General features: G+C 33.8%; 111 protein-coding genes, 3 pseudogenes and 1 riboswitch (1 of these 115 running past the window's edge). Of the genes and pseudogenes, 23 read left to right on the top strand and 91 right to left on the bottom strand.

All coding sequences use genetic code 11. The annotated features are described in order from the left end of the window. A protein-coding gene (locus JJJ02_RS07780) for a GNAT family N-acetyltransferase (RefSeq protein WP_111714225.1) crosses the window boundary here: on the bottom strand, positions 1-325 show its 5' portion. The gene continues 128 nt to the left of window position 1, outside the view; the window shows 325 of its 453 coding nt (coding positions 1-325); its start codon is at positions 323-325; its stop codon lies off the left edge, out of view. 263 nt (positions 326-588) lie between these two features. On the opposite strand from JJJ02_RS07780, the gene pflB reads away from it, so the two are divergent. Both pflB and pflA read left to right on the top strand, forming a co-directional pair. Beyond that, positions 589-2,838 (top strand): formate C-acetyltransferase, encoded by a 2,250-nt coding sequence (pflB, locus tag JJJ02_RS07775; RefSeq protein ID WP_240838258.1) that lies wholly within the window; start codon positions 589-591, stop codon positions 2,836-2,838. A 41-nt stretch (positions 2,839-2,879) separates the two neighbouring features. Continuing rightward, entirely contained in the window at positions 2,880-3,635 is a 756-nt protein-coding gene (gene pflA, locus JJJ02_RS07770) for a pyruvate formate-lyase-activating protein (RefSeq protein ID WP_111714223.1), read from the top strand. Between the two features lie 52 nt (positions 3,636-3,687). Here the strand turns inward: pflA and JJJ02_RS07765 are convergent, their stop codons facing one another. Next, positions 3,688-5,730, bottom strand: coding sequence for a Na+/H+ antiporter (locus JJJ02_RS07765; protein WP_239242379.1), 2,043 nt, complete (start codon positions 5,728-5,730; stop codon positions 3,688-3,690). 136 nt (positions 5,731-5,866) lie between these two features. Next, a complete protein-coding gene (locus tag JJJ02_RS07760) occupies positions 5,867-6,340 on the bottom strand; it encodes a DinB family protein (RefSeq protein ID WP_111714221.1) in 474 nt (157 codons plus the stop codon). 285 nt (positions 6,341-6,625) lie between these two features. On the opposite strand from JJJ02_RS07760, the gene rsgA reads away from it, so the two are divergent. The 3 genes from rsgA (at position 6,626) to JJJ02_RS07745 (ending at position 8,987) form a co-directional block, all read left to right on the top strand. Beyond that, the gene (rsgA, locus tag JJJ02_RS07755; RefSeq protein ID WP_240838256.1) at positions 6,626-7,714 is read left to right on the top strand and encodes a ribosome small subunit-dependent GTPase A; all 1,089 of its coding nucleotides are present in this window, start codon (positions 6,626-6,628) and stop codon (positions 7,712-7,714) included. Between the two features lie 239 nt (positions 7,715-7,953). Continuing rightward, complete coding sequence (locus JJJ02_RS07750; RefSeq protein ID WP_096077180.1) at positions 7,954-8,277, top strand: PadR family transcriptional regulator; 324 nt, start codon at positions 7,954-7,956, stop codon at positions 8,275-8,277. A gap of 5 nt (positions 8,278-8,282) precedes the next feature. Then, on the top strand, positions 8,283-8,987 hold the full coding sequence (locus JJJ02_RS07745; protein WP_240838254.1) for a DUF1129 family protein: 705 nt from the start codon (positions 8,283-8,285) through the stop codon (positions 8,985-8,987). Between the two features lie 39 nt (positions 8,988-9,026). Here JJJ02_RS07745 and JJJ02_RS07740 read toward each other — a convergent pair whose 3' ends face one another. The 6 genes from JJJ02_RS07740 to JJJ02_RS07715 form a co-directional block, all read right to left on the bottom strand. Beyond that, positions 9,027-9,509 carry a DUF456 domain-containing protein gene (locus JJJ02_RS07740; RefSeq protein ID WP_111714215.1) on the bottom strand — a complete coding sequence of 161 codons (483 nt, stop codon included), beginning with the start codon at positions 9,507-9,509 and terminating at the stop codon, positions 9,027-9,029. Next, on the bottom strand, positions 9,506-10,708 hold the full coding sequence (locus JJJ02_RS07735; RefSeq protein ID WP_111714214.1) for a sugar efflux transporter: 1,203 nt from the start codon (positions 10,706-10,708) through the stop codon (positions 9,506-9,508). The genes JJJ02_RS07740 and JJJ02_RS07735 overlap by 4 nt, the downstream gene beginning before the upstream one ends. 86 nt (positions 10,709-10,794) lie before the next feature. After that, the gene (locus JJJ02_RS07730; protein WP_240838252.1) at positions 10,795-11,574 is read right to left on the bottom strand and encodes a hypothetical protein; all 780 of its coding nucleotides are present in this window, start codon (positions 11,572-11,574) and stop codon (positions 10,795-10,797) included. 44 nt (positions 11,575-11,618) lie between these two features. Next, on the bottom strand, positions 11,619-12,275 hold the full coding sequence (locus JJJ02_RS07725; RefSeq protein WP_239242387.1) for a GTP pyrophosphokinase: 657 nt from the start codon (positions 12,273-12,275) through the stop codon (positions 11,619-11,621). A gap of 73 nt (positions 12,276-12,348) precedes the next feature. Beyond that, positions 12,349-13,239: a LysR family transcriptional regulator gene (locus JJJ02_RS07720; protein ID WP_099580153.1), complete on the bottom strand. Its 891-nt coding sequence runs from the start codon at positions 13,237-13,239 to the stop codon at positions 12,349-12,351. Between the two features lie 15 nt (positions 13,240-13,254). Then, positions 13,255-13,998 (bottom strand): TatD family hydrolase, encoded by a 744-nt coding sequence (locus JJJ02_RS07715; protein WP_240838250.1) that lies wholly within the window; start codon positions 13,996-13,998, stop codon positions 13,255-13,257. 351 nt (positions 13,999-14,349) lie between these two features. Here JJJ02_RS07715 and JJJ02_RS07710 point away from each other — a divergent pair, with 351 nt between their 5' ends. Further along, positions 14,350-15,219: an SDR family oxidoreductase gene (locus JJJ02_RS07710; protein ID WP_239242390.1), complete on the top strand. Its 870-nt coding sequence runs from the start codon at positions 14,350-14,352 to the stop codon at positions 15,217-15,219. Between the two features lie 33 nt (positions 15,220-15,252). Here the strand turns inward: JJJ02_RS07710 and JJJ02_RS07705 are convergent, their stop codons facing one another. From JJJ02_RS07705 to JJJ02_RS07695, 3 genes are all read right to left on the bottom strand, one after another. After that, entirely contained in the window at positions 15,253-15,783 is a 531-nt protein-coding gene (locus JJJ02_RS07705) for a ribonuclease FAU-1 family protein (RefSeq protein ID WP_111714208.1), read from the bottom strand. 83 nt (positions 15,784-15,866) lie between these two features. After that, positions 15,867-17,642 carry a DHA2 family efflux MFS transporter permease subunit gene (locus JJJ02_RS07700; protein WP_111714207.1) on the bottom strand — a complete coding sequence of 592 codons (1,776 nt, stop codon included), beginning with the start codon at positions 17,640-17,642 and terminating at the stop codon, positions 15,867-15,869. A gap of 12 nt (positions 17,643-17,654) precedes the next feature. Further along, positions 17,655-18,305 (bottom strand): HlyD family secretion protein, encoded by a 651-nt coding sequence (locus tag JJJ02_RS07695; RefSeq protein ID WP_239242391.1) that lies wholly within the window; start codon positions 18,303-18,305, stop codon positions 17,655-17,657. Between the two features lie 144 nt (positions 18,306-18,449). On the opposite strand from JJJ02_RS07695, the gene JJJ02_RS07690 reads away from it, so the two are divergent. Together JJJ02_RS07690 and JJJ02_RS07685 are read left to right on the top strand one after the other, a co-directional pair. After that, positions 18,450-18,995, top strand: coding sequence for a TetR/AcrR family transcriptional regulator (locus JJJ02_RS07690; protein ID WP_239242392.1), 546 nt, complete (start codon positions 18,450-18,452; stop codon positions 18,993-18,995). A 75-nt stretch (positions 18,996-19,070) separates the two neighbouring features. Beyond that, positions 19,071-20,438, top strand: coding sequence for an N-acetylglucosaminidase (locus tag JJJ02_RS07685; RefSeq protein WP_239242393.1), 1,368 nt, complete (start codon positions 19,071-19,073; stop codon positions 20,436-20,438). A gap of 139 nt (positions 20,439-20,577) precedes the next feature. Here JJJ02_RS07685 and JJJ02_RS07680 read toward each other — a convergent pair whose 3' ends face one another. The 8 genes from JJJ02_RS07680 to JJJ02_RS07645 all read right to left on the bottom strand — a co-directional run bounded on the left by JJJ02_RS07680 (position 20,578) and on the right by JJJ02_RS07645 (position 29,455). After that, positions 20,578-21,417: a MetQ/NlpA family ABC transporter substrate-binding protein gene (locus tag JJJ02_RS07680; RefSeq protein ID WP_240838247.1), complete on the bottom strand. Its 840-nt coding sequence runs from the start codon at positions 21,415-21,417 to the stop codon at positions 20,578-20,580. An 18-nt stretch (positions 21,418-21,435) separates the two neighbouring features. Further along, positions 21,436-22,101: a methionine ABC transporter permease gene (locus tag JJJ02_RS07675; RefSeq protein WP_239242395.1), complete on the bottom strand. Its 666-nt coding sequence runs from the start codon at positions 22,099-22,101 to the stop codon at positions 21,436-21,438. Beyond that, positions 22,091-23,107, bottom strand: coding sequence for a methionine ABC transporter ATP-binding protein (locus JJJ02_RS07670; protein WP_239242473.1), 1,017 nt, complete (start codon positions 23,105-23,107; stop codon positions 22,091-22,093). Before JJJ02_RS07670 ends, JJJ02_RS07675 begins: the two co-directional genes overlap by 11 nt. Before the next feature lie 70 nt (positions 23,108-23,177). Further along, a riboswitch (SAM riboswitch) is annotated at positions 23,178-23,284 on the bottom strand. 549 nt (positions 23,285-23,833) lie between these two features. After that, complete coding sequence (locus JJJ02_RS07665) at positions 23,834-25,321, bottom strand: phospholipase D family protein (RefSeq protein ID WP_239242396.1); 1,488 nt, start codon at positions 25,319-25,321, stop codon at positions 23,834-23,836. Positions 25,322-25,383: 62 nt separating this feature from the next. Next, positions 25,384-27,282 (bottom strand): hypothetical protein, encoded by a 1,899-nt coding sequence (locus JJJ02_RS07660; RefSeq protein WP_240838239.1) that lies wholly within the window; start codon positions 27,280-27,282, stop codon positions 25,384-25,386. Continuing rightward, positions 27,254-28,156: an ABC transporter ATP-binding protein gene (locus JJJ02_RS07655; RefSeq protein ID WP_240838237.1), complete on the bottom strand. Its 903-nt coding sequence runs from the start codon at positions 28,154-28,156 to the stop codon at positions 27,254-27,256. The genes JJJ02_RS07660 and JJJ02_RS07655 overlap by 29 nt, the downstream gene beginning before the upstream one ends. Then, positions 28,143-28,523, bottom strand: a complete 381-nt coding sequence (locus JJJ02_RS07650) for a GntR family transcriptional regulator (RefSeq protein WP_133422565.1) — start codon at positions 28,521-28,523, stop codon at positions 28,143-28,145. The genes JJJ02_RS07655 and JJJ02_RS07650 overlap by 14 nt, the downstream gene beginning before the upstream one ends. A gap of 152 nt (positions 28,524-28,675) precedes the next feature. Further along, entirely contained in the window at positions 28,676-29,455 is a 780-nt protein-coding gene (locus JJJ02_RS07645) for an SDR family NAD(P)-dependent oxidoreductase (protein WP_239242399.1), read from the bottom strand. Between the two features lie 69 nt (positions 29,456-29,524). Between JJJ02_RS07645 and JJJ02_RS07640 the strand changes: the two genes are divergently transcribed. Next, positions 29,525-30,040: a DUF1697 domain-containing protein gene (locus tag JJJ02_RS07640; RefSeq protein WP_240838235.1), complete on the top strand. Its 516-nt coding sequence runs from the start codon at positions 29,525-29,527 to the stop codon at positions 30,038-30,040. Between the two features lie 57 nt (positions 30,041-30,097). Here JJJ02_RS07640 and JJJ02_RS07635 read toward each other — a convergent pair whose 3' ends face one another. From JJJ02_RS07635 to JJJ02_RS07570, 14 genes are all read right to left on the bottom strand, one after another. Then, positions 30,098-30,475 (bottom strand): GNAT family N-acetyltransferase, encoded by a 378-nt coding sequence (locus JJJ02_RS07635; RefSeq protein ID WP_239242400.1) that lies wholly within the window; start codon positions 30,473-30,475, stop codon positions 30,098-30,100. Continuing rightward, positions 30,472-33,228: an acyltransferase family protein gene (locus JJJ02_RS07630; protein WP_239242401.1), complete on the bottom strand. Its 2,757-nt coding sequence runs from the start codon at positions 33,226-33,228 to the stop codon at positions 30,472-30,474. The genes JJJ02_RS07635 and JJJ02_RS07630 overlap by 4 nt, the downstream gene beginning before the upstream one ends. Before the next feature lie 65 nt (positions 33,229-33,293). Beyond that, complete coding sequence (locus JJJ02_RS07625) at positions 33,294-34,007, bottom strand: YebC/PmpR family DNA-binding transcriptional regulator (RefSeq protein ID WP_099581170.1); 714 nt, start codon at positions 34,005-34,007, stop codon at positions 33,294-33,296. Between the two features lie 113 nt (positions 34,008-34,120). Beyond that, positions 34,121-34,762 (bottom strand): Bax inhibitor-1/YccA family protein, encoded by a 642-nt coding sequence (locus JJJ02_RS07620; protein ID WP_111714196.1) that lies wholly within the window; start codon positions 34,760-34,762, stop codon positions 34,121-34,123. Between the two features lie 173 nt (positions 34,763-34,935). After that, on the bottom strand, positions 34,936-36,294 hold the full coding sequence (locus JJJ02_RS07615) for a gluconate:H+ symporter (RefSeq protein WP_133454260.1): 1,359 nt from the start codon (positions 36,292-36,294) through the stop codon (positions 34,936-34,938). Between the two features lie 5 nt (positions 36,295-36,299). Further along, positions 36,300-37,847 carry a gluconokinase gene (gntK, locus tag JJJ02_RS07610; protein WP_239242402.1) on the bottom strand — a complete coding sequence of 516 codons (1,548 nt, stop codon included), beginning with the start codon at positions 37,845-37,847 and terminating at the stop codon, positions 36,300-36,302. Continuing rightward, entirely contained in the window at positions 37,848-38,537 is a 690-nt protein-coding gene (locus JJJ02_RS07605) for a GntR family transcriptional regulator (protein ID WP_240838233.1), read from the bottom strand. A gap of 143 nt (positions 38,538-38,680) precedes the next feature. Further along, positions 38,681-39,214, bottom strand: coding sequence for a PGAP1-like alpha/beta domain-containing protein (locus tag JJJ02_RS07600; RefSeq protein WP_240838230.1), 534 nt, complete (start codon positions 39,212-39,214; stop codon positions 38,681-38,683). A 66-nt stretch (positions 39,215-39,280) separates the two neighbouring features. Next, positions 39,281-40,291: an inorganic phosphate transporter gene (locus JJJ02_RS07595; protein WP_239242405.1), complete on the bottom strand. Its 1,011-nt coding sequence runs from the start codon at positions 40,289-40,291 to the stop codon at positions 39,281-39,283. An 11-nt stretch (positions 40,292-40,302) separates the two neighbouring features. Further along, complete coding sequence (locus tag JJJ02_RS07590; RefSeq protein WP_111714190.1) at positions 40,303-40,920, bottom strand: DUF47 domain-containing protein; 618 nt, start codon at positions 40,918-40,920, stop codon at positions 40,303-40,305. A 224-nt stretch (positions 40,921-41,144) separates the two neighbouring features. Then, positions 41,145-42,062 carry an NAD-dependent epimerase/dehydratase family protein gene (locus JJJ02_RS07585; RefSeq protein ID WP_239242406.1) on the bottom strand — a complete coding sequence of 306 codons (918 nt, stop codon included), beginning with the start codon at positions 42,060-42,062 and terminating at the stop codon, positions 41,145-41,147. A gap of 66 nt (positions 42,063-42,128) precedes the next feature. Next, complete coding sequence (locus tag JJJ02_RS07580; RefSeq protein ID WP_443673992.1) at positions 42,129-43,112, bottom strand: alpha/beta hydrolase; 984 nt, start codon at positions 43,110-43,112, stop codon at positions 42,129-42,131. 134 nt (positions 43,113-43,246) lie between these two features. Beyond that, positions 43,247-44,347: a YkvI family membrane protein gene (locus JJJ02_RS07575; protein WP_239242408.1), complete on the bottom strand. Its 1,101-nt coding sequence runs from the start codon at positions 44,345-44,347 to the stop codon at positions 43,247-43,249. Between the two features lie 83 nt (positions 44,348-44,430). Continuing rightward, entirely contained in the window at positions 44,431-45,870 is a 1,440-nt protein-coding gene (locus JJJ02_RS07570) for a DHA2 family efflux MFS transporter permease subunit (RefSeq protein ID WP_239242409.1), read from the bottom strand. Between the two features lie 228 nt (positions 45,871-46,098). Here JJJ02_RS07570 and JJJ02_RS07565 point away from each other — a divergent pair, with 228 nt between their 5' ends. Further along, complete coding sequence (locus JJJ02_RS07565) at positions 46,099-46,476, top strand: hypothetical protein (RefSeq protein WP_239242410.1); 378 nt, start codon at positions 46,099-46,101, stop codon at positions 46,474-46,476. A 3,695-nt stretch (positions 46,477-50,171) separates the two neighbouring features. Here the strand turns inward: JJJ02_RS07565 and JJJ02_RS07560 are convergent. The 6 genes from JJJ02_RS07560 to JJJ02_RS07535 form a co-directional block, all read right to left on the bottom strand. Beyond that, the gene (locus JJJ02_RS07560; RefSeq protein ID WP_240837342.1) at positions 50,172-50,594 is read right to left on the bottom strand and encodes a hypothetical protein; all 423 of its coding nucleotides are present in this window, start codon (positions 50,592-50,594) and stop codon (positions 50,172-50,174) included. A 17-nt stretch (positions 50,595-50,611) separates the two neighbouring features. Continuing rightward, on the bottom strand, positions 50,612-51,037 hold the full coding sequence (locus JJJ02_RS07555) for a hypothetical protein (RefSeq protein WP_239242414.1): 426 nt from the start codon (positions 51,035-51,037) through the stop codon (positions 50,612-50,614). A gap of 1 nt (position 51,038) precedes the next feature. Beyond that, a complete protein-coding gene (locus JJJ02_RS07550) occupies positions 51,039-51,248 on the bottom strand; it encodes a helix-turn-helix transcriptional regulator (protein ID WP_232508185.1) in 210 nt (69 codons plus the stop codon). Between the two features lie 100 nt (positions 51,249-51,348). After that, positions 51,349-51,993, bottom strand: coding sequence for a C40 family peptidase (locus JJJ02_RS07545; RefSeq protein ID WP_239242415.1), 645 nt, complete (start codon positions 51,991-51,993; stop codon positions 51,349-51,351). Between the two features lie 411 nt (positions 51,994-52,404). After that, positions 52,405-52,908: a GNAT family N-acetyltransferase gene (locus JJJ02_RS07540; protein WP_239242416.1), complete on the bottom strand. Its 504-nt coding sequence runs from the start codon at positions 52,906-52,908 to the stop codon at positions 52,405-52,407. A gap of 363 nt (positions 52,909-53,271) precedes the next feature. Next, the gene (locus tag JJJ02_RS07535) at positions 53,272-53,727 is read right to left on the bottom strand and encodes a C40 family peptidase (protein WP_239242417.1); all 456 of its coding nucleotides are present in this window, start codon (positions 53,725-53,727) and stop codon (positions 53,272-53,274) included. Positions 53,728-54,094: 367 nt separating this feature from the next. Here JJJ02_RS07535 and JJJ02_RS07530 point away from each other — a divergent pair, with 367 nt between their 5' ends. Further along, positions 54,095-55,588, top strand: coding sequence for an aldehyde dehydrogenase family protein (locus JJJ02_RS07530; protein ID WP_483869257.1), 1,494 nt, complete (start codon positions 54,095-54,097; stop codon positions 55,586-55,588). A gap of 55 nt (positions 55,589-55,643) precedes the next feature. On the opposite strand, the gene JJJ02_RS07525 is transcribed toward JJJ02_RS07530, so the two are convergent. The 3 genes and pseudogenes from JJJ02_RS07525 to adhP form a co-directional block, all read right to left on the bottom strand. Continuing rightward, a complete protein-coding gene (locus JJJ02_RS07525) occupies positions 55,644-56,201 on the bottom strand; it encodes a CAP domain-containing protein (RefSeq protein WP_240837344.1) in 558 nt (185 codons plus the stop codon). A gap of 660 nt (positions 56,202-56,861) precedes the next feature. Beyond that, on the bottom strand, positions 56,862-57,764 hold the full coding sequence (locus JJJ02_RS07520) for a nuclease-related domain-containing protein (RefSeq protein ID WP_240837346.1): 903 nt from the start codon (positions 57,762-57,764) through the stop codon (positions 56,862-56,864). A gap of 171 nt (positions 57,765-57,935) precedes the next feature. Next, positions 57,936-58,103: pseudogene (gene adhP / locus JJJ02_RS13450) on the bottom strand (alcohol dehydrogenase AdhP); the annotation flags it as partial. A gap of 152 nt (positions 58,104-58,255) precedes the next feature. On the opposite strand from adhP, the gene JJJ02_RS07515 reads away from it, so the two are divergent. Further along, positions 58,256-58,720, top strand: a complete 465-nt coding sequence (locus tag JJJ02_RS07515) for a GNAT family N-acetyltransferase (protein WP_111714173.1) — start codon at positions 58,256-58,258, stop codon at positions 58,718-58,720. Here JJJ02_RS07515 and JJJ02_RS07510 read toward each other — a convergent pair. From JJJ02_RS07510 to JJJ02_RS07500, 3 genes are all read right to left on the bottom strand, one after another. After that, on the bottom strand, positions 58,706-59,653 hold the full coding sequence (locus JJJ02_RS07510; RefSeq protein WP_240837348.1) for a bile acid:sodium symporter family protein: 948 nt from the start codon (positions 59,651-59,653) through the stop codon (positions 58,706-58,708). The two genes, JJJ02_RS07515 and JJJ02_RS07510, sit on opposite strands and share 15 nt — an antisense overlap. Before the next feature lie 376 nt (positions 59,654-60,029). Further along, positions 60,030-61,520 carry a malate dehydrogenase (quinone) gene (mqo, locus tag JJJ02_RS07505; protein ID WP_240837357.1) on the bottom strand — a complete coding sequence of 497 codons (1,491 nt, stop codon included), beginning with the start codon at positions 61,518-61,520 and terminating at the stop codon, positions 60,030-60,032. Between the two features lie 180 nt (positions 61,521-61,700). Continuing rightward, positions 61,701-63,080 (bottom strand): MFS transporter, encoded by a 1,380-nt coding sequence (locus JJJ02_RS07500; protein ID WP_240837359.1) that lies wholly within the window; start codon positions 63,078-63,080, stop codon positions 61,701-61,703. Between the two features lie 223 nt (positions 63,081-63,303). Between JJJ02_RS07500 and JJJ02_RS07495 the strand changes: the two genes are divergently transcribed. After that, a complete protein-coding gene (locus JJJ02_RS07495) occupies positions 63,304-63,720 on the top strand; it encodes a 6-pyruvoyl trahydropterin synthase family protein (protein ID WP_240837361.1) in 417 nt (138 codons plus the stop codon). Between the two features lie 16 nt (positions 63,721-63,736). On the opposite strand, the gene JJJ02_RS07490 is transcribed toward JJJ02_RS07495, so the two are convergent. The 4 genes and pseudogenes from JJJ02_RS07490 to JJJ02_RS07475 form a co-directional block, all read right to left on the bottom strand. Beyond that, on the bottom strand, positions 63,737-64,198 hold the full coding sequence (locus JJJ02_RS07490; RefSeq protein WP_111714168.1) for a DUF805 domain-containing protein: 462 nt from the start codon (positions 64,196-64,198) through the stop codon (positions 63,737-63,739). Positions 64,199-64,848: 650 nt separating this feature from the next. After that, entirely contained in the window at positions 64,849-65,664 is an 816-nt protein-coding gene (locus tag JJJ02_RS07485) for a Cof-type HAD-IIB family hydrolase (RefSeq protein WP_240837364.1), read from the bottom strand. Positions 65,665-65,726: 62 nt separating this feature from the next. Continuing rightward, positions 65,727-67,166 (bottom strand): 6-phospho-beta-glucosidase, encoded by a 1,440-nt coding sequence (locus JJJ02_RS07480; RefSeq protein ID WP_240837366.1) that lies wholly within the window; start codon positions 67,164-67,166, stop codon positions 65,727-65,729. Positions 67,167-67,178: 12 nt separating this feature from the next. Then, a pseudogene (locus JJJ02_RS07475) lies at positions 67,179-69,083 on the bottom strand (beta-glucoside-specific PTS transporter subunit IIABC). 124 nt (positions 69,084-69,207) lie between these two features. Here JJJ02_RS07475 and JJJ02_RS07470 point away from each other — a divergent pair. The 3 genes from JJJ02_RS07470 (at position 69,208) to JJJ02_RS07460 (ending at position 70,509) form a co-directional block, all read left to right on the top strand. Then, positions 69,208-69,921: a GntR family transcriptional regulator gene (locus JJJ02_RS07470; protein ID WP_396614730.1), complete on the top strand. Its 714-nt coding sequence runs from the start codon at positions 69,208-69,210 to the stop codon at positions 69,919-69,921. Between the two features lie 50 nt (positions 69,922-69,971). Beyond that, positions 69,972-70,151 carry a hypothetical protein gene (locus tag JJJ02_RS07465; RefSeq protein ID WP_240837370.1) on the top strand — a complete coding sequence of 60 codons (180 nt, stop codon included), beginning with the start codon at positions 69,972-69,974 and terminating at the stop codon, positions 70,149-70,151. A gap of 169 nt (positions 70,152-70,320) precedes the next feature. Next, entirely contained in the window at positions 70,321-70,509 is a 189-nt protein-coding gene (locus tag JJJ02_RS07460) for a hypothetical protein (RefSeq protein WP_111714162.1), read from the top strand. A 34-nt stretch (positions 70,510-70,543) separates the two neighbouring features. Here the strand turns inward: JJJ02_RS07460 and JJJ02_RS07455 are convergent, their stop codons facing one another. The 3 genes from JJJ02_RS07455 to JJJ02_RS07445 form a co-directional block, all read right to left on the bottom strand. Continuing rightward, positions 70,544-71,425 (bottom strand): Ig-like domain-containing protein, encoded by an 882-nt coding sequence (locus JJJ02_RS07455; protein WP_240837373.1) that lies wholly within the window; start codon positions 71,423-71,425, stop codon positions 70,544-70,546. Positions 71,426-71,538: 113 nt separating this feature from the next. Then, positions 71,539-72,018, bottom strand: coding sequence for a DUF805 domain-containing protein (locus JJJ02_RS07450; protein WP_240837375.1), 480 nt, complete (start codon positions 72,016-72,018; stop codon positions 71,539-71,541). A 141-nt stretch (positions 72,019-72,159) separates the two neighbouring features. Next, positions 72,160-72,552, bottom strand: coding sequence for a hypothetical protein (locus JJJ02_RS07445; RefSeq protein ID WP_240837377.1), 393 nt, complete (start codon positions 72,550-72,552; stop codon positions 72,160-72,162). Positions 72,553-72,731: 179 nt separating this feature from the next. Here JJJ02_RS07445 and isaB point away from each other — a divergent pair, with 179 nt between their 5' ends. After that, a complete protein-coding gene (gene isaB / locus JJJ02_RS07440) occupies positions 72,732-73,322 on the top strand; it encodes an immunodominant staphylococcal antigen IsaB family protein (RefSeq protein WP_239242430.1) in 591 nt (196 codons plus the stop codon). A gap of 270 nt (positions 73,323-73,592) precedes the next feature. On the opposite strand, the gene JJJ02_RS07435 is transcribed toward isaB, so the two are convergent. The 4 genes from JJJ02_RS07435 to JJJ02_RS07420 all read right to left on the bottom strand — a co-directional run bounded on the left by JJJ02_RS07435 (position 73,593) and on the right by JJJ02_RS07420 (position 77,824). Further along, complete coding sequence (locus JJJ02_RS07435) at positions 73,593-74,159, bottom strand: hypothetical protein (protein ID WP_240837379.1); 567 nt, start codon at positions 74,157-74,159, stop codon at positions 73,593-73,595. Between the two features lie 106 nt (positions 74,160-74,265). Next, positions 74,266-75,900: a hypothetical protein gene (locus JJJ02_RS07430; protein ID WP_240837381.1), complete on the bottom strand. Its 1,635-nt coding sequence runs from the start codon at positions 75,898-75,900 to the stop codon at positions 74,266-74,268. A gap of 265 nt (positions 75,901-76,165) precedes the next feature. Beyond that, positions 76,166-76,828 carry a hypothetical protein gene (locus JJJ02_RS07425; RefSeq protein ID WP_240837383.1) on the bottom strand — a complete coding sequence of 221 codons (663 nt, stop codon included), beginning with the start codon at positions 76,826-76,828 and terminating at the stop codon, positions 76,166-76,168. 201 nt (positions 76,829-77,029) lie between these two features. After that, positions 77,030-77,824 carry a GNAT family N-acetyltransferase gene (locus JJJ02_RS07420; protein ID WP_240837385.1) on the bottom strand — a complete coding sequence of 265 codons (795 nt, stop codon included), beginning with the start codon at positions 77,822-77,824 and terminating at the stop codon, positions 77,030-77,032. Between the two features lie 294 nt (positions 77,825-78,118). Here JJJ02_RS07420 and JJJ02_RS07415 point away from each other — a divergent pair, with 294 nt between their 5' ends. Continuing rightward, positions 78,119-78,547 (top strand): hypothetical protein, encoded by a 429-nt coding sequence (locus JJJ02_RS07415; protein WP_239242434.1) that lies wholly within the window; start codon positions 78,119-78,121, stop codon positions 78,545-78,547. Positions 78,548-78,559: 12 nt separating this feature from the next. On the opposite strand, the gene JJJ02_RS07410 is transcribed toward JJJ02_RS07415, so the two are convergent. Both JJJ02_RS07410 and JJJ02_RS07405 read right to left on the bottom strand, forming a co-directional pair. Beyond that, complete coding sequence (locus JJJ02_RS07410; RefSeq protein ID WP_240837388.1) at positions 78,560-79,501, bottom strand: hypothetical protein; 942 nt, start codon at positions 79,499-79,501, stop codon at positions 78,560-78,562. Positions 79,502-79,599: 98 nt separating this feature from the next. Next, positions 79,600-79,749: a hypothetical protein gene (locus tag JJJ02_RS07405; protein WP_239242436.1), complete on the bottom strand. Its 150-nt coding sequence runs from the start codon at positions 79,747-79,749 to the stop codon at positions 79,600-79,602. A gap of 220 nt (positions 79,750-79,969) precedes the next feature. On the opposite strand from JJJ02_RS07405, the gene JJJ02_RS07400 reads away from it, so the two are divergent. Together JJJ02_RS07400 and JJJ02_RS07395 are read left to right on the top strand one after the other, a co-directional pair. After that, entirely contained in the window at positions 79,970-80,656 is a 687-nt protein-coding gene (locus tag JJJ02_RS07400) for a hypothetical protein (RefSeq protein ID WP_239242437.1), read from the top strand. A gap of 82 nt (positions 80,657-80,738) precedes the next feature. Next, positions 80,739-82,808 carry a RecQ family ATP-dependent DNA helicase gene (locus JJJ02_RS07395; protein WP_239242438.1) on the top strand — a complete coding sequence of 690 codons (2,070 nt, stop codon included), beginning with the start codon at positions 80,739-80,741 and terminating at the stop codon, positions 82,806-82,808. 615 nt (positions 82,809-83,423) lie between these two features. On the opposite strand, the gene JJJ02_RS07390 is transcribed toward JJJ02_RS07395, so the two are convergent. The 23 genes and pseudogenes from JJJ02_RS07390 to JJJ02_RS07285 form a co-directional block, all read right to left on the bottom strand. Beyond that, a complete protein-coding gene (locus tag JJJ02_RS07390) occupies positions 83,424-84,575 on the bottom strand; it encodes a M20 metallopeptidase family protein (protein ID WP_239242439.1) in 1,152 nt (383 codons plus the stop codon). 1 nt (position 84,576) lies between these two features. After that, on the bottom strand, positions 84,577-86,109 hold the full coding sequence (locus JJJ02_RS07385) for an AbgT family transporter (protein ID WP_239242440.1): 1,533 nt from the start codon (positions 86,107-86,109) through the stop codon (positions 84,577-84,579). Between the two features lie 172 nt (positions 86,110-86,281). Further along, positions 86,282-87,316, bottom strand: coding sequence for an ABC transporter ATP-binding protein (locus JJJ02_RS07380; protein ID WP_239242441.1), 1,035 nt, complete (start codon positions 87,314-87,316; stop codon positions 86,282-86,284). Continuing rightward, positions 87,316-88,032, bottom strand: coding sequence for an HAD family hydrolase (locus tag JJJ02_RS07375; RefSeq protein ID WP_111714146.1), 717 nt, complete (start codon positions 88,030-88,032; stop codon positions 87,316-87,318). Before JJJ02_RS07375 ends, JJJ02_RS07380 begins: the two co-directional genes overlap by 1 nt. Continuing rightward, positions 88,022-89,344, bottom strand: a complete 1,323-nt coding sequence (locus tag JJJ02_RS07370) for a CehA/McbA family metallohydrolase (RefSeq protein ID WP_239242442.1) — start codon at positions 89,342-89,344, stop codon at positions 88,022-88,024. The genes JJJ02_RS07375 and JJJ02_RS07370 overlap by 11 nt, the downstream gene beginning before the upstream one ends. 15 nt (positions 89,345-89,359) lie before the next feature. Continuing rightward, a complete protein-coding gene (locus JJJ02_RS07365) occupies positions 89,360-90,682 on the bottom strand; it encodes an ABC transporter substrate-binding protein (RefSeq protein WP_239242443.1) in 1,323 nt (440 codons plus the stop codon). A gap of 33 nt (positions 90,683-90,715) precedes the next feature. After that, positions 90,716-91,540, bottom strand: a complete 825-nt coding sequence (locus tag JJJ02_RS07360) for a carbohydrate ABC transporter permease (RefSeq protein ID WP_239242444.1) — start codon at positions 91,538-91,540, stop codon at positions 90,716-90,718. Further along, the gene (locus JJJ02_RS07355) at positions 91,537-92,427 is read right to left on the bottom strand and encodes a carbohydrate ABC transporter permease (protein ID WP_111714142.1); all 891 of its coding nucleotides are present in this window, start codon (positions 92,425-92,427) and stop codon (positions 91,537-91,539) included. Before JJJ02_RS07355 ends, JJJ02_RS07360 begins: the two co-directional genes overlap by 4 nt. A gap of 119 nt (positions 92,428-92,546) precedes the next feature. Then, positions 92,547-93,305 carry a DeoR/GlpR family DNA-binding transcription regulator gene (locus JJJ02_RS07350; protein WP_240837390.1) on the bottom strand — a complete coding sequence of 253 codons (759 nt, stop codon included), beginning with the start codon at positions 93,303-93,305 and terminating at the stop codon, positions 92,547-92,549. 172 nt (positions 93,306-93,477) lie between these two features. Beyond that, the gene (locus JJJ02_RS07345) at positions 93,478-94,467 is read right to left on the bottom strand and encodes a histidinol phosphate phosphatase domain-containing protein (RefSeq protein WP_239242447.1); all 990 of its coding nucleotides are present in this window, start codon (positions 94,465-94,467) and stop codon (positions 93,478-93,480) included. Positions 94,468-94,471: 4 nt separating this feature from the next. Beyond that, complete coding sequence (locus JJJ02_RS07340) at positions 94,472-95,242, bottom strand: DeoR/GlpR family DNA-binding transcription regulator (RefSeq protein ID WP_239242448.1); 771 nt, start codon at positions 95,240-95,242, stop codon at positions 94,472-94,474. Between the two features lie 2 nt (positions 95,243-95,244). After that, positions 95,245-96,567: an MATE family efflux transporter gene (locus tag JJJ02_RS07335; RefSeq protein ID WP_239242449.1), complete on the bottom strand. Its 1,323-nt coding sequence runs from the start codon at positions 96,565-96,567 to the stop codon at positions 95,245-95,247. Further along, a complete protein-coding gene (locus JJJ02_RS07330) occupies positions 96,548-97,402 on the bottom strand; it encodes a metallophosphoesterase family protein (protein WP_239242450.1) in 855 nt (284 codons plus the stop codon). Before JJJ02_RS07330 ends, JJJ02_RS07335 begins: the two co-directional genes overlap by 20 nt. 11 nt (positions 97,403-97,413) lie before the next feature. Further along, a complete protein-coding gene (locus JJJ02_RS07325; RefSeq protein WP_239242451.1) occupies positions 97,414-98,310 on the bottom strand; it encodes a carbohydrate ABC transporter permease in 897 nt (298 codons plus the stop codon). Positions 98,311-98,335: 25 nt separating this feature from the next. After that, on the bottom strand, positions 98,336-100,018 hold the full coding sequence (locus JJJ02_RS07320; RefSeq protein WP_239242452.1) for an extracellular solute-binding protein: 1,683 nt from the start codon (positions 100,016-100,018) through the stop codon (positions 98,336-98,338). Positions 100,019-100,031: 13 nt separating this feature from the next. Next, positions 100,032-100,979: an ABC transporter permease gene (locus JJJ02_RS07315; RefSeq protein ID WP_239242453.1), complete on the bottom strand. Its 948-nt coding sequence runs from the start codon at positions 100,977-100,979 to the stop codon at positions 100,032-100,034. Further along, a complete protein-coding gene (locus tag JJJ02_RS07310) occupies positions 100,954-102,324 on the bottom strand; it encodes a CehA/McbA family metallohydrolase (RefSeq protein ID WP_239242454.1) in 1,371 nt (456 codons plus the stop codon). Before JJJ02_RS07310 ends, JJJ02_RS07315 begins: the two co-directional genes overlap by 26 nt. Further along, the gene (locus JJJ02_RS07305; protein WP_239242455.1) at positions 102,308-103,399 is read right to left on the bottom strand and encodes an ABC transporter ATP-binding protein; all 1,092 of its coding nucleotides are present in this window, start codon (positions 103,397-103,399) and stop codon (positions 102,308-102,310) included. The genes JJJ02_RS07310 and JJJ02_RS07305 overlap by 17 nt, the downstream gene beginning before the upstream one ends. Positions 103,400-103,593: 194 nt before the next feature. Next, positions 103,594-103,794, bottom strand: a pseudogene (locus JJJ02_RS07300) (sodium/glutamate symporter); the annotation flags it as partial. Then, the gene (locus JJJ02_RS13325) at positions 103,779-103,910 is read right to left on the bottom strand and encodes a hypothetical protein (protein ID WP_255724794.1); all 132 of its coding nucleotides are present in this window, start codon (positions 103,908-103,910) and stop codon (positions 103,779-103,781) included. The gene JJJ02_RS13325 and the pseudogene JJJ02_RS07300, both read right to left, overlap by 16 nt. 114 nt (positions 103,911-104,024) lie before the next feature. Continuing rightward, positions 104,025-104,405, bottom strand: coding sequence for a hypothetical protein (locus JJJ02_RS07295; RefSeq protein ID WP_239242456.1), 381 nt, complete (start codon positions 104,403-104,405; stop codon positions 104,025-104,027). Between the two features lie 8 nt (positions 104,406-104,413). Further along, entirely contained in the window at positions 104,414-105,046 is a 633-nt protein-coding gene (locus tag JJJ02_RS07290) for a hypothetical protein (RefSeq protein ID WP_239242457.1), read from the bottom strand. 71 nt (positions 105,047-105,117) lie between these two features. Continuing rightward, a complete protein-coding gene (locus JJJ02_RS07285) occupies positions 105,118-106,014 on the bottom strand; it encodes a carbohydrate kinase family protein (RefSeq protein WP_240837394.1) in 897 nt (298 codons plus the stop codon). Positions 106,015-106,155: 141 nt separating this feature from the next. Between JJJ02_RS07285 and JJJ02_RS07280 the strand changes: the two genes are divergently transcribed. Next, positions 106,156-106,584 carry a hypothetical protein gene (locus tag JJJ02_RS07280; protein ID WP_111714138.1) on the top strand — a complete coding sequence of 143 codons (429 nt, stop codon included), beginning with the start codon at positions 106,156-106,158 and terminating at the stop codon, positions 106,582-106,584. Positions 106,585-107,039: 455 nt separating this feature from the next. Here JJJ02_RS07280 and rbsK read toward each other — a convergent pair whose 3' ends face one another. Then, the gene (gene rbsK / locus JJJ02_RS07275) at positions 107,040-107,897 is read right to left on the bottom strand and encodes a ribokinase (protein ID WP_240837397.1); all 858 of its coding nucleotides are present in this window, start codon (positions 107,895-107,897) and stop codon (positions 107,040-107,042) included. A gap of 96 nt (positions 107,898-107,993) precedes the next feature. Between rbsK and JJJ02_RS07270 the strand changes: the two genes are divergently transcribed. Next, positions 107,994-108,452, top strand: a complete 459-nt coding sequence (locus JJJ02_RS07270) for a hypothetical protein (RefSeq protein WP_239242460.1) — start codon at positions 107,994-107,996, stop codon at positions 108,450-108,452. A 19-nt stretch (positions 108,453-108,471) separates the two neighbouring features. On the opposite strand, the gene JJJ02_RS07265 is transcribed toward JJJ02_RS07270, so the two are convergent. The 7 genes from JJJ02_RS07265 to JJJ02_RS07235 form a co-directional block, all read right to left on the bottom strand. Next, a complete protein-coding gene (locus tag JJJ02_RS07265) occupies positions 108,472-109,104 on the bottom strand; it encodes a hypothetical protein (RefSeq protein WP_146608852.1) in 633 nt (210 codons plus the stop codon). A gap of 331 nt (positions 109,105-109,435) precedes the next feature. Beyond that, a complete protein-coding gene (locus JJJ02_RS07260) occupies positions 109,436-109,789 on the bottom strand; it encodes a DUF805 domain-containing protein (RefSeq protein WP_240837399.1) in 354 nt (117 codons plus the stop codon). A 207-nt stretch (positions 109,790-109,996) separates the two neighbouring features. Then, positions 109,997-111,001 (bottom strand): hypothetical protein, encoded by a 1,005-nt coding sequence (locus JJJ02_RS07255; RefSeq protein WP_240837401.1) that lies wholly within the window; start codon positions 110,999-111,001, stop codon positions 109,997-109,999. A gap of 143 nt (positions 111,002-111,144) precedes the next feature. After that, positions 111,145-111,663: a DUF1541 domain-containing protein gene (locus JJJ02_RS07250; RefSeq protein ID WP_240837403.1), complete on the bottom strand. Its 519-nt coding sequence runs from the start codon at positions 111,661-111,663 to the stop codon at positions 111,145-111,147. A 176-nt stretch (positions 111,664-111,839) separates the two neighbouring features. Next, positions 111,840-112,409, bottom strand: coding sequence for a hypothetical protein (locus JJJ02_RS07245; protein WP_240837404.1), 570 nt, complete (start codon positions 112,407-112,409; stop codon positions 111,840-111,842). Between the two features lie 224 nt (positions 112,410-112,633). Beyond that, the gene (locus tag JJJ02_RS07240; RefSeq protein ID WP_239243549.1) at positions 112,634-113,644 is read right to left on the bottom strand and encodes a hypothetical protein; all 1,011 of its coding nucleotides are present in this window, start codon (positions 113,642-113,644) and stop codon (positions 112,634-112,636) included. A 157-nt stretch (positions 113,645-113,801) separates the two neighbouring features. Further along, complete coding sequence (locus JJJ02_RS07235; RefSeq protein ID WP_239243550.1) at positions 113,802-114,413, bottom strand: hypothetical protein; 612 nt, start codon at positions 114,411-114,413, stop codon at positions 113,802-113,804. A 215-nt stretch (positions 114,414-114,628) separates the two neighbouring features. Between JJJ02_RS07235 and JJJ02_RS07230 the strand changes: the two genes are divergently transcribed. Then, positions 114,629-115,159 carry a hypothetical protein gene (locus JJJ02_RS07230; protein ID WP_239243551.1) on the top strand — a complete coding sequence of 177 codons (531 nt, stop codon included), beginning with the start codon at positions 114,629-114,631 and terminating at the stop codon, positions 115,157-115,159. A 34-nt stretch (positions 115,160-115,193) separates the two neighbouring features. Here JJJ02_RS07230 and JJJ02_RS13445 read toward each other — a convergent pair. Beyond that, on the bottom strand, positions 115,194-115,343 hold a 150-nt coding region (locus tag JJJ02_RS13445; protein ID WP_396614731.1), incomplete at its 5' end, for a G5 domain-containing protein.

The raw sequence follows: 115,343 nt of genomic DNA, 5'->3' as shown, positions 1-115,343 counted from the left end.
TGTGTTGTTCTTTTGCGATTGTTTCAACATAGTACTTAAGTTGTATCGCGTATCCTTGATTACGATATTTCGGATAAACAAATGTTGATTTAATATGTATTGCACCATCTATTGCATACCAAATATATGCACAGATTTTGTTGTTGTGTTCTATGACTGTAATCTGATCATGCTTATGCTTCATCAGTAATTGAATTGATTCATATCGCAAATCAATATCCAAAGGTGTTACCTTATATGATGAATCGTAAGCTAATGGGATATTTTCATGTAATGCTGCAATTTCTTTTATCTTATTTGTTTCAGTTAACGATAATTTTCTCATGTTATTTCACCTTTTTTATTGTACATGGATATGTTTGATAACTCCACACTAAACTTGAATGTTATTGCAATCTAAAGCTCTAACTCTTAGCTGTTATATATACAAAATTCAAAAAACTAGTGTGTACCATTACAGATAAAAAGCTTTAAATCAATGTTTCTAAAAAAATTAACCGTTTTCAAAATAAATGTGATTATTTTCACGAAAGTTGTTATAATAGTATTGTGAAGTAATTAACATAATGAAAATTTGGAGGGATTAATATGTTTAAAGAAGAAACTAAAAAAACAAATGCTTGGGAAGGTTTTAAAACTGGTAAATGGAACAAAAGAATCGACGTTCGTGAATTTATCCAATTAAACTACACTTTATATGACGGTAAAGATGAGTTTTTAGCAGGGCCAACTGAAGCAACGAAGACATTATGGAATCAAGTTATGCAATTAACAAAAGAAGAACGTGAACGTGGTGGTATGTGGGATATGGATACAAAAATACCATCTACGATTACATCGCATGACGCAGGTTATTTAAATAAAGATCTTGAAACAATTGTCGGTGTTCAAACTGAAAAACCTTTCAAACGCTCTATGCAACCATTTGGTGGTATTCGTATGGCAAAAGCTGCTTGTGAAGCATATGGCTATGAATTAGATAAAGAAACTGAAAAAATATTTACAGATTACCGTAAAACACACAATGCTGGTGTATTCGATGCTTACTCTAAAGAAATGTTAGCTTGTCGTAAAGCTGGTGTAATTACAGGTCTTCCAGATGCTTACGGACGTGGACGAATTATCGGTGACTACCGCCGTGTTGCATTATATGGTGTCGATTTCTTAATGAATGAAAAACAAAAAGACTTCAATAACTTATCATCAGTAATGTCAGAAGACATTATTCGTTTACGTGAAGAAGTTTCTGAACAATATCGTGCATTAAATGAATTAAAAGAATTAGGTAATATTTATGGATTTGATATTTCTCGTCCAGCAGAAAACTTTAAAGAAGCTGTTCAATGGACTTACTTAGCATACTTAGCAGCAATTAAAGAACAAAACGGTGCTGCAATGAGTTTAGGTCGTGTATCTACATTCTTAGATATTTATGCAGAACGCGATTTAAAAGCTGGTACAATTTCAGAAATCGAAGTACAGGAAATCATCGACCACTTCATTATGAAATTACGTTTAGTTAAATTTGCACGTACACCAGATTACAACGCATTATTCTCTGGAGACCCTACTTGGGTAACTGAATCAATCGCTGGTGTCGGTATTGACGGCCGTCCTTTAGTTACTAAAAACTCTTTCCGTTTCTTACATTCATTAGATAACTTAGGTCCAGCACCAGAACCAAACTTAACTGTATTATGGTCTACACGCTTACCTGAAAACTTCAAAAAATACTGTGCAAAAATGAGTATTAAAACAAGCTCAATTCAATATGAAAATGATGATTTAATGCGTGAAAGCTATGGCGACGACTATGGAATTGCTTGTTGTGTATCTGCAATGAAGATTGGTAAACAAATGCAATTCTTCGGTGCGCGTGCCAACTTAGCAAAAACATTATTATATGCAATCAACGGTGGGGTTGACGAAGTAAGTGGCGCTCAAGTTGGACCAAACTTCGCTCCTATTACTGATGAAATTTTAGATTACGATAAAGTGTACAAACAATTTGATCAAATGATGGAATGGTTAGCTGGTGTTTATATCAACTCATTAAACGTGATACATTACATGCATGATAAATATAGCTATGAAAGAATTGAAATGGCTTTACATGACACTGAAATTATTCGTACAATGGCTACAGGTATTGCAGGGCTATCAGTTGCAGCCGATTCATTATCAGCAATCAAATACGCTAAAGTTAAAACAATCCGTAACGAAGAAGGATTAGTTGTAGACTTTGAAACTGAAGGAGAATTCCCTCAATACGGTAACAATGATGCACGTGTCGATGATATCGCTGTACAATTAGTAGAATCATTTATGGGCAAATTACGTAAACACAAAACTTATCGTGATTCAGAGCATACAATGTCTGTACTTACTATCACTTCAAACGTAGTTTATGGTAAGAAAACAGGTAATACACCTGACGGTCGTAAAGAAGGAGAACCATTTGCACCAGGTGCTAACCCAATGCACGGCAGAGATAAAAACGGAGCTTTAGCTTCATTATCATCAGTTGCAAAATTACCATATGACTGCTGTAAAGATGGTATTTCTAACACATTCTCTATCGTTCCTAAGTCTTTAGGTAAAGAAGATGATGCTCAGCAACAAAACTTAGTTGGTGTACTTGATGGATATGCGATGCAACATGGTCACCACTTAAACATTAACGTATTTAACAGAGAAACTTTACTTGATGCGATGGAACATCCAGAAGAATACCCTCAACTTACAATCCGTGTATCAGGATATGCTGTAAACTTTATTAAATTAACAAGAGAACAACAATTAGACGTTATTTCAAGAACATTCCACGAAAAAATGTAGAATATAACAATGCACTAAGTAGTTAAAGGACGGGGATTTAAATGATTAAAGGACATATTCATTCAGTAGAAAGTTTAGGTACGGTAGACGGACCTGGTTTACGCTATATATTATTCACACAGGGTTGCCTTCTGCGTTGCCAGTTCTGTCATAACCCTGATACTTGGGAAATCGGTGCACCTTCAAGAGAAGTTACTGCTGATGAAATTGTAGAAGAAGTAGTTCCTTATATCCCTTACTTTAACGCTTCAGGTGGTGGCGTAACTGTTAGTGGTGGTGAACCGTTACTGCAGTTACCATTCCTTGAAGAGTTATTTCCAAAGTTAAAGCAGCATGGCATATCTACTTGTGTTGATACATCAGCAGGTTGCTTTAATGAAACCCCAGCATTTATGCATCACTTCGATGAAATGCAGAAAAATACTGATTTATTTCTATTAGATATTAAACATATTGATAATGAGAAACATTTGAAACTTACAGGAAAACCGAATACTCATATTTTAAGATTTGCTCAAATACTTTCAGAAAGAAAACAACCTGTCTGGATCAGACATGTACTTGTGCCAGGTATAACAGACGATAAAGAAGATTTAATCAAACTCGGCGAATTTATCAATCGTCTAGAGAACGTAGAAAAATTTGAAATACTTCCTTATCATCAACTTGGGGTACATAAATGGGAAGCATTAGGTATTCAATATCCATTATCTGATATTGAACCACCGAGTGATGAAGATGTAAAACATGCATATGATCTTGTAAACTTTAAAGGTAAGACGCCACTAAGTAATTAAAAGAAGCTTCCAGCTTTTGCTGGAAGCTTCTTTCGTATTCACTATTTCTATGTTAGTCATCCTCATATGTATCGAGCAACATCATTTCATCATAATTAATCGATTGTCTGAGTTCTACTGCTAAACTTGTCGTTATTTTTCCTCTAGCTAACAGACGGTTGACTAAATCTTTCTCAGCATTTAATACATCTAGTGCAAATAACGTTTCGTCATCTTCTAATGTCTCACTTGTTGCATTTCGTTTTAATTGATTCACCCTATTTAAATAATTATCTGATACTAATGCAATTTCCACACGATTGTCTAAAGTCATTTCTTCACTTAAACGCTGGACGACATTGTAATGAACACGCGCAGCGATCTTTTGAATTTCATATAAATTATTCTTTATCGACAAAGAACTTGCCTGATTAATACGATTTGCAAACTCTTTACGTTTGCGGTGCATTCTAAATAGAAACAGCATACGTCTAAAAAAGTTTGTGGAATGGAATATTTTCGAACGCTCAATATATTGAACATAGTTATTAAATGAACTTTGAGTAATTTCATTTGAATCAATCATCTCATCTAAAGTCTTCATTTCAACATTCATCGCAATCGCATGGAGGCGATCAATTTCTTTAGGACTATGATTTCTATCAGTTACTTCACTATAGAAACCAACCTGCATTGTATATTGTCTGATTAAATTTCCAGCTATCATACTATTTTCTTCAGTCGTATTGTCATGAATATATTTAATACCGTATTCTTTTAACTTAATACGTGCATCATTAAAGCTAAGCATTGATTCATCAACAGCTTCTTTAACTTTCGGCGTCAATATTGGCAGGAAGATTTGTGCGACTACTAAACTGATGACAATAACACCTGCTGCGATAAATAATAAATTATCTCTATAATTAAATACTTCTCCATTAACAATTTCTCGGGGAATCGTCAATGCGATGGCCATAGAGATCGTCCCATGTACACCACATACAGTTGCAATCAATGCATACTTAAAACGATTTGGTCGAACTTCTTTCTGATCAATATTCTCTCGTTTTAAGATACGCTCGAAACGACTTTCCCGAATATAGAACATATCATATAAGAAAAATACCCAGATAAATCTAAAGAAGTAGACAAGTAGTGCAATAAAAAGCATATACATCACTGTTGAAAAGATATCTTCATTACCATGTTCAACTAAAGAAGTAGTCACTTCAGGTATTAAATAACCAAGTAACGTAAAGACGAATCCATTTAGTACAGTTGATAATAATCCCCACGTATTGTTATAACCCATCTGTAAACGCGTCGTTGCCTGACTCATCCTATCACGTTCGATACCGTGTACGATACCACCAATTACAGCCGCGATTACGCCTGACGAGTGAACTTGTTCCGCAATTACATAAATAATAAACGGTGTTAAAAGCTGAATTAAAATAAAGATATATTCATTAAAAAATCCTTTTCTGATTAAGAAAATTCTTAGCTGTACAAACAATAGACCGACAAATAGACCTATCAGTAAACCACCTACAGTTGCAATAAAAAACTGTGAGACAGATTCACTAACGCTGAATGCACCAGTTGTTAACGCGAGCAAAGCAATCTTAAAGCTTAAAATACCAGCAGCATCATTAAGTAATGACTCCCCTTCAAGTATCGTCATCAAACCTTTAGGCAGCTTCTTACCTTTAGCGATTGCCTGCACTGCTACAGCATCAGTAGGACAAATGATTGCAGCGAGTGCAAAACTTGCAGCGAGTGGCAGAAATGGCATCATCCAGTGGACAATATAACCTAATCCAATCACTGTTGTAAATACCAGTCCCATTGCCATTAAGATGATTGGCTTTAAATATTTTATAAAAGTTAATCTTGATACATGATAGCCTTCTAAAAATAATAGTGGTGCGATAATGCCCATTAAGAAAAGTTCCGGTTCAAATTCTACATGTAAAGGTACTGGTGTTAAGAATATTAGCATCCCGATAATGATTTGGATAAATGCTAACGGTACCTTCGGAAAATAGTAATTAACAATCGTAGCGACAATGATTGCAAATACAAGACTTAAAATAATAATAAAACTTTCCATTTGTCACCTCTATTTATCTTTAATGATAAATAATTATACCCCTAAACGAATCAATATCACATAAAAGTTTATCAAAATTAAAAAAAGTAAGTAGTCTACAATCAACTACCTACTTTTAAATTAATCTATTAACAAATTATTGTGTATCACGAGATGGTCCGTAAATAGGAGGTACTCTTAAATCAGCTTGTCTCATTAATACAGTCATTTGACCTCTATGATGTGCCTGATGAGCAATCATAGAATAAAGCAGATGACCTTTCGGCATATTTTGACCGAAGAAATCAACATCTTCAATTAAACTTTCGTCTGTTAATGAAGCATCGTAAGCTGCTAATGTATTATTATATATTTCTTCTGCTGCACTTACCATTTCAGCAACCGTTTCTGGTTTAGCAGAATCAAATGTTGCACCTTCTACTTTTAAACCGGCACGTTCGGCAAAACCTCCGACACTTGAAATGACGTGCCATGCAATCTCACCTAAAGTACGATCTAATTCTGATACCGCTTGATCTAAAGACTCATCAGTTAACTCTTTTAAACACGCGATTGTCGTATTTGCTTCCATGCGATATTGATTAATAAAATCCTGTTTAATACGAAACATTGAAATGCCCCCTTCTTAGTAATACTTTTAATATACCCTCATTCCTAATGAAATACCATTAAAACGAAAGAACCACACATTATAATTATATAATTTGTAATATTGACACAATATAATAAATTAATATATGATATTAAAAAAGGAAGGAGTGATGTTTTATGGCGAAATTTAATCTGGTAAATGCTACATTTTATTTCGTCATGGACATTACTCGCTAATTTATTGCTCGTATACCCGTGACGAATAATCGCCACGGGTATTTTTATATATAAAAGGAGCAATATAATGGAAATTTTAACTCAATTAGGATATAACGAAGAACGAAAGAAACAAGCAAACGCTATCGATGAAAAATTACTTAAAGCACGAATAACTGTACAACATAAAGGAATGTATCGCGCACTCACTGAAAATGGCGAATACCTCGTTCAGCTCTCAGGTAGAGATAAATTTAGCAGTCGCAATCTTATAGAAGTACCGGCAGTCGGAGATTTTGTGTTAATTAAGCCATTTCCAAATGAATATAAAGGTATTATTCAACATATATTACCAAGAACACAACAATTCATCAGAAATGCTGCAGGCAATCAAACGAAACCACAAATAATCGCGACGAACATCGACTATGCATTCCTTACGATGAGCTGTAATGATAATTTTAACACCCATCGATTAGAACGTTATTTAATTGCTTCATATGATTCAGGTGCAACACCAATTATCATTATGACAAAAGCTGATTTAATTACAGAACTAGATAAAGAAATTATGATTGCAGAATTGAGCAATGTAGCTCCAACAGTACCAGTATATTTTGTGCGTCATGATAGTGATAATCATATAGAAACAATTAGAACTTATCTAAAAGAACATAAAACAGGCACTTTACTCGGTTCTAGTGGTGTAGGAAAATCTACGTTGATCAATCGATTATTAGGAAAAGACGTTATGGATACAGGCGAAATCAGATTAACTGATGATAAAGGAAAACATACGACGACTCATCGTGAACTCCTTGTACTAGATGATGGAGGAATATTAATCGATACACCAGGAATGCGTGAGTTCCAGCTTTGGAGTACCGGTGAAAATATAGGATTAGTAACTGAATTCGAAGATATAGAAGAACTTATAGCTCAATGTAAATTCAATGATTGTACACATACAAATGAACCAGGATGTGCAGTAAATGCTGCAATAACATCAGGTGAATTAACTGAGGAGAGAATTGAACGATATAATAAATATTTAAAAGAATTGGCATTTGTGGAACGACGTAATAATGAAGCAAAGATGAGTGATGAACGTAACAAATGGAAGAAGATGACCCAACAAGGTAAAGCAAATCGTAATGCGAAGATGGGAAAAAGATAATAGTTGAATGAATTGGTGTGAGTGGGCTGAAAATGATGTTTCTAGCCCACTCACAGTTATTTTTAATAGAATTTTAACTTCGAGTGGGCTGAATGCCATAAATTCAGCCTACTCGAATTATTTAAAACCATATTTGACATCTAAAACGAGAAGTTATATATTATAAATAAGCTACTTGGTAATACAAAGTAGCTTTTAAAAGATTAGCTATCTTGTATTACAAAATAGAGGTGAAACATATGAGTATGCGCACTCAATTATTGAAAGGATTACTCGATGCATGCGTTCTTTCGATTATTAAAGAAAAAGAAGTTTATGGTTATGAACTCTCACAGAAGTTACTCGATTCCGGACTCGGTAACATCAGCGAAGGGACAATCTATCCAGTTCTTCTTCGTTTACAAAAGAAAAATTTGATTACCAGTGAAATGCGGGCAAGTGATGTCGGACCGAAACGAAAATATTACTTTATTACGCCTGAGGGTGAAGAAGAACTCGAGAACATGGTCGAAGAATGGAATGCAATTGTCGGACCAATATCTCATTTGATTAATAAGGAGTGAATGTCATGAAAACAAAAGATATTATCGAACAAAACAATTTAAAACGTGAAGAACTGACACCAGAAAATTTAAAAGTTTACGAGCAGGTATTGATGTATTTACGTTGTGATTTATCAATTTCAGAGCGCGTTACAGAAGTGACTTTAATGGATTTACTAGATCACTTACTTGAAGCACAAATGCATGATGTTACAACCGAAGAATTTTTCGGCCATGATCCAGAACAGTTTGCTAAAGATTTAGTTGCAGAGATTCCAAAAGAATCGAAGCGTAATATGTGGATGTTCGGTGCTTCAATATTCTTTCTACTATTTGCAATATTTAGAGGTATTTCAGGTATTGCTGATTTTATCACCGTTAATCTGTTACACAGAGACAATGCGATTTATCTCGGTAGTGAATTAACTGCTAATCTTATAACTTCACTTGTTATCGGTGCAATCATTTTCGGTATCTTCAAATATCTACAACTTAGCGCTTTTAAAGATGATGAAACAAGAGGACAAAAAATTACAATATTTTTTGTATTATGGATTGTGATGGTTATTCCATTCCTTGTTTCGATGTTCTTACCAGATTTAGTACACATCGGCCCAGTTGTTCATATCCCCTGGTATGTTAATATCAGCATTGGCGTAGCGTTTTACTTACTCTATAAGCTATTATTTAATGCTTCACGAAACGATAAGGAAGTTGCCTTTATGAAATAAAAAAATCATCCCAAAGTTTATGCTTTGGGATGATTTTTTTTAAATGATGATATCAAATATAAACCATATAATCATAATAATTAAAATGATAAACTTAGCCAACGTGCTTGTAAGGAAGCCTAATAACGATCCAATACTTGCATCCATCGCACGTTTAAAATCTTGCTGAATCAGTAGTTCTACAATGAATACTGCAACAAACGGTATTATGATAATACCGAATGGTGGGAAGAAGAAGCTACCGAGTATAATCCCGATTGCTGCCGTAAGCTCCCCTGCTTTACTTCCGCCAAACTTCTTAACAAAGCGACTTCCTAATACATAATCACTTATTAAAATAATAATCGTAAGTGTTGCCATCGCTATCCAGAAGAACCATGATAGTTCATTATTGTTAATCGCGAAATGATAGATAAAAAAGCCAACCCACATCATCAGTATACCAGGTATCATTGGCATCACTAATGCTACGAATGCTGATAAAAAAGCTAATATAACGAATGTCCATAGTATGAATGTCATGCTAAATCCTCCATCTTAACAGGTTTAGTGAATATTAATAAAACGAATGCAAGCAACATGAATGTTGCTGATACAAAGAAAACATTACCTAGCCCAACAAACCCACTCATAACGCCACCTAATAAATTACCAACTAATTGTCCGACAATCATCGCGTTTGAGAACAATGTAGATGCATAACCCGGGAAGTCTGGTAGTATATCCTGAAAATAACTTATCCCTAATCCAAGTAATATCGCAAGGAAGAACGCAAGCAATACCTGACCGATTAACATCGCTGTGACATTATCAAATACACCGATTGAGAAATAATAGGCACCACCAGAAACTGCACCAATCATCAATAATGTCCTTGTCTGAAATCTACTTGCAAGTACGCCAAGTATGATCATAAAAGGCACTTCAAGTCCCGCACATAAACTTGCGAGATAACCTACATTGGCTTCATCTTCTTTTATAAATTCTGTTACAAAAAGCGGCATATTTAATGTATACATCCATTGCCCAACATGTAAGAATACAAATGCTAGAAATGGAATCAATAAATACATATCTTTAGCTAAGTTTGGTGCAACGGGTTCAATTCTATTAGAATTGTAGACAACTTTCTCAGGTTTCACTTCGTGGAAAAAGATTAAGAATGAAATCAATACAATCCAGTAAATGATTACTGTTCCTCCAAAAATGCCCCCAAAACCGAAATGTTTAAGTAAGACCGTCCCTACTAATGGTCCAAACAAGAATCCAAAACTAAACATTGAACGTAAAACAGTGTTTGCAAATACTGCATTTTTACTTGAGGCAGAAGCATTGATACTCTCTCTTGCAGAAGCATACATTTGAGGCATCGCAGGAGCAGACATACCACCAAAGAATACATATAATGCAATAAAGAGGTAAGGATTAGAAACAAGATAATACATACTAAATGCAACTGATGCCATTGCTAAACTGAACATGATCATATACTTTCTGTTAAATCCTGCTCTATCAGAGAATCTAGCAACAATCGTATTTACACCAAATCCAGCAAGTGCAAATAATGCCATCATGACACCATACAGACCACGTGTCATACCCAGTTCCTGTGTCGCATAAAGCACAAAGAATGGCACAGTAATCGCTAATGCCATACCAAGTAATGTCATATTAATAAGAAATAAGACATAATTTTTAATACTTAATAAATTTTTAAACATATATACACTTACTTTCTATTTATTATAACTACATATAATACTGTTATATTATAAAGCAAAAATATCATTTGTATAGTCACGTCTATTTATAACGTGATTAATACCGCTGCTTTATCATCATGCAATTTCACTCGTGGATAATGAATCTTCTCGATATCTTCTAATTCTTTCGTAATCATATATTCGAGCATGGCATCTAAGCCATCATGAATAAATTTCTGAACGAATTTCTGAAGACCAAGTCTTTCTATATCAAAGAAACCATCTGTTGTAATCAGGATATGTGATAAATTTGATAATTCAAATTGTCCACGATTATATGACTGATTGAAATTTACATCACCATTCATCACCGAATATCCATCTGGAATATTTGCTGTACTTTTAGCATTATCAAGGGCTTCGATCATTTCTTTCGGCAATGTATTTGATTCGTATACACCAGGATATTTTTCCTGCCAGTACTTCACACGATCACTTTCATTCTTCTTACTATAATCAGGAACAATTTGAGATACTTTATTTTCTTTCGTAATTGTGTAGATAACACAGTCGGCTGAACTGGAATAATCGGCTATATTGTTATGAAGCTTTACAACAGCGTGGCAACACTGAAATCTATCTTTCGGATGATTAATAGCGATATTGAATGCTTCCATCTCTGTTTGGATGCTGGCATTTGCAAATTCAGTCGCATTATTTAAAGTAATGCTTTTATCAACTTGCTCAAACGTAGCTTTTACAGCATCCGTAGCACGTTTTCCAGGTGTGATATTATCAATCATAATACCTTTCAAACTTGTTACTCCGTCAATAACCCCATAAATATTTGCTGCTTCATTGATGACAACAGCATCTTCATTCATTATTCCTACTCCTTGAGCCAGTACGGATGTTATCATGTTTACACCTACCCTAGTAGAATTGTATTTCGTACTTCAGTCATCTTACGATCAAGTTCTGCTGATGCATCTGCAACTTCTCTTAATTCTTTTCGGATTTCATCACTTAATTGTTTTGTATTATATTTATACTGTAACTTATGTTCAGTTGATGCGAAAAAGTCCATTGCGAGTGTTCTAATTTGAATTTCAGCAGGTATCCACTTCACACCTTCTGACAGTACAAGTTCAGTCTCCACTATAAGATGCAAACTTTTATAGCCACTTGGTTTTGGATTTTTAATGTAATCTTTTACACGTACAATCCTTAAGTCACTTCGTCCACTGAGAAGCTCACATATTTTATAAACATCCTCTTCAAATGTCGTTACAATGCGTACACCAATAATATCGAATATATTTGCTCTGATATCATCTAGTGTAATAGGAATACCTTTACGATTTAATTTATCGCGTAAAGAAAGTGGTTCTTTTATTCGCGATTTAACATGTTCGAATGGTGAATAGCCATGTCGTGCCTGCCATTCAAGGTCAATAATTTCAATATCACTTGTAAGTTCTAGAAGCCCCATTTCATATTCTTTAAAGAAATATTGAAATTCTTCTGCCATTTTTACAAACTCAGTCTGTTCTTCAATTTTGCTAAATATTTGATTTACGTCCATATTTACTCCCTCTCTTCTAGACTAATATACCAAATTTACACAGAAAAAAGTACGAATACACATCGTATTCGCACTATATTATAGGTACATATTTCTTTATATCAAGATATTCAGCAGTTACTTCTTTCATCAATTCAATATAAGCACTCACTTGCGGTAAACTTAACATATCCGTTTCATAACAAAGATAAGTTTCACGCAGTAATGGATTATTTGCGACTTCTAACAGCTGAATTTCGAACTGATCATTATCTATGTCTTTCATAACGATTTCCGGCAATACGGTCATACCTACACCATTTAATAACAGTGATTTACAAGTAGAAATTTGATCAGTCTTTATTTGCGGAGCATATTCCTTATTAAATTGCTCTGTATACCAATGTTCAATTTCCTTTAAGTAAATGGGATCTGCCTGAAATTCAATCATCGGTAACTGATCAAGCTCATGTGCTTTGTTCTTAGGATAGATAAAGTAATGCTTTTCACTCATTAACAGTTCATTGTGCAAATTCATAATCTTGCTCCCACGTATTACCGACACATGAAAGTCATGACGATTGTTTGTAATGCGTGTAGATGAACCGACTTGCAGCTGTATCTTTACATTCGGATAACGTTCTACAAATCTTCCTAGAACTATCGGTAATATTGTATGTCCAATCAAAGAAGATACACCTATTGAAAGCTTACCGTTGACCACACCGTCAGAAGAATGAATCATCTCCTTTAGATTCGTTTCTTCTTTTAACATCTTTCTGGCATGCTGAATAATCATTTCTCCATTTGTCGTAACAATTAATTTCTTTTTCGTACGAATAAAGATTTCAGTACCCCACTCTGTTTCAATAGATTTAAGACGTTGACTCACTGCAGGCTGTGATATATATAATGTGTCTGCTGCTTTACGTAACGTCTCTTCATCAGCAAGCGCAACGAGTAATCTGTAATCATCAATTTTCATATACAATCCTCAATTCTAAAGATTATAAAATCGAATCGTATTCTCTTCTATTGTCAGGTTAACAGTTTCAGTATCGATTGATTTTATATGTCCAATTTCTTCTATTATAGCAGATAACTGAGCATGAATGTGATGCGCCTCAAAACCATCATGGGGCCATGGACCATCCGTTTCAATCATTAATCTTTCAAGCGGGAAATAAGTAACAACTTTACGTGTCTTTGGATTCCACAATACATCAGGTGTAACGCTCACCATATAATCTGTAGCTAATAATCGATTGATTATAGCATCACTCGCTTTAAACCAGTGAAAGTGCGCTTTTTCAATTGCATGTTTATGCAGTAAGTCTAGCGTTACAAGTGCATCATCGTACACAGCATGCAGCACGATCGGTAAACGATATTGTTTCGCTTTAATCATAAATTGTTCGAGCACCTCTATATAAAGTTGTACATTTAACTTTGGCTGTTCTCGTTTTAAATATTGAGGTAAACCTACCTCTCCGATAGCAGTTAATTGATTATGATGATTATCGATTAGGGATAATATTTTATCGATTTCAGTGTGATTTAGCGTTTGTTCAGGATGAAATCCGAGCGCGATATTAACTTTTGGATAATCGACTAAATCGAGTAACTTTTGAGAACCATGATAATCCATGGCAACAGCAATCAAACCATAAATCGCTTCGTTTTGTAGTATATGTTGCTGCTTAGATTCAGAATATTTATCTAAATGAATATGTGCGTCGTACATAATAGTGTTCTCCTTTACATTACGATGGAATCTTGTCCGATATCCTACTTTTATCGGACTTGTTTGGCTGATTAATCGGCCATTTCCACATATCTTGTCCGATATCTTACTTATATCGGACTTGTTGATTAATTCTACTAATTTCTATATAACATTGTATCAATTTATTTAGTTAGATACTGCTTTAAAGTAGTGTCCTTACACTTTTAAATCAATATGATAATATTTTCATTATTATACAAAATACAAATGCAAATAACTTAATCTAATTTTCAATTCTAATTTTGCACGTCGTTTCATAGAATGCTTTCAGGGAATAATATAAACATACTTACTTAGGAGGCGTTATTGATGGATAAATTCGAGAAGATTGACAAAGAGATTAAAGGTTACACTCAAGAGCATCAACCTGGTAGGGAAAAAGATATGGATCCTAAGCCAATCGCTGAAGATGAGAATTATAAAGCAAGTGGTAAATTAAAAGGTAAAGTTGCACTGATTACCGGTGGTGACTCTGGTATTGGTCGTGCTGTCGCTATTCTGTATGCTAAGGAAGGTGCTGATGTTGCAATCGGGTATTTCGATGAAGCAACGGATGCTAACGATACGATTAAGAGATTAGAAGCGCTCGGTGCAAAAGTAAAAGCTTATCAACATGATTTAAAATCAGAAGTTGATTGTAAACAATTGATTGATAATGTGATCAATGACTTTGGCAACCTAAATATATTAGTTAATAACGGTGGTGTACAATTCCCACAAGATAGTCTTTTAGATATTACAGCAGATCAAATTCAGGAAACATTTGCGACAAATGTATTTGGTATGATGTATTTATCAAAAGCAGCACTTCCTCACCTTTCTAAAGGAGATACGATCATCAATACAAGTAGTGTTACTGCTTATCGTGGTTCTAAGACTTTAATTGATTATTCAGCGACGAAAGGTGCAATCACTGCATTTACACGCTCATTATCACAAAGTCTTGCTGATGATGGTATTCGCGTAAACTCTGTTGCTCCAGGTCCTATCTACACACCACTAATCCCCGCAACTTTCCCGGCTGAGAAAGTTGAAAAGCATGGTGAAGAAACTGCATTAGGACGTCGTGGTCAACCAAGTGAGAATGCACCGGCTTACGTATATCTTGCAAGCAATGATTCTACGTATGTTACAGGTCAAACAATCCACATCAATGGTGGAGATTATATTTCAAGCTAAAAAAATGTGCCTATCATCCTCGATAGGCACATTTTATTTTTCTATTTTTTCTTTGCAATAGACCGCTAACTTTTCCAGATCACCAAAGTTTGTCTTTACATGCTGCATTATCTCATTTGCTGTCTGATACGCAAAATCATATTGTGCTTTCGTAATCTCTTTCTTACGTAATGCACGTTTAGCATCTTGTTCATCGACCAGTTCATATCGACCATCAGGTAATACTAATACATCTAAATAAAGATCATGCGTTCTTGCCTGACCAAGTTCAGGAAAATTTTCTTCATTTATATCGATGTAATATTGAATAGGTTGACTTTCACGATTATACATCACTGTTATACTGTAATGTTTATCTTTCGGTAATATTTGTAGCCAGCGATAGCCATCATCTGCAACGACAATGTCTTCTCCAATAATATTTACCACTAACGGTGACTTTACTTTCTCCATAATAATTTCCCCGATAATGCCTTCAAACTGTTCATCTTTGACAGCAATTTCATGATATTCTTTTCTGATTAAACGGCGCCAGCTGCGTTTATCAATATACTTGGTTTTCATACAACCCACTCCTTACCAATCATTATATAAAAATAAACAAGGATGATAAATCATTTTATCTCCTTGTTTATAAAAATATTCAATTATACTTCGTCTGTTGTATAATGATCTTTTCCTTTTAAGAAAAATGCCAGCACAAATGCAAGCAAGCTTAATGCAGTTGCGACCCAGAATGCATCATTAATACCGTTAATTGTTGCCATCTTCTGTATTTGTCCCATAACAACTTGTGTACCAAGATTACTACTACCCATCTGCTGTCCAATCTGTGACATAGAATTCGCTATTGCAGGATTCGTTTTATCTAATTGGTTAGCAATGTCTCCCATATGCGCAGTTGTTTGCTGTGTCATTACTGTAACTAAAATTGCTGTTCCGATAGAACCAGCTAACTGTCGAATTGTATTACTAATTGCATTACCATGAGGTATCATACGAAGTGGTAATGCGTTCATCCCTGCTGTCATAATCGGCATCATAATGAAACTCATACCAAATGAACGCAGAATATAGATGCTTAATATATGTCCATAACTTGTGTCCATACTTAACTTCGTGAGTTCCCATGTTGCATAGGTCATAATTGCTAGACCGAAGATTGCAATCGGCTTAATACCAATCTTATCAAGTAATTTACCTGATATCGGTCCCATCAGACCCATTAAAAGAGATCCAGGTAATAAGAGCAATCCAGAATCAAGTGGTGAGAAGCCACGAATAGATTGTAAGTAGACAGGTAATAAAAGCATACCTCCAAATAAACTCATCGTAACAATAATATTGATCAGTAACGTAAATGAGAAGCCACTATATTTCAAAGCACGTAAATCCATCATCGGAATCTTCATTGTCATTTCTCGATAAATAAATAACACGATGAAGATCATACCTATGATCATTGTTGAAATTACGATGCCTGAATCCCAGCCTTTATTTCCTGCTTCAGAGAATCCATAAAGTAAACTACCAAATCCAAGTGTACTGAATATTACGCCGGGAATATCAAGTTTAACGTTTTTAGTCGGTTGATAAATCTTAAACCAGAAGAAACCAATAATTAAGGAAATAATACCGATAACACTCATTCCATAGAACATGACATTCCAATGATAGTTCTGAATAACCCAACCTGTTAATGTTGGACCAATGGCTGGTGCTAAAATCATTGCAATCCCCATCATCCCCATTGCAGCACCACGTTTATCAGGTGGGAATAACGTCATAAATACGTTTGTTCCTAACGGCATTAATATCCCTGCACCTACTGCCTGAATGACACGTCCAAGCATCATTAGCGGGAAGTTGAATGAAATGGCACAGATCATTGATCCTATTGTAAAGAACAACATCGCAGTTAAGAAAAGCTGACGATATGTGAATCGTTGAATCATGTATGCACTAATCGGTACTAAAATACCATTGACGAGCATAAATCCTGTTGTTAACCATTGTGCTGTAGATGTTGAAATACTAAAATCATTGATTAATACCGGTAATGCTACATTAATAAGCGTCTGGTTAAGTATCGCTACAAACATACCGATCATTAAAGCAGTAATAACTTTACCAAGCGTTATACCTTTACCATATTCAACAAGTGCACCTTGTGGTTTTACCTGCTCATGTACAGGTTTATTAACATCCAGTTCAGTATGTTCTGCTTGTGTTGTTTCATCTGTTGACTTCGCTGTGTAAGTAGTACTTTTCACTGTTTCATTTGGTGTATCCAACTTACTTTCTGTTAACGGTGTCGTTGTTTTTAAGTTATCTTTTTTCTTCGTACTTCGCATCATGAATCTGTTTAAAGCCCAGAACACGAGTAAGCTAAATAATATATATAGAATATACATAGAGGTCATACAAAAACCTCCTTAGTTTTTATGAATGCGTACAGTTACATTCATTCCTGGAATAATGTCTAATGATTTATCTTTATCTAGTTCAATTTTTACAGGTACTACTTGTGTTACTTTTGTATAGTTCGCATTACCATTTGAAGAAGGTAGCATAGAAAAACTTGATGCTGTTGCTAAACCAATTTCTTTTACTTCACCTGTTAAATCAGTATCTTTGTAACCATCTACATATACATCCACGTCTTGACCAACTTTAATACCATCGATTTGTGTCTCTTTAATATTTGCTGTGACAAATAAATTGTTTAAGTCATATGCATAAGCAATCGGTGTACCTGCTCCAACAAATCCATTTTCAGTGGCTTGCGTTTTAACGATTGTTCCGTCCTGAGGCATAGTGATATCAGTTTTTGATGGTTTCCCGTCTTGACCCATACCTACAACAGTACCGATTTTATCATCTTTTGAAATTTTGTCTCCTACAGTTTTGTCTAATGCTGTCAGTTTACCTGCTGTCGGACTCGCAATGACTAATTGCGTACCATCTACTTTAGCATTGTCTGTTTTGACATAGTTCGTTGCTTCATTATAGAAATGAAACGCTGCAAATCCTCCTGCAACAAGAATGATTAAAGTTAAAATATTAATTAATACGAGTTTTTTCATAATATATTCCTCCTTATTTTTTTCGCATAACCATTATTATAATCCGATTTAACTTTCATTCAACCAACAAAATTTGTTTAATTGTTGGATTTTGATTACAATGAAGTATTGATAACGCTATCATCCAAAAGAAAGAGTGAAACAATGACAGATAAAAAAACTTTAATAGAATATTCATTTATTCAATTGATGGAACACCATCGATTTAGAGATATTACAATAAAAATGATTTGTGAAGAAAGTAATATAAACCGTTCTACATTCTATGCTTATTTTGAAGACAAATATGCTCTGTTAGACAGTATGATTGATTTTCATATTCACAATATCGAACAATTCATGACCGATAATCTAAATAATTTAAAAGACGAAGAAGACAAGCGACCATATGTTGAAAAGTATTTAAAAGAAACATTTCAATATATTTTCGATAATAAGCAATTCTTTAAAATCTTACTTACACTTCATCCTGCTCAAAACTTCACACAAAAATTATTAAGCAGCTGGAGAGAAAATTATTTAAATGTACTAAATAATACAATTTCATTAAACTATCCTGATTATTTCGTCAGTTATACAATCGGGGGCCAATTTGGTATTTTATATTTTTGGCTGCAAAATGACTGTCCGGAATCTCCTGAAGTCATCAGTAAAATTATTTATAATAATATCCTCAAAATTAACCGCTAAATTAAAAGTGTTTTATTTCACTCATGTCAAATATCGAGTATAATAATATAGATATTAAATAAATGGAGGCACACAATGAAGTTATATCAATCACTTACAATTGGAGCATTAGCGACTGCTTCACTTTTTGCATTACCTCACATTGCTAAAGCTGATAGTCTTAAAGTCGGTAAGATTAAAGACGAAAATGCAATCATTATTACAAATAAAACAGCGATGTCAAAGAAAGTTGCCGGCGACTTTGCACAGTACACGTTATATATTAACGATCAACATACGATTAACGGTGAGAAATATTATCGCGTTCAGACAACGGATGATATCAACAATGCGATTGGTTATGTGAAAGCAAGTGACCTTAAAATCAATACAACGAAAATTGTCCCTACAAAAATGAAGACATATACGATGAAAGCCGCTTCTACAAAACTCTTCGAAGTGCCAAACGGCAGTTCTAGACAAGTGATTGATAGAATCAGTAAAAATGAAGTGATCAAAGTTGAAAAGACCATTCGTGTTAACGCTTCAACTTATATTTACGGAACACTACCAAGCGGTATGAAAGGCTGGATTAACATTACGAATGATGTTGGGCGAAAGCCGGTGAAGCGTAATCCTATCCAGCAGAAAGCTAAACCTCAAGTTAAACCTGAAGATAAAAAATCAATGGATGCTGAGGCAGAAGAAACTTTAGTAGATATCGCTGCACAGCCAAGACCTGTAGGTGAAGGCATCAACCATATCGAATTACCAATCTCAATTAAAGATGCCTTAAAAATTCAAATGTCACTACATCCAAAACCACAAAGCTCAAACGGCATCAAATGGAAGAATGCACATCGTAAAGATGTACTAAATGCGATGAATCCAGAAGAGGCTATGATTGATCCTGTACAAAAATATCAATTTCTAGTTCTAAACGAACCGCAACATCTCACTGCAGACCAGCTTAATATATTATTACAAGGTAAAGGCATTTTAGAAGGACATGGGGAAGCTTTTAGACAGGCAAGTATAAAGTATAATATTAATGAAATCTATTTAATCAGCCATGCCTTCTTAGAAACTGCAGAAGGTACAAGTACATTAGCTAAAGGCGTTAAAGTTAAAGGTGAAGATAAGAACAAACGTTTCTATAATATGTATGGTGTTGGTGCATACGACAAAGATGCAGTGAAATATGGCGCAAAATATGCAGCAAATGTCGGTTGGGATACACCGAATGAAGCAATTATTGGCGGTGCAGAATTTATTTCAAAAGGGTTCGTTTCTGAAAATCAAAACACATTATATGCAATGCGCTGGAACCCATTTGCTCCAGGAGATAGCCAATATGCTACAGATATATTATGGGCACGCGCAAATGCAAACTACATGCATGCATACTATCAAAAGTTAGGCATTTCAGGTGGAAAGTTCAATTTCGTACATTATGCAAAATAATATATTCATATAATCCAATCATCATAAAACCCCTTATCCATCTGGATAAGGGGTTTTGTTTGGGATGGGTATGGAGTTAAAGGGGGGTGTTCACTTAGAGTCTCACTAAGTGAACATTAATTGCCGAGGAGCAACCTGTCTATTTCAAACCCTCTTCAATCTTATTGATTTCATCTTGTGATAAGTTTTTCGCAATTTCTCCGTCTTTCGTATCTTCTTTTAATGCATCTTTCGCTAGATCAGAGTGATATAATTCAACGATTTTCTTATATGTCTTGTTATCTTTATCTTCTGTTTTCGCTGCAATCACATTAATGTATGGTGCGACATCTTTATTATCCGCATCTTCCAGATAAATCGGATCATCTTTTGGATTAAGTCCAGCACGTGCTGCAACACCATTATTAATGATAGATACTGCTACATCTTCTAATACTCGTGGTGTTTGCTGCGCATCAATCGGTTTGATTTTTAGATCAAGTTTATTTTCTTCAATTTTGTCTGGTCCACCAAATAGACCGAAGTCACTAGATAGCTTAATTAATCCAGCTTGTTCTAATAATTTTAATGCACGTGCCTGGTTTGTTACGTCATCAGGAATTGCAATTGTATCGCCTTTTTTAACATCTTTAATGTCTTTAATCTTTTTAGAATATACCCCAAGTGGTGCAAATACTGTTGTACCTACTACTGATAATTTTAAATTATGGTCTTTTTTAAACTGATCAAGGAAAGCGAAATGCTGGAATGCATTTAAATCAATTTCACCTTCTGCAAGCGCATTGTTTGGTGCAGTGTAATCCTGGAATTCAACAAATTCAATTTTTATGCCATCTTTCTCTGCTTCTTTCTTAACAACTTCCCAGACTTTAGAGTCTACGCCAGTTACACCGATCTTAACTGTCTTTTCATCTTTCTTACTACCACATGCTGCTAGCACTACGATTAAACTTAAAAATAATACGAATAATTTTTTCATCTTTTCATTCTCCTTTTTTTATAAACGACTTGTATATATGCTTGCTACTTTGTTACCAATAAATTGTGTGATTTGTACTAAGACAATCAAAATTAAAACTGTAATAAACATGACTGCAACGTCAAAACGCTGGTAGCCATATGTAAAAGCGAGATATCCTATACCACCAGCACCAACTAGACCTGCTACTGCAGAGAACTCGATGAGTGATACGGTAGTAAATGTTAAGCCTAGAATGAGTGCTCCTGCTGCTTCCGGAATTAATACTTTGAATAAAATATCAAATTTACTTGACCCCATAGATTGTGCCGCTTCAATTACACCTCGATCTACTGAAACGATATTGTTTTCCACAACACGTGCAATAGATAATGATGCAGCTAACGTCATCGGAAATATCGCTGCCCAGATTCCGATAGATGTACCTACTAAAAATCTTGTAATCGGAATCAGTGCTACGAGGAAAATAATAAATGGAATCGGTCGAATCGTATTGATCATTGCATTCAAAATTGTATTTAACACTTTATTTTCTAAAATATTACCCTTACCAGTTGCATAGAGCAGTATGCCTAACGGTAAACCAATCAGTGTAGCCAGCACTAAAGTAATTGCTACCATGATGAGTGTACTGATCGTGTGCTCTAATATTACTGGCCAGAATGTACTTAAATCAGTTTTCAAATCCTTCTACCTCCCTTACTTCTATGCCGTGCTGTGTAATTTCTGATAAGGCACTTTGAATATTTTGAACATCACCAACTGCTTCAATTAATAAATTACCAAATAATCTATCAGTTAACTCGGTTATACCGCCATACAAAATGTTAAAATCAACTTGATTTGCTCTACCAATCTTACTCAATACCGGCTCAAGAATTTGCTCATGATTAAAGATAAAGCGATATAGTTTACGATTCGTAACATTAATATCTTTAGGAATGTCATCATTTAGTACACTATGCACAAAACGCTTTGTTGTTGGATGAACAGGTGTAGTAAATAGTTCAAATACTTTGTTACTCTCAACCACTCTGCCCTTTTCCATTACAGCCACTTCATCACAAATTGATTTCACAACTTCCATCTCATGGGTAATGATCACTATCGTGATATTAAGCTTTTCATTGATATCTTTTAACAGGTTTAATATTTCATCTGTCGTTTCAGGATCCAGCGCACTTGTTGCTTCATCACAAAGTAATATATCAGGATTTGTTGCTAACGCTCTTGCAATACCTACACGCTGCTTCTGTCCACCGGATAATTGATTTGGGTAATCGTCTTTCTTATCAACAAGACCGACAAATGCCAGTAATTCGTCTACTCGCTGCTCGATTTCAGCTTTAGTATATTGTTTCGTTAGCTTTAAAGGATAACGAATATTATCACTGATAGTCTTTGCTTTAAATAAATTAAACTGCTGAAATATCATGCCGATATTTTGACGCTGTTTACGTAAATCCATCTCTTTTAATCCAACGATATCTCTACCTTCGACATAAACATAACCAGAAGATGGTGCTTCAAGTCGATTAATTAACCTGAGTAAAGTAGATTTCCCAGCACCTGAATATCCAACAATACCGTAGATTTGACCCTTCTCAATTGAAAGCGATACATCATCTAGCGCATTAATCAGACCTTTCTTTGTTTGATAGGTTTTAGTCACGTGATCAATTTCAATGATTCCCATTTTTTCTCCTCCCAAAATAAAAAACGTGCACTCAGCTGGTAGCTAAATGCACGTTACACGTCCGAATTTATCTGCCAAGTGTGAGCTTGATGGAATTAGCACAGTGCTCTAAATTAGAGTCCGCTGCTGAGACTTCATCGGGCCATATCCCTCTGTCTCTCTTGATAAAATATTTATTAAGTTGTTTTACATGTTACAGTGAATCAAAATATCTGTCAACACAATTTTTTAAAAAATTTTGAGATGGTTTTTTTGGCCGATAAATCCAGTTTGTCGGCCATCATTTTTGATTTCCCTCTAATTTTGTGCATTCTTGACCGATAAATCCTGTTTGTCGGCCATCATTTTCGATTTCCCTCTAATTTTGTGGATTCTTGGCCGATAAATGCTGTTTGTCGGCCATCATTTTCGATTTTCCTCTAATTTTGTGGATTCTTGGCCGATAAATCCAGTTTGTCGGCCATCATTTTCGATTTTCCTCTAATTTTGTGGATTCTTGGCCGATAAATCCAGTTTGTCGGCCATCATTTTCGATTTTCTTCTAATTTTGTGGATTCTTGGCCGATAAATCCAGTTTATCGGCCATCATTTTCGATTTCCCTCTAATTTTGTGGATTCTTGGCCGATAAATCCAGTTTGTCGGCCATCATTTTTGATTTCCCTCTAATTTTGTGGATTCTTGGCCGATAAATCCAGTTTATCGGCCATCAAATACTATTATTAAAAACTTGATAATCCACTAAACTCCTGAATGCGATAAATCACGGATTTTAAGAATGAAGGATCCTTCTTTACATCATAATGATCTGTCACATGCGCATATGTATTATCCCATTTCGCATCAAAATCCTGATCAATCTTAGTAAATACTGGTAAGCTCGATTGTCCAGAAATCATAACATCCGTCTCTAGATTTAAGTCACCGACATTACGTCTTGTTAAATTCGCACTACCTAAAATTAAAGTCGATTTATGCTTATCCTTATCCTCAAGTAATGTAAATTTCGCATGATACTGTTCGCCATGACTCACTGCCCATTTAATCTTGATGTTATCATCTGACTTTGCAATTAATTCATGCGCTACAGGTTTATTCGGAATGCCCGGTTTTTCTTTACCGAATGCTTCTTTGTTCACATCTAGTATCAACTGCACATCAACACCACGTTTACTTGCATTGATTAAAGATTTTACAATATCACGGTCAGATATATAGAACATGCCCATCTTAACAGAATCTCCATCGCTCATTCGACCAATCTCTTCTAACAGCGCAGCTTTAATCTTTCCTTCAGTAACTAGTGTTGTCGTATAATCCATGCCGTTATTAAATGCACGTTTATTGATCTCAAAGTCACCTATCCTTAAATCCGCACCACTCATGTTCATCGCATGTACTTCACTATTGATTAAATCTTCCTGAATCTGACCACTTACTTTTAAAGCAACGTTTTGATGATGACCACTCGGATCATGTGGGTTACTTGAAGCGATAATTGCAGTTTTCTCCGTTACTAACGTTTTACGGTGATTGGCTTTCATATTGAGCAATCTACCAAATCCACGAACTGTTACATTCGGTTCATCTTTTGAAAATATATTGGTGATTAAACCATTCTCATTATTGCCAAACCAACGTAATGTCGGACGCCAAAAACCTGAATAAACTGGATTAGAGTCTCTTAGAGCTACTAAATTCGTCTCGTATAAATTAATACCATTTGCGCGCAACTTTTTATAATGCTCTGGTGTATAACTACCGTAGAATGAATTGATTGGGTCAGTTAACATGTAAATTCTAATATTCGGTTGAGCCTTTTTTTTAGCAATTAATGCATCCGTTAATTGTTCAGTTAATTTAGGAAATTTAATTTCACCATCATAAGCATTATTAAACAAAAACATATCCAGAATAATAAAATCCTGTGCATCGCGAATTGCCTGTAATTGTGCTTTAAAGATTTCATGATCATAATGCATCACTTTATTCTTCTCATATGTATTGTCAATCAACACTTCAGCATCATTCGTCTTGCTATAATCAAACCATTTCGACACGCCACCTGGCAGTGGTTTATTGGCACCATATATTGCACAAACAATATATGCGCAAAAGCAGATAAACGCAATTTTTTTGAAACCAAATTTCTTTTTTCTGCGTTTATTTTTAGGCTTAGATTTAGTAACTTGTTTCGTTTTTTTCGGCATAGCACACCTCCATATATTCACTTTATTATACCAAAAAAACAAAGCCCATAAGGACTTTGCTTTTAGTTATTCATAAGTACAAATTGGAATCCGCCATCAAAATAGTAAAGATGATTTCCATTTGAATTTGCACCATTTTCATTAAATTTTTCTTTAAATTGATTTCTATTTATCTTTTTCGCAAAGTCAAGTTGCTTCACATCAACATCTTGAGTGGTTTTTATTTTTTTATAATTCGATTTGTCTCCTAAATCGTATATATTTCCTAGAGGCAGTGCTGAGCTAAGATTAGTAATTAGTTTCTCTTTAACTAGATAACGAAGAATTTCTGTATCGTATAATGAAATATATAGACTGTCTTCATTAATTCCCATATCACTATCACTAAATGCAAGATTAAGAACCGTATTATTGAAAGGAATATCACCTTTTTCATCATAAGATTTTTTATACTTTTCAATTAATAAAGGTTTAAGTAGTTCTTTTTGTCTTTCACTTAAATCTTGTCCTGCAAAAGAGTTATCGGATGTTTCTATATTTAAAGTAACACTTTTCTTCATTAGTTTATCCCAATTGATATAATTCGTAATCGTTTCCGCATTCTCTTTAGTAGCAACATTTTTCATATATCGATTAAAAGTATTATCATCAACATAATAGTGACGATTTATTTTACGACCATCATTCATTATATATGTAATATCTACTGGTACTTGAGTATTTGAATTAGCAGTAGCACGTTTCGCCTTTACTAAATCTTTATGGCCATCTATGACATCCTGAATAAATTTCTTGTCAGTTACGGCTGCTTTACTTAAAATGCCATCTTCTAACGCATGATCATTTTCATTAAATGATGTTTGTACACTCTTAACACTTTCCGCTTCAGGCACATAATTTTCTCTCATTTGTCCTGAAATATATATACCTAAAATGGAAACAGCGATTAAACCTAAGGTCATCGCATATAGTTTACGATCAAACTGAATTCTCACAGATTTCTGAGCAATCATTTCCAAGAATATATAAATCAAAGTGAAAGATACTATATATATAAATATCGTGATTAATTTTTGCTCATTAAAGATTGAGTTGAATATAATGCCTCCAAGTAACGTAGCGATTAGCATTGAAATAAAGAACACAATAAAATGTGCATAGTTTGTCGCATATGCTTCGTTAATACGTTCGTTCTTTCGTTTTCTATAAATAATAAAATTCAATAAGAATATTACAATACTCACGATTAACACAATCAATAAATATTTGAAATCCAGTTTATCATTCATAATATTTCCAAGAAAGCGAAAAGGTACAGTAAGATTCATCATCAATTTTTCCGGATAACTTTCTAACCCTTTAAACATGAACATATGTGTCGTATACACCATCGTCCCAAGGATTAATGGTGATGCTATTAAAATTATTGATGAAATCAAGTGATTTAGCATATTGTTAATAAATAAGCCGAACAACATGGTTATCGTAAAGATAAAGAAGTCTATTACTAGATTAATTAGAATCCAAATCACAATCTTCTCAATATCAATAGAGGTATATTTGACACCAATTATCCACGTAATTAAACCATTAACTAATAGATTAACGAGTAAGTGTGAAAAGAACACTGCATATACTGTTGTTAAAACACGTTCCCGTCTTATCGGTAGACTGTGTATAAAGTCAGATGCTGCCTGAGATTTGAAGTAATACGTTAAAAATGCTGCACATAATAATGCATAAGCCATCGTACCAAAGAAATAGATTGGCATCGTTGCTAATTCTCCGATTAAGTATTTACTATGGTCATGTGGTGCAGTATTATTGTCTAAATGCGCAATGATGTACGAAAATGGTACCAGTATAAAAGTGCAAATAATATTAATGATCGTTAAAAAGATAATTGAACGTGATAAATTACTGTATAGTGCCTTATTCAACGATAATGTTTTCAATTGCATAACCATGACCTCCTAATTCATATGTAAATATCTCTTCAAGTGATAGCGGTAAGATGTCATACATTAACGGATGTCCGGACGTAATATATTGTTCGATATCTTCAAAGTCACCTTTTACAATGCACGTCACAACACGTCCTTTTATCGATTTATCAATCACATTCATCCCTTTATAGAATGATTCGTCAGGTAATGAACTGAAAGCCATCTGAATCTTAGCTACATTTCCTTTTAAATCATCGAGGTCACGTGTCATCAGTACACGTCCTTCATGCATCAGCGTTACAGCATCGCAAAAGTCTTCCATCTCACGTAAGTTATGACTGGATACAAACAATGCCATATCGTGATTACTCACGTCCTGAATGAGAATATTTTTAATCGTATGTCTCACAATCGGATCGAGCCCGTCAAACGGTTCATCTAATAACATTACTTCAGGACGCGATGCAATAGCTAATATAAATGCGCATTGACGCTGCATCCCTTTTGAAAGTTTTGATAGCTTTTTCTTTGGATTCATTTTAAGCAGTTCAGATAACTGATTAAATCGTTCTACACTGAAGTTTGGATATAATTTGTGATAAAAGTCAGCCATCTCCCCTAAGTTTGCATGTCCAAAAAAGTAAGGTATATCAGAAATAAAAATCATCTTAGATTTGTAATCTTCGTTCTCAAAAATATCTTGTTCATTAAATGCAATACTGCCTTTATCAGCTTTGTAAATTCCTGCAATCATCTTAAGTAATGTCGTCTTACCTGCACCATTACTTCCAAGTAATCCTTGAATACTCCCTGGTTCAATTGTTAACGTGGTATCACTTACCGCAGTGAAATGTCCAAACTTCTTCGTTACATCATTAATTTGAATCATCTTCATCACCCCTCATCGACTGAATCTTTTCTATAATCTCTTCCTTCGTTAAGCCTAAGAACAATAACTCCTGAACGATTTTCTCTAATGATTCAGATAACATATCAATTCGCTCCTTTTGCATCGTATCTTCTACTTTATTGACAAAACTTCCTTTACCAGGCACTGAATAGGTATAACCTAATCTTTCCAATTCTCGATATGCTTTCTGTATGGTATTAGGATTGATCGTTAGTTCCTGTGCCAATTGGCGAACAGAAGGCAATTGATCATCTGCTTGTAATACACCATTCATGATCTGTAGTTTAAATCCATTGACAAGTTGTTCATATATTGGGATTCGGCTGCGATTATCGATTGAAATCATATAACCCCTCCATTTCTACTGTATTAACCGTACTACTTATTATAATACACCTAGAACGGATAATTGCAAGCAGAATTTGTAAAAAATTATAAAAGATAAAAAAAGAACACACGTGAGTGTGTTCAAGGATAATCATATATATGCAGTTAAGATTATAAACTCGGTGATTTCCCGCCATCGATATTGACTGCTACACCTGTCACATAACTTGCCGCTTCACTGACTAAGAATGAAATAACATTCGCCGCTTCACGTGTATCGCCAATACGACCTAACGGAATATCAAACTTCGGATCTCTTGCATATTCTTCCCAAGTTAATTCTGGTGCTTCTTCCTGCCAGCGTTTTTCAATTTGTCCGCTACGAATTAAACCGATACATACAGCATTCACTCGAATATTGTATTGTGCTAAATCTTTGCTGAGTGTCTTTGTTAATGCCAATCCTGCTGCACGCGTAACAGACGTTGGTGTTGTGTTAGCTGGTGGATTCTTACCTGCGACAGCTGTAAGATTAACGATTGCCCCACCATTTTTCTTAAGTTCTGGAATCGCGGCATGTAACATATGCAATGCACCAAATAGTTTAAGATCTAAATCCTCCTGCCAATCATTCAGAGAAACTTCTTCAAAATTTTTAGCAAACGCACTACCTGCATTATTGATTAATATATCAAGCTTGCCATAAGTATCAATTGCCTTTTGTACGAATGCTTTACAATCTGCTTCTTTTGTTACGTCACATACTTGATATGCGACTTCTTTGCCTGTTTTCTCTTTAATTTCTTTTACCACTTCAATCAGTTCATCTTCATGACGGCTGGCGATAACAACGTTCGCCCCTTCTTCAGCCAGAACTGTTGCTGTTTCTTTCCCGATACCTTTACTAGAACCTGTGATCACTGCGACTTTATCTTGTAAACCTAAATCCATTTTATCAGCTCCTTTTACCTAAAATATATCAAAAATCATGCTATGATAATAGGAAAAAGGAGTGATATTATGTTTGTTTGTTTCTTACGTGGAGTTAATGTGAATGGTATAAAAATTAAAAATACAGACTTAAAAAATGTCTTTGAACGTTTGAATTTTACTGAAATTACAACTATATTACAGACTGGAAATGTCATCTATAATACAGCCATCAGCATAGAAGAACAGAAACAACAAATAGAAACCGCTTTGCGAAATACTTTTAACTACGAGGCATTCGTCATCATTCGAGAGGGTGTTGTCTTGCAGAAGATGGTTGATGACTATCCATTTGAATTATCTGATGACATGCAACCGTATATTATTTTTGTAAATAATAAATCAGTATTACAAGAATTATTATCACTCCCGATAGATGATAATGAACAAATCATGTCTGGTGATAACATCATATATTGGAATGTCCCGAAAGGAATGACATTAGATTCAACATTCGGTAAAGCATTAGGTAGAAAAAATTATAAAAGTGAAACAACGACACGTAATTTAAGAACGATTGAAAAAATTGTTGAGAAATTAAAATAAAAAATGCATCTTTTCCGGATACTCAAAGTATCCGGAAAAGATGCACAATTTCAATCCTTATTCACCAAATGTCCTTCTAAAACCATAAAATGATCTGAAACTTTTTTCATAATAGCCTTTAGAGTCACTTGTTGCCAGCAATTCCATACGTGTGGTCGGGTATAACTGGTGAATGTGTTCAACCAATGCCTTTGCAATACCGCGGCCTCTATAATCATGATGTGTAATTAATTCACAAAGATAGAGACTAATATGTCCATCTGTAATAGCTCTGGCACAACCAACAACCTGTTCTTCTTCAATATAGACGTAACTCTCACTATTTAACCATGCAGCAAGTGTCTGTTCATGACGTGCAACTAAATTGTCCCAACCTTCTGCTGCATTCATCTTTTGTATGGCATCAATATCATTTTCTTCAAACTTTCTAATCATTTTTTATCCTCTTTGTTTGATTTCGTCTTTTTAAGTAACGGCATTAAATCCGATTCGATGTGTGGTGCTAAAGTTTTAACAAAACTTTGTGTCATATGACCTTTATCTGAATACGCTATGACACCATCTATAACTGGTTCGCATCGCTCTTTTGGACAAATGTATTGAGTATAATCATAGTAATGTACATTCGAAGGTTTTTCTTTAAGTTTTGACCAGTCTGTCGTTTTTGGTACGACTTGATTTTTCGGTACAGTACATTTGATATTTTTTGCACCATTTTGAGCGACACATTCAGGTACACTATTTCTAAAGTAAGGTGTATCTCTTACACCAAATATTTCAATGCCTGCGCTCTGTAATTTATGAAACTGTTTAATATACCCTGGTGGTACAGTAGTGATATTAAAATATGATTTCTCAGCAGTTGTAAAGACGAGATCAGGATTCAACGCTTTTATCTTATCAATAATCGAATCATTCCATGCTTTACAGTCTGGACGTGCAACTGCTTTCTCTTCAAGGCTGCAGCCACTTTTCGTCATATTAACGATACGTATAGGATACTTTTCAGATATCGTTTGCAATGCCCCTAACCAATGCGCTGAATGTGAGTCTCCAACGAGTGCTACTGTATATTTATAGTTATCTTTCTTACCATAGATACAGCTTTTAACTGTTTTCGATTTATCCTGAATATGACAACCATCTTTATAACTTTCCGGTATATCTTCTTTAGCTGACAAGACATTCTCACGTTTGGCTTTTATATCTTCTAATATTGGCATCATATCTTTTTCAACGTAAGGTGTTAGTGTTGATACAAATGTTTTTGTCATATGTGATTTATCAAAATAGGCGACAACATTCCCTACAACAGGTTCACAATAATCATCCGGACAGATTTTATCCGTATAATCTACAAAATGAACACCTTTTGGTTTTTCAGCAAGTTTTGACCAATCTGTTGTTTTTGGCACAACAAGTGCTTTCTCAACCTTGCAAAGATCACTATCACGTCCATTTGCCTGAATACATTCAGGTACGTCCTTCCTGAAATAAGGTGTATCTCTTATTGCAAATATTTCAATACCACGCTCTGTAAAGGCATTAAACTGTTCGATGTAACCTTGCGGAACTTCAGTCACGTCGAAATACGAAATTTCGGCCATGGCTAACACAAGATCTGGCTGCTCTGCGCTTACTTTCTCTACAACTTGCTCATTCCACTTATCACAAGATGGTAAGCCTTTTCTATCAGTAGATAAACGACACCCACTCTTTGTTACGTTTAATAAGCGAATCTTATGCTTCCTAGCAATATCATGAACAGCTGTAAACCAATGTGTAGAATGGCTTCCACCAACAACTGCAACCGTATAATCATAACCTTTAGTAACACCATATTCGCAAATTTTCACTTCAGGAGAATTACTCGATACGTGACAACCATCTTTATACGGTTGTGCCTGATCTTCTTTAATATTAGCATCCCGTGGGATATAAGGCTTTTCTTTAAAATCATTCATTTCAAAGACTTTTGCACCAGGATATTGATTTGATTTAGCAAGTGCTTTACTTTTTTCTATTTCCTGATGCATATGGTTTTGCCATAATGAATTCAGCCCAAGGACCGGTGCTAAGCAAAGTAATATCACTAACAATACTGGCCATGAATTATTACGAGCTTTAAGTAAACGAATCGGACGCTCAATTAAGTGTGTGACTAATACTGATAATAAAAGTGACGCAGCCATAATTAGACATCCATGCAAAATAGACACGTGTTCATTGTTAAAGATTACATGATAAAATGTCAACAATACCCAATGCCATAAATAAAAGCCATATGAATAGCCGCCAAGTTTAACCATCCATTTTGAACCAAGTAATCGTTCTACACCAAATTTTGTAGCATTCTCTCCGGAAAGTAATATTAACACAGCAGATAACGTCGGCCATAATGCAATATAACCGGGGAACATCGTTGAAACTTCAAGTAAAATACCACAAAGTATCAACATGATTAATCCAAACCAACCTGCTACTGCAGACAAAAATGATGGCAACTTAATGCGTTGTATCATTAGACAGAGTATGCCACCTAAACTAAACTCCCATACGCGTGTACGTGTATCAAAATATGCCCATGGCTGATTAACTTGTGTAAGATAAATAGAGTAGCCTAGTGATACACTAAACAATATTACGAGTAGTACAAACAAAGGTTTTTTTATCTGTTGTTTAAATAAACGTGATAGTAAAATAGCGCACCATATTACAAAGAACCAAATCAAATAAAATTGTCCCTGTATACTCATCGCCCAGAAATGCTGTACAGGACTCTTCTCATTGCCTGCATCTAAATAATCCACCGATGTAAGTGCCAGTTGCCAGTTCTCATAGTACAATGCAGAAGCAAATACCTCTTTTATCGTCTGCATCCATCTCGCACCCGGCAAATAGAAATAACTTAATATAATCACAGTAAACAAGACAAAGAATGCTTGAGGCATCAACCTTTTTAACAGTCCCATAATAAACTCAAAGAAATTTACTGTGTCTGTCCTACGAAATTTAGAAAGTAGACTCGTCGTAATTAAAAAGCCACTTACGACAAAGAACACATCAACCCCACCAGAAACTTTACCTAACCATATATGATAGATTGCAACAAGCAATGCAGCAACTGCACGAAGACCTTCTATTTCTGGTCTGAACTTCTTTTTTGATACCGATTGGTCCTGAGTCATTTTATCACCTGTACGATTTTATTTTGCATAAAAATAAGTCAGGATTCATCCTGACTTTAAATCAATTATAATTCCACATTGTGATGTACTGTTTGTACATCTTCTAAATCTTCGATTGCATCGACTAGTTTCTCAAATACTTCTAAGTCCGCATCTGATAACTGTAATTCGTTTTGTGCAAGCATTGAAAGCTCTGCTACTGTAAACTCTTCAACGCCTGCTTCTTTTAACGCATTTTGGACAGCTGCAAATTGATCAGGTTCAGCATAAACGATTACGTGTCCATCTTCTTCTAACACGTCACGGACATCGATATCGGCTTCCATTAATAATTCTAATGTTTCGTCAGCTGTCTTACCATCAAAACCAAATACTGCAGTGTTTTCGAACATATAGCTTACTGAACCAGAAACACCCATGTTACCGCCATTCTTACCGAAAGCTGCACGCACATCACTTGCTGTACGGTTGACGTTATTCGTTAACGCATCAACAATTAACATTGATCCACCTGGCCCAAAACCTTCATAGCGTAATTCATCGAAATCCTCTTCGCCGCCACCTTTAGCTTTTTCAATGGCACGATCAATGATATGTTTTGGTACAGAATATGTTTTTGCACGTTCAAGTACGAATTTTAAATTTTGGTTTGATTCTGGATCTGGTTCACCAGATTTTGCTGCAACATAAATCTCACGACCAAATTTTGCATAAATACGACTCGTATTTTTATCTTTTGCTGCTTTCTTATCTTTAATATTGTTCCACTTACGACCCATTATATACACGCTTCTTTCAAATTAATATGTCATTATTATACACTTATATTTTCAATAGCACAAAACAAAAAAAAGGAAACACGACAAACGTGTATCCTCAAAATTCTTTAATGCTAATCTCTTAAAATACTTGCTAAACGTAAAATATCCATGATGATATTTAACAAGTTAATAAATAAGTTAAAGCCCATTTCACGTGGGGAAAATTGACCACGTTTCATTCTGTTAAAATCATAAATTGTATATAGTAAGAAAATCGCAAGACCCGCAATCGTAATCACGAGATGGAACATCGGTATTTGAATGAAAATTCCAGCAAAGCTTGCTAATACTAATACAATAAGCGCAGGGAATAATAGACGTCCTAAGTTGGTTGCATCACCAACAACGAAGTAACCCATTGCACCGAATGCTAGGAATGCACCAATTGCTAACCCTACGTTCTGATAGAATACAGTTGGCCCAAGCGTTCCGATATAATACATAAATGAAGCATAACTTACTACGCCAAGTGCAAATGCCATTACGTTTGAAATGACTGCGCCAAATTTTCTTGAAGCTTTAACAAATAAAGAAATGATTACTAAAGCGAATATTAAGACTGAAACCATCATACGCATACCTGGTGGCACGAACTGTCCGACAAACGTTCCAGCCGCAAAAACCACCCAGTAATACATGAAATAAAGCCATGCATTTCTTATTGCAGAGCCATGTGACATTTGTCGTGGAGCCTGATAACTATAATTATTCATTAAATCCCTCATTCTTTTAAAAATTATTATTTTTGTATATATTATTGTACTTTGTTTCGTCATATTACACAAATATTGTGGACTTTATAGTTAAACTCTACACTATAAGGATGTTCTATCAATATATTAAATTAATACTCAAAGTAAAAAAGACAACCCAAAGGCTGTCTAATCTAAACAAACATACTAAATATTAATATAAAGATGAGTCCACTCACTGAAATAATTGTTTCAAGCAATGTCCATGTTAACACTGTTTCTTTCACAGTTAATCCAAAGTACTCTTTAAACATCCAGAATCCTGCATCATTAACATGAGAGGCAATAACACTACCTGCACCTGTTGCGAGTACAACGAGCGCTAAATTCACATCACTTGATTCTAAGATTGGAATAACGATACCTGTCGTTGATATCGCAGCAACTGTCGCTGATCCTAAAGCGATACGTAATACTGCTGCAACCAGCCATGCCAGTAATATTGGAGAGAAGTCTGAATGCGTAAATAAAGTTTCAACATGTTTACCGACACCGCCATCAATCAAGACTTGTTTGAAAGCGCCACCTGCACCGATAATCAAGATCATCATCCCGATTGGATAGATGGCATCTGTCACTGACTGCATTACATCTTTCATTTGTCTGCCGCGATTTAATCCCATCGTAAATATCGCTAATATAATTGAAATCAACATTGCAGTTGATGCATCACCAATTAAGTAGATGGTTTTCATCAATGCATTTGGTGCTACGCCACCCGCTTCAACAATCAATTTCACTACTGTAGCAATTAACATTAAGATAACCGGGAATAAAGCAGTTAATGTACTGATAAAAAATCCTGGTGTGTCTTCAATTTTAAAATGTACATTTTTACCGAGTGATGAAATATCACCTTCACGTGTATAAGCAGTCGGTGCAATTTTCTGAGCAATTTTATTGAAGATTGGTCCCGCAATTATTGCAACCGGTATTCCGATAATAAAACCATATAATAATACTTCACCTAAATTTGCACCATATTCTTTGGCGATCATAACCGGCCCTGGATGGGGCGGTAAGAATCCGTGTGTTACTGATAACGCTGCCGCCATTGGAATACCTAAATAAAGTGCTGGTAATTTCGTTTCTTTTGCGATTGTATAGACGATTGGAATAAGCAATACTAATCCAACTTCAAAGAATAATGCGATACCAATAATAAATGATGCAACGACAACTGCCCACTGAATATGTTTTAAACCAAACTTGTCGATCAATGTGTGCGCGATACGCGTTGCACCACCTCCATCAGCAAGTAATTTCCCGAGCATCGCACCAAGTCCAAAGATAAGTGCGATATGTCCAAGCGTTCCGCCCATACCTGCCTCAATTGTTGCCACTACTTTATCTAGCGGCATCCCTAATAACAATGCTGTCGTAAATGCTGTAACAATTAATGAGATAAAGGTATTTAACTTCAGTCCCATAATAAGAAATAACAATAGTAGTATTGCGATAAATACCGTGATTAGCGGCCATTGTGCCGTCATAAAATTCATTCTGTTTCATTCCCTTCATGATTTCTCTGGAAGTTTGCCATATCTAGATAAACATCCATCAATTGATTCGTTACTTTCATATAAATCGGTAATATTTCACGGTAGAGCACTACATGCTCTTGAATCGGTTTGTGCGGTTTTGTAACGCCCACCATATCACTGATGTGATTGAAATCCGGTTTAATACCAAGTGCCACTTGTCCAAGTGTAACTGCGCCTAAACATGAACTTTCAACACTTTCAGGAACAATCACTTCATGTTCAAATATATCAGCCATCATTTGACGCCAGAGTGCACTTTTCGCAAATCCACCTGTTGCTTTCAACGTCTTTACTTCACCATCCATCAATACACCTAATGCGATAAATACGGTATATAGATTAAAGATGACACCTTCTAAAGCAGCACGTATCATATGCTCTTTTTTATGTGATAATGTCAGGCCGAAGAATGAACCGCGTACATTGGCATTCCAGTAAGGTGCACGTTCTCCGGCTAAAAATGGATGGAAGATCAATCCATTACTCGCTGGTGGTACACGTTCAGCAATCTTTGTAAGCACTTCATAGCTATCTATACCTAGACGTTTTGCAGTTTCTACTTCACTGGATGCAAATTCATCACGAATCCAGCGTAACACGACGCCACCATTATTCACCGGTCCGCCAATAACCCACTTATCTTTCGTTAATGCATAGCAAAATAATCTGCCGTGTGCATCTGTCTTCGGTGCATCGATCACAGTACGAATAGCACCACTCGTACCGATTGTTACAGCAACTTCTCCAGGTTTGAAGGCATCAACACCTAAATTACTTAATACACCGTCACTTGCTCCAATGACAAATGGTGTATCAGGGCTAATCCCCATCAGTCTCGCATATTCAACATTAAGACCAGTAATGACTTCTGTCGTATCTACCGCTTCTGAGAAATTGGCTTTTGTAAGTCCAAGGAGCTCAAGCACGGCTTCATCATAGTCTAATGTATTGATATTAAATAATCCTGTCGCACTTAATATCGAATAATCTTCTACGTAACGATTAAATAATTTGAAGAACACATATCCTTTAATACCGATAAATTTATTCGCAGCACGAAATGTATCTACCTCTTCATGTTTAAACCACATCAGTTTACTTAAAGGACTCATTGGATGAATTGGTGTACCTGTGCGCTGATAAATGGATAGACCATCATATTCTCGATTGAGCAGTTCACTGTATTTATAACTACGATTATCGGCCCATGTAATACTATTCGTCAGTGGTTGATGTGCCTCATCCATTAATATCAGACTATGCATCGCACTCGAAAAACTTACAAAAGCTATTTCATCTTCTTTAGCTTTACTTATCTTTACAACGTGAGCAATCGTCTCTATCACTGCATCAAATATTTGCTGGACATCTTGCTCAGCTATATCACTATGTGGGGTAAGTAATGGATATTCTTTATGATGGACTGCAATGATTTCTCCACGCATGTTATAAAGTACACTCTTCGTACTTGTCGTACCGATATCAACACCGATCATATACATTTAAATATCCTCCTTCGTTTGAGAGTAGAATAAATCATCCACCTCATCATTTAAATCATCAAAATTAATGTGCAGCACTTTCTTATATAACTTTCTGTCCTGAGTACGTACTGCTTTAATATACATCTCATGATTATTAAATATTCGTTCAAAATCTGCTTTATCTTCATTCATTCGTTGCTGCATTGAAATGAGATTAAGGATTAACATATTGGGTTTAATCGCCTGCCATAGTTTTTCTAACTGCTGATGATGAATGGATTCAATCATCGTCTGATGAAATAAAATATCCTGCATCGCAAATTCTGCAGCATCATTAAATTTAACCGCAACACGCATCATCTCAAGTTTCTTTTCAAGTTCGAGTACTAATGTTTCTATTGTTGCCTGATCAATTTTCTCAAATGCAAACCCTTCAATCATAATACGCATATCGTACAATTCCTGAATATCTTTATCCGATAAAGCACACACTACAGCACCCATACGTTCTAATCGAATCAGGTGATCATTTGCGAGAATCTTTAATGCATCACGAATAGGTGATCGACTCACTTCATATAATGTAGCTAATTGATTTTCAGAAAGTTTTTCGTTGCCTTTTACCTCACCTGAAATAATCATATGTCTTAAATGAAAAGCGATACGTTCTCCTGACGATAAATTTTCTATCCACTGTTTCGGTAGCATTCTTTCCACCCCGTCTACTTGTATACAAGTATATTACTTTAAAGTTTTATTTTTGTAAACGGTTACTTTGAAGCGTTTACAAAATTGTCACTAAAAAAGATATAAAAAATACACGGTTTAAACATTAAACCGTGCAAATATCTCTATTTTAAAAGTTGATTGAGGGCTTGAATACCATCATGGAATTCATGTTTGCCACTTTGTTCTGTAATCAACTGAATTTCCGGGAACTTTTCTTGCCAGCATTTCTGATGACTGATATGAACGCGGTCATCATCTTCTGACTGTATATGATATAAGGGGGCTGCTACTTTTAATTCACCAGTTATGATATTTTGTGGATCACTAAATTTCTCATCGCAGCCGAAATATGGTGAACCAATCATGATTACTTTTTCGATGTTGTGCTGTACTGTGTTTTCGGTTAAATATTTTGTAATAACCGTGCCACCAAACGAATGACCAATTAATATAACCACTTCATCCATCGGTACTTCAGCTAAACTCTGTATGAATACTTTCACCCAGTTATCATAAATTTGTCCGATGTCTCTTGGATAATCACCTGCATGCCAGATGTATTCCGGTATCTCTTCTTTCGTCTTTCTGATGAGCGGATTACTACCACTCGTTACCGACTGTACGCCGGCACTATGCACAAATACAATGTGTTTCATCTTCATCCCTCCATAAAAAAAATTCGGATAAACTAATATTAGTTTACCCGAATATGTATCATTTAATTAAAAGATATGTGTAACAAAATTAACGATATAAAAAACAATTGCTGCAAGTATAGCTGAAATTGGCATCGTAATTACCCAAGTAATGATCATACGTTGTGCTGTTGTCCATTTTACACCTTTCACACGGTGACTTGACCCGACACCTAAAATTGATGATGATACAACGTGTGTTGTTGATACTGGTAAGTGAATATGTGTTGCACCAAAGATAATTAAAGCTGATGATAAATCTGCCGCAACACCGTTTGCTGGTCTGATCTTCATAATGTTACCACCAACAGTTTTAATAATCTTCCATCCACCAACTGCTGTACCAAGTCCCATTGCTGCAGCACATGATAACTGTACCCACCATTGTGGTTCAGTACTACCTGTTTGCATACCCGCAGAGATTAATGCCATCGTAATAATCCCCATCGCCTTCTGGGCATCGTTAGAACCATGTGCGAAGGCTTGGGCTGCTGCTGTAAAGATTTGTACAACTCTGAAACTACGATTTGTTTTAGTCAGATTCGCATTTTTAAATAATGTTTTAATAATCGTATACATAATATATCCGACGATAAATGCAAGTAGTGGTGAAATAATTAATCCGAAAACAATTTTCGTAAATCCAGCATATTCTAATATGCCAAATCCACCAGAGGCAACTGCAGCACCTGCAATTGATCCGATTAATGTATGAGATGATGAACTTGGAATTCCATAATACCAAGTAAGTAAGTTCCAAGTGATTGCACTAATTAATGCCGCTAATATTACTACTTGACCATTTTGTAACGTAAACGGGTCAACGATATCTTTTGTTACTGTCTTAGCGACACCGTGGAAGAGAATCGCTCCGATGAAGTTCAGTACAGCTGCCATTAGAATTGCATGACGAGGCTTTAACGCCTTAGTAGAAACTGCTGTTGCTATTGCATTCGCTGTATCATGGAAACCATTGATAAAGTCAAAGGCTAACGCGAAGAACACAATCGCAAACGTAAAAATAATAATCGGTTCCATAAAAATGCTCCTTAACTATTTTTCATAATGATTGATTCAAGTATATTTGCTACTGCCTGACATTTATCAGCGATATCTTCTAAAGACTGATAGATGTCTTTAACTTTCATCACAGTTAAAGGATCTGTTTCTACAGATAAGATATGTTTAATTGATTGTCTTAAAATACCATCACAGTTTGTTTCATGCTCTTTAATATTAATAGAGTGTACACGCACGTGAGATAACTTCTTCTCAGCAACAAGTGTCACTGCTGTCTTAATTTCCTTTGTACAACCTTGAATGTTCTGAACAAATTCAGCCATATACTCATCTGAATATTCGATAGAATACATTTCAAACATCGCTGACGTCTCTTCCATGCCATCCATAACATCATCAATAGCATTGGATAAAGCAAGAATATCTTCACGTTCAATCGGTGTAATAAATGTTTGATTTAAGTCAGAAATCATCTGATGCATTAACTCATCACCATTTGTTTCGTATGCTTTAATATTGTCTGCATATTTTTTCAGATCAAACGCATTATGAAACGTCATCTCACCAAATGCAATCGCTGCACGATCCAGATTTTCTGCCATCGCTTCTAATTGCACTGCAAACTTATCTTTCTTTCTGTTAAACATCGTAAATCCTCCCATTAATAAAAAACATATTTTATGACTACAACGATATTCTATAGGAAAAAACAGTGAAAGCATAGTGTTTTGTAAAAATAAAGTAAACTATTTATAGTAAACGTTTACTATATTACATTATTGTAAATTTAGTGTTTCAGTATTGTAAACTTGTCTGAAAAGTAAAAAAACAGACACCCTGATGCATAGTACATCAGGATGCCATTTTGCCTTTATTTTGTATATTTCTTCTCAATACCTTTTTCCTTTTCTTCCTGGAAACGTTCGATACGCATCTCCACATCAAATATCTTCATCGTTAAATGATGAATGGGTGCCTGCGTAAGCATATAAACAAGCCATGGTAACGTCGGCTCATAATCATGTAGCGCAATGATTAACGTATCCGTACCTTTTAGTCGTCTGAATTCCATACGTGCCCTACTATCAACGTGTGCATGATGTAATACACCGCCTGTTATATTATAGACAATGCGATTGTCATCAGATTTCTCATCATCTTTTTCAAGCGTTAAGATATGCTTCTTAACACCATATATTTCAAAGCGACCGTCATTTTCTTTTACGTCTACAAAGTCCAGTGCCATGTCACTTAACCATGCAAAGTAATGTTTACTCACACGTTCAACCGTCCAGCTGGAAGGCATTAATGTACGCTGAATGCTACGGACATCATTCGATTTAGAGTTTTGGGTTTGCGCAACGATACCTTTTCGTTTAACGGGTGTCTTTGTGATTTGAACTGGTGTTTTATAGCTTTTCAGGATATTAATCGTTTCTTCATCCTCACCTGTACCGCTCACGTAAATGATCGCCTTTAAGTTTGTCGCTTCTGCCGCACGTGCAAAGTTATCAGCACTGATTGCATTAATATCCTGAAACGTCGCATCATTCAGCTTGTTAGAGCGTTTTGTCGGGTCTAAAAAATATACACCAAAGTCCACTTGACCGAGTGCATCTATACAGTCATTCAATGAGAACATATCTCCTGTGACCCAATGCATATCTGCTTTGCTGTCTTCAGCAGGATATTTACTCATTGCATAAATTTCAAAATCATCTTTTAAATACTCATATAAGTTTTTACCGATATAACCTGTCGCACCTGTTAGTAATAAACGTGGTTTCATCTTTTGACCTCCATACGGTTATTTCTTATATTGTACCCAATTTCTTATCTGCATAAAAATGATTTATTAATTTTTGTTCTGCTTCACCTTAATTTCAGGCATCTTCTCTTTTACAGTATTTGATGAATAAGGTGACTGACTTGTATGATTACCGAGAAACATCATGAGTTTACGATATGTCAGACGAGATTCTTTCAGCTCCATATGAAACTGATATTGATGGCGTAATCCATGCGTGTCATCAAAAAATGAATAGGCGTATGGTACATTGTTTGCTTTTAGCACTTTCACCAGTTCATGCGCCTGAGAATCAAATGGATCAGCATCGCCAACCGTTAGAAAGGTCGGTGGATATCGCTTCGTAATATTTGCTGTCGTACTGAGCTGCTCAATCGGTTTGAATTGCTTCTCCCAATGCTTTTCACCGGTATAGCTCTCCATAAACAGTTCTATACGTGGGAACTTTGTCGCACGCACAGTCTGCATATTATATAGCCCTCCAAACAATACTACTGCTTTCAGTTGATTGGCTTTAAACACAGGCTTTTGCTGCATATCATGCATCAGTTTATTATTCGTATGCATCGCTGCAAACTGACTTGCAATTTGAGCACCAGCAGAATCACCACCGATGATAATCTGAGTAAAATCAATCGGTAATTGATGATCATTTTTCTTTAAGAATTTTGCCGCTGCTAATTCCTGCAGAATAGGTGTTGGATATTGGTTTCCCGGTGCCAATGCATAATTGATATTCGCTACAATAAATCCCTTCTCTGCAATCTGTGCAAGATACGGATTTTTATGGCGTTTATCTCCAGCAATAAATCCACCACCGTGTGTCCACATAATAAGCGGTAATTTATCACCTTTTTTGATGTTTTTCGGCATAATGATATCCATCTGTGATAACGGGGCAATATCGCTATATGTAACGTTTCTTAGCATCTTTACATTTGATGCTTCTATCGCACGCTCATTCAGTAAAGCATTTTCTGATAATCTCGCATCATCACTAATATGCCATCCCATCATCACACTGATTCCCATCGTTATCAACGCAATTAAAATTATGTAAATTAAATATCTTTTCTTCAATGCAACCGCCCTTTCTCGTAGGTCATTATTATAGCATAACACCTAAAATGATAAAAAAATAAAATGGGGCAATCCCCATTTTATCTTTATGCGATATGATTTTTACCTTTTTTCTTTCGATCAAAGTATTTCTTTGCAATACCGATACATAAAATAATACCGACATAGCCTAATAATGGATAAGCAGTTTGAACTAATTTAGAAAATCCTACAAAACTTAATAAGTATGATAGTCCCATTAAACTAAATAGCATTATTTTATATTTTTTAGAATATGGTTCAGAAAATCTTGCAATAAATGAGTACATTAATCCTGCAATCGTATTATATATTACCATCAACATAATTATACTTAAAGCAATTCCAAGAATTGGATGAATCGCTTTACCTAATATTAATGTTGGTATTGCAGAATTATTAATCTTATCTAATTCACTTAATAATCCTGAGTTCACCATCAATAATAGTATTAATAACGTAATTCCACCAATTGTTGCACCTTTTCCTGCAACTTTCATACGACTAGCGTCTCCACCTATCGCTGCGAGTATACTAAATCCACTTGCAAAAGCAAGACCTCCATAATTAAGTCCTGACCACCACCACAATGAACTTTCTGGTAAGAATGAAAGTTTAAATGGTTGTTTATCAGTATTAATATGACTTTGAATCTCTCCAAATGATATCGAACCTTTAAAGAAATAATATACAGCAATCGTAGTTACTGCAATTATTAAAAAAGGTGTTACTATACCTAACGCACCAATTATTTTACTAAAATCTAATAATAAAGTAATAATAATCGCTATTACCATAATTAGTGATCCTAACCATATAGGTAGACCAAAACTTTCATGTGCTGCACTACCTGCACCAGCAACCATGATTGTAGCTAAACCATATAAGAAAAATACTAAAAGATAGTCAATCACTTTTCCAAATTTTTTACCAAATAGGTATTGAATCGTAGATTCATGATTCTCTGCATCTAAACCATAACCTAACTTTACAGTTTGGCGTCCAAAGAAAGTGAGCATCAAGCCAGCGATTAATATAGCTAGGTAACTATATATACCATAGTTCGTAAAAAATGTTAAAACTTCTTGACCTGTAGAAAAACCTGCACCTACAATAACACCTACATACGCGAAGCCAATTTTTATTGCTTCTATATTATTTTTACTCATAAAAACGCTCCTTTATCGAATTTAAAAAACATGCCTGTTAAGACAGACATGTTTGTTTACCCTGCTATTATATTAATAAAACATTATTTTGAATGTTCTTCCGGAAGTCCGAACGTTTCACCCTCAGGTGCCACAGATTTCGTAATAAATAATGCTGTGATTAGACCGATAACTGTTAAGGCAATCGCAAACCAATATGCATGATGCACCCCTGTCGTTAATGCTTCATTAACTTGGGTCATCGATGGGTTTGAAATCCCTTCTAGCGCTTTCTTTTGACCATGTGTCATAATACTTACGAACACTGAAATACCCATCGCACCAGCAATTGGCTGAATCATATTACCGATTGCCGTACCATGTGGGTATAGTTTCTTCGGTAACTGATTGATTGCATTCGTGTGACTCGGCATCATAATCATTGAAATACTCACCATTAATACCATATAGACAACGATGAAGACATAAACGCTGATACCAGGATGAATGGTTGAATAGAATAGCATGACAAGTGCCAGTACAAACATTCCAGGAATAATCATTTTTCTTGGCCCTAGTTTATCAAAGATACGTCCCATAACAGGACTCATCGCACCATTTAATAATGCCCCGGGTAATAAAATCATGCCTGCCACTTTTGCACTAAATGCCATCGGACCTTGTAAATACATCGGCATCACGATTTCTGAAGCAAACATAGCCATTACAACGACAACAAAGATGAACATCCCACGCGCATAGTTTGCATATTTAAATACAGAAAGATCAAGTAATGGATCAGCAAGTTTACGTTGTCTTAATGCAAACAATACCATCGCTACAATTCCGACAATAATAAATGTAAGAATCATCGGATTACCAAATCCACCTTTAGCTGTACTTACTGAACTGAACCCATAAATGATACCAGCTACACCAATAGTCGATAACACGACAGATAAAATATCAATCTTCGGTTTCGTTACTTCACCGACATTTTCCAGGTAACGCATAGCAAATATAATTGAGAAGATGACAAATGGCACAACCGAGAAGAATAACCAGCGCCAGCCTAAAGTATCAACGATAACGCCGGATAACGTCGGACCAATCGCTGGAGCGAACATCATCACAAGACCAAAATTCCCCATTACTTTACCACGCTCATGCGGCGGAAATAAATTCAGCATCGCATTCATGATCGTTGGAATAAGTAGTCCCGTACCTGCAGCCTGTATCATACGACCTGCAAGAATCATCGGAAAGTTGACAGCAAAACCTGCAATCAATGTTCCGATTAAAAATAAAGACATTAAACCGATAAATAACTGCCTCGTTGTAAACCATTGTATAAGTGATGCAGATAACGGCATCAATACGCCCATCACCAGCATAAATCCAGTAGCCAGCCACTGAACGGTAGGTGCATCTACATTAAATACGCGCATTATTTCCGTTAATGCGATATTCAGTAACGTTTCATTTAAGAACGTAAAGAATGCACCAATTAAAAAAGTAATCATTATAATTGTTGATTTTTTCATGTTTCCTCCAAAAAAATAATGAGCTAGCGCTCAATACTCTCCTTTTATTTGTCTATACATCTTACAACATTAAATAATACGAATCAATAACAATACATCATGTTAGTATAAAATTACATTATCACCACTAAATTTTACAAACTAAATAATAATTATACAATCAATAACTTTGTGAATCAGTAAAATAATATTATAATGAAGATAACTTATATTAAGGGAGCGATTAGAGTGGAATTAAATAAACAAGTCGTACACATGTTTTTGAAAGAAGCACATGTGAGAGATTTTGATGATATGTCAGCTGAACCGACAACAATGCACCGATTAGATTATGTACAAAGTGAACAAGATCCAAGTCTATATGAATTTAAATTAACATTTATGTTTGGACACTTTGGTACTCAAGTTGATGGCGTTATCGAAGCAGCAATCCTGATCCAAAGTGAAGATGGCAGTGAAGTTGATGTTATTTCAGAAATTAAGAAGGAAGAAGGCATGTTTGCAATTCCTTTATATGCGAAAGCGTCATCAATTATTACAAAACTATCTGAAGACCGTGGACAATTCCCGATTATCGTCCCGATTGAGTTATGGTTAGAAGAATAAAATAGGCGTTAGACAATGCGTTCAGCCTCGAGGTTGCTTTGTAGTCGCCGTAAATAGGCGTWAGACAAAGCNWWMAGCSTMRWGGYWKCKKTNYAKTNCGCYKTMWWTNAKRYKTRAKWSAAAKCNAAMGMSYAMTNKYATCKRWCNWTTWMGCWKYYTKYKWTAWYWKATTKMWWKCAACSWSMWYTTTANKMTMAMKYTTTARYANYTTGYTTYRMYRTATYWMWTGCWWCYTKATYYKTANNATCANNRGCTYTRRYANYWGYWTMKMWRWATNAARWGNTTSTWWMWMMSTWWTCANCKKCWYTGSYAYMGSWYATWWMAAYARRASKYRTWRCAWRMTWWTNANTKCAYTRYTNNATSSGYCRTTTNCNNMACWKAAMGSATWRMMTRAYARTAWGNAMTRYTAAATNGYGYMGTTNYACTKYWYYTRWAKSWTWMANTNACANTWMKAATNMTAAANCGTRTARTWCNNCACWGWTTCWSTATCNTKWCAKRCAYTYWMAWATRMWYSTNTMAWACATCAYARAKTCASTNYSATKRCANKCANWTRCWWWWGCWKMTTCAAANATCWYMAMKTMASWCGNAWTNMWTCWATNYTTTWSCWGNNATTCNWAMKCNSCAYTTRANNCACSTMMTMWTNKATTKWWTMSYSWWRTTMTWSKMRCATNKWRAYGCRYMWMYTCMTNATTKAAWARMYWWRTTRYWRTAANSAYAKWAWYKCNNAAATWSSTAWTYWWRMRMYWAANTNCMATNWYGASANKRKYYCWRWTWRRWMWTYTTGMRMYAAATMCWTKYRARARKSMYCTGKWWMAACNYKWTTGMAAKWRMWACWWGNTAWAMWTSWKCNNTKGANAMWWSACSATWKYRWSTNMAAYANANRAWATACNWTGWRCNATTRATNAAYTSWSCATAWTRTMTAANRTAMANNTMAWMTWCSMYRWACRTTNAAWWRRCTCNRMATAANNTMTWTAMTGNMWRGMTMATCNKCMCMRTAMSKTGAMMYRKMTMAWRTARYTTMTWKAYWRCWRKAYMMYMSCAYARTAAMKWRAMYCATNAKAAKSYAKCWYATWGATWWCNRTAMSCMAYCATNNTAAATAWWWYMAWRWRAWGCCWWCAMATNYRAWKWCRWAWGMAATCAYKAAMWWYKTCAMWKTAWKKYCTRYWAWTKCMWWSANAWAKRWWMKCACGNWWCAYMKWCAYYYYWWRTWMTRTWAWWKSCWTNRATMGWTWMGNMAYRWYTCANCRTNYRTMCCTNNAWTAATNANTNMAAASSCMTGATMGNNAAGAAATMACTNYWRYRTTGNAMCWRKATTRMTKNANTTRCNMRCYCSWSATMRMWKWAATCNCWWTYATWTTGNNYRAWRTTKCWWAASTTACNMGYTCKWYAYCRMWKWAATCCNNMTKCATNWWTRTNGMARWYWYAMWMSKTANRWGYTCTYWWCMKAWKMAATMCNRMTKMATNAWTATCGCWRWSATRMKCNGTAATRMTMTNNTYRKAWWCARTAMAAWTAWTATTRYMGCNWGTSMTRWGNCRKMATANAYATTTNRAAAYANSKMMAWAKAWYANWGMAGNAARYCMTRTRAMAGYMYARAYAYKWRWAATRYYGCCATMSWWCWAKNANWAACMMTGKNANAAAGNTMCMAMYACGANNNKTAATRYTKYCRKCCWTYWWKRYWAMACYGRARYMAARTWAMMACSMSRAYMTYKRATAWWWTSRRYYATKANRKMWAAAYMRWAKYYAAMTWAWAWMRCSAMTNATCNRGMKRMRATKWAWWATNSAMTAAANRATMMKWWTWAACTTNYATWMMYAYKGAWSMMSMSGMKATTYANAAATANAYWWMMSGATMMKWMTNAWACYTCNAWKYATATSRAWGCYMWCKATAYKCNTWAWTMATWTMMCKWTWWYACNWCWTMMCNNTYKAAGTWTAWCNRAYSMWAKCYATMCRCTTNTWCMWTYAAYKTYWTSACMAYTTYMCKKTTYRANTWWWACKGANYAMWKYYWWCYWYYKTACCNWTCWWWRTSAYGRMYRWWKTCCSKTTNNAWMMTWYRRATMYTTTWTAMTNKTMGYANCTWTCTYMATSAYKKAWRAWRTYYCYTWMACYWTNNTWAATMWYYKMTRWYWSTWSMACTNTCWSSANTSATYKRMMANTNATKTSCKMMMMTWKSSYWWAYAWMMKYTRWSYCWTCMWCKTNAKGWWTRWTCKGNNCCANNCATNTKCGSACNATTKGGYAWACNTMATTNTWWKYCMTCCTMKTAWKTAWMKTMTGRWMYACMTTNTMKRACNAATNWTKSTAWMYTCATWWYTWWWCCWCCWMTKAAWYMANGTRWGSTNTACCNYTCTNTNWCYRATWAYWCKATNKKCATRKYWMWACMAYCANTRAMASSANTKWGCNNACCRMTYKYWCCRMYKACANGMWSGMATSGYWYTMSRRTYATMANAKSATYTNCACYRATWKCANCWSYRACWKCWYGAWTCRCYKWMRGGTNTANTYAAWMRTSYYWCYSAKATYRMTKTMWSWWMTTSAKTNACCNKRMAGRTMWAKYKRMMAGTNNTWMMSWGMTTNNTWWCTSAMMTTSARWAYMAYGNYMGATMWMKCKKMYANRYTMNANTKMTTTWWCTCAYCWKSARRRTAACSTKYKAYANCKCTNTRYATNASKMATWAWTYKYYTSATMWGMWGRKYAACMTRTTNCWSKCKYKKCATCAKKWRYAAAKMRSWTRAYANYKAWGNTCNRCWTNATKCTRWYRYGTMAYCRYKTKCNAWKAAKATMAMACYKAMKWMKMTWRATRYTMATANNTWACNCKCSTTNNTTAANKRTSAANWCKRACYAAWAKMARKAYKCWYMWTAYSMWCMTKTKRANNRTKAAWTCGNANCNAAAGYANGACGNTNCAKATNAMYRTGTGRAATNYRAAWCKACNNMGTANAMRTCNNWTWCTRWRTGNRMMTSCSMWWSKASMKKWAAATNTTWMWWAATGWKSMTGYSYWTSRAKATRTWRWWWYRMMTRATNSATSNANTSTKTAKCAAKANMYYGTAMCRCSKRAWYCANSRATKCWYKANYAASACSMSYAMYAYGSAMMKYANNSGMTKCASGAWWAMWYSRCSMATAYGCASCRWWTMCRCTNTCANNAMTWMTTYRYRCATAYGCASSMATKAYANWATCNNCTTCNTYATMSATWTNCNYKCATRATNARYMCTKCTSMTCKANKWTMWWMRTAWYWRCMCTNMWGNTYTANKATANMWWGTNNATCTNNCCWAAGKTTWWAKMTCTTSWNANAATYTMYAAWGSYWYANAKCNCYTCAAMYMMTTTATNATGNYWYATWTSMYTNYANNAYMMSKWTAKAWRWTWATWWRRTTKWAWTNNAWAARGWYMGAWAATWWKANMAKWTYRRAYWKRWWWWKTSMRWTWATKTGAKYATNATNNSKGWCTTGTNNKWTTTRANNNATWTATSKGANTTRTKWTKWGWKTYTWSKCCGATTTAAGCGATATATCGGACTTGTTTTTTGATTTTACGCGATTATGATGAGTGTCTTGTCCGATTTAAGCGATATATCGGACTTGTTTTTTGATTTTACGCGATTATGAGGTGCGTCTTGTCCGATTTAAGTCGTATATCGGACTTGTTTTTTGATTTTACGCGATTATGAGGTGCGTCTTGTCCGATTTAAGTCGTATATCGGACTTGTTTTTATTCTGTTCTCTCACTTACGAATACATATCTACTTGTTACATAGATTAGCATCATAATCGGAATGATCCAGGCTATAACAGAGAGATTTATTGAATCAATTCTTAACCATTTTAGAATAAAATAGCTCGCCATTACTGTTGCAGTGATGAACAATAAAAATCGATGATCAAATTCATATTTTAACTTTATCGTAAATTCGTCTTCTATAATTACTTCTCCATTTTCGTTCATATTTTCTTTATGTTTTTTGTATCTATTCCATGTTCCTAGGCATACACCACCTAAATAAAAAATCAAAAAATCATAATGAATCTTTTCATTAAGAATAATATGATCTAACAATTCTAATATAATTAATAATGAAAATACTATCATTAAATTTTTATAGTAAGTTTTCTTTGTCGCTTTTTTTACGTACATTTTTAACACGCTCCAATTTAAGACTTTACGTTCTTATATAATAAAAAACCTATCCCATAAATGAAAAATACCAAACATAAAACGATTGAAAATGACATGACAGAAAACTTTTCTATCTTCATTGCGATAGCGTATAAAATAAATGCGATTGGTACATAAAATAATAATATAGGAAGCATTAACGAGTTATATTGATTTGCAATTAATTCGTCTCTCTCATCAGTAATCTTAGTGTCTAGACCACCAGGGTTCTTCTTATACTGAATATAAAACATGACACCCCATCCAATTATAGCTCCTAAAAGTGATGGCCAATATTGTTCTATATTATATAATTGATCTGGTCTTTTGAAATAGTTGATGAACATCGTTGTAAGTACCAATATTACAAGATACAAAAGAAAATAATGAATCTGTTTACGAAGTGTCATTCCTTTTTTCATTTTAATCCTCCTCCAGTTTAAATAGCGCATCAATTGGTACATCGAAGTACTGCATAAGCTTTAAAGCAAGTTCTAAACTTGGATTATATTTATGATTTTCTATTGCGTTAATCGTTTGGCGTGTAATATCTAGATCCTTGGCCATTTGAACCTGAGAAATATTACGTGACGTCCGATGTTCTTTAATATAATTGATAACGATGGTGATCACCTACTTAGTGTAAAGATATCTTTACACTAATTTTTCCCCAAAAAAATATCCCTCACTAATATTCAAGTGAGAGATAATTGAAATTAATATTAAGTTCTAATTAGAATCTGTAGTATCCATCAACTGATCCTGAGATGTATGATACTGCACGTTGACCGATTCCTGCTGATGGGTTTAAAGCATCAACCATTTGTCCACCACCGATATAAACTCCTACGTGGCTGTAGTTGTTGAAGAATACTAAGTCACCTGGTTGTGGATTTGATACTTGTGTACCAGCTGCTGCTTGAGCATAAGTTGTACGTGGAATTGATTTACCCATTGCTGCTAATACTTGTTGTGCAAATGATGAACAGTCAACTGCTGATGCAGAGTTTGCACCATATACATATGATTTTCCTGCTGCAATTGATAATGCTACTGAAGCTACATCATTATTTACAGCTACTGAAGTTGGTGCTTTTTGTACTACACGTGTGCTTTCAGTTACTGCGTTAGTAGAAATGTTTGAAATTGTATTATTTGTGTTATTAGTATTAAAAGTATTATTTACTGTTGATGTTTGTGTAACTGGTGCATGGTAAGTATTTGTAGGTGCAGAGTATGTTGATGTTTGAACTGGTGCTGAATATGTAGAAGTTGTAGAGACATCAGTTCTTAGTTCTGCTGCTGCATCTGCTGAATTCGTCGGTGCTAATGTTGCTACTGTCGCTGCTGTCGTTAATGTTAATAAAGTTTTCTTCATAATGTTTAATTCCTCCAAGAATTGTTTATATATTAGTATAGTATTTAATTAAATGATTTAATTCGTGATTTTGTCGAACTTGATACAAAATTTCAACTCGTCGTAATCACATGTCCAACTATAACATGGATAAACATGAAAAAGTGCGATGTAAATGTTTTGTTAACGAAGTGATATAATTTTTCAAACCTTGTAATATTATTAACTTTGTCGAAAATCCCATACCTATAGTATAGAAAGAAGCTATTCAAATATAGAATTTGTAAACTTTATCCAAGAATATTACGAAACTTTAATTCAAAAAAGCGCACTGTAACATTGTTGTTACAGTGCGCTTTTACACGTTTTTTGTATCATTACTTATTATTTTAATATTTTTTATTAAAATTTATTGATCGGATTTTCTTATATTTACTGAAATGCTTCCGGATAAATGACAGTTCCTTGTATACGTTTTTCTTTAACTTCTTCTGATGCACGAATCATAAATACGTCATCAGGCACTTCAAATGGGGCTTTAATATTATATGTTGATGCTTTTACAAATCCAAATTTAGTGTAATAACTTGGATGACCTAATATTACAACAGGAACTGATAATTGGATCATTGACAAGGTATAATGCATTAACGCGGTACCTATCCCTTGTTTTTGATAATCGGGATGCACAGATAATGGTGCCATCGCAAAACCATCATATCCATCTATTTTTATTTTTGAATACATAATATGTCCTACAATCTTATTATCCATTGTTGCTACTAATGTTAATTCTGGAATATAACTATCTGATCGCATTAATTCTTCTACCAATGTATGTTCCTGATTATCACTCGTCGGTTCATTTTCAAAGGCAAGTTCTGTTGTGCACATGATTTCTTTTAAATCTTGCAAAGTAGCCTGTCTAATATGCATATGATTACTTCCTATACTTTTTATTTAGTACAACTAATATAATAATCATTGTGAAGGGCATAATAAATTCATATTGTGGTGCTGTCATACGGGTAATACATGAAATGACTGCAAATATTATAAATGTATATCCCATATATAAATATAATTTTCTATAATTCTCTTTTTTGTATTTCGTATTTACATTTGCATTAACAATTTGTTTACTGAGATATATCAAATATCCCCCCATTGCTAACATTAATATGTACATTAAATAATTTAAAATCATTATTAAATCTCCTTTCCTTCTATTATAATGCAATAATTTTATATAACAAAAAAAATACACCACATTACGTGATGTATTTTGTATATAAGTTATTAGAATCTGTAATATCCAGTAACTGTACCGTAAAAGTATTTAATTGAACGCTCACCAACACCAGCTCTTGGGTTTAAAGCATCTACCATACGTCCGTTACCAATATAAACACCTACGTGGCTTCCACCGTTGAAGTATACTAAATCACCAGGTCTCGGATTGTAAACACGTTTACCTGCTGCCATTTGTGCATAAGTTGTACGAGGGATTGATTTCCCCATAGCACGCATAACTTGTTGTGCAAATGCTGAACAATCTACTGCGTAACGATTGTTTGCTCCGTATACGTATACTCTGTTTGCTGCGATAGAACGTGCTACTGATGCTACATTATATGAATTGTATTTTTTGTATTTTTTATAAGTTGTCTTTTTAGTTGCTGCGTCTGCGTCATGCGTTGGTACCGATGTGAATACTACTGCTGATGTAACTGCTGCTAATAATAATTTTTTCATTATATATATTTCCTCCAGAATTTTCTTTTATAAGTTTGATTGTCTGTGCGACTTCTTGAGATAATCATAACACCGAAAAATATCGAAATGTGCATTGTAATAGACTTGTTACATAACATATACGTTTTATGACACATTGTTACAAAATTGCATTAGACTTTGTAACATTCGTAAAAGACTGATATGACAAGCTTTAAAGGCATTTACGCATTAATATTGATTCATTTTCTGAGATTAAATATTACAAAATGTAATATAAATATGATGTTTATTTAGATTGATTTCAATGTCCAAACTGATTTTTTGCAATATTTAATTACTATCGTTTATAATTATGTAAGCACTATCATTAAAATAACTGTTAAATATAGGAGGAAAAAACATGAGTAACATATTAAAAGAACAATATGGTTTATTTATTAACGGAGAATTTGTTGATGCAGAAAACAAAGAAACGTTAGAGGTTAAGAGTCCTGCAACAGGTGAAGTTTTAGCGCATATTGCAAAAGCGACTACAGGAGATGTAGATAAAGCTGTTAAAGCTGCTGGTGAAGCTTTTAAAACATGGAGACATACAACAAGCACAGAGCGTGCTGCCTTATTAAATAAGATTGCAGATATTATGTATGAAAATAAAGATGATTTAGCGATGATTGAATCTATGAACTCTGGTAAAGCGATTCGTGAGTCAGCAAATATTGATATTCCAATGGCTGCCGATCACTTCCGTTACTTTGCTGGTGTAATTTTAGCAGATGAAGGTACAAATAAAGACTTAGCTGAAAATACTTTAAGTATTATTCGTCATGAACCTATCGGTGTAGTTGGGGCAGTTGTAGCATGGAACTTCCCAATGTTACTTGCTGCATGGAAACTTGCACCTGCATTAGCTGCTGGTAACGCTGTTGTTATTCAGCCATCTTCATCTACACCACTTTCTTTATTACATTTAGCAGAGTTAATCAAAGATGTATTACCTAAAGGTGTATTAAATGTATTAAGTGGTAAAGGGTCAGAATCTGGAGATGCAATCTTCAATCATGAAGACGTTGCAAAAGTTTCATTCACTGGATCTACTGAAGTTGGTTACGGTGTAGCCAAAGCTGCAGCTGAACGTTTAGTACCTGCTACTTTAGAGTTAGGTGGTAAATCAGCGAACATTATCTTTGATGACGCTAATATTGAGCAAGCCATCGAAGGTGCACAATTAGGTATTTTATTTAACCAAGGTGAAGTATGTTCAGCTGGTTCAAGACTTTATGTTCAAGAAGGCATCTATGATGAATTTGTTGGTAAATTAAAAGATGCTTTCGAAAAAATCAATGTCGGTGATCCATTAGATACAAACAATCATTACGGTTCTCAAACTGGACAAGCCCAAATCGATAAAATCGAAGAATACATTGAAATTGCGAAGCAAGAAGGATTAAACATCGTTACTGGTGGAGAACGTTTAATGGATAATGGACGAGATAAAGGATTCTTCTTCCCTCCAACAATTATTGAATTCGATGACAACAAATCACGTTTAGTTCAAGAAGAAATTTTTGGACCAGTAGTTGTTGTTTCTAAATTCAAAACACAAGAAGAAGTAATTGAGAAAGCGAATGATTCAATCTACGGTTTAGCTGGTGGTATCTTTACTTCTAACATTAATCGTGCATTACAAGTTGCAAATCAAATGGATACTGGTCGTATCTGGATTAACACTTATAATCAAATTCAAGCTGGTTCACCATTCGGTGGTTACAAAAAATCAGGTATCGGTCGTGAAACGTATAAAGAAACTTTACGTCACTATCAACAAGTTAAAAACTTATACATCGATTATTCTGATGCAGCAAAAGGTATCTATAAATAAGTTAGTTTAAAATGAAATGTCCCGCTACAAATTTGTAGCAGGACATTTTTTCATTTTATTTAGTAGTAAAGATTTGTACAGCGTAATAGTAGTTACGTTGTTTGTTAGTGTCATATGCAACTTTCATTGCAATAGAACTTCTTTTGAAATTTGGACGCAACATATTTGCTCTATGATCTTTAGATTGTTTCCATTGATTAAACATTAATTGCGCTAAATATTTTTCATCCGTTGATGGCGTTTCAGTACTTTTAATGCTACGTTTCATAACATTCTCACCTTTAATGATCGGTTGAACAGATTTAGGAAACGCTGTTTTAAAAAGTGTACCATCTGGACGGTAATGAGAGAATACTTTTGTTACTTCTTCTGCTCTTTTATTCGTACCAGTTTTAATCTTTTTATCGCTGATGTATTTAATAGACGCAACACCGTTTGCTTTTCTTTCTTTATTAATAAGCTTTAATAACTCAACATTCAAACGGTAGTTACTTAATTTGTTACTCGTATTAAATTCTGAATTTGTTGCAGCATCTGCTGATTTTGGAGCAACGTAAGATACACCTGAGAATAGAATTGCACTTGTAAGTGAAACTGATAATAATTTTTTCATTATAAATCTCCTCTTTTGATATGTATGACCGAATACATATTATATTCATGAGAATAATATTACTTTAATTAGAGTAAATGTACAATGACAAAGTATATAATTTAAAAATTTATAAAAAAATATCATACAATATTAAATAACGAAAATAATATAGATTAATATATTAGATTATTTTTCATCTTTTCCGGATTCTCTTAGTATCCGGAAATGTTGGACTAGATTTTATGTTTATTCCCTTCATCTTTTCCGGATTCTCCAACTATCCGGAAATGTTGGACTAGATTTTATGTTTATTCCCTTCATCTTTTCCGGATTCTCCAACTATCCGGAAATGTTGGATCATATTTAATGCTTATACCCTTCATCTTTTCCGGATTCTCTTAGTATCCGGAAATGTTGGATCATATTTAATGCTTATGCACTTCATCTTTTCCGGATTCTCCAACTATCCGGAAATGTTGGATCATATTTAATGCTTATACCCTTCATCTTTTCCGGATTCTCTTAGTATCCGGAAATGTTGGATCATATTTAATGCTTATACCCTTCATCTTTTCCGGATTCTCCAACTATCCGGAAATGTTGGATCATATTTAATGTTTATGCACTTCATCTTTTCCGGATTCTCCAACTATCCGGAAAAGATGAAACGTTAAAATCCTAAAAATCATATTCGATATAACAAGTTGATCTTGCTTCACCGACTTTTTGATAGTGCTTCGATAAAAAATATCGTATCGTTCTTTCATTTAAACCTGTCCATTTGGCAATTTCAGTCGTTTTAGCCCTTCCTTTCTTTATCGCTGCAATGGCATCAAATGTTCTTATCATCACTTCTTTATTCTTCTCTTTATGACCACAGCTACAAATAAAATATTGTTTCTTAAACTTATGACTCATCCCTAGTTTTCCACACTTACTACATTTTATCCCGACTTTCATTCGTTCAAAATCATAGTAATTTATCTCCTCATGTTCAGAATCATTTTTATGCTGTTCGACCAATATATTTCCAAAACGCTGCATCTCTGAATTAATATGCTGATAACGTTTAAGATGATTCACTATTTTATGTACATCAAAATGAAAATTTATATCTTTACTTCCCGGAAAGTTCCTTAAGTCCAATGTCTCATTGATAAATATGATTTTACTAATTACATTAAAGTGAAAACTATTCTCCTTAACGATTTGTTTCAATTTCTTATGTCCCTTTATTATTGAAGACACAAGATCTTTTTCCACATATCCATTCTCACTCGTAAATATGCCATCTTCATAATCATATCGACCACTAAAGTTCTTCACATCAAAATGAAATACAGTATCTTCAGTTATAACGATAAAGTCATATTGTATTTCACCAGGCATTTCTATTCTGATGTCCCATAAGATAATAATATTTTCTATATCGCTTATTAGATGAAGAAACTTTTCTTCACCTTCTAATCCTTTCCTATAATGTGATAATGCCAGGTAGTCTCTTTTCTTAAAGAATAAGCGCTGATCAACTTCTAATAAATATGATATATATCGCGATGGATGATGTGACTTGAGTAACATTTTAAGCCCTCCTTTCGCTCATCATATAAAGGAAAGAAATTGTGTGCAAATTGTAGCAATTCAATAATTGTGCATCTTTCAACGCAGAAAATGAATTTTGGAACAAATTAAAAAAGAAACTGCAGCATTTTCGTTGCAGTTTCTTAAAATTAGCATTTCATTCAAATTTTTTTAATGGCTACATTGTTTATGCATGTCAATAACCATACGACCTTGTATTTTACCGTCATGCATTTCTTTAAATACATCGTTCACTTCATGTAGACAACGTGTTTCAACAATCGGTACAACTATACCTTCTGCACCGAATTCAAATGCTTCACGTAAATCTTCATTTGAATATAATTGATTGTGATTTATTGAACAATAAGTGAAAGTATATAAACAATATTAAAGGTAAATTACATACAAACAAAATAAAAATTTTAAATAAATTACTTTCTTCTAAAATCATTTCGAGTATGGTACTTTGATGAAAAGGGAGTGAAAATATGTTTATTATTCAACCAATGACACTTACAGATGCTAAAGAAATATTAACATGGCAATATGATTCACCTTATGATTTCTACAATATCAATAATACTGATAAAAACCCTGCAGAAATACTGAATGATACAATTCGTACTAATCATTTCTATAGTGTATATCAGCAAGAACTTATCGGACTTATAGAATTACATCACAATAAAAATACCTGTACACTCGGGCTTGGACTTAAGCCAGAATATACAGGTAAAGGTTATGGTGAAACTTTCGTCAGAGAGGCGATCACTTTCATTCGAACGACATATCCAGAAACTACAATTATCGAGCTTGCAGTTGCTACTTTCAATGAACGTGCGATTAAAGTGTATGAACGATGTGGTTTCGAAGCACTCGACTATGAACTAATGGCAGCTCACGGTGTATTACATGAATTTCTGAAGATGCGAAAAATATTAAATAACATCTAAATGATGTTCTTTGATCGGTCTTTTCTTCTCAAGCTGGGTACTCACAATACTTGCTAAAAGTTGCTGAAAGAGCATGCCAAAAGCAACTGGTAAGGCAACTTTAGGCGGAAAATAAGTTGTCGCGACAATAACTCCGGTCGAAATATTTCGCATGCCACATAAAAATGTAATACTGACATGACGTGCATAACTACATTGCATAAAGTGACTCATCACACTGCTAATCACATAACCGCTCACTACAACAACGAATACAACCGCAATGATAATAACTAATTCTATCGAGAAATCTTTCATATACGGTGCAATCGCCCCACCATTGACAAAGATAATACCAAACAATGCAAGTCTACTGAAAGGATTTAGTCTGTTACCTATCTTGTCAGGTATTTTTCCATGACTCGCTTCATTGATGACAATGGCAACTATTGTTGGAACGACAATCATCAATATGAGATCCATGATTAAGTCACTCGTATTAATCTTCACAGTTTCACCTGAAACAATATGCATCGTCAGTGGAATGATCACTGGTGCTAAAAATGTATCAAGTAATACAACAGCTAAACCTAATGGTAAGTCTCCTCGACCAACATTTATCCAGATGATGCTCGTAACACCCGTTGGTATACACATCAACATCACAAAACCAATCACAAGTAAATGATCATCAAAAATTAGATTGGCAATGAGATAACTTAACACCGGCATAATCAAATGCAGAACAATCATACAAAACAATATGTCTCTCGGTGCTTTGTAGAAAATATTCAAATCACTAAACTTCATCTTCATACTGCCGGAAAACGTTATAAATGCGAACAAATACGGCACTATAATTAAAAAATGATGTCCAAATTCATCGAAAATGACACCTAAAGATAAACTAATTAATGTAAGCAAAGCGATATTTTTCTGTAAAAATTTATTCATTAAATCAATCAACGATTTTCTCCTAAAATAATAATTATTATCTATCATTTATTATAAAAATCTGGGTATGTTAAAAGTGTAGCACAATATATAAATGATGTGATTAAAATGACAACATTCGAAACCCTTCTCTATATTGTTATATTCAAACTTGGCATCATAATACTGGTTAATTTCTCTAAAAAAAATTATTATATTTATCAATGAAAAACAAACACATTCAAATGATACAATATTTGATGGTTCTACTAGTACTTCAATCTGGCACTGTAGATAAAGACTGCAATGATTCATCTTTCTTCGACACTGGTGGTGGCGACTAAAATCATCAAAATTAGTATAAGGCAATGCCAAATCTGGCATTGCCTTATCTTTATTATTTCTCTTTTAAACCTAAAGTTTTAGCAGTATTTGCATTGATTTCTTCAAATAGATCTTTGTGCTCTGCTAACTTCAAGCCATATGATGGAATCATCTTCTTAATATGAGGTTCCCATTCAGGCATTCTATCTTTAAAGCATTTATCGATAACTTGTAACATAACATATACAGCAGTAGAAGCACCAGGAGAAGCACCGAGTAAGGCTGCAACACTGCCATCTTCAGCAGTAATCACTTCAGTACCAAATTGTAGTGTACCTTTACCACCATCTTCAGTTTCTTTAATGACTTGCACACGTTGACCAGCAACAACGATTTCCCAATCTTTCGATTCTGCATTTGGAACAAATTCATGTAACTCTTCCATACGTTGTTCATGTGTTTGTAATACTTGAGAGATTAAGTATTGTGTTAATTTCATCTCTTTACCACCAGCTGACAACATGTTTGTTACGTTTCCTGGATTTACTGATGCTAATAAATCTGTATATTTACCCGTCTTTAAGAACTTTGGACTAAATCCAGCGAATGGTCCAAATAATAACCCGCGTTCACCATCGATATAACGCGTATCTAAATGAGGTACTGACATCGGTGGCGCACCAACTTTAGCTTTACCGTATACTTTGGCTAAATGTTGTTCTACGACTTCCTGATTCTTACACACTAAGAATAAACCACTTACCGGGAATCCACCAACGCCACGAGCTTCAGGAATCTTTGTCTTTTGCAATAATGGTAATGAATAACCACCTGCACCGATAAAGACAAATTTAGCATTGTGGATTTCTGTTTGTTTACTATTTTGATCATATACTTTAACATTCCAGCTGCCATCTTCAGCACGCTTAATGTCTTTTACTGTATGTTCGTAGTGTGTCACTGCACCATCAAATGATTTCATCACATCAAATAAGTCTTGTGTTAATGCACCGAAGTTTACATCACTTCCAGCTGCCATACGTGTGATAGCAATTCGCTCATTCGGGTCGCGACCTTCCATCATTAATGGCACCCATTCACGCATCTTATCATGATCTTCAGTTAACTCCATACCTTGGAATAATGGATTATCTTTAAAAGCTGCTAAACGATTCTTTAAGAAACGAATATCGTCTTCACCTTCAACAAAACTTAAATGCGGTACCGGCATGATAAAGTCCTGAGGCTGCTTCAATTTGCCTTCATTCACTAAATAAGACCAGAATTGTTTAGATAATTGAAACTGCTCATTAACATTCACAGCTTTATCGATATTGATATTCTTATCTTTATCTTCAGTCGTATAGTTTAATTCACATAATGCAGAGTGACCCGTTCCTGCGTTATTCCATACGTTTGAACTTTCCAGACCAGGTGCTGAAAGTTTTTCAAATACTTTAATATTTATTGCCGGATCAAGTTCTTTAAGTAATACACCTAAAGTCGCGCTCATTATCCCGCCACCGATTAATATTACGTCAGTTTGTTTAAATACTTTTTTCATTTTATATCCCCCAACACATCTATAATATATTTCCATTATAGACCTTTTTTCATCATTTGTAATACTAGTATAATGAAAATCCAAAAATATTGTAACCGTATTCATTATTTTATTATTATTTCTTCAAATAATAGCTGATTGAAGCCTAAAAAAGACCTCAATCAATGAGGTCTTCAAAAATTATATCTTCTTTCTTAAATCGTCTTTAGGAACTGTAATTTGAATGGCAACAAAAGAAATGATAGACATCACAGCATTCGCAAGTATTCCAATCATCGCACTTTTCTCTAATCCAAATTTCATACAAAAACTATAGATTGCCATACTGATTGCAATACCAAATGCGCCACCTAAAGCTGAAGCCATCTTATAAATACCTGAAGCAACTCCCGCTTTCTCTACCGGTGCTGTTGCAACTGCAGTATCAGTAGATGGTGTGGCATATAGACCAAGTCCTAATCCAAATAAACCAAAGCCTAGCACACAGCTTATGATATAAATATTCTCCGGTAAGAATGTCAGTGAAATCATCACAATACCTGCGAATACTATCGCAGAACCAAGTAACATCGGTTTTTTAGCTCCCATCTTCTGCAATAACTTTTCACCAACGATAATCATTGATAAAACCATTACGACATATAAGATAGAAAGCATACCGGTCTTACTTGAAGAAAAGCCTAAACCTTCCTGAATATATGTATTCGCTACAATCAATGTACCAGCCACTGCATTTAATAAAAAGTTTGAAATTACAGCGCCTAAATATGGTTTATTCTGGAATAGATGAAAATCGATCAACGGATTGATTTGACGTTTCTCTATCATAATAAAAGCAATGAAGCTCACAATACTTAATATAATCAGTCCAATAAATATTGGAGACGTAACACCAAGTGTACCACCCTGCGTAATCACGATATTTAAACTTAGCAACAGAACGATCAACGTAATTAAACCAATTAAATCAAACTTCATATCGTTTGGTTCATCAGATTTTGTTTCCGGTGTGCCGTGAATTAATATCATCGCAAGACCTGAGAAAATAATTGAAATAATAAATATCCATTCCCATCCAAAATTCTTAGCAATCATCCCCCCAAATAAAGAACATAAACCAGAACCACCCCAAGAACCAAATGACCAATAACTTAACGCTCTCTGACGATCTTTATCATCATAATATGCTTTAATAATTGATAACGTAGCTGGCATGATACATGCTGCAGAAATACCTTGAATGATACGACCAATTAATAAAAAAGCAGTCATATGTGTAGCGATCATTGTAAATGAACCGATGATACTTAATATTAAACCGATCTGCGTCATCTTTACACGACCGACTTTATCCGCTAAACCACCAGCACCAACGACAAGCATTCCTGAAAATAATGCCGTTAAACTGACAGCGATATTGATGACATCAAGGCTACTGTTAAAATGATGCTTCAAATCTAGTACAACAATAACAAGCGACTGAGCAAATAACCAATATGTTAATATACCAAGCACAATACCTAGAACTAATTTTCTACCACCCTTATAAGGTGTATCCATGCGAAAGACTCCCTTTTTTACTTTTTATACAGTTAATCTATACCCACATTTTTATTATTTTAGCATAACAACAAGTAAGTTTTTTCTGAAAATTTAGTTTAAAAACTAATGAAATATTATAAAACTTTTATCTCCACAATATAAATTTGTATATATGAAAAAAATACCTTACGATTAAAATATCGTAGAATAACGATGCATCAAACTCTGAAAGGAGCATAAAATGAGCCTATTAGAACATATTCAACAACCCAAAAAAACAGCTTATTACGAAAAAGATATCTTACTGAACCTGACCTTCACATTTACAACGAACAACCGTATCTTCTTTCCAAACGGCAAACATAAAGATTTATTCAATCATAACTACAAATTTGATATTAGCATCAAAAGTCCAGTTGATACATATGGCCTCGCTATAGACTTCTATCAAATAGAACGTGACTATAATGAAAAAATTGCACCACTATTAAATGCACCCATCCTCAACGAATCACTACCAGAAATGAATACAACTGTTGAGAATATCGCTTATTTCATATGGGAACAGTTTGAGCATCTAATTGACCACGCATCTTCTATTCAAACTCTAACATTATATGAAACAAAGAATCACAGCGTAACTATAAATAAAAATTAAAAAAGTACTACGGATATCAAATACTATCCGTAGTACTTTTAAATTTATTTGTTGGTAACGCACAATAATATAACAAAAATATAAATCTTAGACCAAAAAATAAAAAAATGATAGGTAATATTATTTCATCTTTAAATAATTTAATGTCAGAAAAAAAATATAGTAATCCATAAATCATAAAAATCACTCCAAAAAACATATAAAAAATATTGAAGTATTTATATATTTTTGAGTCTTTTCCTACATCAAGCATCCTTCTTTGAAAAGCACTATATATTGGTATTAATACTACCGGCATTACTATCATAACAAACAGCAATCTTCCAAGTATGTTTTCCCCTTCTTCTGCCTTTATTAAAGGCAACAAGATTACAATACAAATAAACATCTGTATTAAAAATGGAAGCCAAAATTGTTGTCTCGAATCTTTAGAATCAAAATCAAATGCATGTTTAATAAATCTCAGATAGGATTGCATCACATTTCACCTCTATATTAATTAATAAATAATAATATTATTTATTTAATTCTTTCAATGAATTATAACCGTTATATCGATTACTAGGCAGTGTGCAATACCACAATATAAAAATGATATAGCTCGAAAATACCATCATCATATAAGTATTGAAATGACCTATCCCTAATAGTTGAATATTAAAAAATATTTTTAATAAATAAATTAAAGCCCCACCTAATAATAATATAGAATATAAAAATCTCATACTCTTAAACAAAGACGAGTTAATCCCAACATCATTCACTCTTCGCATTGCCGCACTTGCAGTTGGCCAGATAATGACCATAAAACCAATTAAAAATACAAGCAACCAGACAAAAGAAAGTAGGAAACAATTTGTAAATAAAAATGTAAAGATTCCGGTAAATAATAATAATAGGATGAACTGAATCAACATGGAAGACCAAAATTGAAATCGTGTGTCTCGCTCGTCATTTACAAATGTAAGATTCCAGAACCTTCTAAATGCTCCTCCCATTTAACCCACCTCTTTTTGTTGTATTAACAATATTATACAATGCCTTAAAAAAAAGTGAATATTATTGTCAGAAAATACAGAAAAAAACTAATAAAAAAGACGCACTTTCGTACGGCCTTCATCACAGAAACTATAAATCAAGTATCTCTTTGAGTACTTTTGCGATACCATCATTATTATTATCATCCGTTACAATATCAGCAACCTGCTTTAAATCTGGATGCGCATTTCCCATGGCAACACCGATGCCTGCATCTCGAACCATTTCCATATCATTTAGTTGATCGCCAAATGCAATGACATTGTCTTTAGCAATATTTAATCCTTCGCAAATATGGTCGAGTGCACTGTATTTATTTACACCTTTAGCAGTAATCTCTAAATAAAATGGTGTTGACCGTATTGCACCAAAGGTATCCCCACAGATCGATAATATCTCTTCATCAATTTCATCTATACGGTCAGGATCTGCTGTAAGTAAAATCTTCATCGGATCAAAATCAAGTCTTTCATGTAAATCATGTGTGAGATTAAAATTAAGTCCATGATCACGATATTCATGAATGACATATTGATTATCTGCATCGTTTGCATATAAATCTGTACCGTTATCAACGATGTGGATAATGTTTAAATGCGCAATCGCTTTTAAGAAATCTTTAGCGTCCTGATTCGTTAATGACTGTTTATATTTCACTTCATTCGTTTCAATATCTATGACCATACCACCATTGTAAGCGCCGATTATTCCATGATGTTTATCAAGCGCTAACTGTTCTATCTCAAACTTAAATCCTGTTCTCGGACGTCCTGATACAAGTGCTACCTTAATTCCTTTTTCCTGCGCTTTCATCAGCACTTTTTTCGTTCTTTCAGTAATTGTTCTATCGTCAGCTATTAAAGTTCCATCACAATCTAAAGCAATTAATTTAATTTCTTTAGCCATAAATACACACTCCTATTTGAAAATAAGGACTTTGACAATTGTCAAAATCCTTATTGTTTTAATTATAGTTCTTCACCATTTGTAGCAATAACGTTTTTGTACCAGTCGAATGATTTCTTCTTACTACGTTTCATTGATCCATTTCCTTCATTGTCACGATCCACATGAATCATACCATATCGTTTCTTCATTTCACCTGTCGTAAATGATACAACATCGATAATACCCCAAGGTGTGTATCCTAGTAAGTCTACACCATCTTCTAATATAGCATCTTTAACCGCTTCAATATGTGAACGGAAGTACTCGATACGCGTATCATCATTGATTGAACCATCTGCTTCAACCGCATCAATGGCACCAAATCCATTTTCAACGATAAATAATGGAATTTGATATCTGTTATAAAGTGTGTTTAATACATATCGTAATCCAACAGGATCAATTGCCCACCCCCAGTCAGATGACTTAATATGTGGATTTTCTACACCATTCGATAATCCCCCATTAACAATATCACCGGTATTATCATTGTGAACATCGTGCTTAACCGTTGTAGACATATAATAACTGAATGCTAAATAGTCCACTGTACCCTTAGCTAAGATTTCTTCATCACCAGGTTCAATCGGTAGCGAAACACCTAATCGTTCTAGTTCTTTTAATGCATAGGCTGGATACTTACCTCTTACATGCACATCCGGGAAGAAGAATCTTTCACGGTTAGCAATTTCAGCAGCCATAATATCTTTCGGGTGACATGAGTATGGATAAACAGGTACATGCGAAACCATTGCGCCAATTTTAAAATCAGGGTTGATTTTCTTTCCGATAATCACTGCTTTTGCACTTGCTAATAATTGGTGATGTGCTGATTGATACATCACTGCACGTGCATCTTCTCCTGGTTGTACTTGAATCCCAGCATTCGTCCATAAGAAAAGTGGGTTATTAACGTCCATCTGGTTATTGATTTCGTTAAATGTCATCCAGTACTCAACTTTATCTTTGTATCGATTAAACACAACTTCCGCAAATCGCGCAAAGAAGTCTACTACTTCACGACTTCTGAATCCACCATATTCTTTCGCTAGGTGTAAAGGTATTTCAAAATGACTTAATGTAATAACCGGTTTAATATTATGCTTTAATAATTCATCAAAAACGTCATCATAGAATTGAAGCCCTTCTTCATTCGGCTCTAATTCGTCGCCTTTAGGAAAGATACGTGTCCATCCAATTGAAGTACGTAATACTTTTAGTCCCATTTCAGCAAACATTGCAATATCTTCTTTATAATTTGAATAGAAATCAATCGCCTCATGGTTCGGATAAAATTCATTATCTTCAACTTTATCTGTGATTCTACGTGGTACACCATGTGCACCTGCTGTTAATACATCAACAACCGATGGACCTTTGCCACCTTTGTTCCAGCCACCTTCAAATTGATGTGCGGCAAGTGCGCCACCCCATAAAAAGTCTTTGCTTAGTTTCGTCATTTTAAAATCCTCCTATTTAATAATTGTTATCATTCTATTTGAATTTGAAACCGACGTATTTGTATTGTCAATAATGACATCATTGTAGTTCATTGTATTTGTCACAACAACTGGAGTTACAGTTGAATAACCTTTTGATTCAATTGCTTTTTTATCAAAATGAATTAATGGTTGTCCAATTGAAACTTTATCACCTTCGTTTACTAAAAGATCAAAATGTTCACCTTTTAATTCAACAGTATCTAAACCAACATGTATTAAAACTTCAACACCATCATTACTCTTTATACCTATTGCATGTTTTGACGGTGTTGTCATAACAATCGAACCTTCAACTGGCGAAGATACAATACCTTCTGAAGGGTCTATCGCAAAACCTTTACCCATTGCACCACTATTAAATACCGGGTCTTTAACTTCATTCAATAGAATAAACTTACCTGATAACGGAGAAACAACCACTTGTTCTAATGACTCAGTAGTGATAATGTTATCCTCATCCTCAATATCTTCTGGTGTATCTAATTTCGTATCAACAGCTTTAGCTGTATCTTCACCATAACCAAACATCATAATTAATACAATCGGTAAAATAATTGCAATTGCAACGCCAATACATATTCCGATAAACGATGATGGGTTATCTTTACTGATACCATTTACAATTGTTAACGGTCCAGGCAATCCAGCATAAACGTAATAGTATGGATTAAAGAAACTTGCTACTACCGCACCAACAGCTCCTGATATACAACCTATAATAAAAGGTTTTTTAAATCTCAAGTTAATACCATAAATAGAAGGTTCAGTGATACCAAAAATACCAGTAATACCTGCTGATAATGCAACTGATTTTGTTTCCTGAACTTTTGATTTTAAGAATACACCCAATACAGCACCAACTTGTGCTATAACAGCGATTGTTTGATAAGCTTGGAAAGAGTCACGACCATAGTTATCGAAGTTAGCAAGGACAACAGGTGTAATACCCCAGTGAACACCAAAGATAACAAACACCTGCCAAAATGCACCAATAATAATTGCAGCTACTATTGGTAAATTCTCTGCTAAATAGTTATAGCCATCAGCTACACCATTTGCAAATAATGTTGATAATGGCCCGATTAATAATATTGTTAAAGGAACCATAATTACCATACACATTAACGGAACAAATAAAGATCTTACAACCTCTGGGAAAACTTTATTAAAGAACCTTTCAACATAAGATAAAATCCAAACTAAGAATAATGGAGGTAATACTGAAGAAGTATACACTGTTTGTGAAAGTGCAATCCCCATAAATGTTATCTTTTCTCCTTCAGCAATACGTCCTGCAATTTCAGCCCAAGTAGGACTTACTAAAGCCATCGCACAAACAACAGCAATATAAGTGTTGACTTTAAAATGTTTAGAAGCAGTTAAAGCAATGAAAATTGGTAAGAATGTGAATGGTGACCATGAAATGAAGCTAAATACTTCATAAGTTCCCGTCTTCGCAAAAGCTGGCCATGCTAAGTTAATTAATATTAAGATACCTTATAAAATCCCCGCTGCTGCTAAGATATAGATGAAAGGTGCAAATACTGCAGACATTGTAGCAATGACTCTGTTAAGAATCGATCCTTTTTGCATGTTTTCCTCTGTATTATCTTCTACATTTGTAATGTTAGTAAATGCATCATATACTTCACCAACATGTTGTCCGATTACGATTTGAAATTGTCCGCCGTTCTCAACTACCGTTATAACTCCAGGCATTTCTGACACTTTCTTTTTAAATTCAGGATTCGAACGTTTTAATACCAATCTTAAACGTGTAGCACATCTTGCTACATTAACAATGTTTTCTTCTCCACCCACTGCCCCTAAAATATCATGAGCGAGTTGTTCATAGTTTCTCACTTGTTTTGCCATAATATCATCTCCATTGATTACGTTCTAATTTATTATACATTTTTATTTTAATTGAACCGGTTCAATTAAACAAGTGCGAAATAATATAAATAATGTATAATTAGTGACAAGTAGATATTTAGGAGTGTTAAATTTGAACAAATATGAAATTATCGCAGAAACTATTCAACAAAGTATATATGACCAGAAATTAGAACAGGGGACTAAATTACCAAACGTTGAATCACTCATGAAACAGCATAACGTTTCAAAAAGCACCATCACGAAAGCGCTCGATACACTTGAGAAACGTGGTGCAATATTTCAGCAGCGCGGAAGCGGGATATTTGTGAGACGTCAACGTCGTGAAGGATATGTCAGTTTGCTGACGAATAGAGGATTTACTGCAGATTTAAAGGAATTCAATATCACATCTGAAGTTCTGAAATTAGAAAGAATGAACGCAGATGACGAAGTAAAGATGAATCTGCATCTGGAAGAGAATGAAGAAGTTTATTACGTAGAACGTTTGCGAAGAATTGATAACGATATTTTATGTATTGAAGTATCTTACTTTCCGGTTAAACTTGTACCATATTTGAACAATGAAATTGCTGAAGGATCCATCTTTAATTACTTAACAGATGCTTTAAAGTTTAATATTAGTTTTGCTGATATTTATATGCATATTGATGAACTCAATGACGTTGATGCTAAGAAACTAGATCTGAAACAAGGTAATCCTGCCCTATTTCTAGAACAAGTTGTCTACCTTGCAACAGGTGAGCCATTTGATTTCTCAAAGATTACGTACCACTATAAACATTCGAAGTTTTTTGTACAGGCTACAAACTATTAAATATACATTTTATGTTATAATGGAATAAAAATGTAGAAGGTGGTAATGTTATGGCTTGGTTTGAAGCATTGGTATCCATCGTAATTAGTCTTGCTCCTATTCTCATAGTCTTTCTTATCCTAATGGATGGTTACAGAACGAAATTAAATTCAGAGAAGATTATTGCACAAAACGAAGAAATCATCGCTTTGTTGAAGCAAAATAATAAAGGTGGAGGACAAAAATTATGATGAGTATAACAGGATTAGTCTTTTCCTTGTTAACAATTCTTCTCTCTATAGTATGTATTATCCTAATTGTGAAGTATATCTATAAAAATTATCAGAATACATCACAGTTAATTAAACAAAACGAAGAAATCATCGCTCTATTGAAGCAAAACAGAAAGGATGATTTCTAATGGAGTGGATTGGAGTATCTGTAATGTCCATCCTATACATCCTTATGTATTTGTTGCCTGCGCTTATCATCGGCTTCGTATTATCACATATTTACAACACACGCCAGAATACGAAATATATCATCAGACAAAATCAAGAAATGATTGAACTGCTTAAAGACATCAAAAATCAATCAAATATAAAATAAACACGCACAACCATCATGGTTGTGCGTGTCTTTATTATTGATATTTTTTCATAATTGCTTTCAGTTTAGCTTGTGCTGCTTTATCTTTTGAAACTATCATATTGTAACCTTTACCTGGTGTGAATGTTCCGCCATATCCGTTATCATTATATTCACCAAAACCAGCTGAGAAACTCATATGTTCACGTTTTTTCTTCAGTTCATAAACTACGCCGTTATCACCCAGTACATATTTTGTAACATAAGTCTTAGGTTTAGCAATGTTAAAATAGCCCTCAGCTGTATACGTGTTATATCCGTCTTTAGAGTAACCATACTGATTATCTTTAGGACTATAGAAAGCTACACCTCCGATAGCGTGTAACCCAAATGCATAATAGCCTGGATTATTAAAATCCTGCACCTGCATATGACCATGAGGTGTTCCAGCATACCAATCTCCTTTTCCTGCAGCTCCGTGATCAAAGAATTTAGTTGTCACAGCTTTATGTTCTTTCTTTGCCTTCACCGATGCCCATTTCACGAAGTCATTAGTAATTGCGTAACGTTCTGCTAAAGTAAATTTCTTCACTGCTAATTGCTTTTTCTTTTTATAGTTACCCGTTACAGTTACTTTTGTTTCGGGACTTTTTGTACCTTTAGCTGTCTTATAGAATACGCGTAGCACAGTACCTTTTTTCTGAGGTTGAATCGAAACATTAGCACTACCATATTTACCAGCTTTTGCTTTACCTAAAGATTTACCACCTTTATAAATATAAACCGTACTATTCTTTGCTGCATCTACATCCACAAAACCAGCAGTATTACTTACTTTCCAAACTGTTACCGGCTTCTTTAAAGCTGCATTTGCTTCTCCACCAATTAAGGATGACACTAGCGTTGCACCAAGCACTACAGGTAATAATTTTTTCATGGTCTAAACCTCCAAAGTTAATTTTGTATTCGGTTTCATTATACACAAATTATTTCTTTATTACGCTCAGTCCAAAGGCTTATTTACATAATATTTACAATTAATAAAAACTACTATTTACTACCTGTCTTCAATGAAAAAATAAATAACATATAGACTAAATAAATAAATGGCAGCAGTATAATAACGTAAAATATTATTTCTACCCATATCACATCCCCAGGTAAACCTTGCCCCATAATCGCAAATAATAAAATATAGAATGTATAACATACTGGAAAAAATCCAATTAGCATCGCATGAATACCCTCAATCTTTAAATCATTACATCTACGCATCATTAATGAGATGAGCGGAATTAAAAATACGACTACAATCAAAAGATGATATAACTGCCAGTTTAAATCGAATAACATCTCAAACAAAGGTGTCTTCAAATTAAATCCTAATTTCGGTAATCCAAGCATCGGACCAATCGTAAATACTAAGATGATACATAAGATGTGTGGCCAGAACCCCATATTAAATTCTGTTCTGTTTGAACGACCTTTGAAGTTAAATGCATTTTTCCAGAAGTTGATATAAGCATCCACATTATCACTCCTTTTATATTATTCTAGCATTGAAAAGAAGCAGTGAACCTTAAATTTACCTTAAAAAACCTCTACCGTATTTGATAGAGGTAATATCAATCATTAATTTTGTTAATAGCATTCAGATTCAATAAATAAACTTTATTTTTCTTGTTGAATAAGCTTTATATATGTCTTCTCTTTATTTTCTTTCTTGCTTTCAGAATAAATCTCAAATTCAGCTACTAAGCCCTTTTCATTTCCTTTAATATCTTTTAGTTTCATCACACCGTCTTTGTAAACCGGATTATCAGCAAGTTTAATAGTCATCTCTTGCTCATCATAAGTCACAGTGCCTGTGCGTGTCACTTTACTTTCATCGGATGAAAAGATTACTTTATCACCTCTGAATGTCATATATCCCATTGTAATGAGATTATCTTTTGCACCGACCTTTGCAATATATCGATTCCCATCTAGTTCCTGCGCTAACCCGCCACATGCTGCAAACAAGATGGTTAGCATGACCAATAACATTATTAATACTTTCTTCATCTTTTTTTCCTCAAATCCTAAAACTTTATTTAGATTTATTTACCCTTGCTGACGTATTACAAACAGTTTAAATGTCATCCTATAAAACCTTAAATTTACCTTAAATTTCAAATGATTCTCTATATTTTTACAGTTTTTCGTCTTATACTAAAAGAAAAAAAAGGAAGAGGGAATATTTTATGAAAAATTTATTAAAAGTCGGAATTGCTTCAACACTTCTACTTGGTCTAACACCTGCTGTCGCTGATGCTAAGACACCTGTGAAGTCATCAACGAAGACTGTTGCACCTTATTACAAATGGAATGGTTACACAGGTTACAGCCACAAATTCGTACTGGATAAAGATTTCAAACGTGCGTTACTGAACTCAAACGTAACGGTAAATGGTATGAAAGTAACTAAGAGTGTCACTGCTAAACAAGCTGATCCTGCGCTGATGGCATTAGCAAAATACAATGAACATAAAAAGTTCAACAGCAAATTATTAACTAAGAAATATGACACACTTGGTCTTAAAGCTGGTAAAGAGTATTTCGTTATTCAGATGCCAGTACAAAAAGGAAAAGTTTCATTAGCACAAATTAAGAAATTGTATGGAAAATATGAAATTGAAGAAGGTCAACTAAAAGATAGTAAGACTAAAAAATTCTATACTGAATCTTATGTTATCAGAACAAAATCTGGTTCAGCAGAATTCCATTTCGATAAAAATGAAAAATTAAATAAAGTATATATCCTTTCTACAACTACGATTACTTTTGGATATTAATTTTTTAACAGCTGCTATTTACATAGAAAGTTACTATGGTTTACAGTGCTCACTGCTTCATTTGTGTTAGGAATTTTTCTTTATCAACTTGAACATTATTATGGCTTTGGACAAGTTACACATGCTTTCGTTGCAATCATTTTAGCTCTTATTAATATCTATGAAATAATTAAATTTTTCAAAGCACAGCACCGATATAGTTAAAAACGCCTATCCTTCTGGATAAGCGTTTTTAATTTATATTCTAGTTATACGGTGAAGCAAAATTTTTTATTTTTTTTTTAATGCTTTCTCTATCTCAATAATCTTATCAATCATCAGCTGTGCCGCTTCTGTATCACTGATATGATTTGGAATGATGGTTATCTTATCTTTCGGGATTTCACTTTCGTAACCCTGAACATATTGCTCCCCTATAAAACAATGAGACATAAGCTGCAATGCTTCCTTACTAATAAATAATTTATTGATATATAATACACTTTTACAATCATAATTATTGCCGAAGCTTGCCATACTCTCAATCGTGTCATCTCCCACATTTGAGAAGAATACTAAAGTATCCGTATCATAGGCATCATAAATGTAATCAAGGTCCCAGTCATCTAACGTATATGTATCATAGTCATCAAATTGATTGAAAAAGATATCTTTTTCTGCCAGATAATCTTTAATATCCTGCAAATCCTCGCTATCTTTAAAACGAGTACCTAAGTGAATACGATATCCTTTGTCATTTAAAGGTAACGCAAGCGCAAGTGGCATCGTATTTAAAATTTCAGACATACTGTCGGATGCTAATTTTTCTTTAAATACCTCTCCAATTACGAAAATCATACCATCACTCCTTCTTATGATAATCTTAGCTAAAAATAATTATATTTACACGTTATATACAGAGAAATAATAAAAAAGAAGCCCACTATAAATAGTGAGCTCAATATTAATTAAAATATTGTCCTTCTGGCCTATTGATAAAAATCGGAACTGTCCCACCTGCATTTCCAATCACTATCTGGAAACCATTATTTTTATTCGTATTATATATTTTCACTGGTCCCAATAAGTCATCATTTACAATTTCAGTTGGTTCACCAAAAACTTTGTTAAATTCAGCATCAGTCATTTCTACACCTGGGGTTATGTAGATTGCACCGACTCTATCATCTTGACCCATCGCTAAAGATATATCACCAACTCTATCTAGCCCACCTTGATGCATATCATAACCTTGGTTCTTTTCAACCGGACCATATAATGCCTCTACTTCTTCTCGAGTCATACCAACCTTTATTCCTGCAAAATCTTCAGTATGCGCTTCATGGAAGAAATACTGTTTAAATGCAGGGTCTTTAATATCAATTTTCCCGTTTTCATCTATAAAGCTGTACTGACTTTTTGTTTTTGTATTGTTTTCTTTACTTTTTGAAGTAGGTTTAGACACTGATTTACCTGCTAATACTTCTGAAGCAATCTTCTTAATTTCAGGATCAGTTGTTTCTTTAAATTCTGGCATCATATCAGATTCAAATCCCCATGATTCAGTGTATAGCGCAAAATATCCTAATCCTTTATTCCCTTTGAAGTGATATTCGTATACTTTACCGTTATTCGCTAATAAATAAATGGTTGTATCAGAATCAGAAGTCATCATACCAGTGATACCTTCAGCTGTAACTGTATCATATGATGCGTCATGTTCCCCTATCGTGCCATCTTTGGCATCGTACATGACAACTCCTGCATCTGCAATAATATCGTGTACATCGGCACCTGGATTAAGCATCGTTTGTAATAAGATTAACCCATCCTCAGTATTGGTGAATATATCTGTCGAGATTCCTCCACCATGGTTTAAGTATCTGCCGGTAACAGCTTTACCTTTATCTTCTGCATAATTAATCATTGCAGACTTAAATTTTTCATATATTGATTTATCAGTTGCAGTATCATCACTTGATTCTAGCATACCTTTACCATCATTAATTTGAGCTAGACCTACTAAATAGTCGTTGTCATCAAAAGCTGCTCGAATTTTGAAACCGTTATTATCGTTATCATTGTATTCTAAAGTATTAAATGGATATACTGGCTCGTCACTAGGATTCGCATATACTCTTAAGAATTCACTTTTTGTAATTTTCTTATTAGGATTAATGACAATCTGACGTACTTTATTTTGATTATCATAGTTTACTGCATATACGTCATATAATGCACTCGTCTTTAATCCATAAAGATCATTACCTTTACCAAGTGACGGACCGTAAATCGCTTCAACTTCATCTTTAGTCATACCGAATTTGATTTTGTCCACGGAAAATCTATGATCATTTCGCATATACATTGAATGAAAAGACGATGTCATAATATCAGTTTTACCTGTTTTCTTTGCTGAAGACTTTGTGACAATCTTCTTTTCAGATGAATTTTTAGTTTCACTGTTCTTCGTATTCGTAGTATCGTTAGATGCATTACTACTTTCTATTTTTGTCGCACCTTTATCCTGAGTTTTTTCTTCTCCACATGCAGCTAATAATGTCGTTAAAGATAAAGCAATGATTAATGATTTTTTCATACATATCCTCCAGAACGATTTAATTACTTTTATTTTACAATTATTGAGCTATAATATGTAAAAATATCCAGAATTAATATACATGTTTGAACTATTCTTGATTAGTTTTTACAATTGATAATATTTAAGGAAGATTAATGGCCGATATTTTCGTTTTATCGGCCATCATTTTATGAAATTAGCTAAAAATCAAAATTCATGGCCGATAAATTCAATTTATCGGCCATAGTTATTAAATATAAAATTTTTGATGTTAACTTTAATATCAATTAGAAGAATAATTTCCTTTCTTATCTTTAATTATCATCATTTTTACATAATCATAATTAAAGGAGTTATTTTTTATATCTCTTAATAAATATTTTTTCCACTTCTTTTTTTTGATTAATGACTTATTATCCATTAAAATAGCAATTGTTAATCTTGGATTTTTGTATTCACCACCAACAACTGTATACACAAAAGTTACATTATCATAAATATCTATATATTCAATTCCAAAACCTTTTTTAACATTAGAAAGAGTGTAGCCTTTTTTAGGTAAACCATATTTTTTTATAATGGAGTTACGAGTATAATCCTTATCGCCAAATGCATTTTGGTCTACAATTCTATTAATTGTAGCAAATTTAGCTTTAGTTTGTTTCTGAAAGTCACCATAAGCATAATCATCATAACCATTTACATAAATTTTCTTAACAGTATGATTAACTACTGTATGGGAGTCATCATATATTTTAAATTTATCAAACTTATCTCCCAATCTCATACCATGTAAAGGCATCTTTCCTTCTTTAACTTTCTTAATTGTTTGAGCATCTTTTAAATAATCGATTGATTTTATATACGACTTTGCCTCAACATTCGTAGTTAAAATTGTTGAAAATAGTAATGTACTAAAAGCTACTGTATTTATTAATTTTTTCATTTTAACCTCCTAAAAGATAAATTATTACAACTAAATTGTAAATCATATACATATTTACCTCAATAAGATTATCTATTTAACAATATTTTATATATTAGTTTCGTTAATTTTGCTTTTCTTTTAAACCTCAATACATTTATCATAACTCTGCATTTTCTTTAAATATCATAAAATAATAAATTTATATTAGAAAAGTGAATATCAATTATCCGCTGATGGCACACGCAACAATTCATAACGTTCACTCACTAACTCGTACCCTTGTCTTTGATACATTTCTCTTGGTGAGTCATTACCGTCAGCAATTAAGATAACTCTCTTACCAACTTGTTCTGCATAATGCCATATTGCTTGTTGTAATGCTGTTCCAACGCCCTGCTTACGCATTGCATCCAACACGTAGAAGTCATCTAATTCCACATACTGCGCACTTTCCACCGCTTCAACTTTACCAGCTGGAAATCCATGCTGATACCCAACAAACTGCAGGATTTGCGGGTTCAATAAATCACGTCGATGCGTGCGCTCTTTCAGATCAGCAAATTCCTCACCATACTCTAAGTCCCCTTCACGACATATTTGAAGAAAGTCTAGGAATACATCATCATCGTTTAATACTTGAACAACTTCAATCTCTGAATCCTTTGATTTCGGCATCTCTTTCAATAAATAAAGCTCCATCTTTTCAACAATAAATCCTAAAGCCTTTGCTTTCTCCTGCAACGCATCATTCAGCACTTCATTCTCAGGAAATATAAACAGGGCATGTTTTTGTCCGCGTTGTTCATGAAATGTCTTTTGCGTTTCATAGTCTGTCATAAAAGTATCAACATCCGGCGTCACTTTATATTGAAAGTAATTGGCATAATATTTAACGAGCTGGCTCGGTGTGTGGTAATGAATATATCTTTCGTTTTCTTCAAATACGTCAGCGTCATTATGCGTATTTGCAAAACTAGGTTGAATGACTGCTTTGTTTATATTTTGATCTCCCATGTTATTCTCCCCTTATCATTTTATATTTATCATACTAAAATGTACTAAAAAAGACCCGTATCATCTGCGATAAGGATCATTTTGTTGATAAGGATTGTAGTATTTATCTTGCCTTATTGCTTTCGGATTTGGTACCCATTTGTTTGTTCCAGGTTCAAAATCTTGAGCACACCACACGATGCACCATATAGTGAGTACTAGATTTACAACAAATGCAATAAGTTGAAAACTATCACTCTTCCTTTTATAACCATTTCAAGATATAATATACATAAAAAGTAAACGAGGTGCGTTATGACTAAGAAGATTTCTTTTAAAATCCTCATGTTCACATTATTCTATCTCGTCTTAATGATATGGATGATTAATATCGGAATATATAAAGATCTCATATTACTTTCATTTATGATTCTTTATTACTTTACTTCAGTAAGACAATTAATTGCTGAGTATAAAACTAAAATGATAGATCCTGCCAACAAAATAGCAATTCATAAAGCAAATATAGTTAACTTTCGAAACAATGTCGTTGAGAGTTTAATAATTTTCATCATTTATGGCACAATCATTTATTTCAAACACTTACCTGATTTATTTGCTACTCCATATTATATGCTTATTTTCCTGCCTGCCGGAGGTGTATTCGGATATGGTGTGCGCTACTTTATGGAGAAAGAAGAACTTCAAATTGCACTGAACAAAAGAAAAACCACTTCACATTAGAAGTGGTTCACTTTATTTCACAGCGATAATGATATTATCGCTGACTTTTTTATGTTTAAACTTGTCTGCATGTTCGAAATCATCATTGAAAATAATATGATATTCATTACCTTTTACAGCATATTTGAACTCGTAATCGATAATCGATTCATTAAATCCTGCAAGCGTAAATTTATGATAAATACCTGCTGTATTATCCTTTAAAACAGGAATCACCGTATATTCATCTACAGGACCATATTTATTTCTGTAAAAGAAGAAGGTTGCTTCACCATTATTCAACTTTGCAACAAGTTGACCCGTTGTTGACACTTGCTTCAATACCGCATTTGCTGCAGTTTGTGGATCATTATACTTTCTTAAAGATGCGTCAGTACCGATACGATTATTCTCACTATCCAGCCATTCACCGTTATTTCCGATCAACGTCACATCTTTTTTCAGTGTTTTATCCATTAGTACCCCGCGCTTACCATCATCACTCTCTATAAAGAGATTAACTGAATCATCACTTCTATCAATAGCACCAGATTGATAATCAAGTTTACCTGCAGGTGTATTAATCGACCAGGTATTATCAATAAATTTGTTATCTTTCATATATTGATGACTGATAATTTTCGGAAACGCCACCTTTGTCTTTCCAGTCTTATCAAATGTTAAGTAACTATTCATAATGTAACCAACTTTGTTCCCCATATATGTTCTTAAATTAAAGTAGTTACCATCTTTAAGTTTAAAGAATTCATTACGCACTGATAAATCATCCAATTGTTCCATTGCAAGCTCATCAACATGTAATTTAGCTTCATCGTAATATTGATAAGAATCTTTAATCTTTTTAATATCTTTTGTTGCGATAATAGATTGCTCTTTCTGCATATTATGAACTACAAAAAATGCTGCAATCGATAATAAAAGTATCACAGCTAAACTGATTAACACGCGTTTCATTTCATCACTCATCTCTCATATAATTCCATCATTATACATTAAATTGATAATTATGTATATTGACTCCAAAAAGAAAACGCCCTATAAAGGACGTCTACTTATTTATCTTGATCTTCTTTACTTACCTTCTTCTCACCAGGCTGTAACTCAAGCTGGTCTTTAACTTTCTCGTTCATCTCACCATCAATAACTGATTCCGGCATAAGTTCACGTCTATTACTTGTAGTATCTTTATCAACGTTTGTCATCTTCATCGCCTCCATAAATATTATATTTTTATATACCCTTGCTGTATTATAATAGTCGTATTAAGTATAAAAACTTTTTTTCTTTAAACTAGAATTATAACTATTATATTTTAGGTTATTTTTAGTTACTTTTTTTGTTTATATTTTATTTTTACATTATTGTTATTTAAAAGAAATGCCTATAAAATATATTTATTAAATATATTTTAAGGAGAATTTCATGAAAAAATTATCTATCACTTTACTAACAAGTTCATTATTATTTTCAACTGTTAATTTGGAAGCTCATGCTGGTGAATATGTAAAATCTATTAATTATATTGAAAGTAAGGAAACAATTCAAAAAGTTAAAGATGGAAATATAGCTCTTCATGGTATGAAAATAGGAGACTACTTATCAAAATTTACAACAAAAAAATATAAAGATTCACACCGTATTGTAGATGATTTTTATACTGAAGCTGGTGCTTGGGTTATAAGAACTGGTGTTGGAGCTGACAAAGGATTTACAGATTTCCAACAAAATAAACCCTTCAATAAATTAAAAATTACACGATTAAATGATGATTATAATAGCTCACCTTACCGTCTATATAAAGATGATATAAGAAAACATTATGGAAAACCTAGCAAAGATAATACCTTAAGAATAGGTAATCCAAATTCTGGTTATAAACAAGTCGATGTTTATAAAAATGTCACTTTTATTTATACTGAAACTAAAATTACTAAATCAAACCCAAAACTTACTTATGTAGTAATAATGAAAAATAATACAAAAACTAAATTAAACAATTGGAAAAATTATTTAAAAAATAATAAATTTAATCGTATAAATAAAAACTTTGAAAAGAACACTATTATGTATGATTCATATGGAAAATATACAAAAGGAAGAAGTAAATAATTGATTGACAGCTTAAAAGCTGTCTTTTTTTGTCTACTTTTTTATGTTCTTATATAATGAAAGAAATAAGGAGGTCAACCAAATGGATTTTAAACAGCGCGCGGTAGAGATGTTACATGAAACATACGGAGCTGAAGCTAACTTTCGAGAAGGTCAACTGGAAGCGATATTAGCTGTAGTAAATAAACAGAAGACGCTGGTGATTCAAAAGACTGGCTGGGGGAAATCGATTGTATACTTCATCGCTACTAAGTTATTAAGAGAAAATGGTAGCGGTCCTGCTGTTATCATCAGTCCTTTACTTGCATTAATGCACAATCAAATTGATGCTGCTGCTAAACTTGGTTTAGATGTCGTAACGATCAATAGCAATAACAAAGATGAATGGGATGATATTTATGCACGGCTTAGTGCGGTTGATGCCATTATTGTTTCTCCTGAGAAATTATCTGATGCAAGATTTATTGAAGCATTATCACAAGTGAATGATATCGAGCTTATTGTAGTAGACGAAGCACACTCTATTTCAGACTGGGGTCATGACTTCAGACCTGATTATCAGCGTATCGTGAACCTCGTTAAAGATTTACCGGATTCAATCGCAATTCTTGGCACAACTGCAACAGCAAACGATCGTGTCATTGAAGATATTAAATCGCAACTCGGAAATCTCCAGGTATTTCGTGGTAATTTAATCCGTTCAAATATTTCGATTCAAGTGAACCCAGCACAATCGAAGGCAGAACGACTTGCTTTCTTAGCGGCATCTCTCACAGAGCATCCTTTTTTGAACAAAGAACAAGGTATCATCTATTGTCTTACGAAGAAAGAATGTGTTTCTGTAGCACATTTCTTAATTGAACAAGGTATCTCGGCCGCACCTTATTATTCAGGTATGCAGAACGAATATGGCGAAGATACTAGCGTAACTACGCTTGAAGCATTTCATAACGCGGAAGTACGTGTAATTGTTGCAACAGTGAAGCTTGGTATGGGGTACGATAAATCAAATATCGGTTTCGTTATTCATTTCCAGCTGCCACAAAACTTAATTTCATATTATCAGCAAATTGGACGTGCAGGACGTAACGGTAAACCAGCGCTTGCAATGCTACTTCATGGTGATGAAGATGAAGCGATCATCAACGCATTTATAGAAAGTGCGAATAAAGACCCGAAATTATTATCAGAAATATTAACGCGCATTAGCCAGCATCCTGAAGGTATGACCAGAAACGATATTCTGCCTCACTTCAATATGAATGTCACAAAGCTTGGGTCGGTACTTAAATACTTATTCGTCCATGAATACATATTAATGGATAAGCGAAAGTACGTCATCAATCCAGATAAACCCTTTAATGCTGAAGAGAATGCTCAATTACAGCAGCAATTAAACGTAACGCGTTTACAGGAACTCGAGCATTTAAAGCGATTTATCAATTACGACAGTTGTTATATGAAATATATCGCTGACGAACTTGATGCACCAGATAAACAGGAAAAGTGTGGTATTTGTGCACATTGTAGAAATCGTGAATTCATAACGATAGATAAAAATCATCCAATGCTATCTATCGCAAGCCAGTATAAGAATAAATTACACGGGGAAATCTCACCGCGTAAACGCTGGTCGAATAATAAAAAGATTGATGAATCATTACAATTTAAGACAGGATGGACGTATACAACAGATGCCTATTCACCTGTCGGCCGTAAATTTATGTATGAACGCGACAATCATCATTTCTCAGAACAGACGACTTTACAGATCAGCCAATTCCTTAATGACATGATACAAGAACATCAGATTGACGCTATCGTAGCAGTTCCAAGTCTTAGACGACCTAAGCTCACTAACAAACTTGCACAAGCTGTAGCTGAGTATAACCATATCGAATATATCGATGCAGTCGTAAAAATAAAGCCTGGTTACAAACAAAGCGAGATGCATAACTCAATCATGCAGGAAAGAAATATCCAGGAAACCATTGCTATTCAAAACGAAGATTTAATAGAAGACAAACACATACTACTCATTGACGATACCGTCAATTCCCGCTGGACAATGACAGTCGTCGCATCAAAACTTTTAGTTCATGCAAAAGCGGTATATCCATTCGCACTTGTGAATACGGGTGCCGGAGAATAAAAAAACTGTCTTTTTTAATACATTATATTAGTATTATTATATAAAATTCAGCAATATATTTAACAAATATATCCTATTTTGATTTAACCTCCAAAATTAAACAGTTATAATATAGAAAAATTATAAGGGGATAGATAGTATGATTCATTGGTATATAAAATATAATAGAAAATTTTTCATACTTAAAAGTTTAGTGTTTGTGTTTACACTAATTATGCTATTTATTTTGTATTATCCGAAACATATTTTATTTGGTACATACTGTCTACTACTTATTCCCTTATTCGTATATGTGGATACAATTACTCAAATTAAACGTCGCTTCGAAAATGTGAATGCCCAAAAGCAGCTCATCAGTGAATGGTTATTATAAGATGCAGCAACATATTCAGGCTTTATTATCTTTGTCGTTATTACTGGGTACTTTGTCATTCACTTCTCGCCATATCACATCCCAGGATTAAATATATTAATCGGCTTACTTATTGCATATATTCTTATCGCAATCGGAAAGTGGTTGAGATGTTTAGAAGATTATTTAGATAGAAAGCGTGGCAATCTTCAATGAAGAAACAGTGCGCTGAATGTTTCAGCGCACTGTTTCTTCAGTTTCTTTTATTTATAGTTTAATGCGATATTGACAAACATTTCAAATGCTACTTTAAAGCTTGATTCATCTATTCCAAATTTAGGGTGGTGATGCGGATAATCAAATCCTTCACTGCCGCTTCCTATAAAGATATATACGCATGGCGCTACTTGTTGATACGCACTGAAATCTTCGCCTCCCATCATCGTTGGCTCAGAGACAACTTTTCCCGGGTAATTACTTTCTGCAATTTCTCTTACCCATTGTGTATGTGCTTCATCATTATAAACTGCATCATATCCTATCGTATAATCTATTTTATGGGTTGCACCATTTGCCAGACATAGATGTTCTATTGTCTTTTCAATTTGTGATTTACATATTTCTCTATTTTCAGCTGTTGTTGTCCTCACTGACCCTGCCAATGTAACTTTATCCGGAATAACATTAGCACCATTAACATTGCCTGCTAAAAATACTGTATTCGATACGACTACGGGTTCAAATGGTTCTACTTTTCTTGATACAATGCTTTGAATTTCATTGACGAAGTGACTACCTATCAGCAGCGGATCTATCGTTTTATTCGGCTGACTGGCATGTCCACCTCTACCTTGAATTTCAATTTGGTATAAGTCTGAATTGGCGCTTGCAGGACCTGATTTTATATCAATATACCCAAGTGGCAATGTTGCCCAAATATGATGTCCATATATAAAGTCAAATCCTTCAAAATAGCCTGTTTCAACTAATTCACGTGCACCACCAGGAATTAATTCCTCAGCATGCTGAAAGATACAATGTATCTCATTTGTCAGTTCATGTGCATGATCATTAAAGTAATGTGCAGCGCCGAGTAAGACTGCTGTATGCACGTCATGTCCACATGCATGCATAAGGCCATCATGTTGTGACATAAAGTCTAAATCAGTACGTTCCTCCTGTATCGGAAGTGCATCAATGTCTGCACGCAGACTAATTTTTTTATTACCACCTTTATTAAAAACACCGATAGTACCTGTTTCAGTTAATTCAATTACTTCACAGTGTTCTAAACTACGAAGCACATCCCTTATATATTTTGTCGTTTCATATTCTTTAAATGACGGTTCTGGATTCTGGTGTAAATGTCTGCGATATTGTATTACTTTATCTTCGTATTTCTGATAATCTATCATATTAATTTCCTCCTAAATGAATCGGTCCACCTGGTCCCACTGGAATGCCTAAGTAAAACCATACAAGTAATAGAATCGTCCAGAAGATACCGAATGCAACAGAATACGGCATTAATGCTGCAATCATCGTTCCTAAGCCGATATCCTTTTGATACTTCTGAGCATACGATAATAGCAATGGTAAATAAGGCATCATCGGTGTAATCGGATTTGTTATCGAATCCCCTACTCGGTAAATAACTTGTGTAAATGCTGGATGTATACCTAAAAGCATCAGCATCGGAACTAAAATTGGTGCGAGTATTGCCCATTTCGCTGAGGCACTACCTATCAACATGTTTATAAATCCAGATAAAATTAGTATACCTAGTATTAATACGATACCATTCTGCCCTTTTAGTAATTCAGCACCTTTAATTGCGATAATTGTTCCTAAATTACTCCACGTAAAGAATGCCAGCATCTGTGCAGCAAAGAATACGATCACAATAAAGCCACCCATCGAGCTCATTGATTCTGCAAGCATTTCAGAGAACTTACGTGTTGAACGCATCGTTCCAGCAACAATTCCATAAACCAATCCTGGAACTAAGAATAGAACTGTAATAATTGGTACAATCCCATTCATTAACGGTGAATCATCAATTAATGAACCTGTCTTTGCATTGCGTAATAAACCACTTTCAGGTATCGCCAAAAGTGCTACAACTGCCATTGCAACAAGTACACTAATATTGGCAAATAACATCGCTTTACGTTCTCTATCTGATACGTGATTCTCTTCGGCACCTTCCTCAATATGTCCTGTGTACTTACCAAACCTCGGAATAACTATCTTTGACGTTACAAACCATGCTACAAATAATAACAAGACTGTTGATGCACATAAGAAATAATAATTCATTGCAGCATTCACTTTCACACTGCCATCTATAAGTTTTGTTGCAGGTTCTGTAAATGACACAGCTAGTGCATCAGTCATACCTATTACTAAACTTGCAGAGAATCCACCAAGCGCAGCTGCATATGCCATTACAAGTCCCGCAATTGGGTGATAACCAAGCTTTATAAACACTAATGCCGCAATAGGCGGTAAGACGATTGTCGCTGCATCTCCTGCAGCATTTCCCATAATACCTACAAATATAATGATCGGAATTATAATTTTGCGTGGTGTCTTCTCAATCGTATATTTCATTAACGTTTCAAAGTATCCTGTCTTCTCAGCAATACCAACACCTATCATCACAACAAGTACTAATCCTAAAGGTGGAAAGGCAGCGAAATTCGGGACCGCTTCTGAAATAATTTTCGCAATACCATCAGGCGTTAATAAGTTAACTGCTTTCACTACTTTTCCATCGGTAGGATTCTTTGCTGATAAACCAAAGAAACTCGCTATTGATGATGCCACTAAGATAATGGCACAAAGACTAATAAAGATAACAACTGGATCAGGTAATCTATTACCGGCTTTTTCAATCATGTCTAAAAACTTGTCCATCATACTTTTCTTTTTTACATTCTCACTCATTACATCTCCTCCATTTAATTATTAGAAAATTCAGTTAAGGATAACTTAATTACTATAATATCGATAATATTTAGTGATTTCAAATCATTTAATACGATATCGTATTAAAGAGTATTAAATAATCGCTGTCACTTAAGTTAAAAAAACCGAACAAAATATCTTTGTCCGGTAGTTATGCGATGACTGTACCTTGTTCTGCATCAAAGTATTTAATTTTATCTTGTTTAATACGAACATGAATGACATCTCCAATATTCAATGGTAATTGCTCATTGAATTTGGCGATACATTTCTCATCGCTAATATTAAAGTTCACAATTGTCGTATCTCCTAATATTTCACATGCGGTAACTGTTACTGCAGTTCCATTTTGATCAATGTACACATCTTCAGGTCTAAACCCTACATCAATCGTTTGATGATTAATCGTTGCAGGGAGACTGAAATCACCAAACTTAATCGCGTTATCAATTAAATGTCCTCTAACAATATTCATTGCTGGACTTCCCATAAAGTTTGCTACAAATTTATTGGCGGGATTATTGTATATTTCTAACGGTGTACCGATTTGTTGAATGTGACCGTCATTTAAGACCATAATGCGATCGCTCATCGTCATTGCTTCGACTTGATCATGTGTAACATAAATCATCGTCATCCCCAGTCGTTGCTGTAACTGACGTAGTTCTACACGCATTTGACCTCGCAGCTTTGCATCTAAGTTAGATAATGGTTCATCCATCAGACATATCTTAGATTCACTTACAATTGCACGAGCAAGTGCTACACGTTGACGTTGTCCTCCTGACAGTTCACCTGGCTTCTTCTTTAAATATCTTTCTAATCCTACAAGCTTTGCCGCTTCCATCATCTTTTGCTGACGGTCATTTTTAGGCACTTTTCTATTTTCCAGGGTAAATAATATATTCTTCTCTACCGTCATATGAGGATAAAGCGCATAGTTTTGAAATACCATCGATAGACTTCTATCTTTCGGATGTAAATGATTTGCTAACGTATCATTTATAAATAACTTACCTTCAGTAATATCTTCTAATCCTGCAATCATCTTAAGCAGAGTACTTTTCCCGCAACCACTAGGTCCTACAAGTACAAAGAACTCACCAGCAGCTACTTCAAAGTTAATATCTTTTAAAACCCATTGCTCTTTGTGATATCTTTTATTTATATTTTCTACTTTCAGCATTAAAATCCCTCTTCCCAAATCAATTGGTCGTCTTTAATTAATTCTGTCACATCATTTAATATAATATCTGCCTCGTGCAAATGTTCATGCTTACTCGTCCCACTTAATACGCCTATCGTAAGTCCAATATTGCCATTCTTACCTAACTGCATATCGATAGGTGTATCACCAACCATAATCATTTCATTCGTCTTAATTTGATATTTTGCTATAAGTGAATCCAGTATTAAATGATTAGGTTTTTGCACAGGGACTCTGTCACTTGTGATAATTTCATTAAAGTAATGGCGAATATCAAACTTTGTTAAGAAATTATCGGTACTAATATAATCATCCGCTGTAATAACTGCTAACAGGTAACCTTTTTCCTGTAATTTTTTCAGTACAACGTCCGTGCCTTTAATCATTTCAAGCTGATGTTCATATTGATTGGCGAGTGCGTCCATATTTTTGCGCGTCCATGTTTCAACTCTTGCATCATTAGTGTAACCTTTAAACACCTTGATAATGTCGTTTGTTGTGCCACTTGATAATATGCCAGCAGGTTCGATGTAATCTGCACCTAAGCCTAATGCTTGTAATATATCTTCTTTATCAACTTGAACATCATACGAATTTATAAAGCTGTCTACAATATTATGACCAATTTTTACCCATACTGATTCGAATCTAAGCAGGGTACCATCTTTATCAAATATGACTAACTTATACTTCATACATCAATGCCTTCACTTCTTTATACGTTGTTGTTGTACGTTCGATGACACCTTGATAAACCGGGTTCGTAAATGCTAACAGTGCTTCGTTTCTAAGTTCAAATCTAAAGAAATCATTAGGCTCAACTTCAATATTAAATGTAGCAACATTATTTTCTAAAGCAGCAACATAGCGTTTATCTTTCGTAAATAGCGTTACTTCTGCCGTTATAGGTTCTCCTTTAACTTCAAATGACACTAGTAAGTTACCACTTGTATTCATTGTCTCACCAAACATTACTGCTTTATCATTTACAGTAACGTTGAATGCTTCAACATCCATAAATCTCGTTACGAATACATGGCCATTACGGATACTTTGGAGTAAATTGTCTTTATTTAGTCCATCACAATATACATGTGTTGTCGGATCATTTAATGCATTTGTTCTATTGTTATCTTTCACATCAATTAGATGATGGAAATCACTACCTCCAACTGCTGTAATGCGATGCCCCGTTACAAGTGATGCGTGCCAGAACTTTAAAGCATCTTCTGTTGCCTGAGGATTATCCTTATAACTTGGATCATTCCATAATTCAAGACTATCAATCTTTGTTAAATCCAGTTCATCATGTAACCATGACCAAATTGTCAAGAATGGATGGTTAATACTCACTAACGTACCTTTATCACGCATGCTATCCATCAAACGATGCGTGCCTTCAATAGATTCAATATTATAGTCATCTGAATACATATCGATGGTATCCTGAAGGTTTAATGCATTCCAATGCCCAGTATTACCTGTAAACTCAACACCTGGAAGTACTAACAGCTCACTCTCTGGCCATATTGTATGGTAAAAGTTATGATCTGTAATAAAGAAGAAATCTAAGCCCACTTCCTTTGCATGTGCAACCAATTCACCTGGTGTTAAACTACCATCCGTAAGGTTCGTATGGGCATGCAAGTCGCCTTTATAAAAACGTTTGTCTGTTATACTTTTATCTGTCATACTCTGAATAACCTGATGGTTCTCACGCATATTAGCAGCCTTGCTATTGGATACTTCAACATTAACAATCGGCATCGTAAACTTCTGCACGTCCATTACGACGTAAGTAAGATCGCTATCATCAAATAATTGTGATTGCCCATAAGATACATCTGCTAAATCAACCACTAACTCAGCATCTCTACCGATATATTGATACACTAATGTATCACCCTGATACAAACGGACATAAGTCCAGAATTCACATTGTATATTAAAAGTAATAAGAGGATATTGGAATCCTCTTATTGAAATTGTACCTATAGCTTTGTTCATTTGACTGGCCCCTTACTATTTAGCACTATTATCTAAAGCTGCTTGTGCTTCTTTTTGTGCCTCATCTAATACTTCTTTCGCTGGCTTCCCTTCAATTTCCATTTTGTCAGCTGCTTTTTTGATTGCATCTTGTATCTTACCGCCAGTTGGATCGATAAATAAGCTTGAAGCATGTTCTGCCTGCTCAATAGGCTTTAAGATTTGTGGATGTTTCTTAGCGTAAGCTTTAAATTTCGCATCTTCTTTTGCTGAACTTCTCACTGCGATATAACCAGTATTCATTGACCAGTCTGCAGTATTTTCTGCTTTCTCAAAGAATTTGATAAATTCAAATGCCGCTGCTTTTTGTTTCGCTTCAGCTTTAGATGGAATCGCTAACTGTTGACTTGATGCAACCGGTGCACCTTTCTTACCATTAAATCCAGGTTGTTCAGCTGCTGCTAATTGTTTAAAGTCAAGATCTCCCTGGTCACCTGATGAACCGATATAACCCGCTGATTTCCCTTGCATTACTTCATCAATCGTTTTATACCAATATTCCCAACCTTGGCCGCCAGAGTTGATTTTCATCGTCTTATCTTTATTAATCCCGCGATCAATAATTGACCATGCTTCAACCCACTCTTTTGAGTTGATCATTACTTTCTTACCTGATTCGTCAATTACTTGACCACCGTTAGAGAAAGCGATATCCATTAAGTTATCAGCACCCCACATCGGCGACCAGCCGTAACGCTCAACTTTATTACCAGACTTCTTAGTTAATTTCTTTGCTGCTGCTTCAAATTTCGTCCAGTCTTTAAAGATATCTTCAGTTAATCCCGCTTCCTTTAATGCATCTTTACGGTAATACATTAATTGTGTTGTCCCGTATGCTGGTAACGTGAATTGCTTATCTTCAAACTGTCCATCCTTTAAGAATGTCTCAATAATATCTTTCGTTTCATAATCATCTTTAACATCAATATATGGCGTTAACTCTGTTAAAATCTTTTTCTTTGCCATAATCTTACCAGTGTCCGTTGTTGTTAAAATTAAAGCTGGTGTCTTACCACTTGCGACAGCAGCTTGTAATTTCTTATAAGTTTCATCATAATCTGCTTGCTGAACACCTTTTACTACAACTTTATCTTGTGATTTATTAAATGCATCGATTTTCTCCTTCATTTGATCGCCTAATTTACCACCTAGACCATACCAGAACTCGATTTCTACCTTGTCACCTTTTTTTAACTCTACAACCTTACCATTAGATCCACCATTTGAAGTACCACCGCAACCCGCTAATGTTGTTGCTAATACAATAGAAGATAAACCTGCATAAATAAACTTTTTCATTTTTTCATTCTCCCTTAGTTTATGATTAATAATTTATTTAATACCATTGTCTGAAATACCATTTACAAATACCTTTTGAATCGCAAAGAACAAGATGAGTAACGGTAAGATAGTGAACGTTGAAGCTGCCATTACTTCCGGCCACTTCACACCGTATGCTCCACCTTCAATAAAGAATTGTCTTAAACCATTCGTTATCAACATCTTATCTTGAGATTGCAAGATTAACGAAGGCCATAAATAACTGTTATAATTCTGTACAAAGCTGATCAACATAAACGTAACAAATGTCGGTTTCGTTAACGGGAACATAATTCTAAATAAAATCTTAAAGTGACTCGCACCATCAATCAGTGCAGCTTGTATCACCTCTTTAGAAATCTGTTTGAATGCCTGTCTGAATAAAAACACGCCGTAAACACTCGCTGCACTCGAAATAATTAATCCGATATGGCTGTCAATTAAATTTAATTTACTCAAAATAATATAGCTCGGTACGTAAGTTGCCGCAGCAGGTAACATATACGTTCCCATGACAATCGAAAACAACGTATGTTTACCTTTCCATTGCATTTGAGTCAGTGCATAAGCAAATAATGCTGAAGTCACTGTTTGAATTAATACAATCGCAATAGACGTGTACGTACTATTCCATATGTATGTTGCAAACGGTGCTGAATGAAAAGCTTCATTAAATGTCTGCCATTTCGGTGATGCAGGAAACAATTTAAATGGCACCTGGAATATCTCATCTTTCGTCTTTAACGCGCTGAGAATCATCCATAGAAACGGAAAGAACATCAGGAAACTTGCAAGCGCTAATATTACATGTCTAATCGTTAAATTGAATTTCCTCATTGATAATGCACCCACTTCTTAGAAACATAGAACTGTATTGCTGAAAGTATCGCTGTAATTACGATTAATATCGTTGCAAGTGCTGTCGCACGACCCATATTGTATTCTTCAAAAGCCATCTGATAATACATGTACAGTATCGTTCTAGTAGAACCTGCCGGACCACCTTGCGTTAATATCTGGAACTGGTCATAAGCTTGCAGGGCATCAATTGCCAGAATAATTACTAAGAAAAATGTCGTAGGTGAGATCATCGGTAATGTAATCTTCATTAGCTGTCTAAATGGTGGTGTACCATCAATTGATGCAGCCTGATAAAGTTCTTTCGGCACTTTCTTTAAAGCATCTAAATAAAAAATCATCGCCCAGCCAATACCTTTCCAAACTGTGACAATAATAACGGCAACCATCGCCCACTGTGATGATTGCAACCATCCAGGTTGCCCTAAATGAAGCATCCCTAACACTTGATTGAGAATACCTATTTTTGGTTCAAAGATCCATGACCAGACGATTGACACAGCAACCATTGGCGTAATCCACGGCGAGAATAATAATGTTCTGTATATGCCACCGAGATGAATCTTCTTCACAACAAGCAACGCGAAACATAACCCCAATACTAAAGTAGGAATTGTCGTTCCAACGACAAAGTAAAATGTATTCCATAGTACTTTGTAAAATTGCTCATCAGTTAAAATACTTTGATAATTACCTAATGCAACCATATTGTATTCTTCACTCATAAAATCCCAATCTGTAAAGCTGATATAAAAGCTATAGAACATCGGAAAAATCCAGAATGCTGTTAATGGAATTAAACAAGGCAGAATAAAACATAATAAAGTCAGCCAATTGCTTTTTAATAACTTCTTATTCTTGTTCATGTTGATCTCCTTTCAATGCTAATATACAAGGTAATTATGTATTCAATGTTAATAATATGTAAATTATGTGTAAACACATAAAAAACACACAAATTAATTTGTGTGTTTAATCCATCCATCTATATAATTTTATATTTACTCGCATATTTCTCTTTTATATTTTCAGCCAATCGCTCATCACTAATTATTACATCACATAATTGATCATCTCCCAGATGTATAAGGGATACATTATCAAACTTACTATGATCGGCAACAGCCACTACAGTTTGTGCACGTGCATGAAATGCCTTTTTTATTTTCACTTCTTCCATACCATAATCGGTAAAACCTTTGTCTAAATCAATACCACTTAAACTCATGAAGAATAAATCAATATTGTATTTACTAATATGCTCAATCGCAACATCCCCAATAATACATCGTTTCTGATTATATAACACGCCACCTGGTACAATAACTGTGAAAGTTGTTATTTTAGCAACAATCTCTATGATGGGAAGACTGTTGGTAATAATGGTTAAGCGGTTAAACTTTCTGGCAAGACGTCTCGCAATCGCTGTATTTGTCGTACTCACATCTAATGCAATGGACATTCCCTCTTTTACAAACTGCGTTGCCTTTCTGGCAATCTCTCTCTTCTCTTCTGCATATAAATTCTCACGCTCTATGAAATTCTTCTCCACATCCGACTTCGGTTCAATATATTCAGCACCACCATGAACTCGCTTTAACTTCCCTTGCAATTCTAATGCTTCAAAATCACGGCGTATCGTTTCGAAAGACACATTCAATAAATGCGCAGTTTCTTTAGAGCGAAGTTTCTTATGCTTTAACAATAAATTTAAAATTTCATTATATCTCTCATCAACAGTCACAATACACACTCCTTTTTGTGCATTTACACAGTAATACTTATACATTCCCACAAATCCAAATATTATGCAATAATATTAAATTTTAATGTAGATGGGGATAGGTGCTGAATGTAATTCGATTCGATTAATTAGAATACTAGTAAAGACCCTAGAGCTATCTCTAAGGTCTTTATTAAATATCCATCTTTTCTCTTTTCATTTTATTAAATGACACAATATGATTTACGTCTTTTCTTTTAAGTAAAGCTCTTATTTCTTCGTTATAAATTCCGATATCATGTGGGAAGTGGCTATCAGAACTTGTAGTGAAATGTACATTATGTTTACTCAATACATTAATAAATTTTTCACTCGGACATTGTTCTTTCACTGGATAGCGATATTTTAATCCGACGTTTACTTCAGTGGCAACGTTGTTTTCTACTAATGCTTTTGCTACCTTTTTATAAAAAGGTATTAATAATTCTTCGTCAGGTCGGAAATTAAATACTTTCAAATTATCTAAATGTGCAATAAAACTAAAGATGCCACTTTCAGCTGCTTTTATTACAGTATTAAAATGGTCTTCATATAGTTCAACTAAATCATATTCTTCAAATTTACTTGCAAGTTCAGGATTATCAAATCCCCATCCCTGATTAAAATGTACAGATCCAATGATATAATCAAACTCATAAGGTTTTAGTAAAGATTTTAATGTTTCCTCGCCACCAACAAAATAATCCGCTTCAATTCCAAGCTTTAATTCGACTCCGGCATTAGCCCATTTCTCTTTTTGATTATTGATAAAGTTAACAAAATCACTCATCTTATGTGTCATAACTTGTTTTAACCATTGCCTTTGTCTGTTACCTAAGTCAGTATCCGATACATCCATATGCGTTAGAAAATAATCTTCAGTTTCTACAAAGCGATATAAGTGGTCTACAATACCAACTTGTTTCAGTCCTTTTTGAAGTGCTCTATCTAAATATAGATCCAACCACCATTCTGAATAATCACCTTCTGAGAGTCGCTTTCTAAATAAATACTCTTTTCTCTCAATATCTTTAAGTGTTCCATCTGAAGTTGTATTATTTACTGTGTCTATTGATGTAATCGTCTTGTTAAAAAAATTATTTGTATATGGTCCTTCTTCTAAATGAATATGTAAATCTATCAAATTTTCACCTCTTTATATTTACCCATTCCAATTGTGGATTTCCACTTATTGAATCTGGTTTATCAAAATTTGTAACCACACATTGAATAGAGTGGTAATCCGATATTTTATATAATGGTTTTTTGCTATATTTAGATGCGTCCGTGATTAAAAAATTATACTGGCTGTGGTTTATCATTGTCTTTGAGCAAATTGCTTCATTCATATCAAAATCATAAATAAAAGATTCATTAAACGATCCACACGAAATAAATGCTTTATCAAAAGTAAAATCTGAAATTTGTTGAACAGTCATTGCACCACTTAAAGCACGTTGTTCAGGATTAGATACTCCCCCAAGCATAATAATCTCTCCTGAAATACGACATTCTTCTAATGCACGATTAAAGAATTCACATGCAATTAGAGAGTTCGTTACAACAGTTAAATTCGTAATATCTTCAAGATAATCAGCGATATAGCAGGTTGTAGTACCGACATCAACGATTATTGTATCTCCAGAATGGATAAATTCTGCTGCTTTTTTTGCGATTTTACGCTTTACACCTGAATTAATATCCATACGCTTTTGTAGTGCCATCTCTTTATTAGAAAACTTATATTTCACTGCTCCACCATGTACACGAGACAGTAACTTATTATCTTCCAGTAGAGATAAATCTTTACGTATTGTTTCAGGCGTTACTTCAAGATAAATAGCTAATTCATTTACTTTAACAAATTTGTGCTGCTTAACATGGTTAACAATATAATCATGTCTCTCTTTGATATCCATAACTATACACCTATCTTCTGTATAGATTTCTTCCATTCATTTCTATTGAAGCGTCCTAACATTAAAAATGCACGTATCAATTCATCAAAAATCATTAAAATAAATACAACAAAAATGCCTAACCCGAAGAATTTGATACCAATAAATGCACCTGGTATTAGCAAAAACCAAGTAACAATAATATTAATCTTTACAGGATAAATTACATCACCTATTACATTAAGTATAAATACTAAAAATACATTGATAGCTCTTATAGGCTCAAGTATTAATGATAGAAATAATAAGTTCAAAATAACTTTCCATGATTCTTGTTCAAAATAGTTGTGACCTAAATAAAAAAATACAATTGTTATCATTAGCACAATAGACAAGCTTATTAAGCAGGTTAGTTTTAAATGCTTGTGAACTAAAGTGCGCAATATATTATATTTATACTTTGCAATAAATCTACCTAAAAAAATTTGATTGGCAATCGCAAAACTTAATGCAAAGGTAAATGCAAATCCTGTCATCGTTTGAGTAACAATTTTTGAAGACACAGCAAGTGTACCTATACTAGCGATTAACGCTGTTAATATAAGCTGAGAAAAATTATATGATATATTCTCTCCTGCACTAGGCAATCCTAATCCAATGATTTTCTTAAAGAAACTTATATTAAATTGTTTTATTTTTATCGATATTAAATACTTTTTAATTAACCAGATTAATAATATACACCCTGCAATTCTACTAATATTAGTTGCCCAAGCTACCATTAATACTGGCTCATCATATTTATCACCAGAGCCATAAAGAATATATGCATTCAATATAATATTAATACTACTCATCAAGATAGAAACTATCGTCACATATTTAGCATATTCAAGTACTCGTAGTACCGTCCCCATTAACATATTGGTTGTATGGACAAAATTCATTAAAAGCAAGGCAAGTGCAAACGACTTTGTAACTTGATAAACATCTTTAGGGATATTAAGTACATTCAATATAGGATCAATAAATAACATAGCAAAAATAGATAATATGACTGTTACTACTATATTGAAAATTAACCCCATCGTTATATCCGTCTTCATTAATTGCTTGTCTTTTTCTTTACTATGAATTAATCGAATTGAAATTCCGACATGTATTATAGTGATAAGAAAAGTTACAATCACCAATACTTGATTCGCTAAACCGACTGCAGCGACAGTAGACAAACCTATACCTGTCAGCATAATTATATCGATTTGACTCATTAGCATAAAAAAGAACTGTTCGATTAATACAGGATAAAAAAGCTTATTAAATCTTTTATTTGAACCTTTTATCATATTCTAATACCTTTGTTGTTACTCGTCCTGATGGTTCAAGTTCAAACATTCTGGCACCGCGATGAACATCTCCATAACAATGAAATCCGCTTACTCTTCCAAAACATAAATTAATACCATTTAAATTAAACTGGAAATCATTATCGTGGTCATGGCCACATGATACATATGACACATCATTATTGTGTAACAATTGAACGAACATGCCACTATTGATATCCGCTGAAGAAACCTGTTCATTGTATATTCCTTTTAATCCATTCTCTTTGTTTGCTAATTTATACTCAGGAAGCGGAATGTGCGTAAATAATATATTGTTATTACCTGTAAAACCAGAATTCACATATCTCTCTCTGGTCTTACGAATCCAGTTGACATGTTCCGGATGAATGTAGTCATAATGACTGATATTCAACTTATCATAATCGCCACTATCTATTACATAAATCACATGTGTTAACTTATTGTCTTGCGTAACTTCTATACAATACGCTTCTTTATCATCAACAATATAAGTATGTTTCTTTTCAGCTAATAAATTGATTTCTGATTCAAGTGCTCTTAAATCAGACCTTGTAAATTGATTTTCTGTATCATGATTGCCATAAGTTATAGCAACAGGAACATTTAAACTATTCAAATGTTGTATTAATTTTTTATATGTCTGATCACTATCGATAATACCTTCTGACCAGATTTGATCACCAGTTAGCATCAATAAATTCGGATGATAGTATAGAACCATTTGAGAGATTAATTCAAATGTTTCCACATCCTCTTTATTGTGATGTGGACTTAAATGTAAATCAGTTAATTGAATAATTTTATAACTCATAAATAACACTCCTATTCTTTCATCGATCCAATATTTACACCTTTAACGAAATGTTTCTGAATAAATGGATAAATGATAAGAACAGGTATAACAACAATGACTATTGTTGCCATTTGCAATGACTCACCTGTAATAGTTATCTTATCCAGCATTTCATATGACCCAGATTTTTGTTTCAATGCGTTAGCAATTGCTTCTTGTGTTGTTAACATTTCTTGCAATACAGTAGCGATAGGTTTGAGATTTGCATCTCGTACGAAAAATGATCCTGTAAACCAATCATTCCACTGTGAAACAATATTGAACAATGCGATTGTAGCAATAACCGGACGACTCATTGGGAGAATAATTCTCCAGAATATTTGAAAGTCATTACAGCCATCTAACATCGCAGCTTCCTTCACACTATTCGGTATTTCTAAAAAGAATGTGCGCATAATCAATATATTCCACACACTATATAAAGATGGAATAATATAGACCCAAATTGTATTTGTTAAGTGCAATTGGTTTAACACAAGATAAAGCGGAATGATTCCGCCACTAAATAGCATTGTAAAGAATATAAAGAATGTGATTGTCTTTCTAAATGGCAATGTTCTTGAACTTAATGCAAAAGCTGCCATGGCAGTGAGCAGTACACTCAAGACGGTCCCAACAACCGTCTTGAATAGACTGATCCAAAGTGCATTTACTATCTTACCTTGTTTAAATATTTCGATATAATTATCAAGTGTGAACATTCTTGGCCAAAAATAAATACCACCCTTTTGCGCATCATTACCATTATTTAACGATAAAGCTAGTATATTAAGAAATGGTAATACTATACTTAACGTTAGTCCGATTAAAATGATCATTGTAACAATTTTAATAACAAGCCAAGACTTATCTTTGCCTACTGGCATGGTACAACCTCCTAAAAGCTAAATACTAGAAGCGAACTTTTTCACCTTTTTTTATTTCATCTTCAACTAATTTTATAAAATCTTCAATGCCCGCATCTTTAACGCGTTGAGATGCTTCATCTAAAATTTTCTTTGATTCATTATCAGATTTTGCATAATAAGCACGTTGTAGTGCTTCATCATATTCATTTAAAGCTGTCTCTAAATCTTCTGAACGCTCAAAACGTGGTAAGAATGACTTTACAGTTAATCCATCAATAACTTCTGCATTTTTCAGTTTCTCATCATATCCCCACATATCAGCTATCTTTTGACCTGTATTTTGCGTATTCTTACGTGCACTTGCACCATATTCAGCTTCACCAAAGTCTGCTTTACGATCGATATCAGTGTATCCTAAATGTTCTGCCCAATAAGCACCTGCTCCGCGGAATCCACGTTTCTTTGCTTTATCTGGATTGTTTGCAATTTCATCTAAAACTTCTTTTTTAACAACCGGGTTACCTTTTTTGTCTAATGTGTAATCGCGACCTTCAATACCGTATTGTGAGATTAACTTTCCTTCACGACTTGCTAAGAAATCAGCAAATTTAACAATTTCTTCTGGATTTTTAGTAGTCTTAGGAATTGCCCATCCTGCATACCCAGATTTATATGGTAATGACATCTTGTATGGTCTATCAATAAAGTTTAATGGTCCAACAGGGATGTATTTCATGTTTTGATTTTCTGTTACATAGTTGTGTAAATCAGAAACAATTCCGAATGAACCATTTACAATACCTTCTTTTGCTTTATTTTCAGGTAAAGTGTAAAACTCAGGATGCATTAACTTCTCATCCATTAATTTTTTAACATATTTCACACGTTCCATACTTTGTTCAGTTTGCGCTTCGTGTTTAATCTTTCCATCTTTATCTTTTAAGAATTTTTCATCAGCTGGACCAGTCCATACTAAATCATTATAAAAAGCAGTACGATCACTTCCACCCCAAGCTGTTGGTCCAATTGGTGTTATTGATTTTCCATTCTCATCTTTAAATTTTCCATCTTGAATTTTCTTTGCAAGTTCATACATATCTTTTGAAGTTTTAATAGACTTAGGATCTATTTTAAGTTTCTCTATAATATCTTTTCTTACATATGGGCCACCAATTGTCTTTACTTCAGGACTTGCTGCATTTCTCGGAATACTCATATGTACTAAGTAAGTCCCATCTAAGTCTTTACGGAACATGATGTTGTCTTTTGTATCTTTTGGTAAATAATCATCTTCAAAATATTTTTTATATACTTTTGAATCTTTTAACATGTCAGTTAAGTCTGTTAATTGACCTTGCTTAGCAGCTTTCATTAAAACTTTCATTTCTGGACGACCACTATCATTTAAATAATATGCAATAAAGTCTGGCAAATCTCCTGCTGCAAGGCCAGCTGTTAAAGCGTCAGTTGAGTCACTACCTGGAGCTGTCTGTAATTCTAATTCAATTCCTGTCTTCTTTTTTATTAATGCTTGTACTTCTTTGTTTTGTAGTGGAGAAACATCTCCTTCACTTTGAAATACTAAACCTTTAATCTTACGATCTGCTATCCATGTATCCGGTTTACCTTTTTTATCCGCCTCTTTACTCTCTTTTTCCTCTGTTTTGCCACATGCAGTTGTAAATAGTAATAAAAAAGATACCATTAATAATATAATTTTTCTCATTTCAATACTCCTTTTACCATAATGATGTTTTGAATTTTTTTGATGAAATATAATTCACAAATAATACGAGAATTAAACCTATGACACCTTGAATTAAACCTATTGCTGTAGCATAACCAAAATCACCTTGCTGAATACCTGTACGGATAACAAATGTATCGATAATTTCAGCGACTTTAGCATTACCTGGTGTTTGCAACAAATAAATTTGATCAAAGCCTGCAGATAAAATGTTACCTAGCGATAAAATAAACAATACAATGATCGTCGGAAAAATTGATGGAATAATAATGTGAATAATTTGATTTAGTCGATTTGCACCATCCATTGCTGCTGCTTCAAATAACTGAGGATTAATACCCATTATTGCAGCAAAGTATATAATGGAACTCCATCCTATATCCTTCCATAAATATGTAGAAAACATAATTGCGTGAAAATAGTCTGGATCCATCATGAAGAAATGGTCTCCCTCACCTCCTGAAAATTTTATAATTTCATTTAGCAGTCCTGTGTCGGGCGCTAATATATTCCTAGCAATCCCCACAACTACTACCCATGATAAGAAGTGAGGAATATAAGAAATACTTTGAAAAAAACCTCTTAATTTATTGTTTTGAATTTCGTTAAACATAAGTGCTAGTAGGATTGGAAAAGGTAAAGCTAAAAACAATTTCATACCACTAATAATAAGTGTGTTAATAATAATTTGAGTGCTTCTTGAATCACCAAAAAATCGCTCGAAATATTTGAAACCAATCCAACCTTCTCCCCATATACCAGAATTAAAAGTAAACTCACGAAATGCTAATATCATTCCAGTCATAGGGATATAACTAAAAACGAAAAAGAAAATTACACATGGCAATAACATTAAATATAAATATCTATGTTTCCATAAATTTTGCCATGTCGCTTTTGTACCAGATTGTGTTTTAATCATCTTTTGTTTTTTTGCCATTCATAGTGCCTCCATTAAAAATAGGATTGCCTATAGCAACTAATTTATCTTCCACATATTTTTCAATAATAATCCATTCCAAATTATCGAAATCAGTATCACTATCAAATACGAGATATCCATTTTGAACATTTACGTTTAAATATCCAAAATTAGAGTCCACTTTAACTTGTGCTTCATCAGCAACTATTTCAAATTGGTAGTGGCGGATATCTACTGCTAATCCATATGGCAGATATTTGTTAGTACTGATTTCAAAACCATATTGTAATTCTGATTGTCCTGATTTTATAGCCTGGATAATATCCTTATAGTTACTATTCTTTTTCCCAAATACTTTTAAGTGTGGAACTAGTCCGGTATAGCCTTCATTATGCCAGTCACGTCCACAGGTCATAACAACAGATGGATTTTCGTTTAATAACGCTTTATAGAACTTGAGCGCTTTATAATTTGATGTAGTATGCGGGTTATCTCCATTCCAGATTTCAATTGCATCAAATAAATTATGTGTTGCGTTATCATATTCATACCTGCAGCCTGTACATATCGGTGAACCTGTATCAAATGGATGAGCCATGATAAGCAGTGTTTCTTCTGATTTTAACTCGATTAAATATTCAAAGATATTCTCTTTTGTTATGCGAGTAAAGTCATGGTTTTTATATCTATCTGGATTTCCCAGACATAAGAAATGACCATCAAACGTTGTATATTCAATGCCTGGAATAATTAGTTGATCATGATTCATTTTTTGTGCATCATAATAACTCGTTAATGTATTATGATCTGTTATTCCAATTACATCTAACATTCGCTTGTTAGCACACTTTAATAATTCATCAACTGTAAAAGAAGCATCGCTATGATTCGTATGACTATGCAGTTCAGCTTTATACGAAACGATGTCGTTAGAACATTGCATACCACGTACTGAAATACTTAGTGTGACTTTTTCTGAAACAATTGCATGACAACTCATTATTATTTCTAGTAAGCCTGATTGAAAATTAACTGAATTAAATCCAACTGAAGAATCTTCACCTAAAATTATCTCCATTTGATCAAAACTATGATTTGCTCCAATAAACTCATTGTTGTAACGAATACTTGGAGTAATTAAATTTCTTAAACTATGTGTTGTCGTATATGGATCAATACTTCCTAAAGAAATTGCTTCATTAATTGCCACATCCACTAATTCACTACTCTCTTCTACAACTGGTCCGTAACAATAATTAATTACTATAGACTCATAATCATCTTTTAAATCTATTTGAATTGGCAGATGTGTCTTGTTATTTAACTGACTTAATTGAAATTCTGCTTCAAACAGCTTCTTCATTTGATGTCTCCTTGTCAATTCTTAATCCAGTATGTTCATTAAAGAACAATAATGCTTCATATGGGATAAAAATCGATAGTTTCTGATTTCTGTCAAACACTGACTTTGCATCAAAAACTAATTTAAATTCCATATTATCTTTATGACAAGTAACAATTTTTTCAGCACCTGTCATTTCAACTACATCCACAACAACATCTTTCAAAGTTATTCCGTCAGCTTGACCATTCCATACTTCTGCATTTTCCGGACGAAAACCCATTGTAATCTTTGACTCATTATTATTTAATTTAAAAGGTAAGTAGAATTTTTCTCCTGCAATTAGATAATCGTTATCAACTTTATCAACATCAACAAAATTCATATTTGGAGATCCTATAAAACTTGCTACAAAACGATTTGCCGGATTATTATAAATATCTTCAGGAGTGCCAATTTGTTGAATTACACCATCTTTCATAACAACTATTCTTGAAGCCATCGTCATCGCTTCCGTCTGATCATGTGTGACATATATTGTTGTAGCGCCCACACGCTCATGTAATCTGATTATTTCTGTACGCATTTGTGTACGCAGTTTAGCATCCAGATTTGATAAAGGTTCATCCATTAAAAACAATTTGGCATCTCTGACAATTGCTCGACCTAGTGCAACACGTTGACGTTGTCCTCCAGATAAGGCCATTGGTTTACGTTTCAGTAAGTGGTCAATCTCTAATATTTTGGCGATATTTACGACCTTGTCATGATATTCAGATTTTTTGATTTTTCTCATTTTTAATCCGAATGTCATATTTTGGTAAACTGTCATATGAGGATATAATGCATAGTTTTGAAATACCATGGCTATTTCTCTGTCTTTTGGGTGCAAATCATTGATAACTTTGTCATCAATTTTGATGCTGCCAGATGTGATACTCTCCAACCCTGCAATCATTCTTAGCGTTGTTGACTTCCCACATCCTGATGGACCAACGAATACGATAAATTCTTTCTCCTCAATGTTAAGATTAAAATCGTTAACTGCAATAACATCCTTATCGAATGTTTTGTTCAAATGTTCAATTTGAATCATATTTCCACCTCGTTGTATGTATTAACAATACAAAATATATCAAAGAAGTTTTAATTTATATTTAAACTAATGTAAATAAATCATTTTTGTTATACTTTTGTTTTTTACAAATCAAAAGTGTTTTAAGCTAAAACAAACGTTTTTTACGCAAAATAAAAAGCCCAGAAAAAATTCTGAGCTTTTACATATTTGTATTAACTGAATAAATTTATTGTCATAATAATGATTGGTACTGAAAATACATCAATTAAAAATGCACCTACAACAGGTACGATTAAAAATGCTCTTTGTGAAGGGCCGAATAATTTTGTAACAGAGTCCATATTGGCCATGGCGTTAGGTGTTGCACCTAATCCGTGACCTAAGAAACCAGCTACCATCACTGCACTGTCATACCATCAACTCCAGCTGCTCCTTTGTTTGCCTTAACTCTTTTTATTGCCTCATTGAGATTTTCATCATTTACAACAAGCTCCATCAGAGATAGAGAGATACTATACATTTCTTTCATTTCGTCTAGAATCAACTAAACACTTTTATCATTAACTTTATTTCACGATGAGTGTAAATTGTCATTAACTATTTTTTACAAAAAAACACCTAGATAAACTAGGTGCAAGAATACTTATTTCTTTATCGGCGTCTTATACATATACTTCAAATTACCTTTGTAGCTATCGAACACTACGTATAAATCATAACCATACTTTGATTTATCATATTTTAGAATATGTTCTACAATGTGTTTACGTGAAAGTTTAGAACTTACCGGTTTACCGTATGCGCGTTTAATTGCGTAATATGATACCCCGTCTTTAGGTGCGTAAATAAGTTTAGTCGCAACAATCTTTGAACCTTTTCTCGCTCCTTGATAAGCAGCATTATTACCAGCATCAAACTCACCAATCGTCGTATTGAACGTACGAGATACACGGTAATCATTATTTACCTTACCTAAAATATCTCCAGCTTTATGGCCACGAACTATATTTTCTTTACTGTTCACATATTCTTTTATAAATTGTTTCGATGTAAATCAATTTTTGCTGTATCTTCTTTCGGTTTAGAATATACTTCCTTGCTTGGTTTACCGCTTTGAATCCAATCTTTATAGGTCATTAACCCGTACGCATCATCTTCGATCATTCCATCTCCGCCGACTAAAGTTAGCATGATTGAAATTTCTTTTTTATCTATCCAAGGTTTATATAAGTAATCTCTTGAAATAGTATATTCTTTATAAGCGTTATAGTATTTCTTATTTTTCGCCTCGTTCAATCTTTTTACGGCCAATCCACTTAAAGATTCATTATAGTCAATTGATGTATTTGAAGGTTTAGTAATTTTAATATTTTCATCATCAACAGGCATATAATAGTTACCTTTAAGTACTAAATAGTTATAACCTCGTACTAATTTATGTTTAGTAATCGTTACTTTAGTTCCAGCTTTAATTGTTTTGATATTTTGTTTTGAATTGTACAGAGAATTTCTAATCATAACTTTTGTGTCTTTCAACATCACTGCAGAATAATCTTTATTCCCTACTTTTAATTCTGATGGTTTTGATGGTGTAACCTGGGCGTGAGCAGGTAAAGTGGGTAACAACAAACTTAAAGTTAATGCACTAATAGCAATTTTTTTCATTTCATTTTCCTCCAATGCGATTCACCTAAATCATACTATCATTTACAGAAAACAACAATCTATTTCGAATATTAATTATGCATAAGTTGACGTAGTGTTTCATACTCAGCGTCCTCCAAATGCACACCATTCACACCGACCACTTTACTCGATACTAGATTTGCAAAATCAATGGCTTCATGTAGTGTTTTCTCGGCGCTTAATGCTGCCATTACGCCACCAGTATGACTATCTCCAGCGCCTATTGTATCAACGACTGCAGCTTTATATCCTGTTACACTGTGCAGCTTACCATCATAATAAATTGCACCCTCTGCACCAGTCGTCACAATGACTGTATTATGTGTCCAGTCATACATTTTTTGTACCGCTTCTTCTATATTTTCTATCCCGGTTAATTCTTTTATTTCCTGTTCATTTAAATAAATGATTGGAGACAACGCATAAAGTGCTTCCATCTTCCTCTGTTCAATTAATTTACCTCGAGGACCCGGACAGAAGATAATCTGACCTGAAACTTCTTTCAACATTTCTATAATCTTATCGCCATCTGTTTCTTCAATCTCCAATCCACACACATAAATATAATCAAATGAAGTCATATCTAAATCCGTTACCCATTCTGGATTAAATGAATACTCCACGCCGTGATGGGACAAGAATGTTCTATCACCATTTTCTTCAACGAAACAATAACAACATCCATTCGCACCACCTAGATGTATTTCACTTTGTATACCTAGACGATTCAATTCTTTCTTCACAAAATCACCATACATACCTGTTCCTACTGGTGATATAAAAGTATAATCTACACCCATCTGATGCAATACATTCACAACGTTAAACGCACACCCACCTACTGCCATCATCTGCTTTTTAATATGTTCATCACCTTGACTCGTCGGTAATCTATCCATGTAAATCATAATATCAGCAACAGTTGATCCAATCACTAAACACTTCATAAGCACACCTACCTTTATTAAATTCATTTTATATCAGTTTCATCAATTAATCATAAAATTTTCTAGAAAAAATATACCATTTTCTTCAACTTTCCTAATTTGTGGTTTATAATAAGTATATTGAACAAAAGGGGTGGCGACATGATATCGTGGTATATTAAACACAATAAAAAATTTTATATTACGAGTATGGTTGGTCTTATCATTGTAGCTTGTGCATTTATCTTTATATACTATCCGAAGTATACTTTATTCGCGGTATATGCATTTACAATGATGCTATTGATTTGCTATGCAGATACGATTACACAAATTAAAAGATACCTGGAAACCAACAAAGCTAAAGAATGGCTCGTTGCACAGTGGTATTTAAAGGACTGCATTACATACAGCATTGTATTATCTATTATTATTGGTCTCGGCTATATTGTAATCCATCTCTCACCACCAAACATTCCAGGAAGCAATATGCACTACACGACTATAATTATGTTTATTTTGTATGTCCTATTTAAATGGCTGCGCTACTACGAGTTACGTCGTGAAATGAAAGAAGAAAAGACGATTTGAAGCAATATTTAGTAAAATATTATATTTACTTCTCTATTTTCACCGCATTTTTGTTATATCTATTTTTAACGGGTAATGGTCATCTTCATCCACTAGAAATTATTTTTATTTCATTATTAATGTTTGGTTATCTCCTATTCATTTGGCCGGAAGCAAAAATTAAATACGATGATTTTGATAATGAAAGTCAAAAATATTCATATCGATTAAAGTATCAAAAAGTCAGTTTAGTTTTCGCAGTTTGCTTGTTGTTAATAAACCTCTTTTCAAGTATCTATTTATATTTCCAGCACTATGATATATTTCTAATGATTCTTATAGGCTTTATTTGGAGTGTATTTACGATTGGGATGATTTAGAACAAATATGAAATTAAAAACAGACTACGCAGCGTTTATTGAACGACAAAACACCAGTGAAAGATAATCATTTACTTTCACTGGTGTTTTTTATTTTCATTTTATCTCATGTCTATAAGGCATGCCACCTTGTGCACCTAATCCTCCCACTGAAAGAGCAGCTGCCTGATTCGCAAATTGTACAGCATCATTCAATGACATACCTTCACTTATGCCTACAGCAAGTGCACCGTTGAATGTATCACCTGCACCTGTCGTATCTATAACTTCTGCTTTCATAGCTGGAATATTAATCAACTCACTATCGAAATACGTCGCTCCTTGTTCTCCAAGCGTCACGATCATTTGTTTTGGGTATTTTTCAATCACATCGTTAAATTCCTCACCAAACATCGCCTTTACTTCAGTTTCATTCGGTGTAAAGTACGTCACTTTCTTCAGTAATTCAGGATTGATTTCAATGAACGGAGCTGGATTATAGATTGTCGTTATCTTCTTTTTATAACTTTCTTCAATAACGTATTCAATGATGGATTTCGGAATTTCATTTTGTAGTAGTATAATACTATCTTGATCCATACTATTTAGTGCTTCATCTACTAATTCAATTGAAACTTCACTATTTGCACTAGGTACAACAATAATTGAATTATCATTATCCGCTAATGTAATATGCGCAGTGCCACTTGCACAGTCATCAATCTTCTCTATATATTCAACGTTAACTTTATTCGCTTTCATATTCGTTACAATCATCTCACCGAAATTATCATCCCCAACACAACCTACCATATAAACATTTGCACCAAGGCGTGCAGCACTGACAGCTTGATTTGCACCTTTACCACCCTCTGTCATAAAGAAAGCATCTCCTAGGATTGTTTCACCTTTCTTTGGTAACCTGTTTGCCTGCACAACTAAATCTACAGACATACTTCCGATAACATATATCATATACTCACCTCTTAAAATTATCATAACGAAATACATAGAAAATAACACGTTACATACATAATTTATTTGTTATACTATCAAAAATGAGGTGATTAAATGGATACAGTGATATTAAGAGAAGAAGATAAAGCAACGCTGAGAAAATATAATATAGATCCGGAAAAGTTTGAAGAAGATTTTGAAGATATTTTTAGAATGATCGGCTATGAATATGATGAGCTATTATTTAGTGAATTTGGCTATGAATTCGATCCTGATGAGATAGAACAAATCCCCAGAATTGCAGCAATGAAAAAAGATTTCCTACAAATTTACGACCATATTGCGAAGGATGAAGGCTATTTGAATTATAACCATCATTACGTATCATCTTATAGTGATGTATCGTGCGAAATAAAGTTAAAAGACGGGACGATCATCAAAGGCAAAAGTACAGATACGCATTGGGAGGATAAAGAAATCAATATAGAGGTAAAACATCTATTCAGAAAACAAATCGTGAAAATCAATCTAGATGAAATAGAATACATCAACATAAAAAACAGCACAATTTAAATGTGCTGTTTTTTGTGTGCTATGCTTTTTTCCAAACAGATCCTTTTAAATACATGATAGTCCATTGATCGCCACCGTATTTTTTATCGATGTTACGCCATTTCTTCAATGTTTTTAAATCATTTGCTTTGATTAAAGCAATGCGGTCAACAACGACGTTCGTTAATTTTGTATGATCTTTGTTATATCGTTCGCTTGAAATGATTTTTATATTTTTATAAAAATCTACATATCCCATTTCTGAATGGATACCGATACGGATAGAATACAGCGGTTTACCATAAACTTGATGAATCTTCTTACGAGACACTGCTTTAATATTATCTGCATTCACCTGCGTAATCGTTCGTTTCATAAATGGTACGTTCTCCTGGAAGTTTGTAAATGCTAATGCATTTGGTGAACGTACTGAATCATAACCCGGTTTGTTACCCACTAAGAAGTCTTCATAGTGAACACCTTTTTTATTCTTATAGTAACTCACCTTTTGCCCAGCTTTTAACCCATTGATTGTCAATTTACCGCTCTTTGCTTTGTTCGCAAAAGCTTCTGTTGCGATATTGATCTTCTTAGGTGTCGCTGCTTCTGCTTGTACATTTACTGATGTTAATACTAATCCAGCTGCAAGTCCTGTTACGAGTAATTTTTTCATCATCAATCACTCCTTTAGGTATTATTATTATCAACTAAATTATAACATAAGTGTTTTTTAGAGTACATTTATACGAAATCTTCTATAATTTGGCACAATTAAATTTAGAAAAAGAACCGTATCGTAGATGATACGGTTCTTGATTGCCTTGATATTCATTAGGACCAGGTTGTGAGTCTTGTACACACCAAATGATCGTCCAGACAAAAAATACGAGAGAAGTAGTAACAATAATCAAATTAATTACAAGATAGATACCCATTAAATCTGTATCGCCACCAGAGTATTTAGTAAAAGAAATAACATAATATAAAATATTCGGTACACCAATTCATAAAATAGCCCATTTACCACTCTTACCTATGTCATGCAAACGACGTACAAGCAAAAAAATGTTAGGTATTAACAAGATTAAACTAATCAAACATAGAAATACAATCATTACAGCAATTGAAATAGTAGTAAATGCAAAAGCCTCATGATTACCATCAGTTGAAGATGTGTCTATCGCAAATAACCCTGATATCATAATAAAAAGATAAATCACTACACTAATAATATAAAATAAGACTTGTGTGAATACCTGTACCCAAAATTCTTTTCTTCGTGAACGTCCACTAAAATCAAATGCTCTCGTCCAAAATAACTTCGTTGCTTCCCAAAAAGACATTGATCTATTTTGCACAAGCCCTCCGTAGTGTGTAATTTGTTACTTTAATTATAAAAAATTTTTATGCTTTGTATAACAAAAGCACAGGAGAATCATTAATAATTACTCTCCCGCGCTAAAGATTTTGTACCAATTCGATCCTTCATTTTATTTATGAATTTTTCCTTTCCCTAAGTTTAAAGCTATAGCAGGGATTCAGAAAGTTTTTATCTATTCTTTCGGCTATGGATTAAGGTAATCATCTTTATACTCAAGTGCTCTTGTATCATATTTACCAAGTCGTTGATATACCTTTTCAGCAGCTGCTTTGACATCAGGATAATCTGCAAACGCACCTGGAGCAGCCCCTCTAATCATCAAATTCCACGCAACAGTTTGTGACTCTTTGTCAGAGGGATTTTGTTCAAAATTATCTAAACATTTATTTGCTATTGCAATTGTAAGTAATCTTTCTTCTTTTTCGTTCTCTGCTACTGTTGGTCCTCCGTATTCACATGACACTTCACTATTAGTTTCCTTAGCTTCGTTTGCACTCGGAGCATCATCATCACTTACGATCAATTCTCCAGTCATTTGATATGTTTCTGGTTGTTGTTCCATTGCGATAAAATTATCATTCTTATCAAAGTGGAGAATAAGCTGGAATCCGTTTGAATGATTATTGTTATAAACTAATGAAATCACTTCTCCATCATCACTTTTCCAAACTTCAGTAGCAACACCATATTTAGCAAGAATCTCTTCACGTGTAACTGGCGTTGATGAATTGATATAAATCTGAGAAACTTTATAATCTGTATTTTCTATCGCAATATCACCAAAACGCTCATGATTACTACCGACTCTACTCTTACCATCATGAGTTGGTTTACCATACATCTTTTCAACTTCAGCGACATCCATACCTTGCGTTATACCTGCAAACTCTTCGATACGGTTTTGTCTCGTGTATGCATTGATAAACGCATCAGACAAAATATCAATATGACCATCTTTATCCATATAAGGATACTTACCACTCAAGTTTTTCTCTTCCGTAGAATCTTTTTTCTCTACTACTTTTTTTGTCTCTTTCGCTTTTTCTTCAGTGCTTACTTCTTTCTTCTCTTCAGTAGATGCAGATGTTTCAGTCTCTACTTTTGATGCACCTTTTTCTTTCGTTTCTTCTTCATCGCCACATGCCGCCATCAACATTGCTGTCATAGATAATAGTAATAACTTTTTCATAGTAAGCCCCTTTAAAATTTATTCATTACTTCTATTATCTACTAATTTTGTGTATGAATAAATATTATTTTTAATAATTTACTTATTTTTAATATAAAAAATCCGCATATGTAATTACATATACGGAGAATTATACTACATAATTATTTTAACTCGTCTTCAGTCATCCATTTATGATCTTTAACAGTCTTACCTGTTTTTGTATCTTTATAATCCACAACATAGACATCTGTCTTATGAACATCATCAATTGTTGCATCTGCACCCTTCATACCATCCATATGATTAGCAGTCATCTCAGCTTTATCGCCTTTTTTCAAGCCGGACTTCGGTGCATCTTTTAACTCTTCGTTTACCACCCATTTATGATGACTTACTTTTTTATCACCATTCTTCGGTTGATAACTCACTTCATACACATGTGTTGTATAAACCTCTTTTACAACACCCTCTGCATCCTTCATGCCCGGCATATGACCTTCAGTTAATGTGACTTTGTCACCTTTTTTATATTTCGGATTCTCTGCAACTTTCATGTTAGATGGCGTAGCTTCACTATTGTGATTCATATGTGCATGCTCGTTATGTTTCGCTTCTTCATTTGCACCACAACCACTTAACAAAATACCTGCACTCGCAACTACTGCAATTATTCTTCTCATATGTTTCACTCCTTCAAGTTTATTAATGCTACCTCATTATATACCCTATAGGGGTATAAATCAAATAAAAGAAAACTCAGTGCATCACATATATACACTGAGTTGATTGAAATATTAAAAAAATACCTGAATATCTATTTTTAGAATCTTAAGTATTGATTGCATCTATAATGCATTTATTTATATTTTTTTACGTATTTTTTATCATAACGGTTAAAATTATTCTTAGTAGTTTTTTCAATAAAATAAATTTCATTACCTCTATAGTTTACGACCTCTAAGTATTTATCTTTTTTGTTGAGGTCATAATAATATTTATTAAAATCTTGGCCATGTGATATAAATACGTAATTTGGTTTCCCCCACGCTTTAATAAACTTTGATTTACTTGTATCACGCACAATAACAGAAACAAACCACACTTTTGACTTGGAAGTAACAGGTTCGGATTGATCATTATCATAAAATACACCGACATCACCATATTCATATATTGGTTTTCGCAAAAAGTAATTAAATACTTTTTTATCTTTGCCTAATTTCTTTTCAACTTGAGTAAGAGCCATACCAGGTTTAATACCTGCATACGATATGCTACTATGGTTCGCATACGATTTAATAAAACTCTTTGAAAGTGGATTTACTTTAACTTTCTTTATCGATGCTTCACTTTCGTAATTACCAACAGAAAATACTGAAGTTCCTAAAATTGTAGTAGCTAATCCTAGTTTAATCAATTTATTCATAATAAGCCTCCTGGAATTTACTTTGAATTCAATTCATTATGGCACGATTTCTTGTGTAAATATATTTATTTCTTGTCATTTCACAAAACTCGCATTATAATCTACGTTTTTTATTTACTAATTTATATCATTTTTTATTTATTTTTAATTATTTTTTGATATAAAAAAGAGACTCTAGCCAAAGCCAGAATCTCTATGTGACACCTATTTATGTAAATAAAATATTACTTCTTAATCTCTTCTTTAATAATATACTTCACATTACCTTTAAAACTATCTAAACCGACATGCACTTTATAACCATAGTCTGATTTATCATAAGATAAGATGTGCTCTAATACCGTTTTATTTGAGAATGCTGTTTCTTTCGGTTGACCGTATTTATTGATAATCTGATCATACGTCACAGTTTTACTTGGTACATAAATTAATTTATTTACTTTACCAGTTTTCTCATCCACAGAGAAACCTGCGTTTCTTCCATACTGGAATACACCTACGTATGTTACCATGACATCACTAACTTTATAATCTTTATTAACATCAGTCGCTTTTTCTCCAACTTTATGACCACGAACAATATTATTTTTATTATTAATAAAGTCACTTATAAATTGATCCGATAAAATATCAACCTTCGCTGTATCTTTCGGCTGTGGGTTCAATTTAATTCTAGGCATTTTACGCTTAACCCATTCAGCATAAGTGATTAGGTCACGACCCTCACCGGTAATAGATACATTTTGACCGACTAAGCTTAGTACCATCATGTTTTCTTTGCCGTTCATCCAGTTTTGATAATCTTTATCTAATACTGTTAAGAAAGATTTATATTGTTTCGCATATTTTTTCTTAGCACTTTGTTTCAGTAAATATTTCGCACGGTTTGTTAAATGTGCTTTATCATAATCAATATTTGACTTTAATGCCTCATTGATTTCAATCAAACTATCGTCTGCAGGAATATAACGATTACCTTTGAGCACTAAGAAATTATAACCTTTAACTAACTTATGCTTTGTAACAACAACTTTCGTACCAGCTTTTAATTGTGTCTTCTGTTTACTTGCTGGTAAGTTATAAGTTTCACGGTTAAAAGCTACAGTATCCTTTAATATCGTTGCGTTATAATCCTGGTTACCAACCTTTAATTCAGAAACTTTCGTTGCCGCCTGAGCATTCGCTGTTGGTAATAACATTCCTAAAGCTAGTAAAGCTAATCCAGTCTTTTTCATAATTTACCTCTTTTACAGTTTTTTCTTTTAGTTTAATTGTTTTAAATAGGAAATACAATCTAATTAAAATAATATTGATTAATATTTTTTGATCTAATTTCTATTTAATATTATCTAAATCAAAAAGTCCAGAACAAATTCTGGACTTTAAGGAATATTAATCTTCAGCTAAATCATTAAAATTGTAACTATCTAAAGCATATGAAAAATAAGTTGGCTTGTTAAAGTATGATTTAATATAACTCCTAAACAACTTAAAATCATGATTATTCATCTTATAAAATGTAACAGTAGTAAGATAAGCATAACGATTACCATAATCCTTTTCATATGTAAAAATGACGTTTTTATACACATGAGCATATTCCGTTCCATTTCTTACAGTATATAAAGGCTTTCCATATATCTTCTTCATTTTGTTCATCTCATATTTTGATTTATCTTCTATACGATTATCAAAAATTCTTGTAATGCGAGGATTATCGGTTTCATCGTATCTATCTGCAATCGCTAAATCCCACTCACTATTATATAATTTTGCTTGTCCATCCTCTGCTTCTTCATACTTCGAATTGTTTAAATATGTTTCTAATCTTCCACCTAACTTGAAACCATCAAATACATATGTTCCTGCTTTGACTTTTTTCACTACCGCAGAATTATAATAATTCGGTTTAGATTTACTAGACTTTGCGCTTGCTTCTCCTGCAGTAATTCCCGATGTTAAAATAATAGATCCAGCAATGATTATTTTCGCTAATTTCTTCATAATGCATCCCCTTTTATGTAAATGTACTCTTATCTACTAATAAAAATATACCTATAAATTTTAGTATGGTAAAGGATAATTTATACAATAAATAAAATTTTTATACAATTTTCTGTTAATTATAAATTATATTTTTGTGATTTTTGTTAATAAATACTTGATTGTAAATTTCAATTTAAATCATTACAATATTATCAAGAAAGCAAGGTGATAATATGGAACCAAAATTTATTGCGTACCGCGAGAAAGATCGTGACTTTTTAAATGAGCATGATATTTATGACTTAAAAGATTTAATCGGAGAAGACTTATATTTAGCTAAAAGAACACTGGATTATAACTTTGAACATATACTCGAAGAACAATTTGGCTATGAATATGACTTAGAAGCTTTACTTAAAATAGATTGGGTGAATCATCTTTATACAAATATCAAACGTATCCAACATAATATCGATATCGATCATAGCGTAGACGAGAATCATATTTCGCTCTGGCATCATGGAGACAGTCTTGTAAAAGTCACTGTAGCACATAACAAAGAATTCATCGGTCGCATGCATAATTTTAATGAAGAAGATCCGGCATATCCATGGCTAACATTGAAATTAATAAATGGAAAATTAGAAGTGATAGATTATAACAAGATTACAAAAGTCGTGAAAACAAGTGTATCAAAAAAGATCAAAAAACCTCACATAGCAATAAAAATTATTAATGCTATACGAGGTTTTCGTAAATTATAAATTAATTAACCATAAATTAATTTTGTGCTATATTTTATTTCGCAACGTCTTTTGTACCTATTTTTAAGATTCTATGTACTGGTTCTTCTACTACCAATACATACGCTGGAGTTGTTGAGATAAGTTCTCCATCAATAAATCTTTGATTATACGCTTTTTCACGAATACCATTCTTACCTTCACG

Origin of the sequence: Macrococcus sp. PK, assembly GCF_022501545.1 — a bacterium.
Taxonomy (GTDB): Bacteria; Bacillota; Bacilli; order Staphylococcales; family Staphylococcaceae; genus Macrococcoides; species Macrococcoides epidermidis.
This window is presented reverse-complemented; position numbering and strand designations above follow the sequence as displayed.

Coding starts and splice junctions, on each gene's coding strand:
- JJJ02_RS07280 (WP_111714138.1), top strand. CDS start 106,156: ATGATATCGTGGTATATTAAACACAATAAAAAATTTTATATTACGAGT.
- JJJ02_RS07400 (WP_239242437.1), top strand. CDS start 79,970: ATGAAAAAATTATCTATCACTTTACTAACAAGTTCATTATTATTTTCA.
- JJJ02_RS07705 (WP_111714208.1), bottom strand. CDS start 15,783: ATGAAAACCAAGTATATTGATAAACGCAGCTGGCGCCGTTTAATCAGA.
- JJJ02_RS07525 (WP_240837344.1), bottom strand. CDS start 56,201: ATGAAAAAATTATTATCAGTTTCACTTACAAGTGCAATTCTATTCTCA.
- JJJ02_RS07370 (WP_239242442.1), bottom strand. CDS start 89,344: ATGAACAAAGCTATAGGTACAATTTCAATAAGAGGATTCCAATATCCT.
- JJJ02_RS07650 (WP_133422565.1), bottom strand. CDS start 28,523: ATGATTTCAATCGATAATCGCAGCCGAATCCCAATATATGAACAACTT.
- JJJ02_RS07600 (WP_240838230.1), bottom strand. CDS start 39,214: ATGAAACACATTGTATTTGTGCATAGTGCCGGCGTACAGTCGGTAACG.
- JJJ02_RS07630 (WP_239242401.1), bottom strand. CDS start 33,228: ATGACTCAGGACCAATCGGTATCAAAAAAGAAGTTCAGACCAGAAATA.
- JJJ02_RS07265 (WP_146608852.1), bottom strand. CDS start 109,104: ATGAAAAAATTACTCGTAACAGGACTTGCAGCTGGATTAGTATTAACA.
- JJJ02_RS07410 (WP_240837388.1), bottom strand. CDS start 79,501: ATGAAACGCGTGTTAATCAGTTTAGCTGTGATACTTTTATTATCGATT.
- JJJ02_RS07250 (WP_240837403.1), bottom strand. CDS start 111,663: ATGAGAAGAATAATTGCAGTAGTTGCGAGTGCAGGTATTTTGTTAAGT.
- JJJ02_RS07460 (WP_111714162.1), top strand. CDS start 70,321: ATGGAGTGGATTGGAGTATCTGTAATGTCCATCCTATACATCCTTATG.
- JJJ02_RS07540 (WP_239242416.1), bottom strand. CDS start 52,908: ATGCATATTAGACAGGCTACTTTGCAAGATTTAAAAGAAATCATGTGC.
- JJJ02_RS07390 (WP_239242439.1), bottom strand. CDS start 84,575: ATGATAGATTATCAGAAATACGAAGATAAAGTAATACAATATCGCAGA.
- JJJ02_RS07290 (WP_239242457.1), bottom strand. CDS start 105,046: ATGAAAAAAATTGCTATTAGTGCATTAACTTTAAGTTTGTTGTTACCC.
- JJJ02_RS07735 (WP_111714214.1), bottom strand. CDS start 10,708: ATGTTTAAAAATTTATTAAGTATTAAAAATTATGTCTTATTTCTTATT.
- JJJ02_RS07510 (WP_240837348.1), bottom strand. CDS start 59,653: ATGAATAAATTTTTACAGAAAAATATCGCTTTGCTTACATTAATTAGT.
- JJJ02_RS07570 (WP_239242409.1), bottom strand. CDS start 45,870: ATGAAAAAATCAACAATTATAATGATTACTTTTTTAATTGGTGCATTC.
- JJJ02_RS07380 (WP_239242441.1), bottom strand. CDS start 87,316: ATGCTGAAAGTAGAAAATATAAATAAAAGATATCACAAAGAGCAATGG.
- JJJ02_RS07585 (WP_239242406.1), bottom strand. CDS start 42,062: ATGAAACCACGTTTATTACTAACAGGTGCGACAGGTTATATCGGTAAA.
- JJJ02_RS07245 (WP_240837404.1), bottom strand. CDS start 112,409: ATGAATAAATTGATTAAACTAGGATTAGCTACTACAATTTTAGGAACT.
- JJJ02_RS07635 (WP_239242400.1), bottom strand. CDS start 30,475: ATGATTAGAAAGTTTGAAGAAAATGATATTGATGCCATACAAAAGATG.
- JJJ02_RS07395 (WP_239242438.1), top strand. CDS start 80,739: ATGGATTTTAAACAGCGCGCGGTAGAGATGTTACATGAAACATACGGA.
- JJJ02_RS07310 (WP_239242454.1), bottom strand. CDS start 102,324: ATGAAGAAGCTGTTTGAAGCAGAATTTCAATTAAGTCAGTTAAATAAC.
- JJJ02_RS07580 (WP_443673992.1), bottom strand. CDS start 43,112: ATGGGAATCAGTGTGATGATGGGATGGCATATTAGTGATGATGCGAGA.
- JJJ02_RS07500 (WP_240837359.1), bottom strand. CDS start 63,080: ATGGATACACCTTATAAGGGTGGTAGAAAATTAGTTCTAGGTATTGTG.
- pflB (WP_240838258.1), top strand. CDS start 589: ATGTTTAAAGAAGAAACTAAAAAAACAAATGCTTGGGAAGGTTTTAAA.
- JJJ02_RS07315 (WP_239242453.1), bottom strand. CDS start 100,979: ATGGCAAAAAAACAAAAGATGATTAAAACACAATCTGGTACAAAAGCG.
- JJJ02_RS07515 (WP_111714173.1), top strand. CDS start 58,256: ATGTTTATTATTCAACCAATGACACTTACAGATGCTAAAGAAATATTA.
- JJJ02_RS07385 (WP_239242440.1), bottom strand. CDS start 86,109: ATGAGTGAGAATGTAAAAAAGAAAAGTATGATGGACAAGTTTTTAGAC.
- JJJ02_RS07590 (WP_111714190.1), bottom strand. CDS start 40,920: ATGTTTAACAGAAAGAAAGATAAGTTTGCAGTGCAATTAGAAGCGATG.
- JJJ02_RS07615 (WP_133454260.1), bottom strand. CDS start 36,294: ATGACGGCACAATGGCCGCTAATCACGGTATTTATCGCAATACTACTA.
- rbsK (WP_240837397.1), bottom strand. CDS start 107,897: ATGATATATGTTATCGGAAGTATGTCTGTAGATTTAGTTGTGCAGGCA.
- JJJ02_RS07405 (WP_239242436.1), bottom strand. CDS start 79,749: ATGACAAACGTTGATAAAGATACTACAAGTAATAGACGTGAACTTATG.
- JJJ02_RS07555 (WP_239242414.1), bottom strand. CDS start 51,037: ATGAAAAAAGGAATGACACTTCGTAAACAGATTCATTATTTTCTTTTG.
- JJJ02_RS07230 (WP_239243551.1), top strand. CDS start 114,629: ATGGAACCAAAATTTATTGCGTACCGCGAGAAAGATCGTGACTTTTTA.
- JJJ02_RS07355 (WP_111714142.1), bottom strand. CDS start 92,427: ATGAACAAGAATAAGAAGTTATTAAAAAGCAATTGGCTGACTTTATTA.
- JJJ02_RS07365 (WP_239242443.1), bottom strand. CDS start 90,682: ATGAAAAAGTTTATTTATGCAGGTTTATCTTCTATTGTATTAGCAACA.
- JJJ02_RS07680 (WP_240838247.1), bottom strand. CDS start 21,417: ATGAAAAAATTATTCGTATTATTTTTAAGTTTAATCGTAGTGCTAGCA.
- rsgA (WP_240838256.1), top strand. CDS start 6,626: ATGGAAATTTTAACTCAATTAGGATATAACGAAGAACGAAAGAAACAA.
- JJJ02_RS07330 (WP_239242450.1), bottom strand. CDS start 97,402: ATGAGTTATAAAATTATTCAATTAACTGATTTACATTTAAGTCCACAT.
- JJJ02_RS07695 (WP_239242391.1), bottom strand. CDS start 18,305: ATGAAAAAACTCGTATTAATTAATATTTTAACTTTAATCATTCTTGTT.
- JJJ02_RS07730 (WP_240838252.1), bottom strand. CDS start 11,574: ATGAATGAAGATGCTGTTGTCATCAATGAAGCAGCAAATATTTATGGG.
- JJJ02_RS07760 (WP_111714221.1), bottom strand. CDS start 6,340: ATGTTTCGTATTAAACAGGATTTTATTAATCAATATCGCATGGAAGCA.
- JJJ02_RS07485 (WP_240837364.1), bottom strand. CDS start 65,664: ATGGCTAAAGAAATTAAATTAATTGCTTTAGATTGTGATGGAACTTTA.
- JJJ02_RS07430 (WP_240837381.1), bottom strand. CDS start 75,900: ATGAAAAAATCATTAATCATTGCTTTATCTTTAACGACATTATTAGCT.
- JJJ02_RS07255 (WP_240837401.1), bottom strand. CDS start 111,001: ATGAAAAAGTTATTACTATTATCTATGACAGCAATGTTGATGGCGGCA.
- JJJ02_RS07415 (WP_239242434.1), top strand. CDS start 78,119: ATGACTAAGAAGATTTCTTTTAAAATCCTCATGTTCACATTATTCTAT.
- JJJ02_RS07690 (WP_239242392.1), top strand. CDS start 18,450: ATGACAGATAAAAAAACTTTAATAGAATATTCATTTATTCAATTGATG.
- JJJ02_RS07745 (WP_240838254.1), top strand. CDS start 8,283: ATGAAAACAAAAGATATTATCGAACAAAACAATTTAAAACGTGAAGAA.
- mqo (WP_240837357.1), bottom strand. CDS start 61,520: ATGAAAAAAGTATTTAAACAAACTGACGTAATATTAATCGGTGGCGGG.
- JJJ02_RS07340 (WP_239242448.1), bottom strand. CDS start 95,242: ATGGATATCAAAGAGAGACATGATTATATTGTTAACCATGTTAAGCAG.
- JJJ02_RS07270 (WP_239242460.1), top strand. CDS start 107,994: ATGGATACAGTGATATTAAGAGAAGAAGATAAAGCAACGCTGAGAAAA.
- JJJ02_RS07435 (WP_240837379.1), bottom strand. CDS start 74,159: ATGATTTTCGTAATTGGAGAGGTATTTAAAGAAAAATTAGCATCCGAC.
- JJJ02_RS07660 (WP_240838239.1), bottom strand. CDS start 27,282: ATGCAATTGAAAACATTATCGTTGAATAAGGCACTATACAGTAATTTA.
- JJJ02_RS07335 (WP_239242449.1), bottom strand. CDS start 96,567: ATGATAAAAGGTTCAAATAAAAGATTTAATAAGCTTTTTTATCCTGTA.
- JJJ02_RS07725 (WP_239242387.1), bottom strand. CDS start 12,275: ATGGACGTAAATCAAATATTTAGCAAAATTGAAGAACAGACTGAGTTT.
- JJJ02_RS07715 (WP_240838250.1), bottom strand. CDS start 13,998: ATGTACGACGCACATATTCATTTAGATAAATATTCTGAATCTAAGCAG.
- JJJ02_RS07720 (WP_099580153.1), bottom strand. CDS start 13,239: ATGAAAATTGATGATTACAGATTACTCGTTGCGCTTGCTGATGAAGAG.
- JJJ02_RS07425 (WP_240837383.1), bottom strand. CDS start 76,828: ATGAAAAAATTAATAAATACAGTAGCTTTTAGTACATTACTATTTTCA.
- JJJ02_RS07235 (WP_239243550.1), bottom strand. CDS start 114,413: ATGAAGAAATTAGCGAAAATAATCATTGCTGGATCTATTATTTTAACA.
- gntK (WP_239242402.1), bottom strand. CDS start 37,847: ATGTATATGATCGGTGTTGATATCGGTACGACAAGTACGAAGAGTGTA.
- JJJ02_RS07495 (WP_240837361.1), top strand. CDS start 63,304: ATGAGCCTATTAGAACATATTCAACAACCCAAAAAAACAGCTTATTAC.
- JJJ02_RS07480 (WP_240837366.1), bottom strand. CDS start 67,166: ATGACGAAACTAAGCAAAGACTTTTTATGGGGTGGCGCACTTGCCGCA.
- JJJ02_RS07620 (WP_111714196.1), bottom strand. CDS start 34,762: ATGAATAATTATAGTTATCAGGCTCCACGACAAATGTCACATGGCTCT.
- JJJ02_RS07535 (WP_239242417.1), bottom strand. CDS start 53,727: ATGAAAAAATTATTATTAGCAGCAGTTACATCAGCAGTAGTATTCACA.
- JJJ02_RS07465 (WP_240837370.1), top strand. CDS start 69,972: ATGGCTTGGTTTGAAGCATTGGTATCCATCGTAATTAGTCTTGCTCCT.
- JJJ02_RS07685 (WP_239242393.1), top strand. CDS start 19,071: ATGAAGTTATATCAATCACTTACAATTGGAGCATTAGCGACTGCTTCA.
- JJJ02_RS07545 (WP_239242415.1), bottom strand. CDS start 51,993: ATGAAGAAAACTTTATTAACATTAACGACAGCAGCGACAGTAGCAACA.
- JJJ02_RS07665 (WP_239242396.1), bottom strand. CDS start 25,321: ATGCCGAAAAAAACGAAACAAGTTACTAAATCTAAGCCTAAAAATAAA.
- JJJ02_RS07700 (WP_111714207.1), bottom strand. CDS start 17,642: ATGACCTCTATGTATATTCTATATATATTATTTAGCTTACTCGTGTTC.
- JJJ02_RS07750 (WP_096077180.1), top strand. CDS start 7,954: ATGAGTATGCGCACTCAATTATTGAAAGGATTACTCGATGCATGCGTT.
- JJJ02_RS07740 (WP_111714215.1), bottom strand. CDS start 9,509: ATGACATTCATACTATGGACATTCGTTATATTAGCTTTTTTATCAGCA.
- JJJ02_RS07595 (WP_239242405.1), bottom strand. CDS start 40,291: ATGGAACCGATTATTATTTTTACGTTTGCGATTGTGTTCTTCGCGTTA.
- JJJ02_RS07520 (WP_240837346.1), bottom strand. CDS start 57,764: ATGTTACTCAAGTCACATCATCCATCGCGATATATATCATATTTATTA.
- JJJ02_RS07560 (WP_240837342.1), bottom strand. CDS start 50,594: ATGTACGTAAAAAAAGCGACAAAGAAAACTTACTATAAAAATTTAATG.
- JJJ02_RS07305 (WP_239242455.1), bottom strand. CDS start 103,399: ATGATTCAAATTGAACATTTGAACAAAACATTCGATAAGGATGTTATT.
- JJJ02_RS07490 (WP_111714168.1), bottom strand. CDS start 64,198: ATGCAATCCTATCTGAGATTTATTAAACATGCATTTGATTTTGATTCT.
- JJJ02_RS13325 (WP_255724794.1), bottom strand. CDS start 103,910: ATGAAAGAAATGTATAGTATCTCTCTATCTCTGATGGAGCTTGTTGTA.
- JJJ02_RS07710 (WP_239242390.1), top strand. CDS start 14,350: ATGGATAAATTCGAGAAGATTGACAAAGAGATTAAAGGTTACACTCAA.
- JJJ02_RS07240 (WP_239243549.1), bottom strand. CDS start 113,644: ATGAAAAAGACTGGATTAGCTTTACTAGCTTTAGGAATGTTATTACCA.
- JJJ02_RS07325 (WP_239242451.1), bottom strand. CDS start 98,310: ATGCCAGTAGGCAAAGATAAGTCTTGGCTTGTTATTAAAATTGTTACA.
- JJJ02_RS07605 (WP_240838233.1), bottom strand. CDS start 38,537: ATGCTACCGAAACAGTGGATAGAAAATTTATCGTCAGGAGAACGTATC.
- JJJ02_RS07455 (WP_240837373.1), bottom strand. CDS start 71,425: ATGAAAAAATTATTACCTGTAGTGCTTGGTGCAACGCTAGTGTCATCC.
- JJJ02_RS07320 (WP_239242452.1), bottom strand. CDS start 100,018: ATGAGAAAAATTATATTATTAATGGTATCTTTTTTATTACTATTTACA.
- pflA (WP_111714223.1), top strand. CDS start 2,880: ATGATTAAAGGACATATTCATTCAGTAGAAAGTTTAGGTACGGTAGAC.
- JJJ02_RS07765 (WP_239242379.1), bottom strand. CDS start 5,730: ATGGAAAGTTTTATTATTATTTTAAGTCTTGTATTTGCAATCATTGTC.
- JJJ02_RS07360 (WP_239242444.1), bottom strand. CDS start 91,540: ATGAGGAAATTCAATTTAACGATTAGACATGTAATATTAGCGCTTGCA.
- JJJ02_RS07575 (WP_239242408.1), bottom strand. CDS start 44,347: ATGAGTAAAAATAATATAGAAGCAATAAAAATTGGCTTCGCGTATGTA.
- JJJ02_RS07625 (WP_099581170.1), bottom strand. CDS start 34,007: ATGGGTCGTAAGTGGAACAATATTAAAGATAAGAAAGCAGCAAAAGAT.
- JJJ02_RS07285 (WP_240837394.1), bottom strand. CDS start 106,014: ATGAAGTGTTTAGTGATTGGATCAACTGTTGCTGATATTATGATTTAC.
- JJJ02_RS07645 (WP_239242399.1), bottom strand. CDS start 29,455: ATGGATTTAGGTTTACAAGATAAAGTCGCAGTGATCACAGGTTCTAGT.
- JJJ02_RS07375 (WP_111714146.1), bottom strand. CDS start 88,032: ATGAAGTATAAGTTAGTCATATTTGATAAAGATGGTACCCTGCTTAGA.
- JJJ02_RS07445 (WP_240837377.1), bottom strand. CDS start 72,552: ATGAAGAAAGTATTAATAATGTTATTGGTCATGCTAACCATCTTGTTT.
- isaB (WP_239242430.1), top strand. CDS start 72,732: ATGAAAAATTTATTAAAAGTCGGAATTGCTTCAACACTTCTACTTGGT.
- JJJ02_RS07640 (WP_240838235.1), top strand. CDS start 29,525: ATGTTTGTTTGTTTCTTACGTGGAGTTAATGTGAATGGTATAAAAATT.
- JJJ02_RS07420 (WP_240837385.1), bottom strand. CDS start 77,824: ATGGGAGATCAAAATATAAACAAAGCAGTCATTCAACCTAGTTTTGCA.
- JJJ02_RS07655 (WP_240838237.1), bottom strand. CDS start 28,156: ATGATTCAAATTAATGATGTAACGAAGAAGTTTGGACATTTCACTGCG.